Below are 114,178 nucleotides of genomic sequence, written 5' to 3' on the forward strand. Positions count from 1 at the left end.
TACCGGTGAACCTCGTAGCCTCAACCACCCGTGTGGGACCGGGCGCCAGCTCGGGAAGCAGGCGACGCGGTATGGCTGGCAGGCCACAGCGTGCCCTTCCCGAGCTTCGCCCGGTCCTACCGGTGAACCTCGTAGCCTCAACCACCCGTGTGGGACCGGGCGCCAGCTCGGGAAGCAGGCGACGCGGTGCAGCGGGCTTACCTACAACGCGTGCCGGGTGAAGAGGTAGGCCCACACCCCCTGATGCACCAGTACGATCAACCAGAACACCACCTGGTAGCTGACCTTGCGGGTCTTGTGCCGAAACACCTGCTGAGCCACCAGCGCCCCGGGCCAGCCACCCAACAGTTCCACCAGGTGCAACACCTTTTCCGGCGTGCGCCGGCCATCCGTGCGGGCCTGGTGCTTGTCGCGCCAGTACAGCCCTGCCGCGACCAGGCTGAGGCCCAGGTACACCAGCAACACCACCGGGCGACCGCCCCGCATGAACTGCATGACCACGCCCGCCATCGGCAAGGCGCATAACAGCAACCACACCGCCAGTTTCAGCTTGAGGTAGCGTACCCCGGGCCCGCGCGGTGCCGTCGACGCCTTCGCGGCGCCTGCGTTACGGCTGGACATGGTCCCAGTCGATCCAGCCGAACCACCAGGTGGCCAGGATCAGCATGCCGAACCCGATGCGGTACCACGCGAACAGATCGTAGGTGTGGTTGGCGATGAATTTCAGCAGGCCCTTGACGGCGATCATGGCGAACACGAACGCGGTGACGAAGCCCAGGGCGAACACTGGCAGGTCGCTGGCCTGGAACAGGTGCCGGTACTTGAAACCCGAGTACACCGCCGCGCCCACCATGGTTGGCATCGCCAGGAAAAACGAGAACTCGGTGGCGGCCTTGCGCGACAGGCCGAACACCAGGCCACCAATGATGGTGGAACCGGAACGCGAAGTGCCGGGGATCATCGCCAGGCACTGGGCAAAACCGATCTTCAGCGCGTCGGGCCAGCGCATGTCATCCACATGTTCGATACGCACCACATGCTCGCGCTCCTCGGCCCAGAGCATGACGATACCGCCTGCCACCAGGGCCACGGCCACGGTGACAGGGTTGAACAGGTACTGATGAATCAGGTCGGCGAAAATCACCCCCAGTACCACTGCAGGCAGGAAGGCGATCAGCAGGTTGGCCGTGAAGCGCCGCGCCTGAGGCCGCGTCGGCAAGCCGGTGACAATTTCAAGTATCTTGCGGCGAAACTCCCACACCACCGCCAGGATCGCCCCCAACTGGATAATGATGTTGAACGCCATCGCCCGCTCGCCGCCGAAATCGAGCAAATCGGCCACGATAATCTGGTGGCCGGTGCTGGAAATGGGCAGGAACTCCGTGAGCCCCTCGACAATCCCCAGAATCAGTGCCTGAAAGGCGGTCCAAACATCCATCAAATTCCCCCAAGTGGAGCACTGCTCATGGGCAGGCTCCTGGTTTTCTTTATAGTCGTGTTCACCACGATCACAGCAAGGCGCGCCAAAGATCGGTTGCAAACCGTGAAAACTTTGTGAAATCAACGATTCGAAACGAATTGATCAGCAGGGCGGCGAAATGCTATCAGAACAGCCTGACAGTACCCTCTGACAAAACGATGAAAACAGCGGTTTTCGTGTATCACCCTGCATGCGAAAGCGACCGGTAGCTTGGCGGCCAGTTACAATCGCCTCGTTTGTCCCACGGAATCCAATAATGTTCCCCACCGCCCTCCCCCCGACGACTGCGCAACGATGAAAGTCGTGGTACTGACCGGACCCGAATCCAGCGGCAAAAGCGCGCTGACACACGCCCTGCACAACCATTTCGGCGGCCGAGTGGTGGGCGAATACGTGCGCCATTTCATCGATAGCCAGGGCCGCGACACGTCCTGGGCCGACATAACCCCGATTGCCCAGGGCCAACTGGCCTGGGAGGACGCGGCGCGGGCCGAGGGCCGGCCATTGCTGCTGCTGGACACCCACCTGTTGAGCAACATGCTGTGGAGCCGCACCCTGTTCGGCGACTGCCCGGCCTGGATCGAGAAAGCCCTGCTGGAGCGCCATTACGACCTGCACCTGCTGCTGTCGCCCGAAGGCATGCCCTGGCTGGGGGACGGCCAGCGCTGCCAACCGGAAATGGCCGACCGCCAGGCATTCTTCCGGCAGGGCCTGGACTGGTTACAGGCCCACGGCAAAAAAACGGAAATACTGCACGCAGACTGGTCCTGCCGCTGCACCGCTGCGGTCGAACACGTTCAGGCTTTGCTGGACAATACCGAGCCAAGTGTCCATTCCTGAAACACCCTGGCGCGCTCAAACCCTCGACCGTGCAGGCCTGTGCGGGCCGTGAGCGGCACTGTTAACCCAGCGTTACAGCCTGGGCCAGCGTTGTCGGCCGGCCACTGGCCACTGTTCATCGGCAATCCTTGCGCCCCACTGTCTCACCGCCGTTACACCCGCTGCCGGCCACAACGCGTCAGCGGTGTTAAGCCTTTGATTCACATGGCTCTGTAAAAACTGGCACACCCCCTGCTCTCTCTCTCGCAACGCCAACAAGGCCGGCGAAAACAACAAGAGGGATGGCCATGAACGGGACAACTCATACAGGCATTGCTTGCCTGCTGCTGATGGGGTGCTGCTACAGCCTGACTGCCCAGGCCGCTGGCGATGGCACCATTGTGCTTCAGCGTCAGGTGCAGCCACGCGTGGCCTACCACCCCACCATGCGCCCAGACCCCAATCCCCTGACCGTCAATACCAACGTGTCGAAGGTGGTCACAGGGGCCGTCAACACCGAGCTGAGCGACGGCGATATCGCCAGCATCAGCAGCGGCAACAGCATCACCCATCTGCTCATGCCTGACGGCAACCTGCGCGGCCTCAACAGCACCGCCAGCGCCCCATTGCCCGGCATGGCCGCCGGCCACGGTGGCGGCTCGGGCAACGGTATTTCAAACACCGTCAACTCGGCCCTGACCCAAGGGCTGGCCCCCCTGCGCATGCTCAGCGGGGGCCAATGACATGAAGCGCGCCCTGCTCGCCCTTGCCCTGCTGACCAGTTGCAACGCGTTTGCCGACAGCAACGTGCCGGTGGTCAACACCGCTGTCATGGACAGTACCGGCCAAGGCTATGTCGGCAACCTGAACATCAACCAGGCCTCCGGCGACCTGCAACAGCAGGCCAACGCACGCGCCATCGCCAGCGGCGGCCAGGTCAGCGCCACCACCCAGATCAGGCAAGTGTCCAGCGCCGCGGGCAACGCGGCCATGAACGCGCGGGCCTCGATCCAGGGCAACTCATTCACCAACGGTAGCGGCGCACTGGGCATCAACCAGTCCGCCGGGGCCACCAACCAACAAGCCAATGCCATGCGTCTGACCACCAGTGCTCAGCCGCTCAGCATTGACGACAGCGCCCTGTCCCAACAGAACGTGGCGCTGGCAAAAGGCTCCGACTCAGCAGGCTCCCCGCTCGGCAACCGCCAGGTCAACACCGATGACCAGGCCTTCACCGGTAGCCGTGGGCTGATCCAGCTGAACCAGAGCGCCGGGGTGGGGAACCGCATGGGCAACACCCTGAGCGTAAGGGTCGCTGATTGACCCTCCTAAATAGAAACAACACTTAACTAAAATAAGCACGGAGAAACACCATGAAACCTGCAATGGCACTCAAGCCGCTTGTATTCGCCCTCGCTGCCGTCATGGCTGTCGCCGCTCACGCGGCCGACGATCGCAACCAGGGCGGTCACGGTGACCCTCACCATGGTGGACATCAACAGCAACCCGATCCCATGCTTCAAATTCAGCTCACCGCCGGCGCCGCCGCAGTGGTGTCGGACGCTCAGCACAGCTCCGGCAACGCCGTGGTCAACCAAGGCACCAAGAACTCGGCCACTATCGACTCGTCGGCCGCCAACTCCAACGGCAACCTGGGCGTGAACGTGGCTGGCGGTGACGCCAACCAACAAGACAACGCCGCCGCGATCGCCACTGCCGACGAAAGCTTCATCTTCGGCAGCGCCTATGCGCAAACCACGGCCACCCAGTCCAACACCAGCAACACCGTGGCCAACTACTCCACCAGCGCCAAGACCAGCCTGACCGGCACCGCCAACGGCAGCTCGGGCAACATTGGCATCAACGTCACCTCTGGCGACTACAACCAACAGAAAAACAACCTGGCCATTGCCGTGTCCGGCGGCCGCGTAGCCGGCGCCAGCGCCTCGGCCGACCAGACCTCCACCGGCAATACCGTGGGCAACGTGGCCGACCGCACCTACAGCAAAGACACCCTGTACGCCACCTTCCACGCCACCGGTTCCTACAAAGGCACCGGTACCGGCACCGTTGGCGGCGGTGACTCCCACGGTGGCCAGCCTGGCTGGGGCGGCCAGGACAACCGCGGTGGCAACAACGGTGGGCATCAAGACCCTACCCAACCGCTGGCCTTCAAGGAAAGCGGCAGTGTCGAGCTCAACGGTGTAGCGTCGTATCAAGTGCTGACCCCTACTGGCTGGGCCAACCCTGTGAACAACAGCGCCTCGGTCTCCAACTCGCTCAACAACGTGTCGGGTAACGTCGGTGCCAACGTGTCCGCGGGTATCGGCAACCAACAAAGCAACTCCCTGTCCATTGCTGCCGGTTGCAAAGCCTGCATGTAATCCGGACAGTCTTGAGAGCCTCCGCAAGGGGGCTCTTTTTCAGCACGACCCAGCAAGGCGACTCGACCATGCGCATTCCTGCCCTCCTCCCGTTATTGCTGCTGTTGGCTGGCCCCGCGTGGGGCGCCCACATGTCCGTGCCCGCGTTGCCGGGTGGCTCGGTCATCTACAAGCCAGTGCAAAGCATGCGTGAGCGGCACTTTTCCGACCTGGTCGAACAGAAAACCGATTTCAGTTGCGGCGCCGCCGCGCTGGCGACGGTACTGCGCCAGGCCTATTGGCTGGACGTCGATGAAAAGACCGTCATAGAAGGCATGCTCGCCCATTCCGACCAGGACACCGTCAAGGTGCAGGGCTTCTCGATGCTGGACATGAAGAAGTACGTGGAAAGCATCGGCATGCGGGCCCGTGGCTACCGGATACCCGCCGACAGCCTGGACAAGATCACCATTCCGGTGGTGGTACTGATGGACATCCGAGGCTACAAGCATTTCGTCGTGATGCAGCGTGTGCAGCGCGACTGGGTCTATGTGGGTGACCCTGTGCTAGGGCACAAGCGTTACACCCGCCAGGACTTCGAAAAAGGCTGGAACGGCATCATTTTCGCCGTCATTGGCCAGGGTTACGACAAGACCAATGTCCTGCTCGCACCGCCGCTGCCATTGACCGCCAAGGGCCAGCTGGATCAGTTCAAGCCCGTGCAAGACGCAGATCTCATGGACTTCGGCTTCATCCAGAGTGATTTTTTCTAAATAAAAAAAGGGGCACGAAGCCCCAGGAGCACCCCATGAATACTCAGCAATGGCTGTTGGCCCTGTGCCTGGCAGCCAGTGTGCCGGCGCACGCCAGCCCGGCATTCCAACCGATAGAGGTCAAGGACTCCGAACTTTCGACATTGCGCGGCCGCTTCGTGATGCCCGGGCGCATCATCAGCTTCGGCGTCGTCATGTCCACCACCTGGCAGAACGCCAATGGCGACATCATTGGCGCACACGCCAACCTGCAAGTGCAGGCCACCACGATCAAACCGCAATTCTACGTGCAGATGGTCAACGAAAAAGGCACCGGCACCGCCAACCTGGCGCAGAACCCCGGCCAGGGCGTGATCACAGGCGGCGCCGGCCTGAATGCCACCCAGGGCGTCACCCAGTCGGTGCGCGCCGCGGGCGACAACAACAGCGCCTACAACAACGTCGACCTCAGCGTCACCCAGGCCAACCAGGCGCCTGCTGTCAGCGCACCGCAGGGCCAGGTGCTGGCCCCCGGCAGTTCCATCACCGGCAGCAATGGCGCGGGCAGCATGACCGTGGCCAGCAACGGCAATGGTGTGCAGCTGTCGATCCAGGCCAACAACAACCAGGGTTCGACCCTGCAGTCCCTGGGCCAGGGCGGGCTGTCGCAACTGACGGCATTGACCGGCAGCACCAACCAGGTCAGCAACCTGACCCAACTGAATGTGGTGCTGGGCAACAAGTTGCCGGGCTCCGGCTCGATCGACGCTGGCCTCAGCCAGCTCAAGGGCCTGCGTAACATGGGGTACTGAACCACGTTGCCTGAAAAACTGGACTACGCTTCGTCTCAAAATAAATGCAGTCACAAGGGACGGCTCACCATGCAACGATCGCTTTCGTTCAACGCTGTGGTCTGCTTGAGCGCGCTACTTCCAGCGACGCTTCTGCAGGCCGCCCCCGACCCCCAGGTCGAGGAGCTGAAACAGGAACTGGCGCAACTCAAGCAACGTTACGATCAACAGCAACAGGCCCTGATGGTATTGGAACAACGGGTCCGGCAGGTCGAAGAAGCCCCCGCCGCCCCGCCGCCCAAACGCCTGAGCAAATCCCCGGCCGAACCCAGCAAGGCCCAGACCGTGGCCACCGGTGCCCCAGGCACCAGCGCTGCCCAGGCCAGCGGGGGCGCGGCGGGCGGGGCTTCCTACGGGCAATCGCTCAAGGACGACCAGGCCCCGGCGCAGAGCGTCAACAACCTGTATGACGAGAACACCGGGTTCTTTGGTGGCGGCAAGTTCAGCCTGGAGACCGGCATCACCTATTCGCACTACGACACCCGCCAACTGGTACTCAACGGTTTCCTGGCGCTGGACTCGATTTTCCTCGGCGACCTCAACGTCGACCGCATCAAGGCCGACACCTGGACCCTGGATGTCACCGGCCGCTACAACATCAACAACCGCTGGCAGTTCGACCTGAACGTGCCGGTCATCTATCGGGATTCGGAATATCAGTCCGGTGGCGTGGGCGGCGACAGCACGAAAATCTCCCAGGAGTCGGTGAGCCGCGACCCGACCATCGGCGACATCAACGCCGGCGTGGCCTACAAGTTCATGGACGAAGGCCCCTACCGGCCTGACGCGGTGGTCAGCCTGCGCGTCAAAGCCCCTACCGGCAAGGACCCCTACGGCATCAAGCTGATTCGTTCGAGCACCAACGACAACCTGGCCGTGCCTGAAACCCTGCCCACCGGTAACGGCGTGTGGTCCATCACCCCCGGTATTTCGCTGATCAAGAGCTTCGACCCGGCGGTGCTGTTCGGCAGCTTCGCCTACACCCACAACTTCGTGAACAGTTTCGACGACATCGACCCCAACGTGGGTAGTTCGGTTGGCGGCAAGGTCGATCTGGGCGACAGCTTCCAGATCGGCGCCGGCGTGGCCTTCGCCCTCAACGAGAAGATGAGCATGTCCTTCTCGCTGACCGACCTCATCCAGCGCCGCAGCAAGATCAAGCAGGACGGCGGCGACTGGCAGGGCGTGCCGGCCAGCGACGCCAACGCCGGCTACTTCAACATCGGCATGACCATCGCCGCCAGCGACTCGCTGACCATCGTGCCCAACCTGTCCATCGGCATGACCGACGATGCCCCCGACTTCACCTTCAGCCTGAAATTCCCCTACTACTTCTGACCTGTCGAAAAGTTGAGTCGACAGGCCTCGCACCCGGTCCCATGACAGAGACCGGGCGCGGGGCCCGTTCGTTTATGAGGCGAGGTTTTCATGGATCTGGGCATCAAAGGGCGCGTCGCGCTGATCACCGGGGCCGCTGGCGGTATCGGCCAGGCCACCGCCAAACTCTTGAGTGAAGAAGGGGTATTGCTGGTACTCAGCGACCTCAAGCAAGAAGCCCTGCAAGCGGCGTTCGTCGACTTGCCGGGGGAGTACCTGCTGGTGGCAGCTGACACGACCGACCAGCGCCAGGTGAACGAGATCGTGGCCAAGGGTGAAGAACGCTTCGGCAAGGTCGACATCGTGGTACACACCAGCGGCGTGACCGGCGCCAAGGGCGACCCGCTGGAGCTCACCGATGCGGACTATGAAGAGGCCTGGAAAACCGACTTCTTCTCTTCGGTGCGCGTGGCCCGCGCCACCATCCCCCGTATGCGCCCGCGCGGCTGGGGGCGATTCGTGTGCATCACCTCGGAGAATGCCGTGCAACCGTATTACGACGAGGCGGTCTATAACGTCGCCAAGGCGGCGCTGGCGGCATTCGTCAAGAACCTGTCGTACAAGGAAGCCGAACACGGTGTACTGTGCAACACCGTGGCGCCTGCCTTCATTGCCAGCGGCATGACCGACCAGATGATGGAAAAGCGCGCGAAGGAAAACGGCCTGTCGTTCGACGAAGCCGTCGCCAGTTTCCTTGAAGAAGAACGCCCCGGCATCGTCCAGAAACGTCGCGGCAAAGCCGAGGAAGTCGCGGCTGTCATCGCCTTGCTGGTGTCCGAACGCGCGTCATTCGTCAACGGCAGCAATGTTCGCGTCGACGGTGGTTCGGTGCAGGCCGTGCAGCAGTAACCCATCCAGCGCGCCGGCCCTCCGGCGCCGTTTCGCGAAGCAGGCGCCGCGGTGCCAGTGACGGCCAGCTATTGCAATCGCTTCACCTCCCGGTGAGCCCCGCGCGCGGATTCGTGGTAAATATCATCCAGCCAACCGGCGATCTCGCCTTCGGTGACGAAGTCGGGGATGACCACCTCATGCATCCGCGAGTGCTTGCCCTCGCCGGTATCAACGCGGAATACCTGCCAGTGTTCGCCGGACTTGCGCACCCCCAGCAATGTGCCGAATACGTCGTAGATCATCATGGCGTGCCTCCCTGGGCCTGGTTTCGTGGAAAAGAATCTTGCTCGCAGAGTACCCAGACACTACACCCCCGGGCCAATGCTGGTTTGCTCTAACTTAATGCCCTGCCCCTCAGTAGAACGATAACGTCTCCACGCCCTTGCCACACGCAAGGGTCCGCACCACCTGCCCCGAGGCCAGGTCCACCACGCTGATGGACCCGGCATCATGGTTGGCGATCAGTACCGTGCGGCCATCTTCGTGGAAGGCCATGTCCATCGGCCCTTTTTGCAAATGGACCGGCTGCTGGGCATCGAGACTGGCAGGCAACACCGTGGCCAGCGGCTCTTCGTGACTGGTCACCACCAGGTAGCGGCCATCGGGGCTGTAGCGTGCGATCTGCGCGGGTTTGCGGTAGCCCTGCAGGTCGATGGTGCGGGTGACCTGGTCGGTGCGGGTATCGACGACAAACAGCTGCGGCAGGGCATCGGACACCAGCACCAGGGTGTCGCCACTCGGTGACAGGCCGATACCGTCCAGTGGCCCTGCCAGTTCGATGTCCTTGATTCGGCGACGCGCCCGCAAGTCGATCACCGAAACGAACGCATCTTCCTCGTTTTCGGTATAGAGCTTGGAACCGTCGGGCAGCAACTCCATGCGATGGGCGTTGCTGGAGCCGGTTTCGATGGCGTGCAGGATACGCCCGCTCTCGGCGTCCATTTCCAATACCACGCCGCTGTTCTCGCACAGGCAGTAGAGCTGGCCCTGGGGCCCCCACCGCAGGCAATGCGGCGCCTTGAACGGGGCAACGCTGAGGGTCCGGACATGGCGGCGGGCGTGCAGGTCGATCACCGCCAGTTCATGGCCTGGGTGCGGGTTGTCGCCATGCTTGCCGTCGCCGTAGATGGGCACGTAGGCCAAGCGTCGGTCGGGGGAAATGGCCAGTTCATGGACTCGCGGGGTGAAGCCGTCGAGGGCGCGCAGCGGCCGGTAGGTGATGGGGTCGAGGAACAGCACCTTGTTGCCGATCTTGTCGATGGCGATCAGGCCGGCGTGGCCGGTCACGGTGTTGAGCGCAGGGGTCGAAGTCATGCAGTCAGCCTCTGGTTGCGCCGGGCATGGGAAACGCAGCAAAAGCCCGGGCCGATGCAAGGCTTGACCCCCTCAACGCCCGGAAAGTTTCCCAAAACGCGGCCCGCGCACGCGGCACTCCTCAACCGCGGCGGTACTCACGGGGCGTTGTCTCGAAGCGGGCGCGGAACGCCCGGCTGAAATGCGCCATGTCGACAAACCCCCAGCGGTAGGCGATTTCACTGATCTGCCGGGCCGCCAGTGCTGGGTCGCGTAGATCACGGGCGCAGCGTTGCAGGCGGCTGAGCAGCAGGTAACGGCCAAAGGATGTCTGCTCTTGCTGAAACAGGCGGTTGACGTAGCGCGGCGTGACGCCAAAGCAAGCACTCACCCCCGCCACGCTCAAGTCCTGGTCGCCCAGGTGGGCCTTCACGTAATCCTTGATGCGCAACAGCAACGCCGTGCAGCGCGCACTGCCGGCCAGCGTGCCTTGCCCCTGGCCACGCTGAAACAGGGCCATGGCCAGCAGGTCCAGGCCCTGTTCGCCCAGACACACCTGCTGGGCAGCCGGCAATTGGTCTTCCAGGGCACCCAGGCCCAGCAGGAAGTCGGCCACCAGGCGCTCCAATGGGTTATTTCGTGACATCGCCCGTGCCGTCAGGTACTCAAGGTTACCCAGACGCCGCTGCAAGCTGGCGCGAGGGATCTGCACCACGGTCTGGCGAAATGCCCCATCGAAGTGCAGCCGGTAAGGCCGGCGCGTGTCGTAGATAGCGAAGTCGCCCACCTCCAGGCATGCCTCGCGCCCCTCCTGCTCCACCCCTGCCCGGCCTTCACGGGCAAAGCCGAGCAGCACGTACTCGGCATCGCCATGGGCGATGGCCCGGCGGTCTCGCACCACGGTCTGCGCCTGGGCACGCACATCGACCAACGCCAACTCGCCCAGGCGCGCCGCCTGCAAATGGCCTTCGAACCCCTCGGGGGAACCGAGCCGGCACTCCAGTGGCACGAAGGTATCGCACACCACTTCCTGCCAGTAGGCCAAGCGCTCCCGCGGCGCCACGCTGTCAGTCGTGAACTGGATACTCATGGTCAACAACCCTCGATCAACCTCGATACGGGCGTTTTTGATGCAATTCCTGCTCCGCCTGCCCCCCTTGTGCCGGGGCAGTCAATTTTCAGTTCCCGTGGGTCCTACTGCCCCGCTACCGAGCGGCCCTAGGCTGTGCTCAACCGAAAAGCCGAGAGCCTCACCATGCAAAAACCGATAAAAGTCGCCTGTGTGCAAGCTGCCCCTGTGTTCCTGGACCTGCACGCGACGGTCGACAAGACCATTGACCTGATAGCCCAGGCCGCCGCCGCGGGTGCCGAGTTGATCGCCTTTCCGGAAACCTGGATTCCGGGCTACCCGTGGTTCCTGTGGCTCGACGCACCGGCCGCGTACCTGCCGTTGGTACACCGCTACCATGAGCAATCGCTGGTGCTCGACAGCACCGAGGCCCGGCGCATCAGCGACGCGGCCCGCGAACACGGCATCCATGTGGTTCTGGGCTACAGCGAACGGGCCAAGGCCAGCTTGTACATCGGCCAGTGGATCATCGACGACCAGGGGCAGACTGTGGGGGTACGCCGCAAGCTCAAGGCCACCCATGTAGAACGCACCCTGTTCGGCGAGAGCGATGGCAGTTCGCTGCGCACCTTCGACACCACGCTGGGCACCCTGGGGGCCCTGTGCTGCTGGGAGCACCTGCAACCGCTGTCCAAATACGCCCTGTACGCCCAGAACGAGCAGATTCACGTGGGCGCCTGGCCGAGCTTCAGCCTGTACCGCCATGCCACGGCAGCCCTGGGCCCGGAGGTGAACATCGCTGCATCGCGGGTGTACGCCGCCGAAGGCCAGTGCTTCGTGATCGCCCCCTGTGCCCTGGTGTCACCGCAGATGATCGAGTTGCTGTGCGACACCGACGCCAAGCGCCATCTGCTGCAGGCCGGTGGCGGCCATGCGCGGATCTTCGGCCCCGATGGCAGCGAACTGGCCACGCCGCTGGCAGAGAATGAAGAAGGCCTGCTGTATGCCACCCTGGACCCTGCGGCGCTGATCTATGCCAAGGTGGCCGCCGACCCGGCCGGGCACTACTCGCGCCCAGACGTCACCCGGCTGATGCTCAACCGCGCGGCCAACCCGTGCGTGGTCGACTTCTGCGCCCCCAGCTTCGAGAGCCTGGAGCCGGGTACCGACACCCCCAGCGGCGCGCAGGAGGCCTGAGATGGAATCGGCGATCCCCGACCACCTGCGTCAGCAACGCCAGTGCCCGGCAGCGACACCGGCCCACTACCAACCGCCTTTCCCGGCCTGGTCATCGCGCTTCAGCCCCCTGACCGGTCAGGTGGTGATGGCCTGTTTCGGCGTGCAAGGCCGCGACGGCATTGCCCTCAGCGACCTGGCGCCCATCACCGAGCGGTTTTCCATGGCCGACGGCCCGCTGTTCTGGGATGGCGCCGAATGCGTGGATGCCGAGGGTTTTCACACCGGCATCGCCATCGCCTACTGGGCTGACGTGCAGGCCTTCGCCCGGTGGCAGCAGACCTGCGGGTTTACCGCCTGGTGGCAACACGAAGCCCGCGAGCGCGGTCCATTGGGCTGGTTCATGGAAGTGGTGTGCCCTACCGCCGAGCGCTTCGAGACGGTGTTTTCATCCCCGGACCGCGCCGAAGGCATCGGCCACCTGGCCAGCCACGTCAGCGCGCCGATTCTGGAACATGGCTACTGGGGTAGCGCCCGCGATCGCCTGCCCATTGCCCAGGTCGATCCGCTACCGGGGCGTGCGCCGGCCAGCCGGCCCCCGCCCCACGGCAAGCGGGTACGCCTGCCAGGCCGTGACAACCTGTGCCTGATCCGCTCCGGCCAGGACTGGAGCGACACCCGTGGCGAGGAGCGTCGGCTGTATTTGAATGACGTGCGCCCGGTGCTGGAAACCGGCATGACCTTCCTGCGTGACCAGGGCGGCGACATCGGCTGCCTGAGTTGCCGGTTCATGCAGGCGGTGGATCGCAGCGGGCTGCCCATCGATAAAAGCTTCGGCCTGGCCTGGTTCGATGATCTCGCCCACCTGGAACGCTGGGCCAAGACCCACCCCACGCATGTGGCGATCTTCGGCGGGTTCATGAGCTACGTGCAAACCCTCAACTTCCAGATTCAGTTGCGGCTGTATCACGAAGTGGCGGTCATACCGGCCAGCGCGCAGTTTTTCGAATACGTCAATTGCCACCCCGGCAGCGGCCTGCTCTCGCGCTGACCGCACCGCTCATTCATCTACTCGGTTGCGCTGGCCCGGCCAGCGCAGGCCTCGCCACGCCTGGAGTTCGACCATGTACCTGTTCACCCGTGCCCCCCGTCACCTGGGCCTGCTGGCCCTGGCCTGCGGCGCCAGCAGCGCCCAGGCCCTGGAAATCACCGCCGGCGACTACGAGCCATTGCCCGTGGGTGCCAGTGCACTGCTGCTGTACGTTCAGCACGCCGACAACAGCGATTACTATCAGCAGGGCCACAAGGTCTCGGATAACTTCCGACTCAAGACCGATGTCAGCCTGCTGCGCTACATCCACTCCATTGGCCTGGCCGACGACCTGGTGGTCGAACCGCAAGCCATTCTGCCGTACGGCCACCTTCATGGCAGTGGCGACGCCAGCGCGCTAGGCCAGACCACCGGCACCGGCGACCTGATACTGGGCGCGCCGGTGAAGTGGCGGCTGAACACTGCGAACAAGGACATTGTGTCGCTGGCGCCCTACGTCTATGTGCCCACCGGCAGCTACGACCGCGATGATGCCCTGAACCTGGGTGAGAACCGTTGGCGCTTGTTGCTGCAGGGCGCTTACATTCACCACTTCAATGCACAGTGGGCACTGGACACCGCGGCGGACGTGTCCTGGTTCGGGCCCAACCACGACTACACCAGCGGCGGCATGACGTTGAAGCAGCAGGCCCGCTACGAGTACCAGGCCTACCTGCGCTACAACCTCTCGCCCACTACCCAGGTGGCAGCGGGGGGCGGACGGGTACAGGGTGGCAAGACGTCGGTAGCCGGGGTGGACCAGGATGACACCACCGACACCACCTATGCCCGGGTGATGGTTACCCATATGCTCACCGCGTCGCTGCAGATGCAAGTCGAAGCCGGGCGAGACCTTGAGGTAGAGCAAGGCTTCAAGGAAAAGGCCCGCCTGAACCTGCGGTTGGCCAAATTGTTCTAGCTCTCCCCCATGTCGACGGCGCACGCGGCCGCCTGATGCTGCGCGGCGTTCTGGAAGCAGCCCAAGTCCGCATAGCAGCGGACCTGGCCGCGTCGGCAGCGCACGCGGTAGACCTGATGCTGCGCGGCGTTCGGGACGCCGCTACGCGGGGCCACTTACTTATGCCAAAACCGCCGGTGCGCGCTTTTTTGGTTCTTTCCCCCGGCGCCGGGAAACGGGCACAGTAACCGCCCCCCGGCCTCTGGAACCCGCGTCAACATGCACCTGGATCTGCGCCAGCTTCGCCACTTCATTGCCCTGGTCGAGTTTCGCAACTTCGGCCTCGCCGCCCAGTCGGTCAATATCTCCCAGTCGGCCTTCAGCCGCAGTATCCAGGCGCTGGAACAAAGCTTCGGCGCACGGCTGATCGATCGCAATCGTAACCTGGAGCCCACCAAGAAAGGCCTGATCGTGCTGGAGCACGCGCGGCTGCTGGTGGGCAACGCCCACAACCTGATCAATGAAGTGCGCCAATTCAACGAGCGCGAGGCCGGCGAGCTGTCGTTCGGCTGCGGCCCGGCGCCCGCCGCCTGGCTGATGCCCCAGGCCATCGGCCACTTCACCCGCCAACTGCCGAAGGTGCGCCTGCGCTTCCACGTGGACAACTGGCAGGCCCTGGGGCAACGGTTGCTGGCCGAGGAATGCGAGTTCTTCGTCGCCGACGCCCGCCATTTCGAATTCGACCCCGACTACCGGGTGCAATTGCTCAGCCCTCACCGCTGGGGGTTCTGCTGCCGCATCGGCCATCCGCTGGCATCCTTCGATGAGGTCAGCGTAGAGCAACTGTTCAGCTACCCCCTGGCCGGTACCGTGCGCCCGCCCAACCTGCGCAAGGCGCTGGTGGAGCTCAGCGGCCGCCCTGACTTCCAGACCAGCATCGAGTGCGACAATGGCTATAGCCTGGTGGCCGTGATCCAGCATTCCGATGCGATAGGCACCACCAACGTCAGCCGCAGCAACCCCTACCTGCAGCAGGGCCTCAAACTGCTCAAGGTGCGTGGGTTGGACCCGCAGGCAGCGGAGTTCTACACCCACTACGGCATCGTCAGCCGCGCCGGCTACAAGCTGTCCTACCTGGCACAGACGCTGATCGAAGCCTTCCTGGAAGCTGACCGGGCCATGCAGGCCGTGGAAGCCGGCTTGCCGCCGCTGCCAAGCGATGGCAGCGACCGGCTGCGAGATGTGCTTACAGGGCTTGCACACTGAAGTCCGTGATCCGCTGCCGGGACCACACCGAGCGGAAACCGAAGTAACCCGGCGCAGGCAAGCCTGCCAGCGCCTGGTGGAACACCCGTTCACCGTCGACACTGAAGCCGGTGCCGTCAGCGGTGACTTCGATCACTACCTGATAATCGTGCCCCGCCTTGAGCAGGTGCCCTTCATCCAGCCATTCGCCCAGCAAAGGCCGGCGCACACTGCCGTCGTAGCGGCGAAAGCGCGTGGTGGTATTGCCGTTGCCGCCCATGCCCACGTACCAGGTGGCCAGCGAGTCATAGCTTTCCAGCACGCCGTCGCGCACTGACAACCCGCTTCCATTCACCTCGTGGGCCGCCCAGAAGCAGTTGAAGTCCGACAGCCTGTCATTGGCCTTCCCTTCCACCAGCACCTGGCGGCGAAACGCGATGCGGTAGGCGCCGGCAAGCCGCTCTGTCAGCCACAGGGTCATGCCGGCGCTGGTGTCCATCACCAGCCCTGCGCCCTGGACGGTCACCGCGGAGTCATCAGGGCACTCGGCCTCCACCCGCCACCGGCGGGTATCAAGGTGTTGAAAACGGTCCTGGATGATCACAGGTCCCGGGGTATTGCCTTCCATGTAGAACACTCCAGCTTCACTGCTCATGGGAAATCGGGCGGCCGGCCAGCGCCAGCAGGGCCATGGCCGTCAGCCCCCATTGGGCGACCGCGTTGGTGGACAGGTTGGCGCCCGCCGAGGTGCCCGCGCGTTCATCGATGACGGACACCGGCCCCGGCTCGCTCAGGTCCCGCACGTAGGCCGGTACCAGCACCTGGTGCAGTTCGCGGTTGGGCCGCGGGATACCCCCGGAGCCGGCGGCGAACTCTTGCCAGGCCCGGCGTTGCAGGCTGCGGTCGTTCAGCCGCCAGCCGGCGAATGCAGTCAGGCGCGCGTGGCCCTGGGCCAGGTTGAGGTTGCCCAGCGGCTTGCCCAAGGCATGGCGCACCTGCTCGGCGGGGGCGTTGTACAACCTGCAGTAATCCAGCCAGGCGCTTTCGAACCGTGCCGAAGGCAATACCTGCAAGAGCTCGCTGCAGATTTCCGCCAAACCGAACACGGCCGACAGGTGCGACACGGTCAGCTTGCCGCTGGTGTCGATATCGAAGCGGCCGCTGTCCAGTTCCATCTCGCCGACACCGGTGAAAAACCCATGGGGCTGGGCGGCGATGCTGTCCATGCTGTTGCGCAGGCGACGGGCCAGCGCTGGGTCGCCGGTCCGCTCCCACTCGGTGAGCCAGGCCGCGGCGATGGCGCCCCAGTCAGTGCCGAAGGCGATGCTGGCGTAGCCGTCGCGGGCATCGCGCTGCTGGCCCACCTTGCGCCCTGGCACCACCTCGCGCAGGGTGCGCAAGGCCTCGACCTGGGCGTGCATCAACTCACCTACCCGCTCGTCGGCCGTCAGGTAATACAGGAACCGACGGTTGGCCACCGTGGAGATCCGCAACTGCTTGGCGCTGTCGCCCCAGTGCTGCACGTTGTGCCGAGAGCCCAGCGGGGCGAAGCGGCCAATGTGGTGCACGTCCACTTCACCGGTGTGGCGAGTCATGGCTTCAGCCATGCGGAACACGTCATGGCGCCCGGTGCGCAGAAAGTAGTACCACAGCCACAGGTCGGTGCTCAGTTCGGAGTTGTCCCAGGCGTAGCCACCCACGTCGTAACGCCACACATGGCGGTCTTCGTCGTAGGTGTGCATGACATCGCCGTAGTCCCAGAAACCGTACCAGCGACGCTGCTCTACTTCGTCGCGGTAGAAGTCGAAATAGAACGCCAGTTGCGCTTCAAGGCCGCGGGTAGCCGAGGCATAGGGGTCTGCGGGTGCCCAGTCAGGGCCGAACACCCCGGCACGGTGCAAACGGGAAGGGTCGGCCACCAGAAGGGGTGGGTCCTGAATACGCCGGGCGATGTCCACCAGTTGCGCGTTGCTGGGCGTGGCGGCGACACACTGCAGTTCGATCTCGCTGGTGCGCGCCACACCCAAGGGTGTGCCGAACCCAGGCTCGTAGTCCTCGTAGGTGATGTCCAGGGCTTCGCGCTGGCGGGGGAAGTCGGTTTCGCCCATCCCGTCATGGTAAAACCGCAAGTCCATGGGCGCCGCCTGGGCGGCCCATAGCCACAGCGTCACCTGGGCCAGGTCGGTATGGGCGTCGCTGATATCCAGTTGCGCCGGGTAGCTCTGCCAGAAATTGCGCACGCCGAACACCACGCCGCCACCGGGCGACCCCAGGTAACCTACCCCGGCCGCGCGCTCGCCGGTGGCGCTGTTGAGCCAGCCATGGCCCTGGGCGGTGCGCTTGGTGATCTGATAGCCGTCCGGGTGGGCCTGCAGCAGGCGGTAACTGCCGAACGCCGGGATGTATTGCAGGCGTTGGGCAACTTCAGGGGCGAACTGCGCCACCGGCGGCGTCGCCCGGCCTTCGATCTGCGCACGCCGCACCGCTTCCCCGGGGTCGCGACGCAGGCCGGTGAGGCCGCGTACCGCTTCGGCGAAGACACCGCCATTGGCCGCCACGAAGCGGACATGGCGGTCGTGCAGGGCCGCCGTCTGCGGGGTGTCGAAGCGCAGCGCGATGCCCTTGATGAAGTCCTGATGCTCGTCGGCGTCGAACACGAACGAGTGCACCAGGCGCAAACGGTCGCTGTGGGCGTAAGCGTACAGGCGCAGGGTAAAGGGCAGCAGGCGCCGCGTGCCCTGGCTCAGCTGGTGGCTGCCGCGCAAGGTGATGACCGCACGCACCGGGCCCTGCTGTTCGACCACCACGGTGTCGATCTGACTGCGGTATTGCTCGAGCCGGGTACCCGGCTGGTCAGGGTCACCCTGGACGTGCAGCAGCAGGTGGCCGCCTTGCAGGGTCGGCTGGCCCTGGCGGCTGACACGGGCCAGCAGCACATCGCCCTGGCGTGGAATTTCGCAGCGCAGCACGCCAGTGTCCAGCACCAGGTGGTCCGCGTGCTCCGTCACCAGGCTTGCGCTGGCGGCCGGCGGCGCCACCAATGGGCCGAGTTCATAGCGGGCTGCCACCTGTGACTGGGGCCCCAGGGCATGGGCGCTCCACTTCAGGCTGCCATCCGGCCAATAGGCCAGCGGCCAGCTCTGCACGGGCGCCACCTGGCCCTCCCCACGCAGCTCGAAACCGCTGCTGGCCGGTACCAGGCCCTGAGGCCAGGGCGTGCCCCAGGTGACCCCGGCGAAACTGCCCGGGACGTTGCCGCCCAGCCAGCCCAAGGCAGTGCGCAACGGCCCGGACGCAGGCTTAGCCGCCCGGGCACTGCCGATAAAGGGAACGCCGCCAGCCAGTAGCGCACTGCCGCGCATGAAGCTGCGGCGGTTGAACATCATCGAGTCCATTGCTTCGCGCCCCTAGAAGTCATAACCGAGGGTGACGCCCACCGTGCGCGGGTCGCCCAGCACGCCGAAGGCAGTGCCGTAGTCGCCGGTATTGAGCGACTGGTAGTAACGTTTATCAAGGGCGTTGTTCACCCACAGCGAGGTGCTCCAGTGCCCCTCACCGTACTTGCCGCCCAGGCCGGTGGAGAGCGCCAGCACGCCATAGCCGGGAATGCGGGTGAAGGCCGAGTCGTCCACCGTGCCATAGGCCCAGGTGCGATAGGCCCAACGCCCGGCCACGAAGGCATCCAGGCCGTCCAGGGCCTGCCACTCGTAGCGGCTGCCGAGGGTGTAGGTAAGCTTCGGCGAGCGGAATACGCGGTTGCCGCTCTGGTCACAGGTGGCCGGGGCGTTGGCCGCCAGGGTCACTTCCGGTGGGCAGGTGGCGTTCTTGAAATCCAGGTACTTGTTGTCCAGCAGCGTGGCGTTGAAGTCGATGCTCCAACCCGGCAGGGGCTTGAGGTTCAAGGTGGTCTGTACCCCTCGCGAACGCAGGGTGCCGGCGTTGATCAGGTAACTGCTCTGGCTGTCCAGGTCGTAGGCGGTGGTCTGGAATTTGGAGATCTGCGACCAGAACAGCGCCGTGTCCAGGTTCACCCGGCTATCCAGCCAATGGCCCTTGAAGCCCAGTTCGGCGCCCTTGGTGGTTTCCGGGTCGATGAACAGACTGTCGGTACCGGCCTTGGTGGCCGCGCCAGAGGATATGTTAAGGCCACCGGACTTTTGCCCGTAGGCCACCGTCAGGTAGGTCTGCAGGTTCGGCTGCAACTGGTAGCTGAAGTTGACCATGGCCGCCGGCAGGTGGCTGTACTGGTTGAGGTCGCCGGAGTCGAAGTCGTTCTTGTTGACCCGACGGAACGAGCCGGATTTCTTCTCGTAGGTTTCGCGGGCGCCGGCGGTGATGTCGAACGTGTCGGTCACGTGCCAGGTGCCCTGAGCCCAGGTGGAGAGCACTTCCTCATTCAGCTCGCCCCAGCGCTGCACCAGTTTGTTGGTATTGGTGGTGCTGGCGTAATAGATCGTCGGGTAATACGCCGCGTAATGGTCGTGGGCATAGGTGTCCAGGTTCTCGCCGAAATAGGAGGCGCCCAACGCGTAGTCGAAGAACTCGCCACGGGGGGAGTCCAGGCGAAAATCCTGGGACCAGACGCGGTCGCGTACATCGCCGCCGCTGTCCGAATACAGCGGCACGTCCAGGTTGTCAGCGGTCTTGGGCTTGAAGCCGAAGTAACGGTACGAGGTCACCGAACGCAGGTTGTAGCCCTCGCCCAGGCGCCAGTTGGCCTCGGCGGAAACGCCGCCCTGGGCAACTTTGGCACTGCTTTCATCGTCCAGGGCAACCTTGCGCCCACCGCTTACCACGTCCGCGCCCAGCAGCGCCGCGCGGTTGCGGTAGGTGTCGACGCCATTGATGGCATGGGTGGCGTCCAGCACCAGCACCGGGTCACTGCTGGCCTTGTTGTAGTCGGCGATCAAACGCAGGCTGAAATCATCGTCGGGCTTGTACAGCAGTTGGCCGCGAAAGCCGTCCTGGATGCTGCCACCCAGTTCATGACCGTTGGTGATGTTCTCCACCGTGCCACCGCGCTCGGTGTGGGACAGGTTGATGCGCCCGGCCCAGCCGTCGCCCAGGGGCCCGGAGAGCATGGCCTGGGTCTGGGTGTAGCCATGGCTGCCCACCGACTGGCGCACCGAGCCTTCGGGGGTGAAGGTGGGTTGGCGGCTATGGATGTCGATGGCGCCACCGGTGGTGTTATAGCCCTTGAGCGTGCCCTGGGGGCCACTGAGCACGCTGGCGCTGTCAATGTCCACCAGATCGTTGGAGAGCATGCCGGGGCGGCTGAGGTACACGTTGTCGAGGAACAGCCCGACGCTGCTGGGCATGCCGATGTTGATCTCGCTGCCGCCGCCGTCACCCACCCCGCGAATGGTGATGCGTGTGTCGTACGCGTTGACCGTGGCCACATCCAGGCCCGAGGCCAGTTGCTGCAAGTCTTGCAGACGGTCGATGCGCTGCTGCTGCAAGGTGGTGCCGCTCAGGGTCTGGGTGGACGCTGGCGGTTGCTGGGCATCGACAGCGCGCGCGGCCTCGACTTTGACGGTCTGCAGTTGCGGCTCGGTGCTGGAGGCGGCCGGGCTGGTCTCGTCAGCGAAGGCGCCGGTACTGGCGCTGCCGATCATCAACGCCAGTAGCGAGGTACAGGGGTTCAGGGCAAAGTGCTTCATGGGGTGTCCGTGCAATCGTGGGGCGGTTCGGTTCAATGAGCGGCGGCGGTCTGCGCAGGTACGCCCGGTGGGGGGGTGGCCAGCCAGTCGCGGACCTGAACATCACGGCGGATCAATCGCGCCTTCAGCGCGACCTCCACCGCTTGCTGCAAACGGCCGATGAACGCCGGGTCAGGGGTAGGCGACAGGAGCACCGACAAGGGCGCCGCGCCTTCAAGGTCGGCGCGCAGGATGGCCTCGGGGTAAGCCGCCTGGTCCGCCTGCAACCGCAGGTAGGCATCGCGATGCTCTGGGGCGGCGGCCCAGTCGGCAGCCTGGCGCTGCACCTGGGCAATGCGTGCGGGCCAGTCCGGGTGGGCCTGGGCCAGGGCCCCGGTCACCAGCACCAGGCCGGCCAATTCCCCGGCACCGCCCAGGCTGCGGGTGGACAGCGGCACGGCGGCCAGCCCCTTGTCACGCAGGGCCAGGACGTTGGCGCCGCCCCAGGTGGCGTCGATCTGGCGGGCGGCCAGGGCGGCACTGGCGGCGACGAAGTCGAGGTTGACCACCCGCACATCCTTTTCCGTCATGCCCGCGGTGTTCAGCGCTTGAATGAAGGACAACTGCGCTGCAGTGCCACGGAACAATCCCACGGTCTTGCCCTTGAGGTCTGCCAGGTTCTTGACCGGCGAGTCCGGCGGCACCGCCAGGTAGTGGCTGACACCCCGGGCGGCGACGGCGACGATGCGGGTGTCCAGGCCGTTGGCCTTGCCAACGATACTGGCCAGGTCGCCCAGGTAGGCCATGTCCACCTGGCCGCTGGCGATGGATTCATTGATCAGCGGCCCGGCGCCTTTGAAGAACAGCCACTTCACCTCGACCCCGTCCGCCGCGAAGGCCTGCTCCAGCAGCTGCTGGTTATGGATCACGTCCACCAGACCACCACCGGCAGGCGTGGTGCCTGCGCCGATATCCGGGACGGCCACGCGCAACAGGGTGTGCGCCGAAGCATGGGCGCAGCACAGGCTGAGGGTGAGCGCGGTGAACAGGGATCGGTACATGCAAGCTCCGTGGGGGGGTTGGGGGGCACGGCGCCGTTAAACCACGACGGACGGGTCTGGGCTAAATACCGAAAAACGCATGCAACCCATTGATTCGGCATAAGTCAGGCCACTGGCGGGCGCCAGCGGTTATTCGCGACACGCAAAAAAACTTTGATGAATATGCATTGGCCACACAGCCGGCAACGGGGTCTACTGACCGGCCCCAGCGTCCCGGCCACGGGGCGCCCCCTGCCTGCCGGACCTGCCATGACCCGTACCTCGCGCACCACCCTTCCCCTGCTGTTGCTGCTGGCCGGCGCCCATGTGTTCAACGACCTGTTCCAGGCCGTGCTGCCCTCGCTGTACCCGCGCCTCAAACTCGACTTGCACCTCACTTATGCGCAGATCGGCCTGGTGACCCTGGCGTTCCATGCCTGCGGCTCGCTGTGCCAGCCGTTGGTGGGTGCGCTGGTCGACCGCTTCGAGCTGCCGCGGCTGTTGCCGTTGTCAATGCTGTGCATGGCCGCGGGCATGGGCCTGCTGGGAATGGCCGAGGGTTTCCATGGCCTGTTGGCCGCCGCGGCGATGGTCGGGCTGGGCTCGTCGCTGTTTCACCCCCAGGGCTCGAGGCTGGCACGGCAACTGGCGGCCGGGCGGCCGGGGCTGGCGCAGTCGCTGTTCCAGTTGGGCGGCAACATCGGTTCGGCCCTGGGCCCCTTGCTGCTGGCGGCGTTGCTGTTGATGCCCCTGGCTCGGGGCGCGCTCTGGCTGCTGGCCCTGGCGCTGGCTGGCGCCGGCCTGCTGGCCTGGCTGGTGACAGCAGTGCCGAATGCCGTGGGGCCAGCGGCGCCGCGCCAGCGCCCGACCCTGTTGACCGCCGACGTGCGCCGGCCCCTGGCCCTGCTGGCCGTGCTGGTGCTATCGAAGTACGTGTACCTGGCGGCCATGGCCAACTACTACACATTCTTCCTGATCGAGCGTTTCCAGCTATCCACCGCCCAGGCGCAGGTGCAGCTGTTCGTGTTCCTGGCCGCCATCGCCGCCGGCACGTTGATCGGCGGCCCGCTGGGGGACCGCATCGGGCGCAAGCCGGTGGTGGTGATGTCGATCCTCGGCGCCTGCCCGTTTACCTTGCTGCTGCCCTACGTCAGCCTGCCGTGGACCCTGGTGCTGGCGGTCCTCATCGGTCTGGTCCTGGCCTCGGCCTTCGCCGCCATCCTGGTCATGGCCCAGGAACTGTTGCCGGGACGGACCGGCCTGGTGGCGGGGTTGTTTTTCGGCCTGACCTTCGGGGTCAGTGGCGTGGCCGCGGCCGGGTTGGGGCAACTGGCCGACCAGGTGGGCATGGTGACGATGTTCCGCCTGTGCGCGGCGCTGCCACTGCTGGGTGTGCTGGGCCTGGCGCTGCCCGGCACACCCGCCCTGCCCCGGGCTCAGCCGGCCGGTTGAAGCACCCGGTGCCAGAACGCTTCGCTGGCGTGCATGGCCTGCTCGATCGCAGCCTGGCGGCGTGCGAGGTCGGGACTGGCGAAGCTGTGGCCCACGCCTGGGATGACGATCAGCGTGCTATCGCCGCCCGCCCGTCGCAGGGCCTGATGCATTCCCTGTGACTGGGCCACGGGGATGACCGCGTCCTGATCCCCGTGAAGCAGCAAGGTCGGCGGCAACAGCCCGCTCAGGTGGCTGACCGGGCTGGCGGGCAACGCGTGTGCACACGTGCCCGTGGTGCAGCCCAGCCAGCGCCGCGCCGCGTCGGCGGTGGCCGGAGGGAATGCCGCCAGCGTGTCTAAGTCAAAGGCGCCGTACCAGGCCACCAGGGCCTGCACCCGCTGTTCTGGCCGCGCCGTCAAGGCTGCCAGTGCGGCAAGGTGCGCCCCCGCCGACACGCCCCACAACCCCGTACGTTGAGGGTCGATGGCCAACGGTCCGGCGTGGGCGTGCAACCAGGCCAGCGCCGTGTGAATGTCATCCACCGCTGCCGGGTACGGGGCCTGGCCGCTGAGCCGGTAGTTCACCGACGCCACCACGTACCCCTGACCCGCCAAGGCTTGCAACTGCGCAGGGAAGTCGGTGAACGCGACGTTGCTGCGCGCATCGCCGGCTTCCCAGCCGCCGCCATGGACAAACACCAGCAACGGGTGCCGGGGGCGATGGTCGGCTGGCCGGTACAGGTCCAGCGTCAAGGGCGCCGCGCCGTTCGGCCGCCCATATACCTGATCGGCCAGCCGTGTCACTTTCCCGCGGCTGGCCAATGGTAGAACTCCATGCCCACCGCGCTGCGGTTCCTGAACCCGGCCCAGTAGGTGTGGCCCGGCAGGGGCTTGCCCTGGGCATCGACCTTCCATTGGCCGTCGATGGCCCTGGGCACCAGCGTGAGGTAGTTGCTGCGGTCCTGGCCCTTGAGTTGCTGGTCGAGGAACGCAGTGACGAAATGCTGGTTGAGGTTGTTCAGGCGGGTGCTGTCCCAGGCGGGTTCGCTGTAGGCCGAGAAGTCCTCGGGGTTAGCGCTGGCGGCCGGCGGTGGCGGGTTGGGCGCCACGTTGTGGCGGGCATTCTGGTACACCAGCAGGTAGCGATCGGCATTCACCGCCCCCTCGGCCAGGCGCCGCACGCCATCGCTGTAGCCGGCGATATCGTCCTGGTCGCCGACCACGAACAGGGTCGGCAGGGTCAGCCCGGCCAGGCCATTGGCATCGAAAAAGCCCTGGCGCCCGCCCCAGGGAGCAAAGGCGATCAGCGCCTTGATGCGTGGGTCATGCAGCTTGGCGTACTCGGGGTTGCCGGCCTGCAAGCGCTGCAACACGCCACCGGGCACGAAGTTCACGGCCGCCTGGCTCAGCCCCGCGCCGCCCACCAGCAAGGCCCCATACCCCCCCATTGAATAACCGATCAGGGCGCTGTGGTCCACGTCCACTTTACCAGCCAGCCAATGGCCGCTGTTGGGCCGGGCCCAGGCCGCCACCTGGTCGAGCACGAACAGGTCATCCAGCGGGCGGTTGAGCAAGGTGCTGGCGAAACCGGCCTTGTCGGCGCGAGTCGAATCGGTGTGGTCGATGGCGGCCACCACGTAGCCGCGCGAGGCCAGGTGCTCGGTGAGGTAGCTCATCTGCAGGCGCGAGCCCGGGTAGCCGTGGGACAGGATCACCAGCGGGTAGCGGCCCTGGGGAGTGGGGATAGCGTCACGCACCGCGCGGCCAGCGAACTGGAACGGTGTGTTGGGGCGTTTGGGGTCATCGGCACCGGCGCCGAGGACGTCGGTATAGGTGGTACCGGGTTGCTGGCCGGGCCTTAGGCTGGCCGGGTACCAGAGCTCCACACGCAGCGCGCGGTCGTGGTGCTGGCCGGGTGGGGTTGCGAGGATGTCCAACTGGTCGTGGTGCACCAGTTGCTCGGTGCGCACACCGACACTGTAGGTACCGGTGGCCGCCAGGTCCGGGGCATCGGGGCGGGCATCGCCATAGAAGGCAAACGCGCTGCAGGGCAGCAATAGGGAACACAGGCAAAGCAGGTGCTTGACGCTCATTGCGGGGGCTCTTGGTAATTGGTAGCGCTAACATCGCATGGTGATGAGGTTGCGTCCAATCACCAAAAAGCGCCGTTGATGCGGTGTTGGCTATAAGCGCACCACCGCGTCGTGAGCTTCCCGAGCGGGCTCAGTCCTGGAGCGGTTTGCCTGCAGGTTCCGCGAGGCCGGTGGCCTGGCGGTATTGGCGAGGGGTAAAGCCGGTCAGGGTCTTGAACTGGCGGGTGAAGGCACTGTGGTCGGTGTAGCCGCAGTGCAGGGCGATGTCGGTGATCGGCAGGTCGGTATGCAACAAACGGTGGGCATGCTCCAGCCGCACTTTGTGGATCATCTGCCGCGGCGTCAGGTGGAACACGCGCTTGCAGTAGCGTTCCAGCTGCGCCACCGAAATACCGGCGATGCGGGTCAGCTCGCCCATGCTGACGTTGCGGTGGAAATGCGTGCGGATGTAGTCGTCCACCGCCGCCAGGCGCTGGTAAGCCGGGTGGCTGTCGCTGGCCGATTGCAGGTCCACGGAGATGCCTGCCAGGCCAATGATCTCATCTCGGCGGTTGTAGATGGGCTGTTTGTGGGTCAGGCACCAACCTGGTTCCCGGCTGCCGTAGAGGTGCATTTCCAGCTGGTCTTGCAGCACCCGGCCGTCTTCCAGTACCCGCCGGTCCTGCTCGGTGTAGCCCGGCCCCAGTTGCGCCGGAAATACGTCGGCGCTGGTCTTGCCCAGCAACGGTTGCAAGCGCTTGAAACCACAACGCTGCACCAGCGTGCGATTGGCCATGACGTAGCGCGCCTGAAGGTCCTTGATGAAGATCACCGCGTTGGGAATCACGTCCAGCATGGGTAGCAGGGGCGCCACCCCGGCCAGCATGTGCTGCAGGTTTTCCGGGCGCTGGCAGGCGTGGTCAGGGCACAGGAACGCCAGGGCATTGTGGTCCATCAGGGGCTCTCCCGCCGTAGGGTGAGCGCAGCTTGCCCCAGCCAGGGTGGGCCTGTCCAGCCGGGGCCGAACACACCATTGTGCCGATTTCGTCATCGCCGATGACGAAAAGCATCAAGCCCCGACAGGCTGTTCGGTTCACTGTAGCCGCACGTCCAATAACAACTGCCCCTCGGGGCTACCTGCGACATCACTGCCGATCAATAACACACAAAAAGGCGACGCTATGTCAGGTTCAGGCAAGTTCAAGAAACAACTCTCCCTCACCGACCTTACCTTTATAGGCCTGGGCGCCATCTTCGGCTCCGGCTGGCTGTTCGCGGCCAGCCACGTGTCCACCATCGCCGGCCCCGCGGGGATTCTGTCCTGGCTGCTGGGTGGCTTCGCGGTACTGCTGCTGGGCATCGTCTACTGCGAATTGGGCGCCGCCCTGCCCCGCGCCGGTGGCGTGGTGCGCTACCCGGTGTACTCCCACGGCCCGTTGATGGGTTACCTGATGGGCTTCATCACTATCATCGCCTTCTCCAGCCTGGTAGCCATCGAAGTGGTCGCCGCCCGGCAGTATGCCGCGGCCTGGTTCCCGTCCCTGACCCAGGCCGGCAGCAGCAACCCGACACTGGCCGGCTGGCTGCTGCAGTTCGCCCTGCTGGTGCTGTTCTTCCTCCTCAACTACTACAGCGTGAAGACTTTCGCCAAGGCCAACAACTTCATCAGCCTGTTCAAGTTCATCGTGCCGTTGCTGGTGATCGGCGTGCTGTTCACCTTCTTCAAGCCCGAGAACCTGACCGTGCACGGCTTCGCCCCGTTCGGCCTGTCGGGTATCGAGATGGCGGTGTCGGCCGGCGGCATCATCTTCGCTTACCTGGGGCTGACGCCGATCATCTCGGTGGCCAGCGAAGTGAAGAACCCGCAACGCACCATTCCCATTGCGCTGATCCTCTCGGTGTTGCTGTCCACCGCCATCTACGTACTGCTGCAACTGGCCTTTCTGGGCGGTGTGCCCACTGAAATGCTGGCCGACGGCTGGAATGGCATCAGCAAGGCCTTCTCCCTGCCCTACCGCGACATCGCCCTGGCCCTGGGCGTGGGCTGGCTGGCGTACCTGGTGGTGGCCGACGCGATGATCTCGCCCAGCGGCTGCGGCAACATCTACATGAACGCCACGCCACGGGTGATCTACGGTTGGGCCCGCGCCGGCACGTTCTTCAAGGTGTTCACCCGCATTGACGAAAAGTCCGGCATTCCGCGCCCCGCCCTGTGGCTGACCTTCGGCTTGTCGCTGTTCTGGACCCTGCCGTTCCCGTCCTGGGAAGCGTTGATCAACGTGGTCTCCGCCGCCCTGGTGCTCAGCTACGCGATCGCGCCGATCTCGGTGGCCGCCCTGCGCCGCAACGCCCCAGGCATGCCACGGCCCTTCCGGGTCAAGGGCTTCGCGGTGCTGGGCCCCGTGTCATTCATCATCGCCGCGCTGATCGTCTACTGGTCGGGCTGGGCCACCGTATCCTGGCTGCTGGGCCTGCAGATTCTGATGTTCGTGGTGTACCTGCTGTGCCACCGCCTGGTGCCCACCGACCACCTGAACATCGGCCAGCAAGTGCGCTCCTCGGCCTGGCTCATCGGTTTCTACGCCGTGACCATTCTACTGTCGTACCTGGGCAGTTTCGGTGGCACCGGCGTGTTGGCGCACCCTTATGACACCGTGGTGGTGGCCGCCTGCGCATTGGCCATCTACTACTGGGGCGCCGCCACCGGTGTGCCCAAGCACCTGGTACGCCTTGAGGCGGACGACGCCGAAAGCGAAAGCGGCGACACCGCCGACTCCCGGGCCACCGCCAACCCCACCTACTCGAACTGGAAAGCCTCATGAAACAGGTCCATGTCATCGACTCTCATACCGGTGGCGAACCCACTCGCCTGGTGATGAAAGGCTTCCCCACCCTGGCCGGCAGCACCCTGGCCGAACAGCGCGATTATCTGCGCGAGCACCACGACCGCTGGCGCCGCGCCTGCCTGCTGGAGCCGCGGGGCAACGACGTGCTGGTGGGGGCCCTGTACTGCCCGCCGGTATCAGCGGACGCCACCTGCGGGGTGATTTTCTTCAACAACAGCGGCTACCTGAACATGTGCGGCCACGGCACCATCGGCCTGGTGGCCTCACTGCAACACTTGGGACTGATCGGCCCTGGCGAACACCAGATCGACACCCCGGTGGGCCAGGTCAGTGCCACCCTGCACGACGACGGCGCCGTGACCGTGCGCAACGTGCCCGCCTACCGCTACCGCCAGCGCGTGCCGGTGGACGTGCCCGGGTTCGGCCAGGTGCACGGCGACATCGCCTGGGGCGGCAACTGGTTTTTCCTCGTTGCCGAGCATGACGAAGACATCCGCCTGGGCAATGCGGAGCGCCTCACAGCCTTCACCTGGGCCATCCTCAAGGCGCTGGAAGCCCAAGGCATTCACGGTGAAGACGGTGGCCTGATCGACCATGTCGAGCTGTTTGCCGCCGATGAGAACGCCGATAGCCGCAATTTCGTCATGTGCCCCGGCAAGGCCTACGACCGCTCCCCCTGCGGCACCGGCACCAGCGCCAAGCTGGCCTGCCTGGCCGCCGACGGCAAGTTGGCCGCAGGTGAACGCTGGGTGCAGGCAAGCATCACCGGCAGCCAATTCGAAGGCCGCTTCGAATGGGAAGGCGAGCGCATTCGCCCCTCGATCACCGGCCGCGCCTACATGACCGCCAACAGTACGCTGCTGATCGACGAACAGGACCCTTTTGCGTGGGGCATCTGAGCCCCCGCGTTTTTCTTGCCATCCGATACCCGACTGAACACTGGAAGGAGTCACCATGAGCGACAACATTTTCACCGGTTGCATGCCGGCCCTGATGACCCCCTGCACTGCCGCGCGCACCCCTGATTTCGACGCGTTGGCGGCCAAGGGCCTGGAACTGATCGACATCGGCATGAGCGCCGTAGTGTATTGCGGCTCCATGGGCGACTGGCCGCTGCTGACCGAAGCTCAGCGTCAGGAAGGCGTTGCCCGCCTGGTGGCTGCCGGCGTGCCCACCATTGTCGGCACCGGCGCGGTGAACACCCGTGAAGCAGTGGCCCATGCGGCCCACGCCGCCAAAGTCGGTGCCCACGGCCTGATGGTGATTCCGCGCGTCCTGTCCCGGGGCGCTTCGCCAGCGGCCCAGAAGGCCCACTTCGCGGCCATTCTGCAAGCCGCGCCAACGCTGCCGGCAGTGATCTACAACAGCCCCTATTATGGTTTCGCCACCCGCGCCGACCTGTTCTTCGAGCTGCGTCGCGAACACCCCAATCTCATCGGTTTCAAGGAATTCGGCGGCGCCGCCGACCTGCGTTATGCAGCGGAGAACATCACCTCCCAGGACGATGACGTGACCCTGATGGTGGGCGTCGACACCCAGGTGGTGCACGGCTTCGTCAACTGCAACGCCACCGGCGCCATCACCGGCATCGGCAACGCCCTGCCCCGCGAAGTACTGCAACTGGTGGCGCTGAGCAAGCAAGCCGCCAAGGGCGACGCCACGGCACGGCGCCTGGCCCGCGAGCTTGAGTCGGCGCTGGCGGTGCTGTCCTCCTTCGACGAGGGCTGCGACCTGGTGCTGTATTACAAGCACTTGATGGTGCTCAACGGCGACCACGAATACACCCTTCACTTCAACGATACCGACGTGCTCAGCGCTGCCCAGCGCCGCTACGCCGAAACCCAGTACGCGCTGTTCCGCCAGTGGTACGCCACTTGGTCGGCCGAGCACAACCTGGCCTGAGCCCACGGCTGGCCGGCATCACTGGCCAGCCCCTCTTTTCAAGGACACCCCATGACATTGACAGGCAAGAGGCTGATCGGCCAGCAGGCCGTGGCTGGCAGCGGCACGGCGATCCACGCCATCGACCCCAGCACCGGGCAGGCGCTGGCGCCCGCCTGCCGAAGCGGCATGGGCGACCGTGTGGCCCAGGACAACCCACTGGGGTTGCCCCGCCTGCTTGACGGCCGACGGGAAGCCTGACCATGGGAGCCACTGGTTTTTGCGCAAGCAACGCGCCCTTGTGCACTGAAATTGCCGTGGTCGGCGCCGGCATCATCGGTGTCACCAGCGCCCTGGCCTTGGCCCGTCAGGGCCATCAGGTACTGGTACTTGATGCCCAGGGTCCGGGGTTGGGTGCCTCTTACGGCAACGCCGGGCATCTGGCCACCGAGCAAGTGTTTCCCATCGCCGACGTGTCGATTCTCAAGCGCTTGCCCGGGATGCTTCTGGACCCCATGGGCCCATTGCGCCTGGACTGGCGCTACCTGCCCAAGGCGATGCCCTGGTTCACGCGCCTGCTGCTCAACCTGCGCCCGGCGCCGTACCAGCGCACGGTGGCCGGTATTCGCGCGCTCAACGAGGCCAGCCTGGGCGCCTGGCAGCGCCTGCTGCAGTCCATCGAACGGCCGCAACTGCTACGCCATGACGGCTCGCTGCTGGTGTTCGAGCGCCCGGAATCGCTGCCTGCCATCGACGCGCTGCACGCGCGCATGCGCGAGCAGCAAGTACCGGTGGAATCATGGCAGAGCCAAGCGGTGCGCGACGCCGCGCCGCAACTGAGTGAACACCTGCAAGGCGGTTTGTTCTTCCCCGAAACCGGGCATTTTCTGGACCCTTACCGGCTAGTGGATGAGCTGGTGAAAGCGGCCAAGGCCCAGGGTGTGCGCTTTGTTCAACAGCAGGTGAACAGCGCGCACTTCAATGACGGGGGTGTGGTGCTGGCTTCCGACCTGGGCAGCGTTCACGCGCGCCGGGTGTTGATTGCCTGCGGTGCCCACTCGGCGCCACTGACCCGCGCGCTCACCGGCAAGCGCGTACCCCTGGACACCGAACGCGGCTATCACCTGATGCTGCCCCATGAGCATGGCCGCCTGCCGTTCGCGGTCACCTCGCTGGAGCGCAAGTTCATCATGACGCCCATGGCCGAAGGCCTGCGGCTGGCGGGCACCGTCGAGTTCGCCGGCCTGGCGCGGCCACCGACCCCGGGCCGGGCCGAGCAACTTCATCGTTTGAGCCGGGGCCTGTTCAAGCGCGAACTGAATGCCGAAGCCGCCACGCCCTGGATGGGGTTTCGCCCCTCCCTGCCGGACTCGTTGCCGGTCATCGACAGCCTGTGCGACGGGCGCGTGCTGCTGGCCTTCGGGCACCAGCACCTGGGGCTGACCCAGGCTGCGGTGACGGCCCAAATGGTGGCGGCGCTGGCAGCTGGGCAACCAGCGCCGTTGGCGTATCGCGTGAGCCGGTTTTAGCGAGTTTGCGTCCCTCGGTAGGACCGGGCGCCAGCTCGGGAAGCGGACGGCGCGGTGTATCAGGCACAGCGCGGTGCGGCCTTCCCGAGCTTCGCCCGGTCCTACAGCCCCCTACCGGCCCTGCCATACTCGGGGGAGTCAGGCAGGTAGCACGATGTAGTCGTTGTGCTGTACCACGCCCTGATGCGGCGCTTCGACCAGGTGAATGTAGCGCCCACCCACCAAGTCGATGGCCAGGCAGTCGTCCACGTCCATCAATGCGTCGGTGTGGCCCTTTTGCCAGTGGGCGAGCATCTGGCGCTTGCCTTTGGCTTTCGCTTCGTTGGGGTCATGGGCGACCACCAGCAGGTATTCATGCGCCTCGCCAAACGATTGGTCTTCATAACCACCCAGGTTGATGAAATACAGTCGCGGCGCGCCGGGCGCCGGCGCCAGGGGGCTGAGCTCGACTTTCCAGCCTTCCACGCCGTCGACCTTCATCCACGAATCGATGTGCAGGCCGGACTGGCTGCCAAACCAGGCCTGGCGCAGCTGCGGGTAGGTTGCCTGGAGGGTATCGGCGACGGCGAAGGCGACGTCGTGCACCTCGATACGGGCGCGAGGGTGTTTGCCACCCAGCATGACGATGAAAAGCATTGGGGGTATCCGAACTCTGAACGACGATGATGGTAACCGCTGAACCTCCAGCAGGCGACAGGGACCATCGTCTTACTTGAATGCGCGGTGTCTGCGACGCGGCCAGGTCCGTTGCTGCAAGCAAGCAGCAGGCCTGGCCCGTCACAGCACCGCAGGCAGTCCGTCAGTAACGCTCTTCGATAGGCGCCCACTGGCTACGGGTGCGGCCGGCCAGGGCATCCCAGGCGACGACCAGCACCAGGCTGCCACCCAATACCGGCAGGGCCAGGCCGAGCGCAATGGCCACGGCCAGCACGCCGATGCGCTGCGCCGGGGTCAGGGCGCGACACGCGGACACCAGCCCCTGGGGCCGGGTCTTGCCAATGACCAGGATCGGCCGACGGCGCCACCACAGGACATACCCCCACACCACCATCACCACCAGGCCGCTGGCGAATGCCACCAGCACCACCTGGTTGGCCACCCCGAACAGCCCCCCCATGTGCGCGTCGATGCCCCAGCGAGTCAGCTTGGCGGCCATCGGGTAGTCGGCGAAACGCACGGTACTCACCACCTTCAGGGACGCCGGGTCGATGGCCGCGGCGTCGACATGGGTGGGCCAGCGCCGATCGATCTCGGTCACCGTCCAGGCTTTGCCAGCGGCCGCAGGCGGGGCAATTTCCACCTTGGGTGAACCAATGTCGGCGGCGCGGGCACTGGCCAATACCTGGTCGAACAGCCCCGGGTCGGTCAGGGCCGGCATCGCGGCCATCGTCATGCCGTGATGCTGGGCATGTTCATCCATGGGCATGCTCATCGCCATGGGCTGGCCCAGCTCGGTGCTCACGCTGGGCGTCGACCAGCCCCACCAGCCGCGCAGCACGCCAATGTTGCCGCCCGCCCACTGCGACCAGGTGAGCCCCGTGGCCGAGAAGAACAGCAGGCCCACCAGCAGCCACAACCCGGTGGTGGCATGCCAGCGCCGCAGCGCACTGGCCTTGCGCCGCCGCTGGGCCAGCCACAGCGCCACCCCGCCCAGCGCAGCTACCCACAACCAGGACGCGGCCAGCTCGCTGTACAGGCGGCCCACATCCCCCAGCAACAGCCCACGGTGGAACTGGTCGATCCAGGTACGCAAAGGCAACACGCCGCTGGTGCCGTATACCGGCAGGTCACCGCGTACCTGTGCCGTCACCGGGTCGATGAAGATGGCCCGGTTGGCCGAAGCCCCCAGGCCCGGCTGGTTGAACATGACGCGGGTGGTTTCACCCTCGCTGGGCGCCGGACGCAGCGCCGCCACCCGTGCCGTCGGCCCCACCACGGCCTGCGCCGCTACCACCTGGGCCGCCAGGGATAACGCTGGCCCGCGGCTGGCGGTGTGAAGCGCCTGGTCATACAGGTGGTTCTCCAACTGCGGCGTCAGGGCATACAGCACCCCGCTCAAGGCGGCCACCAGCAGGAACGGCCCTACCAGCAGGCCGACGTAGAAGTGCAAGCGTTTCAACAGGGCAAGCAACGGCCCCGGCGCCCCAGGCGCCGTTTTCAGAGCATGTTCAGACATAGGTTCACCACAAGGGGCAACCGCGCGCCAGCGCGCAGGCCCGGTAGTCAAAGAGGTCGGAAAAACAGACGGGGCCGAAGGCTCAAGGGGCTTGTGGCTGAAGGGCGGGAATCAGGTAGCGCGGCGGTGGCCGTACCGGCCCGAGGGGCGGTGGCAGGGCCACGCGCAGGCGGCGAATCAACCAGCCAAGGGCGAGGAAGAAGATCAGCGCCAGGGCTACGGTGGCCGCGAACGAGCAGGCATTGTCCATGCTCTTGATGGCAGTGGGCGCCATGTTCATCTTGCCCATGTCGCCCATGCCCGGCATGTCGGCGTGGGCCATGGCGCGCTCGACCTTGGCCGGCTGGGAAAACGCACCCAGCATCTGCCCGTGGCACAGGCTGCAGGCCAGGCCGTTGCACAGGATGAAGGCGAACAGCATCCAGGCAATCAGCGAGCGGTGGTTACGGGCAAGGGTCATGGGCGGGGAATGTACCATTTTGGCGCGCCACCCGACAGGGCAGCGTGTCGTGATTGGAATCAGCCGCGCCGCTCACGCATAACCGCCCCTTGGCCCGTATCCGTACAGTAACCCTGCGCTTTCGCGTCGCCATACAGGGACCGTAGAACAATGACCAGCCCGCCGAACAGCCAACTGTCGCAAGGCTTCAAACCCCGCCACGTCACCATGCTGTCGATCGCCGGAATCATTGGCGCAGGCCTGTTCGTCGGCTCCGGCCACGCCATTGCCGCCGCAGGGCCAGCCACCCTCATTGCCTATGCCCTCTCCGGCCTGCTCGTGGTGCTGGTGATGCGCATGCTGGGCGAGATGGCCGTGGCCAACCCCGACACTGGCTCATTCTCTACCTACGCCGACCAGGCCATCGGCCCGTGGGCCGGTTTTACCATTGGCTGGTTGTACTGGTGGTTCTGGGTGCTGGTGATTCCCATCGAGGCACTGGCCGCCGGGCATGTGCTCAACGAGTGGTTCCCGGCCGTCGACGCCTGGGTGTTCGCCCTGCTGTCGGTGGTGCTGCTGGCCGTGACCAACCTGTTCAGCGTGGCCAAGTACGGCGAGTTCGAATTCTGGTTCGCGCTGATCAAGGTCGCCGCCATCATCGCCTTCATCGGCCTGGGCGCCGCGGCGGTGATGGGCTGGCTGCCCGACCGCCAGGTCAGCGGGCTGAGCCGCCTGATGACCGAACACGGTGGCTTCGCCCCCAACGGTTTGTCCGCGGTGGTCGGGGCGTTCATCACCGTGATGTTCAGCTTCATCGGTACCGAGGCCGTGACCATCGCCGCCGCCGAGTCCAGCAGCCCGGCGCGCAATATCGCCAAGGCCACCCGCTCGGTGATCTGGCGCATTGGCATTTTCTACTTGCTGTCGATTGCCGTGATCATTTCCATCGTGCCCTGGGACGATCCTCTGCTGGCGTCGGTAGGCTCCTACCAGCGCGCCCTGGAGCTGATGAACATTCCCCATGCCAAGCTGCTGATGGACATGGTGGTGCTGGTGGCGGTCGCCAGTTGCATGAACTCCTCGATCTACATCGCCTCGCGCATGCTCTACTCCCTGGGCCGCCGCGACGAGGCCCCGCGCCAGGTCAAGGTAACCTCAGCGGGTGGGGTACCCCGGGCGGCGGTCGTCGCCAGTACCGTGATCGGCGCGGCCATCACCGTCATCAGCGAATTCGCACCGGCCGGGCTGTTCCAGTTCCTGCTGGCCAGCAGCGGCGTGATCGCCCTGCTGGTGTACCTGGTGATCGCCGTGTCGCAGTTGCGCATGCGGCGGATGCTGGTGCGCAGCCACGTGCAACTGAATTTCAAGATGTGGCTGTTCCCCTGGCTGACCTACGCCATCATCGTGTTCATCACCGCTGCACTCGGCGTCATGCTGGTGACGCCGCAGCACCGGGCCGAAGTGACCACCACCATGGGCCTGGCGCTGATCATTTCGTTGCTGGGCATCCTCACCGCTCGCCGCCATTCGGCCCCGGCCCTGGCGGCCCGGCACACCGTGTAGCAGCAACTGCCTTCAGCCCTGCGCTTTGCCCAGCATCTGCGCGACCTTGCTTTCCAGGTCCACCAGTTTGAAGGGCTTGGTGAGTACCTGGGTCAAACCCGTGCTGAAGCCTTCGCCCAGCACCATGCTTTCCGCGTAGCCGGTGATGAACAGCACCCGCAGCGCGTCCAGGCGCTGGCGCGCGGCATCGGCCACTTGCCGGCCATTGAGGCCGCCAGGCAGGCCAACGTCGGTCACCAGCAGGTCGATCACCGCCCCCCTTTCCAGGACGCGCAAGGCTGAAGGCCCGTCTTCGGCTTCCAGCACCTGGTAGCCCGCGGCCCTCAGCGCGTCGATCACCGGCAAGCGCACCGTCGCCTCGTCGTCCACCACCAGAATCCGCGCGTTCTCGGGGCGGCGGAGCACCACAGGCAGTTCGCTGGGTTCACTGTGAGGTTCGACCCGGCCGATGAAGCGTGGCAACAGCAAGCGGAACCGACTGCCCGCGCCCTCCTCGGAAATGACCTCGACCTGCCCGCCTGACTGGCGCACGAAGCCGTGCACCATCGACAACCCCAGCCCGGTGCCCTGGCCGATGGGCTTGGTGGTGAAGAACGGGTCGAAGATGCGCTTGATGTCCGCGGCGGCAATACCGGTACCGGTATCGGACACGGTCACCGCCACGTACTCGCCGGCCGCCAGTTCGAGGCGGCTGGCGGCGAAGGCATCGAGCTCCACCATCTGGGTGGTGATGCTCAGTTGGCCGCCATCGGGCATGGCGTCACGGGCATTGATGGCCAGGTTCAGCAGCGAGCTTTCCAGTTGGGCGGCGTCGATCTTGGCGATGCCCAAGGCCGGGTCGGTGCTGATGTGCACCGCGATGGCAGGGCCAACCGCTCGGCTGATCAGGTCTTCCATGCCATCGACCAATTCGTTGATGGCAGTGGGCTTTGGGTCCAGTGTCTGGCGGCGGGAAAACGCCAGCAGCCGCTGAGTCAGAGCCGCGGCACGCTTGGCGGACACGTGGATGGCGGCGAGCAGCTTGGCGACGCTGGCGGGCTGCTCCTGCCCCAGCTTGCGTTCCAGCAGCTCGGCACTGCCAAGAATGCCCGCCAGCAGGTTGTTGAAGTCGTGGGCGATGCCCCCGGTGAGCTGCCCCAGCGCTTCCATCTTCTGCGACTGGCGCAGGGCCTCATGGGTATGGACCAGTTCCTGAGTGCGCTGGGCCACACGCTCCTCGAGGTGTTCGTTGGCCTGTTGCACCTGGCGAAACAGCTGGGCGTTGTCGATGGCGATGGCGGCGTTGGCCGCCAGAGACACCATCAACCGTTCGTGCCGGGCGGTGAAGCGCCCAGGCTGGGGGTGGCCGAAGAACAGCCCACCGAGGACCTTGCCGGTACGCGACACCACGGAAATGGCCAGGTAGCTGCGCACCGGCAAATGCCCCCTGGGCATCCCCCGGTGAGGCTCCGACAGCCCGTAGCGGGGGTCGGCGAGAATATCTTCGGAACGCACCACCCCCTCGTTCAGGAAGGTGGGGGAGAAGATCGCGGTGGCACGCGGGTGCCCCAGTTTCTCGAAGTCGGCGCGCTCGGCACCGGACAGGGTATACAGTTTCAGGTATTCGCCCGTCTCGTCCAGCACGTTGTGGAAATAAGCGCCGAACGCGGCATCGACCAGGTCGGTGCCGGCATCGGTGAGCGCCTGGACGATGCGTTCCAGATTGAGGTCGCTGGCAAAGGTGGAATTCAGTGCACGCAGAATGCCCAGGGTGCGGGTTTCCTGTTCCAGCGCGTTTTCGGCTTGTACACGGTCGGTGACATCACGGCCCTGGTTGAGAATACCCACCACCGCGCCCTGTTCATCGCGCAGTGGGGTGAGGCTGTAGTTCCACCAGGTTTCAATGCGTTGCCCATCACGCAGGATAGGCAGCATCTGCTCATAGACCGATACCCCTTGCCCGGTCTCGAACACCCGGTCCAGTTGCGGGCCCAGAATGTGCCAGAAGCCGGGCCACACGTCACGGGCCGGCTGGGTCAGCGCCCAGGGGTGCTGGTCGGCCGCCAATGGCAGCCAGGCGTCGTTGTACAGCACCAGGCAGTCGCGCGACCAGAAGATGGCGCTGGGTACCGTGCAGTCCAGGCACAGCGCCACGGCCCAGCGCAACGGCTGCGGCCAGTCCTGGGGAGCGCCCAGCGGCGAGCCGCGCCAATCGAATGTGCGCAGGCGCTGGCCCTGCTCCCCACCGGACGACAGGAAGTGAAGCGTGGCGGCAACGGGCGAAGCGGTCTGGGACATGATGGGGTTCGGCTGGCCGGGAAAGTGCAACTCTACCCAAGAAGCGCTGCAAGGCACAGCACGAAGGCGCAACATCTGCTACACCCTAGTATTGCCGTGGATCAATGGCAGGCGCCATGGGTTGCGGTACAAGGACATCAGCGGCCCTCGTCGCTGCTCAAGGAGGATTCACGCATGGCCAATGTCAAACTGCTCGCCGGTGATTTTCTGCACGGCGAAGCCCACTACCACGACGGTTTCCTGAACCTGCAGACGCCGCTGGTGCCCTGGCCCGGGCTGAACCTGCCGGTGGCCGCCATCGACAGCCTGGAGGCAGTGGGCGGCGACGCGCAGATCACCTTCATTCTCGCCCTGAAGGATGGCCGCAAGCTGAGCGGGCTGACCGACGCTGCGACCTTCGACCGCCTCAAGCGGCGCCACACCGCCTGAGCCCGCTCAACCGGTGACCCGCAGGATGGCCTCGATCAATTCGGCGCAGGGCACCGGCCTCTGGCGCGGCTTGCTGTGGCAAAAACTGGAGCGTTCATTCAGCGGCGACGGTCTGTCGCCAAAGGCGGGAGGACATGACAAAACAAGCATGACGGGATGCGCCCCTTGCAGGCGCACCCCGTGTTACATCAGGCGGTGCGACGAATCAGGCGTTCTGATCCCAGGGGCGGTCGCCCTGCTCGTCCTTGATGCGGGTCGGCAGGCCCATCAGGTCCAGCGCCTTGAGGAACGGCTCGGCTGGCAGCTCCTCGACGTTGGCCATGCGCTGCACGTCCCATTCGCCACGGGCCACCAGCAAGGCAGCAGCCACAGGTGGTACACCGGCGGTGTAGGAGATGCCCTGGCTGTCGGTCTCGGCGTAGGCTTCCTCGTGGTCGGCCACGTTGTAGATGAACAGCTCGCGTGGCTGGCCATCCTTGCTGCCTTTGACCAGGTCACCGATGCAGGTCTTGCCGGTATAGCCCGGTGCCAGCGACGAAGGGTCGGGCAGCACGGCCTTGACCACTTTCAACGGCACCACTTCCAGGCCTTCGGCGGTCTTGACCGGCTGTTCGGACAGCAGGCCCAGGTTCTTGAGCACCGTGAACACATTGATGTAGTGCTCGCCGAAGCTCATCCAGAAACGCACGTTGGGCACGTTCAGGTTCTTGGAGATCGAGTGCACTTCGTCGTGACCGGTCAGGTACAGGTTCTGCGAACCCACCACCGGCAGATCATCGGTGCGCTTGACTTCGAACATGGTGTTGCTGGTCCACTGGCTGTTCTGCCAGCTCCACACCTGCCCGGTGAACTCGCGGAAATTGATTTCCGGGTCGAAATTGGTGGCGAAATATTTGCCATGGGAACCGGCATTGACGTCGAGAATGTCGATCGAATCAATGCGGTCGAAATACTGTTGCTGCGCCAGGGCGGCGTAGGCATTGACCACGCCCGGGTCGAAACCGACACCCAGAATCGCGGTGATGTTCTTCTGCTGACATTCCTCGAGGTGTTTCCACTCGTAGTTGCCGTACCAGGGCGGGGTCTCGCAGACTTTGCCCGGCTCTTCGTGAATGGCGGTGTCCAGGTAGGCAACGCCCGTATCGATGCAGGCACGCAGCACCGACATGTTGAGGAAAGCGGAACCGACGTTGATGACGATCTGCGATTCGGTCTCGCGGATCAACGCCTTGGTGGCTTCGACATCCAGTGCGTTCAGCGCGAAAGCCTGGATATCGGCGGGTTGCTTGAGGCTACCCTTGGCCTTGACGCTGTCGATGATGGCCTGGCATTTGGAGATGTTGCGCGACGCGATGGCAATACGACCGAGTTCGTCGTTGTGCTGCGCGCACTTGTGGGCCACCACCTTGGCGACACCTCCTGCACCAATGATAAGTACGTTCTTCTTCAATTTCTTTACTTCTCCTTCAACCGCCAGCTCAGGACAGGCTGGACAGGTAATCGTCAAAACCAAACTCGCGAACCACCTCGACTGTACCGTCGAGTTGTTTCACTACGATGGACGGCATTTTCAGGCCGTTGAACCAGTTTTTCTTCACCATGGTGTAGCCGGCGGCGTCAACGAACGACAGGCGGTCACCAATGGCCAGCGGGCGCTCGAATTGATATTCGCCGAAGATGTCGCCCGCCAGGCAGGATTTGCCGCAGACCATGTAGGTGTGTTCGCCGCTGCTGGGGGCCAGCTTGGCGTTGAGGCGGTAGATCAGCAGGTCGAGCATGTGCGCTTCGATGGAACTGTCGACCACGGCCAGGTGCTTGCCGTTGTACAGGGTGTCCAGCACGGTGACTTCCAGCGAGGCGCTCTGGGTGATGGCCGCCTCGCCGGGTTCCAGGTAGACCTGCACGCCGTACTTCTCGGAGAACGCCTTCAGGCGCGCGCAGAACTCGTCCAGGGCATAGCCTTCACCGGTGAAGTGAATACCGCCGCCCAGGCTCACCCATTCCACCTTGTGCAGCAGGTGGCCGAAGCGTTCCTCGATGGTGCCCAGCATTTGGTCGAACAGGCCGAAGTCACCGTTCTCGCAGTTGTTGTGGAACATGAAGCCGGAGATCTGCTCGATCACCGCTTCAACCTTCACCGGGTCCCATTCGCCCAGGCGGCTGAACGGGCGGGCCGGGTCGGCCAGCAGGTAGTCGGAACTGCTGACTTGCGGGTTGACGCGCAGACCGCGCACCTTGCCCTGGCTGGCTTCGGCGAAACGCTGCAACTGACCGATGGAGTTGAAGATGATCTTGTCGCAGTTATCGAGCATTTCCTCGATTTCGTCGTCGGCCCAGGCCACGCTGTAGGCATGGGTCTCGCCTGCGAATTTCTGCCGGCCGAGCTTGAGCTCGTAGAGCGACGACGAGGTAGTGCCATCCATGTACTGCTGCATCAGGTCGAAGACCGACCAGGTGGCGAAGCACTTGAGTGCCAGCAGGGCCTTGGCGCCGGAGTGCTCGCGCACGTAGGCGATCTTCTCCATGTTGCGCACAAGCTTTTGTTTGTCGATGAGGTAGTACGGTGTCTGGATCATGTCGAGCCTCCGGCAAGGCCAGGCAAAAAAGGACGCGAATTGTGCCTTCTCTGACCGCATGACGAAAGGGCAGATTGCGTATTTTGCCGCATCACGTCGCCGGGTGCCCGCCAAACGGGCGTCGATCACACGCCCGGGCGATAAATGGGTGCCTCCTGGGGGGGGCTCAGCCGCCGTTGCAGTCAAAGTGCTCGGTGCGTGCCACGTGCTTGCCATGATCGTTGACCAGATCCACGTGCATGGCCACCCCCAGGCTGGACTCCTGCAACTGGTAGTGCTCATCGGGCTTGAAGCGCGGGTAGGTCAAGCTGGCGTGGCAGGTGCGGTCGTCCACGTAGACACTGTTGGAGGCATAGACCATCACCTGCAGGCTGTGCTTGCCCGGCGGTACCTGAAAGTAGCGGCCGTCGCGCAACGGCTGGCCGTCCAGCTTTTCCGCCAGCATGCTGTTGCGCGCTTCTTCCTGCAGCCCCACCCAGGCATCGTGGGGGTCGGGTTTTGGCAGGTTGCCGGCACAGGCTGACAACAGGGCTGTCAGGCCCAGGATGGGTAAAAGCGTCAGTGCTTTTGTGTTCATGGTGATCCTCACAGGGTAGATGGCAATGGCCCCATAGTGGCGACGGCCGGCCACGCAGCGCCAATGAATCACCATGAAACGAATTTCAGCCCCGTGATAGGAAAGCCCATGCCCGGCGCCCCGCCTGGCACAGTGAGGCATTCCTGTCACTTATTCCTCAAAGACATATAAAACAATTAAATAATATTAGAGAAGCATAAGAACTCTGCGTATTCTCCCGCCCCGCAGACGCCCTGTGCTGATGGAATAGCGCCGCGAACTTTTTATGTTCCATCGACCTGTTTTCTACTACCAAAGTACTGCTCCACCCCTGCTTTGGTATTGAATAAAACCGCTCGCATGTTTTGCCTATTCGCGGGCTGATCCTGAACACCAGCGTCTTGCCTGTTTTATTCACATTACGCTCGCAACGCTTTATTCCAGCACACTCTGGAAGGCACCCGCGCGACTATCGAAACTTGGGTTTGGGGGTTTATACATCATGAAATTCAAACAGGCTCTTCTGGGCCTTGCGGTGGCCACCTGCTGTTTAAGCGCCATGGCCCAGGCCGCCGAGGCACCCATTCGCATCGGCTACCAGTTGCCCCTGACGGGTAACACCGCCCAGTACGGCCAGGACTTCAAGGTGGCGGCACAGATCGCCCTCAAGGATTTCAACGCCTCAGGCCGCCTGCCGGTGCCCGTGGAGATCGATTTCGAGGACTCGCGCTCCGACGCCAAGGAGGCCGTGTCCATCGCCCGCAAGTTCGCCGATGACCCGAGCATCGTCGGTGTGCTGGGGGATTTCACATCCACCGTGTCCATGGCCTCGGCCCAGGTATACGCACGCGCCGGTGTGCCGCAGTTGTCGCAGACGGCGTCGCACCCTGACTACACGAAGATTTCCAAGTGGCAGTTCCGCAACATCATCACCGAGAACCAGGAAGGCCCGTTCAACGCCGACTGGATCGCCAGCCAGGGCTATAAAAAGGTCGCGGTGATCGGCGAGCAGACCGACTGGGGCCAGTCCGCGGTGCAGGCCTTCGAGAAGAAAGCCCAGGCCAACGGCACGCAGGTGGTGTTCTCCGAGTACTTCAACCGCGGCATCCCGGATTTCCGCTCATTGATCACCAAGCTCGACCGTGAGCACCCGGACGCGATCTACGGCGCGATCTTCTACGAAGACGCGGCGCAGTTCCTCAAGCAACTGCACCAACTGGGCGTGACCGCGCCGGTATTCGCGAGCTCCGCGGCCTACAGCGAGCAACTGCTCAAGCTGGCGGGCAAAGACGCCGACGGCTTGCAGGTCAGCTCCACGTTCGTGCCCACGGTGGACAGCGATAACGTGCGGCATTTCGTCAGCGAATGGAAACAGGCGCGCAACGGTGAGGAACCAGGGCAGTTCCCGGCCCAGGCCTACGATGCCACGCGCATCATGCTCGACGCCGTCGCCCATGCGTACCCGGCACCCACCCGGGAAAAGGTGCGCGACGCATTGGCGCAGACCAAAGACTTCCCCGGTGTAACAGGCACGACAACTTTCGGACCTGATCGTGAACCGCAGAAGTCCCTGGTCAAAGTACAAGTGGTGGATGAGCACTTCGCGCCCCTGGCCAATTGAAAGAATAGGGCAGGCGCACTTAAAAGTTGCCTCCCCGGTTAATAAACGGTTCTTCAGGCCACCCGGCACACTCCCCGCGGCGGCCTGAACTTCGTGGGCTGTCAGAGGCGTTTCTGGTGATCGATTTATATTATGTACAGCAACTGGTGATCGGTTTATCCCAAGGGATGATCTATGCCCTGGTGGCTATTGGCTTCACGCTGATTTTCGGGGTGCTCAACGCGGTCAACTTCGCCCACTCCGAGGTGTATACGGTAGGGGCCGTGGCCGGGTTGTTCCTGATAGGTGCCTCTTCACCTCCCCTGGCCGCAGTCATTCTGCTGGTAGCGGTGGTGGGTGCGCTGGCCGGCCTCGGCCTGGAGCGCGTGGCGTTCAAACCGTTCCGCCGGTTCGCCGACGAGGCCTCGCTGAAATCACGAGCCATGCGTGAGTCAACCCTGATGTCGTCGCTGGCGGTATCGATCATCGTGCGCGAAGGCCTGGAACTGGCCATGGGTTCACAGATGCAGCCGGTGCCCGCCAATTACCTGCTCAACACCCCCATCGTCTTCGCAGGCATCACCATTGTCAGCGGTGACATCGTGATTTTCGGGGTGTCGGCCGTGCTGCTGGTGGGCCTGCAACTGCTGCTGAAGAAAACCCGCATGGGCCTGGCCATTCGCGCCGTGTCCAACAACCCGTTGGGGGCCAAGTACAGCGGCATCAATGTCGACCGCACCATCGTTTCCACCTTCGTGCTGGGTTCGCTGATGGGCGCGGTGGCCGGCCTGCTGGTCAGCCTGTACTACGGCTCGGTGTACCCCTCCATGGGCTTCGCCCCCGGCATCAAGGCGTTCGTGGCCATGGTCATGGGCGGGCTGGTGTCGATTCCCGGTGCCGTGGCCTGCGCGTTGATCCTGGGCGTGGCGGAAAGCATGGCGACCACTTTCATGCCCTCGGCCTGGGCCGACATGGTGCCGTACCTGTTCCTGATCGTGACACTGGTGTTCTTCCCCCGCGGCCTGTTTGGCGGAGGGCGCGAGCGTGTCTGACCGTCTCTTTTCCCGTTGGCCGCTACTGGCCTTGCTGCTGGTGGTGTTCGCCATCGTGCCAGCCGGGCTGTACCTGCATGGCGGTGGCTATGGCTACCAGTTGGCCTGCCTGGTACTGATCTTCGCCCTGCTCGCGGCCTCCCTGCACCTGGTGTCTGGCGTCGCCGGCCTGTTGCACCTGGGCCAGGCCGCATTCTACGGCGTGGGGGCCTACGTCGCGGCGCTGGCCGGGGTGACCTGGCACGTGCCGTTCTGGCTGGCCATGCCTCTGGCGGGCCTGGGGTCGGCGCTGATCGCCCTGCTGGTGGCCCTGCCCACCATGCGCCTGGTGAGCATCTACTTCGCGGTGGCCACCCTGGCGATCGGCCAGATGATCTATCTGGTGCTGATGAACTGGGTGCCCGTGACTGGAGGCCCCAACGGCGTCACGCTGTTTTCACCCATGGACCTGTTCGGCCTGGAGGTCACCGGCAATACCGGCATCTACTTCGTGGTCGCCACCACGGTGGCGTTGTCGGTAACGGTGATTCACCGTCTCAGCCACTCTTACTACGGCAATGCGCTGCGCGCGCTGCGCGAGGATGACCAGTGCGCCGCCGCCATGGCCATCGACACCGTGCGGTTCAAGACCCAGGTATTCACCGTAGCCGCCTTTTTCGCCGGCATTGCCGGGGCGTTGTGGGCCTATACCACCGGGTACGTGTCACCCAACGACTTCCGTTTTTCCGAGACCATCCTGGTGCTGGCCATGGTCGTGGTCGGCGGCCTGGGTAGCCTGCCCGGTGCGCTGCTCGGCGCGGTGCTGCTGGTGCTTCTGCCTGAGGCCCTGCGCGGCTTCGGCGACCTGCGCAACATCATCGTCGGCATCGTCATGTTCCTCTCCATCGTCTTCCTGCCCAAGGGGCTGTGCGGTGAGGTGTCGGCACTGTCGCTGGCCCGCGGGGCACTGGGGGGGGCCTGGAAAACCGAAGGTGGCAAAAAGGTGGGGTGGAAATGAAATTGCTCGAATTCAACGGCCTGACTCGCCGTTTCGGTGGCCTGACCGCCGTCGACCACGTGTCCGGCCATGTCGCCGAGGGCGAACTGGTGGGGCTGATCGGGCCCAACGGTGCCGGCAAGACCACCCTGTTCAACCTGTTGACCGGGTTTGTGCCCGCCAGCGCCGGCACGGTGCATTTCAATGGCCACGACATCACCCGCCAGGCGCCGCACAAGGTGGCGCGCCTGGGGCTATCGCGAACGTTTCAGAACCTGCGGGTGTTTCCCAACATGACCGTGTTCGACAACACCTCGGTGGCCGCCACCGGCATTATCGGTCATGGCCTGAGGGCAACGCTGCTGGGCAACCGCCAGCGCGCACAGCAGATTTCCGAACGCAGTTGGCAGGCGCTTGAACGGGTGGGCCTGGCGCACCTGGCCGACCAGTTGGCCGCCAACCTGTCCTACGGCCAGCGCAAGTACCTGGAAATCGCCCGGGCACTGGCCATGCAGCCGCGCCTGCTGGTGCTCGATGAGCCGGCCGCTGGCCTCAATGACACCGAAACCGCGCAACTGGCGGCCTTCATTCGCCAACTCAACGCCGAAGGGCTGAGCGTGATGCTGGTGGAACATGACATGAACCTGGTGATGTCGATCTGCGAACGCATCATGGTGCTGGCCTCGGGGCGCAAGATCGCCGACGGCCTGCCGGCTGCAATCCGCACCGACGCCGCCGTACTGGAATCCTACCTGGGGGCCGATGAGCCATGAACATCCTCGATATTCAGGCGCTGCGCATCAACCTGGGCACCCACGACATTCTGCATGGCATCGACCTGGCTGTGCCCGAGCGCAGCATCATTGCCGTGCTGGGGGCCAACGGCGCGGGCAAGACCACCCTCATGCGCGCCATCTCCGGCATCTACAAGCCCAGCAGCGGGCGCATTCTGGTAGGCGGCGAGAACATCGCCGGGCTACCCAGCCACGCCATCGTCGGCCGGGGGGTACTGCAGACCCCGGAAGGCCGGCAGATATTCTCCACCATGACCGTGCGCGAGAACCTCATCATCGGTGGCGGGCCCCACGGCCTGGCCGAGCTGGACTACGTGCTGGGGCTGTTTCCGGTGCTGGGCCAGCGCCTGGACCAACTGGCCGGCTCGCTGTCGGGTGGCGAACAGCAGATGCTGTGCATTGGTCGCGCGCTGATGCGCAAGCCGCGCCTCTTGTTGATGGATGAGCCCTCGCTGGGGCTGGCCCCCAGGGTGGTCAGTGAAATCTTCCAACTGGTGGAACAGATAAGGGCCAGCGGCCTGACCGTGCTGCTGGTGGAACAGAATGCCCGCGCGGCCCTGCGGGTGGCCGATCATGCCGCGGTGCTGGACAACGGCCGCATTACTCTGGAAGGCCCTGCGCAGCAGGTCGCGGCCGACCCGCGCATCGTCCAGGCTTACCTTGGAGGTCATACTCATTGAACATTCAACACGCCACCAACGCCCTGGCTACCCAACGCCTGCGTGAAGAACTGGCCTACTTGCGCCTGCCTGCCAACCCTTGGCCCAGCCTGGGTACCCCGGCGGGCAGCAGCGACATCGCCGACGTGGCAATCATCGGCGCCGGCATGTTCGGCATTGCCGCGGCCGTAGCGCTACGGCTCAAGGGCATCGACAACCTGCGCCTGTTCGATGACAGCCCCCAGGGCCATAGCGGCCCCTGGACCACCTATGCGCGCATGCGCACCCTGCGCTCGCCCAAGGAACTGCCCGGGTTGGCGCTGGGCATTCGCGCCCTGACCTTTCGCGCCTGGTATGAGGCGGTGCATGGCGTGCAGGCCTGGGAGCAGTTGTACAAGATCCCCAATGGCACCTGGCAGGATTACCTGGGCTGGATCGCTGAAGCGTTCGACTTGCCGATTGAACATGACACGGCCATCAGCACCTTTGCCGTCGACGCCCAGGGCGTCACGCTCAAACGCGCCGATGGCGGCCAGGTGCGGGCACGGCGCCTGGTCATCGCCAACGGCCGCGCCGGGGCCGGCGGGCCGAACATCCCGGCCTTCATCGAAGAGCGGCTGTTCCCCCGCCTGGCGGCCCACACCTGCGACCCGGTGGACTTCGCCGCGCTGGCCGGGCGCCGGGTGGCGGTGATCGGCGCGGGGTCATCGGCCTGGGACAACGCGGCCACGGCCCTGGAGCATGGCGCTGCACAGGTGACCATGTACGCCCGTCGAGCCTGGCTGCCGCAGATCAACAAGGCACGGGCGTCCACCTACCCAGGCTTTGTCGAGGGCTGGCACAGCCTTGCGCCCGAACAGCAATGGGCGCTGGCCAGCTACCTTGACGATACCCCGCCGCCGCCACCCCACGAAACCGTGTTGCGCACCCTGGCGGCGGGGGGCGAGCGCTTCACCCTGCACTTGGCGTCACGCTTGCAGGACGTGCGTGAAGCCGACGGCCGGGTACGCCTGCAACTGTCCGAGCACACCGACCATGCCGACTTCCTGATCGTGGGTACCGGCTTTCGCGTGGACCTTGCCGGTGCCCCGCTGTTCGCCGAGGTGGCTGACCGCGTCGCCTTGTGGCGCGACCGCTTCGAACCGGCACGCGCCGGGCAACGGCCACACCTGGGGTTGTACCCCTGGCTAGGGGATGGTTTCGAGTTGCAGGAGCGGGACGCAGGCCCCGGCCCGCTCAACCGCGTGCACCTGCTCAACCACGCCGCGAGCTTGAGTTTCGGCGCGGTGGCCTCGGATATTCCGGCGATCAGCACGGCAGCCGAGCGGCTGGCTTCGCGTATCGTGGCGCATGTGTTTGCCGAAGGGTTCGCAGGGCACCTGGGGTATTTGCGGGCGTGGGAGGCTGAGTGGGAGTTGGAGCCCACGCCCTATCTGCAGCGTGGCGCGTAGCACCTGAAGCATCCGCGGCAACGCGGTCGATCTGGCAGCCCTCTTCCCGAGCTTCGCCCGGTCCCACAGGGTTGCGATGGCTGCTTCTAAAGATGACACGCGTGCCGTTGTGGGACCGGGCGCAAGCTCGGGAAGCGGGCGACGCGGTCGGTCTGGCAGCCCTCTTCCCGAGCTTCGCCCGCTCTACAGGGTTGCGATGGCCGCTGCTTGGTGGCGTGCAAGCGCCGAAGCAGACACTGCCTGTGTCATTGCAATGCCGCCCACCCATACCGAACTTCCGCCAAGGTGACCCCGCCCCTGGCCAATGTACGTTGGCTGCCGGGCTCTTCGGCCCAGCCCGCTCGGCGATAGAAGCGGATCGCCCGCTCATTGTCGGCCAGCACCCACAGGGTCAGGCGTCGGTGACCGTGGTCGGCCAGGCGTTGCAGCCCGGCCTTCCACAAGGCCAGCCCGACGCCGGTTCCCCAGTGCTCAGCCAGCACGTAGAGGGCCATGACCTCACCGGCATTGTCCGCAGCGGCATCCTCATCGCGGCCGGCCCCCACATCGATCCACCCCACCACCTGCCCGTCCACCTCCGCGACCAGGACGTTGGTGGCACCGGCACTGATCGAGCGCGCCCAGAATGCTTCCCGTTACGCCAGTGTGTTGGTCAGCGAAGCGAGGAACGCGGCAGGCATCAATTGGCGATAGGCCTGCTGCCAACTGCTGACGTGCACGTGGGCGATGGCTGAGGCATCGGCGGGTATGGCATCGCGGATCATCGAAGGCGTCCTTCTTCGGCAGTAGGGGCAAGCCACTTACTGTAGCGAAGATTGGGCACGTTAGCGGGCGAAGGTTGGCTGAAACGCGGCGCAAGCTGGCACAATGTTCAGCCGCCCCGCCTGGACACCGCCCCACCATGCCCCTGTTCAACCGCCTCAGCACTTTCAGCGCCCAGGCAGGGCGTGCCTTGGCCCTGGTATGGGGCACCTCGCGCGCACTGTTCATCGGCCTGGTCCTGGCCACCCTGGCGGCAGGTGTGCTGCCCGCCCTGGCGGCCTGGATAGGGCAGCGCATCGTCGATGCCGTGGTCCAGGCCATGCAGGTGCACGCCAGCGGCAGCCAGGCGCCGGTGTGGCCGGTGCTGCGCTATGTGCTGGCCGAAGCCGGGGTGCTGGCCCTGCTGGCCGCTGCGCAACGTGGCCTTTCCGTGCAGCAGGCGTTGCTGCGGGTACAACTGGCGCAAAAGGTCAACCTGCTGATCCTGGAAAAAGCCCAGACCCTGTCGATGCTGCAATTCGAGGACTCGGCGTTCTACGACAAGCTGGTGCGGGTACGCCGCGATGCCTCTACCCGCCCTCTGGGGCTGGTGACCAAGGGTCTGGGGCTGGTGCAGAACCTCATCTCGCTGATCAGCTTCGCGGTACTGCTGGTGCATTTCTCGCCTTGGGCCTTGGCCATTCTGGTGCTCGGTGCCCTGCCCGTGTTCTTCGCCGAGGCGCACTTTTCCGGCGATGCCTTCCGCCTGTTCAAGCGCCGCGCGCCGGAGACGCGCCAGCAGGGCTACCTGGAAGCGCTGCTGTCTCAGGAAGCGCATGCCAAGGAGGTCAAGCTGTTTGGGCTGGCACCGCTGCTGCTGCAACGCTACCGAGACAACTTCACCCGCCTGTACGCCGAGGACCGCCGCCTGACCCTGCGCCGCGACGGCTGGGGCTTCGCCCTGGGGTTGCTGGGCACCGCCGCGTTCTACCTGGCCTATGCCTGGGTGGTACTGGACACCGTCAAGGGCCAGACCAGCCTGGGCCAGATGACCATGTACCTGGTGCTGTTCAAGCAGGGCCAGAGCGCGATCACCGCCAGCCTGGCCGCCATTGCCGGGCTGTACGAAGATGGCCTGTACCTGTCGGACCTCTACGAATACCTGGCCCATGAAAGTGTGCAGCCCCGGGGCCACCTGACGGCGGGCGTACGGCCTGGCGACGGGCTGCGGTGCGAAAACCTGGGCTTTCGCTACCCGGACGCCGCCCGGGACACGCTCAGCGCCATCGACCTGCACCTGGCACCGGGCAAGAGCCTGGCCCTGGTGGGCGAGAACGGCTCGGGCAAGACTACCCTGATCAAGTTGCTGACCCGCCTGTACACGCCCGGCCAAGGCCGCATCCTGCTCGATGGCAGCGACCTGCAGGACTGGGACGAGCAGGCCCTGCACCAGCGTATCGGGGTCATTTTCCAGGACTACATCCGCTACCAGATGACCGTCGGCGAGAACCTCGGCGTGGGTGACGTCAATGCCTTCGATGACCGCGAGCGCTGGTCCGAAGCGGCGGCACAGGGTATCGCCGCCGAGTTCATCGAGCGCCTGAGCGATGGCTATGGCACCCAACTGGGCCGCTGGTTCGTGGGGGGCCAGGAACTGTCAGGTGGCCAATGGCAGAAAGTGGCCCTTTCACGGGCCTACATGCGCCGTGATGCCGACATCCTGATCCTCGACGAACCCACCGCTGCCCTGGACGCGGGCGCCGAAGCGGCAGTATTCGAGCATTTCCGCGAGTACGCCAAGGGGCGCATGACCCTGCTGATCTCCCACCGTTTTTCCAGCGTGCGCAGCGCCGACCATATCATCGTGCTGGACCAGGGCCGCATTGCCGAACAGGGCAACCACGAGCAACTGATCGCAGGCGGAGGCCGCTACGCCGAACTGTTCGACATTCAGGCGCAAGGTTACCGGTAAGCCGGGGATGTGGGCCGATTGCAATCGCGGTGGCCGATTGCTTCAATGTCGGCCACCTTGAACACGCACTAAGGGCCACCATGATCGAGTTGAACCAGGTTACCGCCTTCCAGCAGGAAAACCGTGTTTTCGACCAACTGTCGCTGCACATCGGCTACAACGAGCGGGTCGCTATCCTCGGCCCCAACGGTGCCGGCAAAAGCACCCTGCTGAAGCTGATCAACCGCGAGCTCTACCCGGTGGAGCGGCCCGGCAGCTATTTGCGCCTGTTCGGCCATGAAACCTTCAACCTGTGGGACCTGCGCGCCAAGATCGGCTTCGTGTCCCAGGACATGCAGGAAGACTACACCCCCTACACGTCGGCCCTGGACGTGGTGATCTCCGGCTTTTTCGGCGCCATGGGCACCCACGCCCACCTGCGCCCCGACGCCGAGCAGACCGCCCGCGCCCGCGAACTGCTGGGCCAGTTGGGCATGCAGATCGATGAGCAACGCATGTTCCAGCGCCTGTCCACCGGCCAGAAGCGCCGCTTGCTACTGGCCCGCGCCCTGGTGCACAACCCGCGGGCGCTGATCCTCGACGAACCCACCGCCGGTCTGGACATGGGCGCCAGCATGAGCCTGCTGAGCCTGATGCGCGACTTCTGCCACGATGACCGCGCCATGATCATCACGACCCACCACATCGACGAAATCATTCCCGAGATCGAGCGCGTGGTGCTGATCCAGCAAGGTCAGGTGATTGCCGATGGGCCCAAGGCGCACGTGCTGACCAGTGAGCGGCTGTCCGAGTTGTATCAAACGTCGTTGCAGGTGAGTGAACAGGGAGGGTGGTATCGGTGCTGGCATGGGTGAAGATTAAGGTGGGCCTACTGGACGCCAGGCTCCAGACGGTCTAAGTATCAAGGCAACCCTAAAAACAAGAAGCCTGGCCATGAATATCCTCCACGACGACCGGCTGGACGGCGCCCTGCCCGCGGTCGACAAGCAGGGCCTGATCGATGCCCTGACCGCGGCACTGCCCGACCTCGATCTGCTGTACCGCACCGAAGACCTCAAACCCTATGAGTGCGATGGCCTGTCCGCCTACCGCACCACGCCGCTGCTGGTGGCGCTACCCCGGCACCTGGAGGAAGTACAGACGCTGTTGCGTATCTGCCACCAGCGCCAGGTGCCGGTGGTGCCCCGTGGCGCCGGTACTGGCTTGTCCGGCGGTGCCCTGCCGCTGGCCCAGGGCGTGTTGCTGGTGATGGCACGGTTCAATCAGATCCTCGACATCGACCCCAACACCCGAACCGCCCGTGTGCAGCCCGGGGTCCGCAACCTCGCCATCTCCCAGGCCGCCGCGCCCCACGGCCTGTATTACGCGCCCGACCCGTCGTCACAGATCGCCTGTTCCATCGGCGGCAACGTAGCGGAGAACGCCGGTGGCGTGCATTGCCTCAAGTACGGGCTGACCGTGCACAACCTGGTCCGGTTGCAGGTGCTGACGGTCGAGGGTGAGCCTCTGACCCTGGGCAGCAATGCCCTCGACAGCCCGGGTTTCGACCTGCTGGCGCTGTTCACCGGCTCCGAGGGCCTGCTGGGGGTGGTCACCGAGGTCACCGTCAGGCTGTTGCCCCGGCCGCAGGTCGCCAAGGTGCTGCTGGCCGCCTTCGACTCGGTGGAAAAAGCGGGCCAGGCAGTCGCCGATATCATCGCCGCGGGGATCATCCCAGGCGGCCTGGAGATGATGGACAACCTGGCCATTCGCGCCGCCGAAGACTTCATCCACGCCGGCTACCCGGTGGGCGCCGAGGCCATTCTGCTGTGCGAACTGGACGGAGTTGAAGCGGACGTGCACGAAGACTGCGAGCGCGTGCGGCAGATCCTCGCTGCCGCCGGGGCCACCGAAGTGCGGCAGGCCCGCGACGAGGCCGAACGCGTGCGCTTCTGGGCCGGGCGCAAGAATGCCTTTCCCGCCGTGGGCCGGCTGTCACCGGACTACTACTGCATGGACGGCACCATCCCGCGCCGCGAGCTGGCCAGGGTGCTCAAGGGCATCGCCGCGCTGTCGGTGGAGTATCAACTGCGGGTGGCCAATGTGTTCCATGCCGGTGACGGCAACATGCACCCGTTGATCCTGTTCGACGCCAACCTGCCGGGCGAGCTGGAGCGGGCGGAGGCCCTGGGCGGCAAGATCCTGGAGATGTGCGTGGCCGTGGGCGGCAGCATCACCGGCGAGCATGGCGTGGGCCGCGAGAAAATCAACCAGATGTGCAGCCAGTTCAACGCCGAGGAACTGACCCTGTTCCACGCCGTGAAGGCCGCCTTCGACCCGAGCGGCCTGCTCAACCCTGGCAAGAACATCCCCACCCTGCACCGCTGCGCCGAGTTCGGCGCCATGCACATTCACCACGGCCAGGTGCCCTTCCCCGAACTGGAGCGTTTCTGATGAGCCTGGACACGTTGCTCGATGGTGTGCACCAGGCCATCGCCAGCAGAACGCCGCTGCGCCTTCATGGCGGCGACACCAAGGCCTTTTTGGGACGGCCCACCGCTGGCACGCCGCTGGATACCCGGGCCTGGCGCGGCATCGTCAGCTATGACCCCACGGAACTGGTGGTGACCGTGCGCGCCGGCACCCCGGTAAGCGAGTTGCTGGCCGCCCTGGACGAGGCCGGGCAGGCATTGCCGTGCGAACCACCCGACTTCGACGGCAGGGCCACGGTGGGCGGCATGGTCGCCGCCGGCCTGGCCGGGCCACGACGGCCCTGGAGCGGCGCGGTACGCGATTTCGTCCTCGGCACGCGGGTCATCACGGGGTTGGGCCAGCACCTGCGCTTTGGTGGCGAGGTGATGAAGAACGTCGCCGGCTATGACCTGTCACGGCTCCTGGCCGGTAGCTTCGGCAGCCTGGGGCTAATTACCGACGTATCGCTGAAGGTCTTGCCCAAGCCGCGCTGCAGCGCCAGCCTGGTGCTGGACATCGGCCCTGGCGATGCCTTGCAGCGCCTGACCGAATGGGGCCAGCAGGCATTGCCCATCAGCGGCGCCTGCCATGACGGCCAGGTGCTGCACCTGCGCCTGGAAGGCGGTGAAGGCAACGTCGCTTCGGCCAGCGACCGCCTGGGTTGCCGCAGCGCCGATGCCGCGTTCTGGCAGGACCTGCGCGAGCATCGCCTGCCCTTCTTCGCCGATGCGCGGCCGCTGTGGCGCCTGTCGCTACCCTTCGATATCGGCCTGCTGGACCTGCCCGGCAAGCAGTTGCTGGACTGGGGCGGCGCCCAGCGCTGGCTGAAGTCCGACGCCGATGCCGATCACATCCGCGCCCTGGTGAGCGCGGCCGGCGGCCACGCCACCTGCTTCACGCCAGGCCGTCTGGACTCGCCCTTCCAGCCCCTGGCCCCGGCGTTGCTGCGCTATCACCAGCAACTCAAGGCGCGCCTGGACCCCCATGGCCTGTTCAACCCTGGCCGTCTGTATTCGGAGCTCTGACCATGCAAACCCACCTCAGCGATCAGGCCCGACTGCTGCCACGCGCCGCCGAAGCGGAAAAAGTGCTGCGCAGCTGCGTGCACTGCGGCTTCTGCAACGCCACCTGCCCTACCTACCAACTGTTGGGCGATGAGCTGGATGGCCCCCGCGGGCGCATCTACCTGATGAAGGAAATGCTCGAAGGCGCGCCCATCACCGCCGCCACCCAAACCCACCTCGACCGCTGCCTGAGCTGCCGCAATTGTGAGAGTACCTGCCCTTCGGGGGTCGAATACCACACGCTGCTCGACATTGGCCGCGACTACCTCGAACAGCAGGTGCCCCGCTCCTTGGGCAGCCGCCTGCTGCGGGGCGGCCTGCGGGCCGTGGTGCCGCACCCCGGGCTGTTCAGCGCCCTGACCCAGGCCGGTCAACGGCTGCGCCCCTGGCTGCCCGGCAGCCTGCAGGCCAAGCTGCCACGCCTGCCCCGCCCGGCCGGGGTACGGCCGGCACCCCGGCATGCACGGCGCATGCTGATCCTGGAAGGCTGCGTGCAACCTGGCTTCTCACCCAATACCAACGCGGCCGCCGCAAGGGTGCTAGACCGCCTGGGCATCAGCCTGGTGCCGACGGCGCAGGCGGGGTGCTGTGGTGCCGTGGACTATCACATGAATGCCCAGGGCACAGGCCTGGACAGGGCACGGCGCAATATCGACGCCTGGTGGCCGGCCATCGAGGCCGGCGCCGAAGCCATCGTGCAGACGGCCAGTGGCTGCGGCGCGTTCATCAAGGAATACGGGACACTGCTCAAGAACGACCCGCACTATGGCGCCAAGGCTCAGCGGGTCAGCGCCCTGGCCAGGGACCTGGTGGAGGTCCTGCGCGAAGCCCCCCTGGAGGGCCTGGCCGTGCATAGCGAACAGCGCCTGGCGTTCCACTGCCCGTGCACACTTCAGCATGCGCTGAAGCTGGGTGGCGCGGTGGAGGGCGTGCTGACGCGGCTGGGCTTCACCCTCAGCGCCGTACCCGACGGGCACCTGTGCTGTGGTTCGGCGGGCACCTACTCAATCACCCAGCCGACCTTGTCGAAGCAACTGCGCGACAACCGCCTCAATGCCCTGGAGAGCGGCAAGCCGGATATCATTGTCACCGCCAACATCGGCTGCCAGACCCACCTGGACGGCGCCGGGCGCACACCGGTGCGGCACTGGATCGAGCTGGTGGATGAAGCCTGCAACGCCACCGCCGTGTAGCAGCGGACCTGGCCGCGTCGGCGGTGCACGCGGTGTACCTGAAGCTGTGTCGGCGGTACGCGGTGGTCAGGCAGGCGCCGGCACCTTGGCCACTTTCGGGGGGCGGGTGCCCAGCCAGGAAGCGAGCACGATCAGCGCCCCGCCGCACCACGAGACCAGCGTCAATTGCTCACCCAGCCACATCACCGCGAAGCACGCGCCAAACAACGGTTCGGCGCCCATCAACAGTGATGTACGGCTCGGGCTGGTGTGGCGCAGGGCAAAGTTCTGGGCAAAGAACGCGAACAGCGTGCAGAACAGCACCAGGTACCCGGTCAGGCTCCAGAACGCCAGGCTGTGAGGCAAGGCCGGCACACCACCGGTGGTCACCAGCAGGATAGCCAGGCTGCCAAAGCCCACCACGCCGACCTGCACCGCCGTCAGCGCCAGCGCCGGTACCTGGGTGCCCAGCTGCAACTTGCGCGTCGTGCACACCATCAGCGCCCGCAGCAACGCCGCCAGCAGGATCAGCCAATCGCCCGGGTTCAACACCACTTCACGGGCCCCGGTCAGCATCAGCGCCCCCAGCAACGACAGGCCCGCATAACCAAAGGCCTCGCCACTGGGCCGTTGGCCAAACATCGCCCATTCCACCAAGGGCGTGAGCACCACGCACAGGCTGATCAGAAAAGCGGCGTTACTGGCCGTGGTGGTCGCCACGCCGTAGGTCTCCGCCAGGAAGATCGACAGCAGGATGCTCCCCATCATCACCCCCGGCTTCAACGCCGCCCACAAGTGCCCGCGCAACCAGGGCAGCAACAGCACAAACGTCAACAGAAAGCGCACGGTGAGAAACCCCAGTACCGGGTAGAACACCAGGGCACTCTTGGCCACGCCATAGCTGGTGCCCCAGATCAACGCCACCATCAGCAGCATCAGCTCGGCCATTCGCAGTTTCGACATTATCAGACGCCTCTGAGTGGGAATGCCGGAATTATCACCAAGGCCTTTGCCGAGCATTAGCCCGCTTGCCCGGACAACAGTTGTGCGCCGGGTGAACGAATCCCGTCGGCGGCGACTGTTGGGCGGCCAACAGTGGTTGGACAAACTGGCCGCACAACCTCCAGCGCCAGGCCGTGAAACCCGCGAAAAACCGCTCTGGCACAGGTGGTACGGCTTTTGCTCCTGACCTGCCAGAGCCAGACTATTCACATAGATGCTCCTCACAGACATTGGACTCTCAGGGGTATTGATATTGAACACGAATGACCGGGCTCGCTACAGCGCCCGCCCGCCTCGCGCACGTACACTTTCCCTGGCCATGGCCGTCAGCGCTGGACTGGCCTTGCTCAACAGCGCCCAGGCTGCCACCGACACCAGCCTCGACACCGTGGTGGTCACCGGCCACGCCCAGACCGACACCCAGGCCGACAAGGAACGCCTCAACCAGGTGGCCGGCGCCACCCATGTGGTGGACAACAAGGAAGTGGAAAAGGGCCGCGCCGCCACTGCCGAGGACGTCCTGGCCTTCCAGCCGGGCGTCTATGCCCAGGCCACCAGCGGCCAGAGCGCGGCCAAGGTGTCGATTCGCGGGTCGGGCATCAACGCTTTCTACGGCGGGTACGCGCTGGGCATCAAGTACCTGTATGACGGCATCCCCGTGACTGGCCCCGGGGGCACCCAGGAAGACCTGCTGGACATGGCCGCCGTCGACCACACCGAAGTGCTGTCGGGCGCCAATGCCTTCGAATACAGCGCCCTTACCCTCGGTGGCGCGATCAACATGGTGACGAACACGGGCTACACCTCGCCGGGGAACTACGTACGCCTGGAAGGCGGCAGCTTCGGCTACAAGAAAGAACAGCTGAGCACCGGCGGCGTGGTCGGCGACAGTGATTATTACCTGTCGATCCTGCACAACGAACGCAAGGGCTACCAGGACGACTCGGCCAACCACGGCAATGACGTGGTGGGCAACTTCGGGCACATCTTCAACGACAAACTGGAAACGCGCTTCACCTTCCGCTACCGCGACGAAGACAACACCAACGCCAGCACCCTGACCAAATACCAGATCAAGCACGACCCCACCGCCAACAATTACCGCTGGGTGCGCAAGAAGCCCGGCACCACCCTGCTGGGCAGCACCACCACCTATACCTTCGACGACAACTCGAAGCTGGAGGTGGGCCTGGGCTACCACCATTACACCTTGACCGACGGCCTGCACTACTACGCCAACCCTGGCCAATGGGACTCCACCGACCTGTCCACCTCGCTGCGTTACCTGCGCAAGGGCGACACGCTGTTCGGCCTGCCGAGCAACACCACCCTGAGCTTCAGCAGCACCGTGCTGATGCCTGGCAACGAGCGGGTGCGCAACCCCGATACCTGGGCGCTGGTGCAGAAGAACAACTTCACTGGCTCGCGAGACACCGTGTTCTCCCTGGGCAACGACCTGCAACTGACCGACCGTACCTGGCTGACCACGGGGTTGTCGCTGGCCAACACCAAGCGCGATGTGCGCGTGACCTATGCCACCAACGCCAACACCAGCGAGTTCCCCAGCGAGGTCAACTACAACGACTGGAACCTGGCCCCGCGGATCGGCTTTCGCTATGCGCTGAACCCGGACGTGCAACTGTTCGGTAACGTCAGCCGCTCCATAGACCCGCCAGTGACCTGGTACTACTCCTCGGGGCCGGTCAGCAACCCCTACGTGCAGCCGCTGCATGCGCAGAAAGCCAACACGGTGGAACTGGGGGTTCGCGGCAGCCAGGGTATCTTCGACGGCAGCTTCACGGTGTACCGTTCGTGGGTGCAGGGCGAGTTGCTGTCAGCGGTGATCGCCGATGCCACCGCCACCTCCAACGAGATCGTCTCCAACACCAACGCCTCGCCCACCATTCACCAGGGCATCGAGGCAGGCCTGAGCACGCTGCTGTGGACGGGCCAGAACGGCAGCACGGTGAAATGGCGCCAGGCCTACACGGTCAACGACTTCTACTTCCGCCACGACGCCACCTTCGGCGGCAATCAACTGCCCGGTCTGCCGCGCCAGGTCTACCAGAGTGCCCTGCAGTACCAGCACCCCAGCGGCTGGTATGGCGAGGTCAACCTCAACCATGCCTCCAGCTACTACGTGGACTTCGCCAACACAGTGAAAGCCCCGGAGTACACCATTTTCGGCGCCAAGGTCGGCTATGAAGCGCCGAGCAAGCGCTGGAGCGTATTCCTGGACGCCCGCAACCTGACCGACAAGCACTACGTGACCGCCTCCAAGACCTCCTACGACCTCAAGGGCGTGGACTCGGACAACTTCTACGTGGGTGACGGCTTTGGCGTCACCACGGGCGTGTCGTACCGCTTCTGACAAACGGACCCTTTCCATGAACCTGAAGAAACTGCACGTCAACCTGTTCGAAATGAACTGCGTGAGCCACATCACCCATGGCCTGTGGGTGCACCCGGACAACAACCGCCACCGTTTCAATGACCTGGACTACTGGACGGAACTGGCGCAACTGCTGGAGGCCGGCGGCTTCGACGCGGTGTTCCTTGCCGATGTGATCGGTACGTACGATGTGTTCCGCAACGGGCCCGAAACAGCCCTGCGCGAAGGCATGCAAATCCCCAGCAACGACCCCATGCTGGTGATCCCGGCCATGGCCGCGGTCACGCGCCACCTGGGGTTCGGGGTGACCTTCTCCACCACCTATGAACCGCCCTTCGCCTTTGCCCGGCGCATGAGCACCCTGGACCACCTGACCAAAGGCCGCGTAGGCTGGAACATCGTCACCTCCTACCTGCCCAACGCCGCGCGCAACTTCGGCCATGACGACGAGGTGCGCCATGACCAGCGTTACGAGATCGCCGACGAGTACCTGGACGTGTTGTACAAACTGTGGGAAGGCAGCTGGGACGACGACGCAGTGGTCCAGGACCGTGGGAACCGGGTCTACACAGACCCAACCAAGGTGCGCTATATCGACCATGTGGGTGACTACTACAAGGTGGCCGGCCCGCACTTGTGCCAGCCGTCACGCCAGCGCACGCCAGTGCTGTTCCAGGCCACCGGTTCGCCAGCGGGTAGCGAGTTCGCCGGCCGCCATGCCGAGGTGGTGTTCACCGGCGGCAAGAGCCACGAGACCATCCGGCGCAACATCCAGACCATGCGCGACAAGGCCGTGGCCCACGGCCGCGCGCCGGACAGCATCAAGTTCGTGGTCATGGCTTCGATCATCACCGGGCGCACCGACGAGGAGGTGGCGCGCAAGCTGCAAGCGTATGGGCAACTCCTGAGCGTCGAGGGGTCCATGGCCCACTTCCAGCTGCCGGTGGACCTCTTGGCCTACCCTCGCGACGAGGTGGTGGCCAATATCATCCGCCGCGAGAAACTGGCCTCGCTGTTTCTCGACTACTTTCCCCAGGACGAAACCGTAGGCCAGGCCCTGGACCGGCTGGGCAGCCTGGACCAGGGGTACTTCTTCGTGGCCGGTACGCCACAGGTGGTGGCCGACCGTATCGAACAGTGGCTTGATGAGGACGGCATCGACGGCATCAACCTGCGCCAGTTCCTGTCCTTCGAGACAGCGCGCGACTTCATCGAACTGGTGGTGCCGGAGTTGCGCAAGCGCGGGCGTTACCGGGAGGCGTACGAGCCGGGGGAAACCTTGCGCGAGCGGCTGTTCGGCGCAGGCCAGGCGAAGCTGCCGGCCAACCACTTCGCCAGCCGCTACCGCGACCCGCAAGCGCTGAAGCAGCCCGCCCGCCCCCTGCGATTCGAGCAGTAGCGGCAACTGTCTTTTGTGGGCCTTCACGATGCGGTCTGCCTGGTACTGCGCGTCGTGAGTGACGCGCGTGCAGTTGCAGCTCAGGGTGCAACCTCGGGAAGCGGACAATGCATTCGATCTGACGGGCCTCTTCCCGAGCTTCGCCCGGTCCCACAGGGGAATGGGGAAGCGAGGCCTATCAGGCTGTGGGAGCTACTGAACAGGCCGCAAGATCAGTACCGCCAGCGGTGGCAGGTTCAGGGACAGCGAGAGCGGCTGACCATGGCTGTGCACCGGCTCGGTGGCCACCCCGCCGCCATTGCCATAGTTGGAACCGGCGTAGATCTCGGCGTCACTGTTGAGCACCTCTTCCCAGCGCTCGGCAAACGGCACGCCGATGCGATAACTCTCGCGCGGTACCGGGGTGAAGTTGGCCACTACCAACAGCGGCTCGCCACCCTTGCTCCAACGCAGCCACGCAAACACACTGTTGGCCGCATCGTCACCAATCAGCCACTGGAAACCCTGGGGCACGCAGTCCTGGTCATGCAGCGCGGGCTCTTCGCGGTACAGGCGGTTGAGGTCGCCCACCAGCTTCTGCACACCCAAGTGGTCGGACTGCTTGAGCAGGTACCAATCCAGCTCGCTGTCGTGGTTCCACTCGCGCCATTGGCCGAACTCACACCCCATGAACAACAGTTTCTTGCCCGGGTGCGCCCACATGAAGGTCAGGTATGCCCGCAGGTTGGCGAATTTCTGCCAGCGGTCGCCGGGCATCTTGTCGATCAGCGAGTGCTTGCCGTGCACCACCTCGTCGTGGGAAATAGGCAGGATGAAGTGTTCGGAGTAGGCATAGATCAAGCCGAAACTCATCTCGTTGTGGTGATGGTTGCGGTGAATCGGGTCGTTCTGGATGTAGTGCAAAGTGTCATGCATCCAGCCCATGTTCCACTTGTACGCAAACCCCAGGCCACCTTGCTGCGTGGGCTGGCTGACGCCCGGCCAGGCGGTGGATTCCTCGGCGATGACCAGCGCACCCGGCGCCTCCAGCGCCACCACGTCGTTGAGGTGGCGCAGGAAGTCGATGGCTTCCAGGTTCTCGCGGCCACCGTAGCGGTTGGGGATCCACTCACCCGCCTTGCGCGAATAGTCGCGGTACAACATCGAGGCCACCGCATCCACCCGCAGGCCGTCAACGTGGAAGTGCTTCAGCCAGTGCAGCGCCGAGGCCAGCATGAAACCATGCACTTCGGTGCGGCCCAGGTTGTAGATCAGCGTGTCCCAATCCTGGTGGAAGCCTTCCAGCGGGTTGTCGTACTCGTACAGTGCGGTGCCGTCGAAGCGCGCCAGGCCGTGGGTATCGGTGGGAAAATGCGCCGGTACCCAGTCGAGAATCACGCCAATGCCGCCCTGGTGACAGCGGTCGATGAAGGCGGCGAAATCGTCCGGGCTGCCATAACGCGCCGACGGTGCGAACTGCGACAGTGGCTGGTAACCCCAGGAGCCACCAAAGGGGTGTTCCATGATCGGCATCAGCTCGATGTGGGTGAAGCCCAGTTGCTGTACATAAGGCACCAGGCGGTCGGCCAGCTCGTGCCAATTATAGTTGCGCACCTCGCCTTCTTCATTGATCTCGCACTGCCAGGAACCGGCGTGCAGTTCGTAGATCGACAACGGCTTGTTCAGCCCATGGTGTTCGCCGCGTGCCTGCATCCAGGCCTCGTCGCCCCAGGAATGGCTGAGCGGCTGCGCCACCTTGGAAGCGGTCGAGGGCGGTAGTTCGGTGCGAAGGGCAACGGGGTCGGCCTTGAGCGGCAGGACACCTTCGTGGCTGAGCACTTCGTACTTGTAGGTCTCGCCCGGCTGCAGGCGTGGCACGAAGATCTCCCATACGCCTGATGGGTGGCGCAGGCGCATGGGGTGGCGGCGGCCGTCCCAGATGTTGAAGTCGCCCACCACCGACACCCGCCGGGCGTTGGGCGCCCACACGGAAAAGCGCACGCCCTGCACCCCATCGACCGTCACGCACTGGGCGCCGAGGGCGCTGCTGAGGTCGCGATGGTTGCCTTCGGCGAACAAGTACAGGTCCATTTCGCCCAACAGCTCGCCAAAGCTGTAGGGGTCTTCACTGATCTGCTCACCGCCCGCCCACTGCACCTTGAGCAGGTAGGGGCGCTGGTCGGGGAACTGGCCGACGAACAGCCCGGGCACTTCACCCTGCTGCAGTGACCCACGCTCCTGCTGGGTGTCCTTGTCCAGCACATGCACGCTGAGCGCAGTGGGCAGGTACGCACGAATATATTGCCCGCCCGCCCCATCGGCGTGCGGGCCCAGTACCGAAAACGGGTCGCGATGGTCGGCGCGTATCAGCGCCTCGACGTCCGCCTTGGGCGGGAAAGCCCCGACCTTGCCCTGTTCCTTGTGCGCGTTCATTTACTACTCTCCCCTGGTACTCAGTAACCCGAATAGCCCATGCAAAGGCACGGCCAGCCAGCTCGGGCGATTCTCGGCTTCGTATGCGATTTCGTAGCAAGCCTTCTCCAGGCTGAACAGCTCCAGTGCTGCGCGTTCGCCATCGGCGTCCTGCCAGGCATGCGCCAAGCTGGCCGTGGCCAGGCCATAGGCCTCGATGAACGCGTGGCGGGCCTCGTGCAAATAGCGTTTGCCCACGCGCTGGCGGGCCTGCTCGGCTTCGGCGCGGTCGTCCACGCCCTGGGCATTGCGCATGGCCATGGCGGCAGCGTAGTCGAAGGAGCGCAGCACACCGCTGACGTCCTTGTAAGGGCTGTACTTGGCCCGGCGCTCTTCCAGCGGCCGTGCCGGCTCCCCTTCGAAGTCGATGATGTAGGCGTCGCCCTGCACCACCAGCACCTGCCCCAGGTGCAGGTCGCCGTGCACGCGCATGATCAGCCCGCCGACCGCTTGCTTGCTGAGCTGGTCGATGTGGCTGAGCAGGGATTTGCGTTGCTTGAGCAAATCATCCACCAGGCCACGGTCTTCCTCGACCAATTCGTGATAGTGCTGCTCCAGCAATTGCAGGGCGCGCTCCAGTTGGACACTGACGCTCTTGCTCCAGCCCTGGGCGTCTTTCTTGCCGCTGGGGCTGGCCTTGAAGTCCGGGTTGTCGGTGGGCGCGGCCAGCACCTGGTGCATTTCACCCAGGCGCTGGCCCAACAGCGCGGCGAAATCAGCCAGCTCACCCAACGCGTTGTAATGCTGTTCCTGGTCGGAATGCCCCAGTTGCAACTCGTCGCGGATGGCCCGCTCCAGGTTGTTCTGGGTCCAGGCCCAGGCGTCGCCCTGATTGTTCAGGTAGCCCTGGGCAATCATCAGCAGGTGCGGCAGCCCCTGGTCATCGACTCGGCTGACCGACCCCAGCAGCGGCGAGATATTGGCAAAACCGGCTGCTGTCAGGTAAGCGCCCATTTCCAGTTCCGGGTGGATACCGCCGCTGACCCGGCGGATCATCTTCAGCACCATGCTGCCACCCACCACCACCGAGCTGTTGGACTGCTCGGCAGACAGGTAGCGCACCTCCGGTTCGGCCGCCAGGTTCAGGCGCGCCAGTTCCGGGGTGGCAGTGAAGTGGATCTTGCCTTCGTCACAGGTCAGCACGGTGCCCGCCCTGAAACCCTGGACCACGGCGCGAATGAAACTTTCCAGCACGAAGGCATCGGTGATCAGCCCCACCTGGCGGTTACGACGCACCCGCGACAACGCCAACTGGTGGGGCAAGGCGCTGCTGGGCTGGTCTTCACCCAGCAAGCCGAAAGGGAATTGGTAGCGGCTGACCTGACCGCCGCTGCGCACCTCGATTTCGCTGAGCAGCACCGGGCTGGTGGGCGTGCCGAAGCGTACGCCATAGGCAATGCGGACCTGTTCGATGGCGGTGTCCTTGCCGGCGAACCAGCGGCGTTTGGGCAGGTATTGCGGCAGCGCCTGGGTTTCCAGACTGCTGCGCGACGGTTCTTCCAGGAGCTCTTCCATACGTTTTTTCAACACCAGGGTGAGGAAGTCGGGCAGCGGCTGAGCCGGCTCAACATGCCAGCTGGGCATCTGCGCTTCGGTCGCCAGCAGGAACCAGTAGAAACCATAGGGCGGCAGCGTCAGCAAAAAGTTCAGTTGGCCGATGGGTGGGAACGCGCTGCCACCGAGCATTTCCACAGGCACCATGCCGGCGTACTGGGACAGGTCCAGCTCGGCGGCCTGGGCGGCGCGCGAAACGTTGGCCACGCACAGCACCAGTTCATTCTTGCCGTCGGGGCTGGTGTACTCGCGAATATAGGCCAGGATGCGCCGGTTGCTGGGCGAGAGCATCTTCAGGCTGCCGCGGCCAAAAGCCTTTTGCTGCTTGCGCACGGCCAGCAGGCGCCGAGTCCAGTTGAGCAGCGAGTGAGGGTCATTGGACTGGGTCTCGACGTTCACCGACTGGTAACCGTAGAGCGGGTCCATGATCGGCGGCAGCACCAGGCTGGCCGGGTCGGCGCGAGAAAAACCGCCGTTGCGGTCGATGGACCACTGCATGGGCGTGCGCACGCCATCACGGTCGCCCAGGTAGATGTTGTCGCCCATGCCGATTTCGTCACCGTAGTACAGCGTGGGCGTGCCGGGCATGGACAGCAGGAGGCTGTTGAGCAGCTCGATGCGGCGACGGTCCCGTTCCAGCAAAGGCGCCAGGCGTCGACGGATGCCCAGGTTGATGCGCGCGCGACGGTCGGCGGCGTAGTAGTTCCACAGGTAGTCGCGCTCGCGGTCAGTGACCATTTCCAGCGTCAGTTCATCGTGGTTGCGCAGGAAAATCGCCCACTGGCAGTTGGCGGGAATCTCCGGGGTCTGGCGCAGGATATCGGTGATCGGAAAGCGATCCTCCTGGGCCAAGGCCATGTACATGCGCGGCATCAGCGGAAAGTGGAAGGCCATGTGGCATTCATCGCCGTTGTCACCGAACACATCGCCAAAATACAGCTGCGTGTCTTCAGGCCATTGGTTGGCTTCGGCCAGCAGCATGCGGTCGGGGTAATGAGCGTCGATCTCGGCACGGATCTGCTTGAGCACCTGATGGGTCTCGGGCAGGTTCTCATTGTTGGTGCCGTCACGTTCGATCAGGTAGGGGATGGCGTCCAGGCGCAGGCCATCGATGCCCATGTCCAACCAGTAGCGCATCACCCCCAGTACCGCCTTCATGACCTGCGGGTTATCGAAATTGAGGTCCGGCTGGTGGGAATAGAACCGATGCCAGAAATACTGGCCGGCGACCGGGTCCCAGGTCCAGTTGGATTTTTCCGTGTCGAGGAAGATGATCCGCGTACCCGCGTATTTCTGGTCGGTGTCGGACCACACGTAGAAGTCCCGCGCCCGCGAGCCAGGCTTGGCCCGCCGCGCACGCTGGAACCAGGGGTGCTGGTCCGAGGTATGGTTGATGACCAGCTCGGTGATCACCCGCAGGCCGCGCTTGTGGGCTTCGGTGATGAACCGCCGCGCGTCGGCCATGGTTCCGTAGTCGGGGCTCACGGCCTTGTATTCGGCGATGTCGTAACCGTCGTCTCGGCGTGGCGAGGGGTAGAACGGCAGCAGCCAGATGGTGTTCACGCCCAGCTCGGCGATGTAGTCGAGCTTGTCGATCAGGCCCGGAAAATCACCGATACCATCATTGTTTGAATCGAAAAACGACTTGACGTGTACCTGGTAGATCACCGCGTCCTTGTACCACAAAGGGTCATTGATAAAGGCCGCGGTGCGGGGTTTCTTCGCCATGGGTCAGTCCTTTTCAGAGCGCCGCGCTGATGCGCCAGATGCCGAATGGCTGGTGGCCGGGGTCTATGCGCATCCACTGGGTTTTGCCGTACCAGGTCCAGCGGTGGCCGGTCATGAGGTCTTCGCCCTGGGTGGCGGCGCTGTCATCCAGCCCCAGTTCCCACAGCGGCAGCTCGAAATGGGCTTCCTGGACGTTATGCGGGTCGAGGCTGACCGCCACCAGGATGTAGTTGCGGCGGTCCGCGGTGCGCTTGCCGAAGTACACGATGTTGTCGTTCCAGCACTGGAAGAACGCCAGGCCCAGGTGGGTTTGCAGTGCCGGGTTCTGGCGGCGGATACGGTTGAGCTGGGCGATCTCGGCGATGATATTGCCTGGCTGGGTGTAGTCCCGGGGACGAATCTCGTACTTCTCCGAGTCCAGGTACTCTTCCTTGCCGGGAATCGGCGCCGACTCGCACAGCTCGAACCCCGAATACATGCCCCACAGGCCCGAGCCCATGGTGGCCAGGGCCGCGCGGATGAGGAAACCGGCGCGGCCGGATTCGTGCAGGAAAAACGGGTTGATGTCCGGCGTGTTGACGAAGAAATTCGGCCGGTAGCAGTCGGACCATGGCGGCTGATTGAGCTGGGTGAAGTACTCGGTCAGCTCGGCCTTGGTGTTGCGCCAAGTGAAATAGGTGTAGCTCTGGGAATAGCCGACCTTGCCCAGGCGCGCCATCATCGCCGGTTTGGTGAAGGCTTCGGCGAGGAACATCACATCGGGGTATTCACGGCGCACGTCTTCGATCAGCCATTGCCAGAACGGCAGCGGCTTGGTGTGGGGGTTGTCGACGCGGAAAATCTTCACGCCCTCCTCCACCCAGCCCACTACCACGTCTCGCAGCGCCAGCCACAGGCTGGGCACGGCGTCGGCGGCGTAAAAGTCGACGTTGACGATGTCCTGGTACTTCTTCGGCGGGTTTTCCGCATAGCGGATGGTGCCGTCCGGGCGCCAGCTGAACCAACCCGGGTGCTCCGCCAGCCAAGGGTGGTCCTGGGAGCACTGGATGGCGAAGTCCAGGGCGATTTCCAGGCCGTGCTCGGCAGCCGCTGCCACCAGGTTGCGAAAATCCTCGCGGCTGCCCAGTTGCGGGTGAATGGCCTCGTGGCCGCCGTCGGCACTGCCAATGGCATAAGGGCTGCCAGGATCGTCCGGGCCGGCCTCAAGGGAATTGTTGGGCCCTTTGCGGTGCTTGCGGCCGATGGGGTGGATGGGCGGAAAATACAGCACGTCGAAGCCCATGTCGCGGATCATCGGCAAGCGGTTGTGCACGTCGTTGAAGGTGCCGTGGCGGCCCGCGTCGTCGGTGATCGAACGCGGGAACAGCTCGTACCAACTGGCGAACTGGGCGCGTTCGCGCTCCACTTCCACGGGGAATTCATGGCTCTTGCTCAGGTAGGCCCGCGGGTCGGCCAGGCTCATCAGCGCGGCGGTGTCCTTTTGCAGCAGCAGTGCCACCTGGCCCTCCTGGTCCAGGCCCTGGAACTCGTCATGCAGGTGCATCAGCTGGCGGCGCAGGGTTTCCTCGCTTTTCTCGGCACTCTGCACCAGGTGGCGGCGGCCCTCCTCCAGCTCCAGGCCGATGGGCACACCGGCGGCGTATTTCTTTTCCAGCTCGTAGCGGTAGGTGGCGAACCGGTCGATCCAGGCCTCGATGGTGTACACGTGGCGGCCGACCTGGCTGACGCTGAACTGCCCTTGCCAACTGTCGTTGCCCAGGTCCTTCATGGCCGTGCTGTGCCACTGGTCACTGCCCAGCGCGCGCCAGCGCAGAACCACGGCCAGTTTGTCGTGGCCGTCGGCGAAGACTTTGCTGTCCACAATCAGGCTTTGCCCGGTCACGGCCTTGACCGCAAACTGGCCGCCGTCGATGGAGGGTTGGGTGTTCTCGATCACGATACGTGGCAGCAGCAGGGCCTGGGACAGGCTCAGCGCCTGCTCGTTGCTCTGCTCGGCCGCCTGGCCGGTTTCGAAGGGTTGATCCGCGGTCATCGAGCATCTCCTACACGCCCAAAGGACGCTCATCCATTACAGAGGAAGGCCGGCCAACGCTGCCGGCACATGCATTAAGTTCCGAGCCATGGGGGTGCTGAAAGTTCATCGACAGTGATGCTCGGGAGTCATTGGCACCGGCGTGGTGTCCAGATCCTTGACAGCCCCCACAACCTGCGAGGAACCCCATGAATATCCCTATCCCCGCCGAAACGCCGGACCCGAACATCGACGACCCCACCCTGCCGCCGCCTGACCCCGAGACCGAGCCGGACGAACTGCCGGTCAAGCCCACCGTGCCGCCGACCGTGGGCGACCCGCCCAACCAGGAACCCCCGGCGCAGCTGTAAGGTTTTTTTCGCGATAGCGAGTACAGAGCATAGATGGGGTGGGAATAAGCGTGACCAGATAGTCATGATTTTTTTCGCCCCGCCGCCATAGGGCCATGGCACCGCCCCCACTCGTAGCAGCGGACCTGGCCGCGTCACCAGCGCCGCGCAGTATCAGGCGTATCGCGTGCACCGCCGACGCGGCCAGGTCCGCTGCGGGCGTCCTGCCGCGCGACCGACCACCCGCCCCCCAATGCCTTGACCAACTGCACGTTGGCGCTGAGCTGCCGTGTCTGCAGGTCGAGCACGCCACTCTGTGCCTGCAAGGCCGCGGTTTGCGCTTCGACCACGTCGAGGTAGCCCACGGCACCATCCTTGTAGCGCGACAGCGCCAGGTTTTCCGAGTCGTGGGCGGCGCTGGCGGCATCGCGCTGGTTTTGCAACGCCGTGCCCAGGCCGGCGATCAGGGTGAGGTTGTCTTCCACTTGCTGGAAGGCGCCCAGGACGATGCTGCGGTAGTGGCTGGCTGCCTCATCGGTGGCGGCCCTGGCGGCGTCGACGCCGGCCTGGCGTCGGCCGCCGTCCAGCAAGGTGGCCACCAGTGCCGGGCCGATGGACCAGAACAGGTTGGGCGCGGCCAGAAGGCCGGCGTACTGGTCGCTCTGGTAGCCAAGTTGCGGGCTCAGGGTGATGGTGGGGAAGTAGGCAGCACGAGCCACGCCGATCTTGGCGTTGGCTTCAGCGACCCGGCGCTCGGCCGCGGCAATGTCGGGGCGCCGTTGCAGCAACGCCGAAGGCACGCCAGCCGGGACCACAGGCAGCTCGATACGGTCGGTGGCCACAGCAATACCGAACTGCGCCGGCTGAGCACCGACCAGAGCAGCGATGGCATGCTCCATCAGTGCCCGCTGGGCCTGGTTCTGCGACAGCTGCGATTTGGCCGAGGACAATTGCGTGCGGGCCCGCGCCACGTCCAGGCCGGAGACAATACCGCCGCTGTGCAGGCCTTCGGTGAGGTTCAGGGCCTTGGCGAAGGCGTCGGTGGTGGCGCCGAGCAGTTGCGTCTGCTGGTCAAGGCCGCGCAGGCGAATATAGTCGTCGGTCAATTGGGTTTGCAGGCTTAGGCGTGCAGAGGCCAGGTCCGCGGCGGCCGCCTCGGCCTCGTCGGCACCGGCATTGACCGAATTGCGCACCCTGCCCCACAGGTCCACTTCGTAGTCCAGTTCAACGCCCAGCGTCACCGAGTTGTAGTCGCTGGGGCCACCATCGGCCCGCAACGGCCGGGTGTCCGACTGGCGAATGCGCTGGGCATTGCCGATACCCTTGAGCACCGGAAACAGGTCGGAGCGTACCTGGGTCAGGTAGGCCTGGGCCTGGGCATAATGGGCCACGGCGGCGCTGAGGTCCGGGTTATTGGCCGCCAGTTGGCGTTGCAGTTCATCCAGACGCGGGTCGTGGTAGAGGGACCACCAGCCATCGCGGTTCAGGCGGTCAGCGGGCTGTGCGGGCGCCCAGGGCCCAACGTTGCGGTACTGTGCCGCTGCCTCGATGGGCGGTACCTGATAAGGCGGCGCCAGCGAGCAGGCCGCCAACAGCCCTGCCAACGCGATAGTGCTCCAGACCCTAACCATTTTTGCCGGCCTGCTGGGGCGGTGGGCTGACCTTCACCGCGTCGTCATCGGCGAGGCCGTCGGGCGGTGTGTCAATGACTCGGTCGGAGGGCGCAAGGCCCGAGCCGATTTCCACCGAGTCACCGAAATCCCGGGCGATGGTCACGGTCTTGAACTTGACGTGGTCATTACCGTCGAGGGTGGCGACGCGCAGGCCCTTGTCGTCGAACAGCAAGGCGCTGGCCGGCAGGCGCAGGGTATCAGGCTGGTTGGGCAGGTTGAACTGCACCGTGGCGAACGCGCCAGGCATCAGGCGCGCAGCCTTGTTGTCGACCATCAGCTGCACCAGGGTGGCGCCCGAGGCCGGGTTGATGGCATCCGCGCGGGCCACCACCTTGGCGGTGAAGCTGTCCTTGGGGTATTCCGGCACGGTGAGGCTGGCGCTGGTGCCTTCGCGCACCTGGGCGGCGAAGGCCTGGGGCACTTGCACGTATACCCGCAGGCGGCTGATGTCCGACACCGCGAACAGCTCCGGCCCGGTTCCGCCGCTGCCGGCGTTGATCAGCGCGCCAACATCGGTAGCGCGGGCCGTCACCACGCCGTCGAAAGGTGCCACCAGCCGCTGGAAGCCTTTGGTGGCGACCAGGCGATCGACGTTGGCCTTGGCCGACGCGACCTCGGCCTGCTTGGCAGCCAGGTCCCCGACGCGCTGGTCCACGTCCTGGCGCGATACCGAGTCGGAGGCCAGCATGACCTGCCAGCGGTGGGCCGTGGTCGCAGCCAGTTGCGCGTTGGCCTGGCTGGTAGCGAGCTGGGCGCGGGCCTGCAGCAACTGCTGGTCCGTTTCCGGTGCCTCTATTTCTGCCAGCAACTGACCTGCCTTGACCTTGCCGCCGATGTCCACCGTCCAGGATTTCAGGTAACCGCTGACGCGGGCGAATATCGATGCACGCGACCAGGCTTCCAGGCGCCCCGGCAGGCTCAGCACAGGCCCCTGCTCGGGCCGGGTCGGGGCCACCAGCACCACCGTGGGCATGGCCTGGGTGTCGGTCCAGGTCTTGAGGTTGTGTGACTCGGTGGCGCGGGTACTGACCCCGGCGACGACAACGAGGATGACCAGCACCACCCCCACGATCAGGGCCAGGCGGCCGCGCCGTGACATACGTGTAGCGTGGGCTGTCATGTCAGGCCTCCTGGCCGCTGCCGGCGGCAACGGTTTCGCGCCCATCACGGGCATGGACAATGCTGAAGATCGCCGGCACGAGGAACAGCGTGGCACAGGTGGCGAACGCCAGGCCGCCGATCACTGCGCGGCCCAGGGGCGCATTCTGCTCGCCGCCTTCGCCCAGGCTCAGGGCCATGGGCGCCATGCCAATGATCATCGACAGCGCGGTCATCAAGACCGGGCGGAAACGCGTGTAGCCGGCCTCCAGCGCGGCCTTTACCGAGTTGCCATGCTCGTTGAGGCGCTCGCGGCAGAAACTCACCACCAGAATCGAGTTGGCAGTGGCCACGCCCATGCACATGATGGCCCCGGTCAGGGCCGGTACCGATAGCGTGGTGTGGGTGGCGAACAGCATCCAGACGATGCCGGCCAGCGCCGCCGGCAAAGCGGTGATGATCACGAAAGGGTCGAGCCAGGACTGGAAGTTGACCACGATCAGCAGGTAGATCAGGACGACGGCCCCGAGCAGGCCGAAGAACATCCCGTTGAAGGCGCTGTTCATGGTCTGCACCTGGCCTTGCAGCACGGCTTTCGAGCCTTTGGGCAGGTCTTTGCCGTGGGCGTCGATGATGGCCTGAATGTCGGCGGCTACCGCCCCCAGGTCGCGGCCCTGCAGCGAGGCATACACCTCTACCACCGGCTGGATATCGGACTGGGTCAGCACCGAGTTGCTCTGGCTGCGTTCGAAGGTTGCCAGCCCCCCCAGCAATTGGCCGTTGGCACCCGGGCCACTGCCACTGAGCGGCAGGTCATGCAGGGCACCGAGACTATCGAGCTTGTACTGCGGGGTCTGCAGCACAATGGGGTAGGAAATGCCGTTGGCGTTGTTCAGCCAGTAAGTGGGCGCCACCTGGCTGGAACCGGCCAGGTTGACCACCAGGCTGTTGGTGATGTCGCGCTCGGTGATGCCCACCAGTTGCGCGCGGGTGCGGTCGACGTTGATTTTGAAACTGAGCAACTGCCGTGACTGCTGCAGGCGCGCGTCGACCACGCCAGGGACCCGCCGAATGTCGCGCAGCAGGGTGTTGGCATAGGCGAAGTTGGCCGCCAGGTTGGCGCCCGACACCTGCAGGTCGATGGGCGCCGCGGAACCGAAGTTGAGAATCTGGCCGACGATGTCCGAGGGTGGAAAGGAAAACACCACGCCGGGGAAATCGCGGGGCAACTGCTCTCGCATCTGCCGGATATAGTCGCCGGTGGCGCGGTGGCCCTCGTTCAACGATATCTGCACGTCGCTGTCCTGGGAACCGACCGTACCGGTGTTGTTGTAAGCCGTGTTGATACCGCTGATGGACAGGCCGATGTTATCCACCACAGCGCCCAGCTCTTCGGGAGGAACGATGTTGCGCACGGCCTGCTCGACCCGGTAGATGATCTGGGCGGTGTCCTCGATGCGCGTGCCCACCGGTACGCGCACGTGCATCAGAATCTGCCCGGAGTCGACACTGGGAAAGAAGTCGCGGCCCAGGAAAGGCGCCAGGCCGAACGACAGCAGCACGAAGCCAAAAAACACCAGCAGGAATAACTTGCGGCGTTGCAGCACGGTTTCCAGCAGCCGGTGGTAACCCTCGCGCACCTGCTCGAAGCGCGCCTCGAACCCTTGCTGGAACCGGACCAGGGGGTTGCGTGAGCGCAGCGTGTGCTCGCCCTCCCCTTGCTCCGCATGGGGTTTGAGCAGAAAGTTGGCCATGGTCGGCACCAGAGTCCGGGACAGGACGAACGAGGCGATCATGGCGAACATCACCGCCTCGGCCATGGGAACGAACAGGAACCGCGCGATGCCGTCGAGGAAGAACATCGGCACGAACACGATGCAGATGCACAACAGCGAAACGAACGCCGGCGTGACGATCTGCGCGGCGCCATCGAGAATGGCCTCGCGCACCTCCTTGCCTTGCTCCAGGTGCCAGTTGATGTTCTCGATGGTCACCGTGGCGTCGTCCACCAGAATGCCCACCGCCAGGGCCAGGCCGCCGAGGGTCATGATGTTGAGGGTTTCCCCCAGGGCTGCCAACGTGGCGATAGAGGCCAGGATGGCCAGGGGAATGGAAATGGCGATGATCACCGTTGAGCGCCAACTGCCCAGGAACAGCAAGATCATGAGGCTGGTCAGCGCCGCGGCGATCACCGCTTCGCGGGCGACACTGTTGATGGCGGCCCGCACGAACAGTGATTGGTCACCAATGAAATCGATCTTGAGGTTATCGGGCAACGCGGCCTTGGACTCGATCAGCTTGGCCTTGATGCCGGCGATCACCCCCAGGGTGGACGCGGAGCCGGTCTTGAGTACGGTGATCAACACCGAGCGGCTGCCGTTGACGTGGACGATGTTGGTCTGCGGCGGGGCACCATCGCGCACGCTGGCCACGTCACGCATGAGCACCGTGGTGCCGTCGGCGGCCTTGATGGGCAGGGTTTCCAGGTCGGCGATGGCCGACGGTGCGTTGTTCAACTGCATCACGTATTCGTAACGCCCGATTTTTTCGGTACCCACCGGCGTGATCAGGTTCTGCCCTGCCAGCGCATTGGCCACGTCCTGGGCCGACAGCCCGCGGGCTTGCAGCGCCGCCGAATCGATGTCTATCTGCACCTGGCGGCTCTTGCCGCCGAAGGGATAAGGCATGGCCGCGCCGGCCACCGAGGTCAGTAGCAGGCGCACGCTGTTGAGGCCCAGGTCACCCAGGCGCTGCTCGCTCAGGCCTTGGCCCGACAGCGCCAACTGCACTATGGGCACGGTGGAAGCGCTGTAGTTGAGGATCAGCGGCGGCGTGGTGCCCGGTGGCAATTGCCGCAGGATGACCTGGGCCACGGAGGTCAACTGGGCGTTGGCGGTGCTGATATTGACGTTGGGCTGAAAGTACACTTTGACGATGCCGAAACCGTTGAGTGACTGCGCGTCAATGTGGCGTACATCGTTGACCGTGGTGGTCAGCACCCGCTCGAACGGCGAGGTGATACGCCCGGCCATCTGGTCCGGGGGCAGCCCGGTGTACTGCCAGATCACGGCGATGACCGGAATGCGTATTTCCGGAAAAATGTCCGTGGGTGTGCGCCAGGCCGCCAGGGGGCCGATGATGAGGATGAAGATCGCCAGCACCACGAAGGTGTAGGGCCGGTTGAGCGCGACACGCACAATTCCAAGCATGGGCTTTATCCGTAGCGAGACAGACAAACGCTTGAGCAGCGCCACCACTGGGCAGATGCCGGTGGTTTCCCCAGCCAGCACGGTTCCCTGCTGACAGCCATCGGCACCTATGGAGTGTAGGCTCGGCACTTGATAGCCGGAGGCAAGCTGAAGAACCTTTAATCGGTTGACCGTCGATCAGGTCGAGCGGCGCCGGACACCCGCGCGCTGTCTAACCCTTGCAAGCCCACAAGAACAAGGGAGAGGAGCCATGCCCGTGGAAATTGATGCCCAGACCCAACGCTGCACCCTGATCGGACAAGACCTGCGCTATGAAGGTCCCGCCGCCGAGATTCGCATCAGCACCGACGACCAGCTGCGCATGTCCATCGCCGAGCTGAACGGCCACCGCGTGCCCATCACCGAGGCCGAAGCCGATGCCCTGACCGTCGCGGGGGCGCTGGATGGCAGGAAGCACCTGAAGGCGGCGACGCCCGGTTCGGTGATCTGAACCGCCGTGGCAATGGAATGACATCGCGGGCCCGGTCCTGCAGGTGACCCGCTACTTTCCAGCGTCAGGCAGAGAAGAAGAAACGGGTCAGGTGGAAGAAGATCGGCGCGGCGAAGCACACCGAGTCCATGCGGTCGAGCATGCCGCCATGGCCCTTGATCATGGTGCCCCAGTCCTTGGCACTGAGGCTGCGCTTGATGGCTGACATCACCAGCCCACCCACGAAGCCCATCACCACGATCACCAGCGACATACCCAGCGACTGCCAGAAACCGAAGGGCGTCATCCAGTACATGCAGCCGCCTACCAGCGTCGCCGCCAAACCGCCGCCCACCAGCCCTTCCACGGTCTTGGAGGGACTGACCAGCGGTGCCACCTTGCGTTTGCCGAACAGTTTGCCGAACACGTACTGCAGCACGTCGCTGATCTGCACCACGAACATCAGGTAGAACAGCAGCAAGGCGTTCTGGCCCTTGAAACCCTCCAGGTCAAGCAACAGCAACGCTGGTGCGTGGCTGATGCAGTAGATGCAGATCATCACCCCCCACTGGATCTTCGCCGTGCGCTCCATGAAGGCTTCGGTGTCCTGGCTGAGCACGGCGATGGCCGGAAGCATCAGAAAGGCATAGACCGGTACCAGCAGGGTAAACATCGAATACCAATGGGTACCGATCAGCAGGTACTGCAAGGGAATCAGGATGAAGAAGGCCGCGAACAGGGCGTTGTGGTCACCCCGCCGGGTCGGTGTGAGGGTAATGAATTCGCGCAGGGCGAACAGCGAGATAAAGGCAAACAGCACGACCGTGGCGTTGCCGCCCAACTGGTAGGAAACGAAGAACACCACCACCATGCCCCACCAGGCGTTGACGCGCTGGTTCAGGTTTTCGATGGTCGCCACCGCGCTGTCCGACGTTGCCCGCCGGGCCAGCAGCCAGCCAATGGCCGAGGCCAGCACCAGCAGGCCCGCGATGGCGCCGAAGAACCACATGAACTTGTCCTGAAGCGTCATGGCGCCAACCTCACGATCGCGTCCCTGGCGCGGGCCAGGAATACCTGTTTGTCTTCGCCGTCGATACGCGGCAGCGGGTTGCCGATGCGGATGGTGCAGAGGATCGGCAGGGGCACGTGCTTGCCCTTGGGCATGGAGCGGTGCAGGTTTTCCAGGTAGATGGGCACCAGTTCAACGTCGGGAAACTGTTCGCTGAGGCGGTACAGGCCCGACTTGAATTCACCCGGCAGTGCCTGGGCCGAGCGGGTGCCTTCGGGGAAGAAGATGATCGAGTGCCCGGCCTGCACCACATCGAAGATGGGTTCCAGGACGTTCTTGCCGGCGGTGGCATTGCGCTCGATCAGTACGGCGTTCAGGCCCCGTTGCGCTATGTAGGACAGGAAGCGGTTCTTGCCCCAGTAATCCGCCGCGGCCACCGGTTTCACGTTGACCCGCGCCGCGGGCGGCAGTGCGGCGATGATCGCGAGGGTGTCCATGTGGCTGGTGTGGTTGGCGAAGTAGATGCGCTGGCGCGACAGGTCAGGCGGGCTTTCCCAGCGGGCACTGGCGCCGATCAGCAGGCGCAGCACGGCGATCAACGCTCTACTGATCCACATGGCGCGGCTCCTTGAGCTGCCGGGCGATGGCCTGGGTGCGGGTGACGCAGGTGATCGCAGAGCCCAGGGTAATGACCCACAGCGCAAACGACAGCACGTAGAAACTGCCCAGCGTCAGGGTCTCGATCAGGTTCAGCACCAGCCCGCCTGTCATCACCGCCATGCGGTGCTGCTTGGCCATGGGCCCGATAAACCGCTGCGCCAACCCCAGCGAGCCGCCGAACACCCGCACATAGGCGGTGAGTGCCGCCAGCAGCGCCGCGAACCAGCCCAGCTCCGGGTGGCCGATGGCATAGCCCAGGCCGCCGATCAGCAAGCTGTCGGCCACGCGGTCGGGAAACTCGTTGTAAAGCGTGCCCAGCGTCGACTTCTTGCCGCCCTCGATGGCGACCATGCCGTCGAACAGGTTGCACAGCAGGCGCAGCTGAATGCCGAGAATGCACAGCAACGAGCCAAGCACACCGGTGCTGACGTTCAGCGCCACTGCGCCGAACAGGGCGAAACCGATGCTGGCGACGGAGATCTGGTTGGGGGAGATATTGCTGGCGACCAATCGGTCGGTAATACGTTTGGCCCACCCCGCGGAGCGGGTCTTGATGGGCCTGCGGTTCTCATCCATTAGACAGTTCCATAAAAGGAGGCGCGTGACCGGGAAATCATACCTGAGCCGACACCGTTTTGTATGAGGGTACACATCTCGACAAAAACGGCGTGCTACACGGGCGTCACCGGCCCCACAGGAATGGGCAGGTCCAACTGCTCCATTGCCATGGGCCGGGCGAAATAATAGCCCTGGGCCTGGGAAGCGCCCATTTCGCGCAGTAATTGCAAGGTGGCTTCGTCCTCTACCCCCTCGGCCACCACTGGCAGGCTCAGCGACTCGGCCATGCGCACGATAGCCCGGACAATGGCGCGGCTGCGCTCACTGGCCGTCAGTTCGAGGATGAAGGATTTGTCGATTTTCAGGCCACTGAAGGTGTACTGGTGCACATAGCTCAGGGACGAGAAGCCGGCGCCGAAGTCGTCCAGCATCACGCTCAAACCGTGCTCGGCCAATTGTTGCATGGTCTGCCGGGCCCGCGCCGGCTCCGCCACCAGGCCGCCTTCGGTCAGTTCCAGGCACACACGATGGGCTGCAATGCCATGGCGCTGCAGCAGGGCCAGCACCTCGCTGGCGAACTCAGGGCGGGTAATGCTGTAACTGGAACAGTTGACGTGCACCGGCGGCCAATGGGCGTGCTCGGGCATGGCGAGGGTCGCGGCGATGCGGTTGAGCATGTACAGGTCCAGCCGGCCAATCAGGCGCAGGCCCTCCAGCGCCGGCAGGAAATCACCCGGCGCCGTGATGCGCCCATCGGCCTGACGCCAGCGGATCAAGGCTTCCAGGGCAACCACCGCACCGGTCTCGACACTGACGATAGGCTGAAAATAGGCCAACAGTTCATCGTCACGCTTGAGCGCATTGCGCAATGCGCCTTCGCGCTCCATCTGGTCGCTGACTTCGCGGCGCACCTGCTGGTTGAACACCGCGAAACTGTCGCGCCCGGCATTCTTGACCCGGTACATGGCCGTGTCGGCATCGCGCAGCAGGTCAGCGGGTTCGTGGTGGAACTGGGCATCGGCACTGACAATGCCGATGCTGCACGATGAAAACACGCCATGGCCGTCGATATTGAACGGCAGGTCGAAGGCCAGCAGGATACGTTCGGCAATGCCCACCGCCGTGTCCAGATCGGCCTCGGGGGCCAGCACCGCGAACTCGTCACCGCCCAGGCGGGCCAGCAGGTCGCCCTCGCGCAGGCAACTGCGCAAACGCGTGGCCGCCTGTGTCAGCAGCAGGTCACCGAAGTGGTGGCCGAGGCTGTCGTTGACCATTTTGAAACGGTCCAGGTCAATGAACATCACCACCAACGGCCGCTCCTCGGCGCAGAACGCCGCCCAGGCCTGCTGCAGACGCTGTTGCAACTGGCTGCGGTTGGGCAGCCCGGTCAGCGCGTCGTGGGCGTTCTCGTGCTGCAACGCAGCGTTGGCGTGGTCCAGTTCACGGGTGCGGCTCTGCACGCGCGCTTCGAGCATCAGGTTGGCGGCCTGCACGGCCTCGGCGGCGCTGCGGCGCGACAACGCGGTGTCGATATGGCGAGACACGAAGGTCAGCAGTTCCTGGTCGCGCTGGCTGTAGCGGATTGTCGGTGAATAGCTCTGCACCACCAGCACGCCACGCACCTGGGTGCCGTCGAACAGCGGAATACCCAACCAGGACTGGGAACGCACAGGCCCGGGGTTGTTGGCGATCTCGCCGGCAGCCATCAGGGCGCTGGCGTCGTCGTAGTCGATCAGGCATGGCCGGCGCTGGCGGATCACGTACTCGGTGAGCCCGCGCTGTCCACGCCGCGGTGCCGGCGCGGCGGCGCTCTGCTCGTCGATGTAGTACGGGAAGGTGACCTCACCCGTCATCACCTCGAACAGGGCAATATAGAAGTTGCGGGCAAACAGCAGGTCGCCGACGATCATGTGCAGGCTCTGGAACAGCTCGGCCATCTCGCCCTGCTGGCTGGACAGCTCGGCGATCTGGAACAGCGCACTGTGCAGGTGCTCGGCGCGCTCGCGCTCGATGACCTCCAGGCGCAGTGCATCGTTGAGCTCGGACAGCTCCTGCGTCCGCCGCGATACCGTCTCTTCCAGGTCCATGCGGTGCAGGATACGATCCAGGGCCATGGCCACGTGACGGGCCACCACCAGGAACAACTCGCGGTCCTCGGCACTGTAGATGCGCGACACCTCGTAGACCTGCATGGCAAGCATCCCGAACACCTCGTCCGAGGCATTCTTCAGGGGCGCGCCCATCCAGAACTCGGGGCGGTGGCCAACCGGGGCAAACCGCCCCTCCTGCTCAGCCCGGCGCATCGCGCTGGCGTCGACCATCAGCGGTTGGCCAGTGGTCAACACGTAGCCGGTCAGCGACAGGCGCTCAGGGTCCAGGTACTCGTGGCTCTGGGCCTCGATGGCGTCGTTGTCGATGATGTCGACGTAATACGGGTAGGACACTTCATGAGCCTGGGCGTCGTACAACGCCAGGTAGAAGTTCTCGGCGTCGATGAGCGTGCCCAGGTGCTGATGCACCCCCTGCAGAAAGACACCGCGGTCACGGGTCGAACTGGCCAGGTAGGTGATTTCATACAGCACCCGCTGGGTCATCTGTGCCCGGGCCAGGGCTTCGCGCTGCACCCGGATCCCCAGCTCCCGAGCCAGTTCGTTCAAACGCGGGTCATGGGCGTCGCTGCGTGCCGCCAGCAACCAGCCCAACGCATGTTCGCCCTCGCCGGTGGGCCAGCGGTGCAGGTTCTCGGCACGGCAGAAGCCCTCCAGGTCCCGCCGTGCCAAGGCCAAAGGCCACTGGCAAGGGACGCCGCCCTGGGCCACCCGGTGCAGCGGTTCACCGTCACGGTACCAGACCCAGGCACGGCTATCAGGCCAGGCGCGAGCCGTGGCCAGAACCTCATCGATCGAAGTCACTACGTCAGCGCCCAGTGGCAAGCGTGACTCATCGGGCAAAAGAGGGGAATTCAAGGGGACGCTCCAGCGGGACGGACGGTCGCATGACTACTCTATCGGCAGGCCTGACCGAAGATGTAGCCCAGGGCCAGCATCGCCAAGCGACGTGATTTCCAGCCAAAGGCTACAACTATTGTTCCAGACGCACCGGCAAGGCTTTTTACTGCACAAATTATTTCCGTGGTGGCATAATAATGACCGGCAATCGCACAGGTTCGCACCTGCCCGCAAGCCGTTGTATTGACACAGGTCATGGCGACTGATATCTGTTAACTATCCAGTTAGTTTTGGCCCAGGCCAGCCAGCTGCTAGCGTTACCCATAACGATATTGCTCGATAATAAAAACAACGGAGACACCCATGGATCAAGCATCCACCGAGTCCCACGGCTCGAAGCAGACCAAGAAAGCGACCGCCAGCGGCTGGATTGGCTCGGCGCTCGAATACTATGACTTTTTCATCTACGCCCAAGCCGCGGCGTTGATCTTCCCGCAGATCTTTTTCCCGTCCGCAGACCCCAAGATCGCTATTGTCGCCTCGCTGGCCACCTATGGCGTGGGTTACATCGCCCGTCCGATCGGTGCCGCCTTCCTGGGCCACTGGGGTGACACCCGCGGTCGTAAAAACGTACTGCTGCTGTGCATGTTCCTGATGGGCTTTGCAACCATGGCCGTGGGCCTGTTGCCGACCTATTCGCAAGTGGGCTTGTGGGCCCCGGCGTTGCTGGTGGTGTTGCGCCTGATCCAGGGCTTTGCGGTGGCCGGCGAGATCTCCGGGGCCAGTTCCATGATCATGGAACACGCGCCCTTCGGCAGAAGGGGCTACTACGCCAGCTACACCCTGCAGGGCGTGCAAGCCGGGCAGATCTTCGCCGCGGCGATCTTCCTGCCCCTGGCCTACTTCATGCCCGATGACGCGTTCAACGCCTGGGGCTGGCGCATTCCGTTCCTGCTCAGCGCCATCGTGCTGATCGCCGGCTACATCATCCGTAAAGAAGTCCACGAGACCCCGGCCTTCGTCAAGGAAGAGGCCACCACCGCACTGCCCAAGGCGCCCATCGTCGAAGCCTTCCAGAACAACTGGCGCAACATGTGCCTGGTGACCTGCATGGCGCTGATGAACGTGATTCCGGTGGTGGCAACTATCTTCGGCGCGGCGTACGCGGTGCAGCCAGCCTACGGCATCGGCTTCTCCAAGAGCGTGTACCTGTGGATCCCGGTGGTGGGCAACATCGTCGCGGTGCTGGTGATTCCGTTCGTGGGCAACTGGTCGGACAAGGTTGGCCGCCGCCCGATGATCATCGGTGGCGCCCTGGGTTCGGGCCTGCTGGCGTTCGGTTACCTGTACGCCATCAGCATCCACAGCGTGCCCCTGGCCTTCGCCATGTCCCTGCTGATGTGGGGCGTGATCTACCAGGGTTACAACGCCATTTTCCCCAGCTTCTACCCGGAGCTGTTCCAGACCCGCTACCGCGTCTCGGCCATGGCCATCTCGCAGAACGTGGGCACCATGATCACCGCCTTGCTGCCGGCCCTGTTCGCCGCCGTGGCCCCGCCCGGCTCGGACAACATCCCCATGACCGTGGGCGCCCTGGCGTTCGGCATCACCGTGATCGCCGCCCTCGCCGCCTATGCGGCCAAGGAAACCTACCGTATTCCGATGGCTGACCTGGGCAAGCGCGACGCGAAGGAAGTGGACAAGAAGGAATACCTGCAGATGCGGATGCAGGGGGTTAAATAAGGGGTAGCTGCAAGTTACGAGGGAAAGCCCTGGTGTCGGGAGATGCCGGGGCTTTTTTTTTGCTTTGCGGTGGGGCCTCCAAGTGCCAGGCGATGGCGCTGTGTCGTTCTTGAGACCGAGCGCCGCCCGCGCGGCGCTTCCCGGGCAAGCCCGGTCCCACATCTGTTTCGGGCCAATTTTGTCTGTGGGATCACCTTGCCCGCCTTGTTGGCACCAGCATAGATCTGCGGTGAACCTACAAAGCGGACCAAGTGATGCCACTGGCATAACTGGCCCGAAACAAATGTGGGAGCGAGGGGGGCGCCGAGCCCTTGCTCGCGAAGCGCCGCGCGGGCGGCGCTCGGTCTCAAGGGCGCCAGAAGCATCAAGCCATGCACCTTTCAGCCCCAACCCGGTTGCAAGACAGGCCGATCGGGGGCCCTTCGATATTCCTCGCTGGGGATTGCGTCAGGGCCTCCAAGTGCCAGGCGATGGTGTTGTAGAGTTCTCAAGATCGAGCGCCGCCCGCGCGGCGCTTCGCGAGCAAGCTCTGCTCCCACATCTGTTTCGGGCCAGTTATGTCTGTGAGATCACCTTGGCCGCCTTGGTGGCACCCATCCAGATCTGCAGTGAACCAACAAAGCGAATCAGGTGATGCCACTGGCATAACTGGCCCGAAAACAAACGTTGGAGCAGAGCTTGCTCGCGAACGCGCCGCGCGGGCGGCGCTCGGTCTCAAGGGCGCCAGAAGCATCAAGCCATGCACCTTTCAGCCCCAACCCGGTTGCAAGACAGGCCGATCGGCGTTCTTCGATATTCCTCGATGGGGATTGCGTCAGGGCCTCCAAGTGCCAGGCGATGGTGTTGTAGAGTTCTCGAGATCGAGCGCCGCCAGCGCGGCGCTCGGTCTAAAAATCGCCGAACAACCAGAGCCTTACACCTAGCGGCCTGACGCATATCAATGGCATGCACCTGCGCCCCCCCCCTACCGCCCACCCCCCAAGTCCAGGAAACTCCCCGTCGTATAACTCGCCTGCTCCGAAACCAGCCACAAGATCGCCTCCGCCACTTCATGGGGCTGGCCACCACGCCCCATCGGGATCGATGGCTCCAGCTTGCTGACCCGGTCCGGGTCACCACTCAAGGCGTGGAATTCAGTGAAGATGTACCCCGGCCGCACGGCGTTGACCCGCACGCTCTCCCCCGCCAGTTCCTTGGCCAGGCCAATGGTGAAGGTGTCGAGCGCGCCCTTGGATGCGGCGTAGTCGACGTATTCGCCAGGGGAACCCAGGCGCGCGGCTACCGAGGAGACGTTGACGATGCTGCCGCCATGGCCGCCATGGCGCGTGGACATGCGCAGGATGGCATGCTTGGCGCACAGGATGGGCCCGGCGACGTTGCTCTTGAGCAGCTTGAGCAAGCGGAATTCGGACATTTCGTCCACCCGCGAGGTATGCCCCACGGTGCCGGCATTGTTGACCAGCGCGGTCACCGTGCCCAGCTCCGCGTCGACCCGGTTGAACAGGTGCACCACCTCATCCTCGACGCTGACATCGGCCCGCACGGCGATGGCCTGGGCGCCCAGTTCACGCACCTCGGCCAGGGTAGCCTGGGCGGCGGCTTCGTCCGACAGGTAGTTGATGCACACACGGTAGCCCTGGCGGGCGGCCAGGCGCGCAGTGGCGGCACCGATGCCGCGGCTGCCGCCAGTGATGACGATGACTTTATCCATGGACTTCGGTGCGCTCCTCATGGGGGATCGTGGACAGAGTACGACGTTGTTTAGCGTTGCCTGATTCAATGCGCCCTGTGGGAGCCGGCTAGACCCCTACCCGCTGCTGGCGAGCTTCGGCGGCATGAATATCGGCCATGAACCGTTCCGCTGGCAAGGGGTGCCCCAGCAGGTACCCCTGCAAGGCATCACAGCCCAGGCGCGTCAGGAACGCCTGCTGGTTGTCGGTTTCCACGCCCTCGGCGACGATGCGCAAGCCCAGTGCCTGGCCCAGCGCGACGATGGCCGAGACAATGGCCGCGTCATCGCTGTCCTGCTCAAGGTCGCGGACGAAGCCACGGTCGATCTTCAGCTCGTTGGCCGGCAGGCGCTTGAGGTACATCAGGCTGGAGTAGCCCGTGCCGAAATCATCGATGGACAGGTCCACACCCATGTCCGAGAGGCGCCGCAGCACGCTCATGCTCGCATCGGCATCGTTCATGGCGGTGGTTTCGGTGATCTCCAGGGTCAGGTTGCCGGCCGATAGCTCATGACGCAGCAGCGCCGCGGCAACGCTGGCCACCAGGCCCACGTGGCAGAACTGCAACGCCGACAGGTTCACCGCGATGCGCCAGTGGCCGTAGCCCTGCAGCGCCCATTCGCGCATCTGCCGGCAGGCTTCGTCCAGCACCCACTCGCCAATGACGATGATCAACCCGGTTTTTTCCGCCAACTCGATGAAACGGTCGGGGCCCAGCAGCCCCAGTTCAGGGTGCTGCCAGCGCAGCAGCGCTTCGGCGCCCACCGGCTGGCCGCTGGCAGCGTCGAACTTGGGCTGGTAATGCAGGCGCAACTCGCCACGCTCCACCGCCACCCGCAGGTCCTGGATCAATTGCAGTTGCTTGCGGGCGTTGGTGTTCATCGAGCCGTCGAAGAAGCTGTAGCCGTTCTTGCCCGCGCTCTTGGCATGGTACATGGCCGCATCGGCGTTCATCAGCAAGGCATGCTGGTCATTGCCGTTGCCTGGGTACATGGCAATGCCGATGCTGGCCGAGACCTGCAGGTTGTGGTCACCCACCCGGAACGGCTGGGCGATCAGGTTCACCTGACGGGCCGCCACCGTGGGCGCGTCGTTGGGCTCATGCAGCGCCACCAGCAGCACGAACTCATCACCACCGATGCGCGCCAGGGTGTCCTGGCCATGCAGGTTGCCACGCAGGCGCAAGCCCACGGCACGCAGCAGCTCATCGCCCATGTGGTGGCCAAAGGCGTCGTTGACCGGTTTGAAACCGTCCAGGTCGATGAACATCAGGGCAAAACAGCCACCGGTCTCGTCGACCATCTGGATGGCCTGGGCGATGCGGTCGGCCAGCAACATGCGGTTGGGCAAGCCGGTGAGGTTGTCGTGCAACGCCAATTGCGTCAGTTCGCGGTTGGCCAGGCGCAGGGAGTTGGCCAGGTCGGCGGTACGGGCCTCCATGCGGGCGTCGAGCACCGACGTCAGCAAGGTGATGCCCAGCACCGACAGGCTGGTGATCAACACCATGTAATCCAGGCCTTTACCGGTCAACCCGCCACCGGCGGCGCCACAGACGCTGCCTTCGGGGAAGATAGCCGCGGCCATGCCGGTGTAGTGCATGCCGACGATGGCGATGCCCATGACCACCGAGGCACAGCCCCGGGCCAGCATCACGTGGGGCGTGGCGTGGCGCAGGCGAAACGCGATGTACAGGGCCGCGGCCGACGCACCAATGGCGATGAGGATGGACTCGACGAACAGCACGGGGTCGTACTGGATGCCTGGAACCATGCGCATGGCCGCCATGCCGGTGTAGTGCATGGTGGCGATGCCGCTGCCCATGACCAACGCGCCCAGCGCCAGTTGCCACCGCGGCAGGCGTGGCTGGCTGACCAGCCACAGGGCGAACCCTGAAGACAGGATGGCGATCAGCAGCGACAGGCTGGTGAGGCGCAGGTCATACCCCAGGGCGATGGGCAGGCTGAAGGCCAGCATGCCGATGAAGTGCATCGACCACACGCCAATGCCCATGGACAGCGAGCCGCCCGCCATCCACAGGTGCACGGCGCGGCCCTTGGCCGTTGCAATACGGCCGACCAGATCCAGCGCCGTGTAGGAGGCCAGCATGGCCACGCACAGCGAAATCACGACCAGGGAAGGTGAATAACTACCAATCAGCATGCGACTCTCTAAACCTGCAAGTCCGACGCGTTCCCTGCCCGTAAATAGTCAGGATTGTACGCAATTAAACGCTTGTTTGCTTGCACGGAGCGCCTGGATGCGGGGCCCTGGAGAGATATCGCTTTGCCACTATCGCGCCCAGCTTCTACAAGGGTCCCGGCCCTGTACAGCGTTGTACAGGACCAGGACAGACCTTAACCTTTCAGACGAACGGCTTCAAGGCGTGTGAACCAATTCCATTTGCCCATCCCACCCTCCCCCCAGGGCCGCGATGAGCTGCACACTGGCCACCAGACGACTCTGCAACACGCTCAAGACCGTGCGCTCGTTGCTCAGCGCGGTGGCCTGCACCGTGACGACGTCCAGGTAGGCAATCAGCCCCGCCTTGTACTGATTGTTCGTCAGGCGCAGGGATTCACGGGCAGACTCCAGGGCCTGCTGGCGCACCTGGGCCTCGTCTTCGTACACCTTGAGCTGGACCATGTAGTTTTCTACCTCCTGGAAACCGTTGAGCACGGTCTGCCGGTATTGCGCCACGGTCTGGTCATACACCGCCTCGGTACGCTCTACCTCGGCCGAGCGCTGGCCGCCATCGAACAGGGTGCCGGCCAACTGCGGGCCCACCGACCAGAACCGGTTGGGCAAGGTCAGCCAGTTGGCAAAGGTACTGCTGTTGTAGCCCCCGGACAGGCTCAGGGTGAAGTCTGGATAATAGGCGCTCTTTGCTACGCCGATGTTGGCGTTGGCGGCCATCACCGAGCGCTCGGCGGCGGCGATGTCGGGGCGCCGTTCCAACCACTGGGACGGCACCTGCACGGGGATCTGCGGCAGCGCCGGGATGTCGCCGGTTTCGGCCAGGCTGAAATCGGCCGGGGTCACGCCCATCAGCACGGCGATGGCGTTCTCGTACTGGGCACGCTGCCAGGCCAGGTCCACCAGGTCGGCCTGGGTAGTGCGCAACTGGGTCTGGGCCTGGGCGACCGCGTCGGCGCCAGAGACCCCTGCCTTGTATTGGTTCTGGGTCATGGTCAGCGAGCGCTGGTAGGCCTCGACGGTCGCCTGCAACAAGCGCTTCTGCTGGTCGATGACGCGCAGTTGCAGGTAGTTCTGCACCAGTTCCGACTGCAGGCTCAGGCGCATGGCGGCCAAGTCCGCGAGGCTGGCCTGGGCGCTGCCCTTGTCGGCCTCCAGGCCCCGGCGCAGCTTGCCCCACACATCCGCCTCCCAACTGACGCTGGCCTGGGTGCTGTAGGTATTGCGGATACCGCTGCTGGCGCTGCTCAGGCTCGAATTGCTGCTGCCGGCACCCTGGGCCGAGCGGGTCTTGCCGGCGCTGAGGTCAACGGTGGGGAAGAACGCGCCGCGGGCGCTCTTGACCAGGGCCTGGGCCTGGCGGTACTGGGCTTCATACTGGGCCACAGTCTGGTTGGAGTGATTGAGGCGTTCCACCAGGCCGTTGAGCTGGGCGTCGCCATACAATTCCCACCAGGCCCCACGGGCCAGGGCGTCGCTGGGCTGCGCCTGGCGCCAGCCCTGGGCTTGCTTGAACTGCGCCGGCGCCGCGACCTCGGGGCGCTTGTAGTCGGGGCCCACGGCGCAGCCACCCAGCAGCAGGCCACTGAGCATCAGCGCGCTCAGGCTCAGGTTGAGCCGCCGCGAGCCACGCACGGTGGCCATCTGGCAAGTCATGGGGCGCAGCACGGTCGGCGTCGGGCAGTCGGTCATAGCGGGGTTTCCAGAGATGCGTCGGTGCGTACCCCACGCCAGCGGTTGACCCGGTGGCGCAGGCGATCAAGGTAGAGGTACACCACCGGGGTGGTGTACAGGGTCAGGACCTGGCTGAACACCAGGCCGCCGATGATGGCCAGGCCCAGGGGCTGGCGCATCTCGGCACCCTCGGTGCCACCCATCAGCAGCGGCACGGCGCCGAGGATGGCCGCCAGGGTGGTCATCAGGATGGGCCGCAGGCGCTGCAGGCAGGCCTGGCGAATGGAATCCAGCGGGCCCATGCCCTGCTCGCGTTCCAGTTGCAGGGCCAGGTCGATCATCAAGATGGCATTCTTCTTCACCACGCCGATCAGCAGGAACAGGCCCAGCAACGAGATCAGGCTGAATTCCCCGCCCGTCAGGTAGATGCTCAGCAGCGCACCGACGCCGGCTGACGGCAGGGTCGAGAGAATGGTCAACGGGTGCACGTAGCTTTCATACAGGATGCCCAGCACCAGGTACACCAGCACCAGCGAACCGAGGATCATCCACGGCTGGCCCTTCTGGGCAGCGGCAAAGGCATCACCGGTGCCGGCCACCTTGACGATGATGTCTTCCGGCAGCCCCAGCCCCGCGATCGCTCGCTCGATGGCGGCGGTGGCGCGGTCCAGGGGCACGCCTTCGGCCAGGTCGAAGGAGATGCTTTCCGAGGCGAACTGGCCCTCGTGGCTGACGCTGTCGTCGGCCAGGCTGTTCACGTAATGGGCGATGCTGGACAGGGGCACCCGCGCCCCCGCGGAGTTGATCACCTGCACCTGGTCCAGGGTGACCGGGTCCTGGGCATACTTGGGGTTGATCTCCATCACCACTTCGTACTGATTGAGGCTGTCGTAGATGGTGGAGATCTGCCGCTGGCTGTAGGCGTTGTTCAATACCGCGGTCACGGTACTCATGTCGATGCCCAGGCGCTTGGCCTGGTCGCGGTCCACCACCAGGGTTACCTGGGGCGCCCCGCGGCCTTCGCGGGCGTCGATGGAGGTGAGTTCAGGCAGTTTCTTGAACGCCTCGGTGATCTTCGGGTACCAGGTGCGCAGCGCAGCCAGGTCGCCACTCTGGATGATGTACTGGTACTGGGAGGTGGTCTGGTCACGGGCGCCCCCGAACTGCAGGTCCTGGTCGGCCATCAGCATGAGCCGCGCGCCAGGCACTTTGGGCAGTTCCTTGCGCAGGCGCTCGATGACCTGCTGGGCGTTGACGTCACGTTCCTTGATGGGCTTGAGGCGCACCAGGATAGTGGCGTTGTTGGTGCCGTTGTTGCCGCCAATGAAGCCGGCGACGCTGAGCACCGCCGGGTCGGCGATGATCGCCCGCCGAAAGGCCTCCATCTTTGGCTGCATGACCGTGAACGACAGGCCGTCGTCGCCGCGCACAAAGCCCATCAGTTGCCCGGTGTCCTGTTGTGGCATGAAGGTTTTGGGCACTACCACGTACAGGGCGATGTTGACGCCAATGGTCAGCAGCAGGCTGATCAGCGTCAGCCGCCGGTGCGCCAGGGCCCAGCCCAGGCTGCGGTCGTAACCCTGCACCAGGCGCTCGTGAACGCGGCTGCTCCAGCGTTGCAGGCGGTTCTCGTTGCCTGGCACATGGGGCTTGAGCCAGCGGGCACAGAGCATGGGCGTGAGGGTCAGGGACACCAGCAGCGAAACGACGATGGCCGCTGACAGGGTGATGGAGAACTCGCGGAACAGTTTTTCGATAATGCCGCCGGTGAACAGAATCGCCATGAACACCGCCACCAGCGACGCGTTCATGGCCAGCAACGTGAAGCCCACCTCTTCGGCCCCCTTGTAGGCGGCCTTCATCGGCGCCATGCCGGCGTCGATGTGCCGGGAGATGTTCTCCAGCACCACGACGGCATCGTCCACCACCAGCCCGGTGGCAAGAATCAGGGCCATCAGCGACAGGTTGTTCAGCGAGAAGCCCCACAGGTACATGATGGCGAACGTGCCGACCAGCGACACCGGCACTGCCAGGGTGGGGATCAACGAGGCGCGGAAGTTGCCCAGGAACAGGTACACCACCAGGATCACCAGGGCCACGGCGATCAGCAGCGTGCTCTCGGCCTCGTGCAGGGTGGCGGTGATCACTGGCGAGCGGTCCATGGCGATGTTCAGCCGCACGCTGGCCGGCAGCACGGCTTCCAGGGCCGGCAGTTGCGCCTTGATCTGCGCCACGGTCTTGATGATGTTGGCGCCTGCCTGGCGGTTGATGACCAGCAGCACGGCCGATTCGTCATTGAAGAAACCGGCGTTGTAGCGGTCCTCGACACCGTCGCTCAGGCGCGCCACGTCACTGAGGCGCAGCGCCGAGCCGTTCTGGTAGCGGATGATCAGCGGGCCGTAGTCCTTGGCCTTTTCCAATTGGTCGTTGGCCTGCACCTGCCAGTTGCGCTCGCCGTCCTCGACAAAGCCCTTGGGCCGCCGCACGTTGGCGTTGGCAATGGTGGTACGTACCTCGTCCAGGGCCACGCCGTACTGGTTGAGCAGGTCGGGTTCCACTTCCACGCGCACCGCCGGCAACGAGCTGCCGCCGATCTGCACCTCCCCTACCCCGTCCACCTGGGACAGGCTCTGGGACAGGATGGTGGAGGCCAGGTCATAGAGCTGGCCTTTCTGCAGCACGTCGGAGGTCAGCGACAGCACCATGATCGGCGCCTGGGCCGGGTTGACCTTCTTGTAGGTGGGCATGCTGCGCATGCCACTGGGCAACAGTGGCCTTGAGGCGTTGATGGCCGCCTGCACTTCGCGCGCGGCGCCGTTGATGTCACGGTCCTGGTCGAACTGCAGGATCACCCGCGTGGAGCCTTGGCTGGAACGACTGTTCATGTTGGTCACCCCGGCGATACTGCCGAAGGCGCGCTCCAGCGGCGTGGCCACGGTGGATGCCATGACTTCGGGGCTGGCGCCAGCCAGGTTGGCGGAGACCACGATCACCGGAAAGTCCATCTGCGGCAACGGCGACACCGGCAGCAGGCCGAAGCTGACGCCGCCCAGCAGCATCACCGCGACGCTGAGCAGCATGGTCGCTACCGAGCGGCGAATGAAGGGGCCGGACAGGTTCATGCCGGTGCCTGCTCTGCCGGGGCCTTGCGCCAGCGCCGCGCCAGGCGGTCGAAGTACAGGTAGATCACCGGCGTGGTGAACAGCGTCAGCACCTGGCTCACCAGCAGCCCGCCCACCATCACCAGGCCCAGCGGCTGGCGCAGCTCGGCGCCCGAACCACCTGCCAGCATCAAGGGCACGGCACCGAACAGCGCCGCCATGGTGGTCATCAGAATGGGCCGGAAACGCAGCAGCGCCGCCTGATAGATGGCCGTCTGCGGGTCCAGGCCCTGGGTGCGCTCGGCGTCCAGGGCAAAGTCGATCATCATGATCGCGTTCTTCTTGACGATACCGATCAACAGGATGATGCCGATGATGGCGATCATGCCCAGGTCATTGCCGCTGAGCAGCAAGGCCAGCAAGGCCCCCACGGCTGCGGACGGCAAGGTCGACAGAATGGTGATGGGGTGAATGTAGCTCTCGTAGAGAATGCCCAACACGATGTACATGGTCACCACCGCCGCCAGAATCAGCAGCAAGGTGCTCGACAGCGAAGCCTGGAACGCCTGTGCCGCGCCCTGGAACTGGGTCTGCACGCCGATGGGCATGCCGATGTCTTTCTGTACCTGTTCGATCAGTTCCACCGCCTGGCCCAGGGCCACGCCGGGTGCCAGGTTGAACGAGACCATCACCGCCGGAAACTGGCCAATGTGGGAAATGGCCAGTTGCGCCTGGCGCTGCTCGATGTGCGCCAGGCTGGACAGGCGCACCTGGGTACTGTTGGTCACCGGCAACGCCGACGTGGCCCCCGTCAGGGTGGTGGACACGGTCTGGGTGATGGCGCTGTCGCTGGGGGTGCTCTTGACGTAGATCTGTTCCAGCGCCTGGGGCCCGACAGTCGAGGCGTTGGCCGCTTGCAGCACCACGCGGTACTGGCTGGCCTGGGTGTAGATGGTGGAGATCTGCCGCTGCCCGAAGGCATCGTACAAGGCGTTGGTAATGTCGGAAACGTTGACGCCCAGGCGCTTGGCCTGGTCGCGGTCGATCACCAGGTACACCTGCAGGCCCTTGTCCTGCAGGTCGCTGGCCACGTCGGTGAGCTGCGGGTGTTGGCGCAGGGCATCCACCAGCCTGCCGCTCCACTGGCTCAACAGGTCGGCATCGGGGGACGACAGGCTGAACTGATACTGGGTCCGGCTGACCCGGTCTTCGATGGTCAGGTCTTGCACCGGCTGCAGGAACAGGCGCATGCCCACCAGCTTGTCGGCTTCTGGCTGGATGCGCTCGATCACCTGGCTGGCCGTCAGGCTGCGCTGGCCCAGGGGTTTGAGGTTGATGAGCATGCGCCCACTGTTGAGGGTGGCGTTGTCACCGTCCACACCGATGTAGGACGACAGGCTCTGCACGTCCGGGTCCTGCAGCACGACCTTGGCCATGTCCTGCTGGCGCTGGCTCATGGCACTGAAGGAGATCGACTGCGGCGCCTCGGTGATGCCCTGGATGACGCCGGTGTCCTGCACCGGGAAGAAACCCTTGGGCACCACCAGATACAGGAATACCGTGAGGCCCAGGGTCGCGATGGCCACCAGCAGGGTCAACGGCTGGTGACGCAGCACCCATTGCAGTTTGCGGCCGTAGGCCTCGACCAGCCAGTCGATCCAGGCGCCGCTGGCGCGGTAGAAGCGCGTCTGCTCCTCGGGCCTGGGCTCGCGCTTGAGCAAGCGCGCGCACATCATCGGCGTCAGCGTCAGGGACACCACCAGGGAAATCAGGATGGCCACCGCGAGGGTGATGGCGAACTCGCGGAACAGGCGCCCTACCACGTCGGCCATGAACAGCAACGGGATCAACACGGCGATCAGCGAGAAGGTCAGCGACAGCAGGGTGAAACCGATCTGCCGGGCGCCCTTGAGCGCCGCCTGCAAGGGCGTCTCGCCTTCCTCGATGTGGCGGGAAATGTTCTCCAGCATGACGATGGCGTCGTCCACCACGAAGCCGGTGGCGATGGTCATGGCCATCAGGGTCAGGTTGTTGATGGAGAACCCGGCCAGGTACATGATGCCGAACGTACCCATCAGCGACAGCGGCACGGCCACCGACGGGATGATGGTAGCGCTGAAGCGACGCAGGAACAGGAAGGTCACCAACACCACCAGGGCAATGGAAAACAGCAGTTCATGCTGCACGTCCTTGACCGAGGCGCGGATGGTCTGGGTGCGGTCGGTGAGGATGGTCACGTCAAGGCCCGCAGGCAGGTTGTCGGTGATCGACGGCAACACCGCCTTGATCCGGTCCACCACTTCGATGACGTTGGCCCCCGGCTGGCGCTGGATGTTCAGCAATACCGCCTGGTTCTGGTTGGCCCAGGCCGCCAGGCGCTCGTTCTCGGCGCCGTCGACGATGGTGGAGACATCCTTGAGCCTCAGTGGCGCGCCGTTGCGGTAGCTGAGAATGAGGTTGGCGTATTCTTCGGGGGAGACCATCTGGTCATTGGCGTCGAGCATCGACACCCGGGTGGGGCCGTCGAAGTTGCCCTTGGGCTGGTTGACGTTGGACGCGGCGATCAGTGTACGCACGTCGGCCAGGTTCAAGCCGTTGGCCGCCAAGGCCTCCGGGTTGACCTTGATGCGCACGGCCTGGCGCTGGCCCCCCGCGATGGACACCATGCCCACGCCGGTGATCTGCGCGATCTTCTGGGCCATGCGCGTGTCGACCAGGTCATTGAGCTTGGGCAGCAGCATGGTCTTTGAGCTGACCGCCAGGGTCAGTACCGGGGTGTCGGCCGGGTTGACCTTGTTGTACACCGGTGGCGCCGGCAGGTCGGTGGGCAGCAGGTTGGTGGCGGCGTTGATCGCTGCCTGCACCTGTTGCTCGGCCACATCCATGTTGACGTCCAAGCTGAAGCGCAATGTCAGCACCGAGGCGCCGCCCGAACTGGTGGAGGCCATCTGGCTGAGCCCGGGCATCTGCCCGAACTGGCGTTCCAGGGGCGCGGTCACGGCGCTGGTCATCACTTGCGGACTGGCGCCGGGGTACAGGGTCATGACCCGAATGGTCGGGTAGTCGACCTGGGGCAACGCCGATACCGGTAGCATGGTGTAAGCGATCAAGCCGGCCAGAACAATGGCCAGCATGCTCAGCGTGGTGGCTACCGGACGCAGGATGAACAGCCGCGACAGATTCATACGCCCGCCTTGCTCCGCTGGCCATTGCCGGCCTGCTTGCCGGCGGCATCCTCGCCCTTGAGGTGCTGGCCGGGCGTGGTGGGTACCTGAGCCGGGTCGTTGACCACTTCCACGCTGCTGCCGTCGCGCAGGCGGTCGGTGCCTTCCAGCACCACGCGGTCGCCCTTGGCCAGGCCGTCCTCGACCACCGTGACGTTGCCGTCCGAAGCGCCGATCTTCAGGGTGCGGATTCGCACCTTGTTGTCGCCGTCCATGGCATACACGAAGGTGCCATTGGTGCCGAACTGCACGGCCGCCGACGGCGCGAGGGTGACCTGGCGCAAGGTGTCGGACAGCAGGTGGACGTTGACGAACTGGTTGGGAAACAGGGCCAGGTCCTTGTTATCGAAATAGGCCTTGAATTTCAGCGTGCCGGTGGTGGTGTCGATCTGGTTGTCGATGCTGTGCAGCACGCCGGTGGCCTGCTGGTTGCGGTCGCCGCGGTCCCAGGCTTCCACGGGCAAGGTAGCCCCACTGCGCACGCGGGCCAGCACGGGGTCCAGGGTGGTTTCGGGCAGGGTGAAGACCACGCTGATCGGCTGCACCTGGGTGATCACCGCCAGGGCAGTGGTGTCATTGGCGGCCACCAGGTTACCAACGTCCAGCTGGCGCAGGCCCACGCGGCCACTGATGGGCGCGCGGATCTGGGTGAACTCCAGGTTCAGCTTGGCGTTGTTGACATTGGCCTGGTCGGTGAGCAGCGTGCCCTGGTACTGCCCCACCTGGGCGGCGGCGGTGTCCAGGGTTTGCTTGGCGATACTGTCCTGGGCGAACAGGTCCTTGTAACGCTGCAAGTCCATCTGTGCGTTCTTCAATTGCGCCTGGTCCTGAGCCAGCGTGCCCTGGGCCTGCTGCAGCGCGATTTCATAGGGGCGCGGGTCGATGACCGCCAGCAGGTCACCGGCCTTGACCATCTGCCCTTCCTGGAATGCCACCTTCACCAGTTCCCCGGCCACGCGGCTGCGCACGCTGATGGTGTTGGTGGCGGTCACCGTGCCCAGCGCCTTGTTATAGACCGGGAAGTCGCCCACCGTCACCGGTGCCACCCGTACGGGGGTGGGCCCACTGCTGGGGCCGAAGCCCGGGCGCATGGGGTTGCCGCCCGGGCGGCCGCCGTGGGGCCGGCCCTTTTCGGGGGGACCGGCTTCATGCTGGGCGCTGGTAGAGTGCGAGCGCCAGTAAACACCGGCGGCGACCAACAGCACGAGGATCAACAGGCCAAACAGCCAACGGGGAAATTTACGGGTACCGGCGGGTTGCATGGGGAAGTTGACCCTTGTTCGAATGGGGTTCAGGTTCAGGAGGCAGAACGATAATCATTGTAACGGCACGTGCAAAGCGGCTTTACCGGGTATTTACGTAGTGGCAGTCTGAAATGCAAACGGCCTGGAAGACTCCAGGCCGTTTCATTTGTTACGACGTGTGAGCATCCTTGCTCTCCAAGCGGGTCCTACCATGGGCGGCAACGCCCCATCACGCCTGTTATTTCAACACAGCCAGGGCTGCTTCGTAGTTGGGCTCTTCGGCGATTTCGCCGACCAGCTCGGTGTGCAGCACGTTGTCGTTTTCGTCCAGCACCACCACGGCGCGGGCAGCCAGGCCAGCCAGAGGGCCGTCAGCCAGGGCAACGCCGTAGTTCTCCAGGAACTCGCGGCCACGCAAGGTGGACAGGCTCTTCACATTTTCCAGGCCTTCGGCGCCGCAGAAGCGGGCCTGGGCAAAAGGCAGGTCAGCGGAAATGCACAGCACCACGGTGTTGGCCAGTTCGTTGGCCTGGGCGTTGAACTTGCGCACGGAGGTGGCGCAGGTAGGGGTGTCAACGCTTGGGAAAATGTTCAGGACCTTGCGCTTGCCAGCGAAGCTGGCCAGGGTCTCGTCGGCCAGGCCGCCGCTGACCAGGGAGAATGCAGGCGCCTTGGCACCGACTTTTGGCAGCTCGCCCTTGACCTGAACCGGGTTGCCTTTGAGCGTCACTTGAGCCATGAACGGAATCCTTCTGCTGTTATGGTAAAGAGACGAAGTTAACCACGAATCCCGTGAACATAAAATGTCGATGTTCGCAGGAAGCGGAGTGCCCGTTCCCAAAGGCCTCCCTGACCTGTGGGAACGGGCCACCGCTACGCTGTTACCAGAGCGGCATCACGTAGCTGACGTAGAAGCGGTTCTCGTCCTGGTGGGTCTGGCCGGTCATCTCCGGGTTGGCCTGGGCATTCTTCCAGGTTACGCCAAGGCCCTTGAGGGTGCCGTCGGGCACCACGTAGCTCAGCGCCAGGTCACGTTCCCATTCGCTGTCGCCACCGCTGGCCACCTTGATCTGATCACCGTGGGCATACAGCGCCGAGAAGCCCAGCCCCTTGAGGCCCAATTGGCCGAAGTCATACTTGTACAGCGCCAGGAAGGTACGCTCGCCAGCGTGCTGGAACTTGTTCAGTTGCAGGTTGGTGAGCGCCGGGGTGTCGGCACCACTGCCAGGGCCCTGACGGGCGTCGCCGCTGTTGAGGCCCGAATCCAGGTACGGGAAGTCGCTGTCGCCGGTGTTCTTCTGCGCACCCAGGCCGATGGTGTGGCCCATCAGGCTGTAGCTTTCCATCAGGCTGAAGGTCGACTGGTTGATGCGGCCCTTGGTGGTGGTGCCACCGTAGTAACCCGCCGCGCCGTATTCGCTGTCGCCATCGCCGTTGCCGCCCGTGCCCAGGCTGCGATAGGCACGCAGGTCGGTGGCCAGGCTACCCACCGGCAGTGCGTCGGTGTGCTTGAGGCCCAGGTAGAACTGCTGGTAGTAGTCGGCAAGGTTGGAGTACCAACCGCTCAGGGTGGTGTTCTTGATGCCGGTGTAGTCGGCGCCACCGTAGCTGAAACGGTTACTGCCCTTGGCACCGCCGCCGGTGATCATGTCCTGGTCGCCGGTTTCGTTGCGAATCTTGGTCTGGGTGATGTTACCCAGGGTGAACACATAGTTGTCCAGGTCCCTGGACACCAGTTGCGCACCGGTATTGGTCTGTTGGTACAGGCGGCCATCAGTGTTGGCCAGCATGGGGTTGCTCTGGGTCAAGGTACCGACGCGCAGTTCATCCTTGAGGAAACGCATTTTGAAGGTCGGGCTCAGTACACCGAACTGATTGGCACTCTTGCCATCGTCCAGTGGGAACATGCTGCCCTGCTGTTCCTGCGAATCCAGCTTGACGCCGTAGAAGGCTTGCAGGTCCAGGCCGAAACCCACGGTGCCTTCGGTGTAGCCAGACTTGAAGTTGAGCTCGAAACCTTGCCCCCAGTCGCGCACGCTGTTGGCTTTCTTGTTGCTGCCAACCACGTCACTGCCCTGCTGGTTCAGGTAGCGGTTGAGCAGCGTCAGGTCGGCATGGCTGTCGTCGATGAAATCGGCGTGGGCCGCCAGGGCAGCGCTACCCACCAGGGCACCTAGCAGGGGACGGACTATCTTCTTGATCATCACGGGTCTCGTTACAGGTCAGTAAAAACTGACGCCATTACGGATCCGACACATGACAGTTCCGAGACAAGTTCCATGAAACAACATGAAACAAAATTTAGAGAGTGGCGATGTGCCCTGATTTCAGCGGCATGACGGGGGCCGGCGCCGCGCGGCGGCGCCGGCGCTATTCTCACCCAGCCAGGGCGTGGGGGAAGGTCGTGCGGTTGTGTTCCAGGTCCTGGCGCAACTCCCCGATCAACTCGGAAATGGCGCGGCTACTATTGAGACGATCGGTCGAAATACCTGTCACCATCAGTTCCACCTGGCCGGTGACAGGGTCGGTCACCTGCACCGTCAGCGACTGGTCCGGCGCCACGGTGCAGGTGCATCGAGCCGGCAGAAACGCGCACTCGATGATGTTACGAAGCTCAAGCGAACAGAGTCCCAGTGTCATCATGTTTGGCGTCCTCGTTCAGGCAGTTTGGGTGCGCCAAATGGCGCGTCAAATCTCTATATATACCCTGTTATTTGGGGTTGCAATGGGGAGGCGACAGGAGCGCGGGGCTGTTTTGGACCGGGTCGTTTCGAGGGAAATCGGGGTAATCGATTCAGCTGATTTCCTGTCGGGACTTTCGGGCGCCTGGGGATGTTTTTCGCGACATGCTCCCCGGCATTGAAATTTTCACATTCCGTTCACCAGCCTTTAACCCTCTACCGCCTACAGTCCGCACCACTCTCCCAGTGTATGGACTGAAAATGCCGGTAACCTCAGCCGCCCTGCCTCAACCACGCTTGGCCTTGCGCCGCCGTGTCATTGCCCTGGGCCTGCTGGCATTCGCCACCCTCGCCTCCGCCACCACCTGGGCGCTGCGCCCCGAAGGGCCGGCCAATATCAGCGAGGCCAAGGTACTGCGCCATGCCGGGCTGATGGAGGGCTGGAACGCCGGCAAGATCGTGGTGTTGGTGCGCCACGGCGAGCGCTGCGACCGCTCCGACAACGCTTGCCTGGGCGATGCGGACGGCATCACCCTGGCGGGCAGCCAGGTGGCCAGCAAGGTCGGCGACGGGCTGCAAGCCCTGGGCATGACCCAGGCGAAAGTACTGACTAGCCCGTTGACCCGCACCCGCCAGACTGCCATGTTCATGTTCGGCGAAGCCGCCACCCCTCAGGACTGGCTGGCCAACTGTCGCAAGACCATGCTTCAGGACGTGGTCGCCCACAAGCAACCGGGCCAGAACCTGGTGCTGGTCACCCACAGTGAATGCATCAACGCCCTGGAAGATCAGGCGGGCCTGAGCGGTGGCGATGGCCCGAGTTACGCCAGCGCGCTGTTCGTGTCGGTGGACCCCGCCAGCGGCAGGCCGCAGGTGCTGGGGTACTTGAACCCCTCACAATGGCCACGCCTGCTTCACCGGGTAAAAGGCTGATCACCCAGGCGCACCGCAAAGCAGCAACCATGAGGTTCACGGCTGGTCAGGGTCACCGTCCAGCCCTCGTTCACGCAAATACGCTGCACCAATGACAAGCCAAGCCCGAGGCCTTCGCCCCGCTGCTCATCACCGCGCACGAACGGCTGGAACATCTCCAGGCGCTTTTCCTCGGGAATGCCGATACCGCTGTCCTCCACGGTGAAACCATCGGGCAGCAGGGTCAGGCGAATGAACCCCTCATCCGTGTAGTGCCAGGCGTTGCGCAACAAATTACCCATCACCGCGCCCAGGAAGGTCTGGTTGTAGACCTGGGAGCCGACGGCATCCGGCAGGTAGACAAGCTCCAGGCCCTTGTGCTCGATGGGCGTGCGCCAGGTGTCGACCAGCTCCTGGGCTACTTGCAGCATTCCCGCGCTCTGCCCCTGCCCGCCTTCGGCATTTTCGGCCCGGGCCAGTAACAGGAAGGTATCCACCAATTGGCGCATGGCGCTGCTGGCGCGGGCAATGCGTGAGACCTGGTCCCGGGCGCGGGCGTCCAGGCCTGGGTTTTCCAGTAGAAGTTCGCTGGAGCTGGCCAGTACCATCAGGGGGGTGCGCAATTCATGGCTGACGTCGCCGGTGAACAGCTTCTCGCGCACCAGTGCCGAGCGCAGGCGGCCCAGGGTGTCGTCGAACGACTTTGCCAGGGTGCCCACTTCATCGGCGGCGTAGTCAGGGGCCAGCGGCGGCGCCAGGTCCAGCAACTGATCGCGGTGGCGGACCTGGCGGGCCAGGCGGATCACTGGCGCCATGACTTTGCGCGACAGCAACCAGCCCAACAGGATCGAGCCCAGCAGGCTGAGGACAAAGCCCGTGATGACCACACCGAAGAGCAACCGCTCGCGCTCTTCGAAGCCCTGCTGGTCGCGCAGCAGCACGTACTTGCGGCCGTTGACCACACGGACCATGGCGTACCAGCTGCGCTCCAGGCGCCGCACTTCGTGAAACCCCGGCTCCAGCGGCGCCAGGTCGGGCGGCATGGCCAGGTCCCCGTTACCTTCGTCGGCGAAAAACAACTCATCCTTTTCCGGCCGATGGCTCCAGTCGTCACGGTTTTCCATCAACAGCAGGCGATGCAGGTTGCCGCCCAGGCCCGTGGTGGTGAGTTTCTTCTCCACCACGTGCACGGTCGCGACGATACCCACAGCGAACACCCCTGCCACCAATGTGGTCATCACGGCAAAGACGACTATGATTCGTTGAGCCAGACTCTGGCGCGAGCGCTTGGTTTTCCAACGGGCGAAAATGGAATTCATGGGGTCGTGCGGCTCAACGTCATGCAACAGTCCAGGAGGGCGAACCAGTGAGGAACATCATTCTAGCCAGGGTCTGTATGAAATGTATTCCAGTGAAGGCCTGGCCAGGCGAAAACAGGCGAGGAACGGCCGGGGTCGCGCTCGACTTCACGGATGGTAAATGGGCCATCCGATCGGACTCGCGCACGAGCCTGTTTTCAACGCAGCAGGGCCTGGCCGGGATGCATTTCGTGCAGAGCCTGACACCCCTTTTACACTCATGGATGTCAAAGACGTGTCGAAGGCACGGCAGGGATGGCCACAAGACAGCATTTTCATCAGTGGCTCACTCTTTTTTGACGCCCGCACAGGCACATTCGCCCCCATTGCGGCATTAACGCCATCAGTTGGATTTTCCTGTGCTCTTGATCAGAAATTTCCTACATACGAATGAGTAAAAGTCGCTTTCAATGCCTACCGCGTCACCCTTTACCCACAAATGGATGAACCGGATCAATAAGTCGTTCAGCAAGCGTTCGTTCAGCTTGCGGCGGTAATAATCTCTCTCTATAACGGATCGTCCTACGACTAACGTAGGGCACATATGACGCACGAAGCGCATAAGCCTGTCAGATTCCGAGGATGTCATGAATCAGAGTTTTCTCCCTTTTTCCCGTCCCAGCATGGGTGACCAGGAGATCGCCGCAGTAGAGCAGGTATTGCGCAGCGGTTGGATTACCACCGGCCCCAAGGCCCAGGAGCTCGAACAGGCATTCGCCCGCCGCACGGGCAGCGCCCATGCCGTGGCCCTGTCCTCGGCCACCGGCGCCATGCACATCGCGCTGCTGGCACTGGGCATCGGCCCGGGCGACGAAGTGATCACACCGTCGCAGACCTGGGTGTCGACCGCGAACATGGTCTGCCTGCTGGGCGCCACGCCGGTGTTCGTCGATGTGAACCGCGACACCCTGATGGCCGACGTCGCCGCCATCGAGGCGGCCATCACCCCACGCACCAAGGCCATCATTCCGGTGCATTACGCCGGCGCCGCCTTCGACCTTGACCCGCTGTATGCGCTGGCCGAGCGCCACGGCATTCGCGTGATCGAAGACGCCGCCCATGCGGTGGGCACCCGCTACCGGGGCCGTGAGGTCGGCGCCCAGGGCACCGCCATTTTCTCGTTCCACGCCATCAAGAACATGACCTGCGCAGAAGGCGGCATGTTCGTCAGCGACGACGAAGCGTTCGCCAACCGCGTGCGCATGCTCAAGTTCCACGGGCTGGGCGTGGACGCCTATGACCGCATGACCCACGGCCGCAAACCTCAGGCCATGGTTCAGGAGCCCGGCTTCAAGTACAACCTGGCCGATATCAACGCCGCCATCGCCCTGGTGCAACTGGAGCGTGTGGACGCCATCAACGCCAAGCGCGAGCAACTGGCCCAGGCTTACCTGGAGCGCCTCAAGCACCTGCCGGTGTTGCCGCTTTCACAGCCTGCCTGGCCGCAGCAGCATGCCTGGCACCTGTTCATCCTGCGCATCGACCCCGAGCGCTGTGGCATGGACCGCGAAACCTTCATGAAAGGCCTGCAAGATCAAGGTATTGGGACGGGCATCCACTTCATCGCCACGCACTTGCACACCTGGTACCGGCAGAAGTTTCCCGACGTGCACCTGCCCAACACGGAATGGAACTCGGCACGCCTGTGCTCCATCCCACTGTTCCCCGACATGACCCTCGACGATGTCGAGCGTGTTGCCTGCGCCATTGAAAAGACTCTGGAACACCGCCCGTGAGACCTTACCCGATCAACACCGTGTCCATCGTGATACCGGTGTACAACGAAGAACAGAGCCTGCCGGAGCTGCTGCGTCGCACTGAAGCGGCCTGTGCCCAGCTGACCCAGAAGTATGAAATCGTGCTGGTGGACGACGGTAGCCGCGATGCCTCGGCCGATATTCTGCAGGACGCCGCCGAGCGCCCGGGCAGCCCGGTGGTGGCGGTGATCCTGAACCGCAACTACGGCCAGCACGCAGCGATCATGGCCGGTTTCGAACAATGCATCGGCGACCTGGTGATTACCCTGGACGCCGACCTGCAAAACCCGCCGGAAGAGATTCCGCGCCTGGTGGAACAGGCCTCGCTGGGCTATGACGTGGTCGGTACCGTGCGCAACAACCGCCAGGACTCGGCGCTGCGCCGCTGGCCCTCGAAGCTGATCAACCTGGCCGTGCAGCGCTCCACCGGCGTGGCCATGAGCGACTACGGCTGCATGCTGCGCGCTTACCGCCGCAGCGTGGTCGACGCCATGCTGGCCTGCCGCGAGCGCAGCACCTTCATCCCGATCCTGGCCAACAGCTTCGCCCGCCATACCACCGAGGTGCTGGTGCAGCACGCCGAGCGCGAGCACGGTGATTCGAAGTACAGCCCCATGCGCCTGATCAGCCTGATGTTCGACCTGGTCACCTGCATGACCACCACGCCACTGCGCCTGCTGAGCGTGGTCGGCATTGGCATGGCCGCGCTGGGCGTGCTGTTCGCCCTGGCGCTGATTGTGCTGCGCATGATCTACGGCGCCGCGTGGTCGGGCCACGGGACTTTCGTGTTGTTCGCCGTGCTGTTCGTGTTCACCGGCGGCCAGTTCATCGGCATGGGCCTTCTGGGTGAGTACCTGGGCCGCATGTACAGCGATGTGCGTGCCCGCCCGCGCTTCTTCATCGAGAAAGTGCTGCGCAGCAACGACCCCGTTGGCACCGACAGCGAACCTCATCCTGAAACATCGATTTCCATTTCTTCCAGCAAGGCTGCCTCATGAACCAGAAAGCTGTTGTCTTCGCCTATCACGATATCGGCTGCGCCGGCATCAACGCCCTGCTCGAGGCAGGCTATGACATCGCCGCCGTGTTTACCCACGCTGACGATCCCAAGGAAAACAACTTCTACGGCTCGGTTGCCCAGCTGTGTGCTCGCAAGGGTATTGCGGTGCACGCGCCCGAAGACGCCAACCACCCCATCTGGATCGAGCGTATCGCCAAGCTCGACGCCGATTTCATCTTCTCGTTCTACTACCGCAACCTGCTGAGCGAGGCGGTGCTGGCCACCGCGAAAAACGGAGCCTACAACCTGCATGGCTCGCTGCTGCCCCGCTACCGTGGCCGCGCCCCGGCCAACTGGGTGCTGGTCAACGGTGAAACCGAGACTGGCGTCACCCTGCACCGGATGGTCAAGCGCCCGGACGCCGGCGCCATCGTCGCCCAGCATAGCGTGGCCATCGAGCGTGCCGACACCGGCCTGAGCCTGCACGCCAAGCTGCGTGATGCCGCCGCTACCCTGCTGCACGAAACCTTGCCCCTGCTAGCCAAAGGCGAAGTCACCGAAACTGCCCAGGATGAAAGCCAGGCCTCGTACTTCGGCCGCCGAACCCCGGCTGACGGCTTGCTGGACTGGAAACGCCCAGCCGAAGAACTGTTCAACCTGGTACGCGCCGTGACCCAGCCGTTCCCGGGCGCCTTCTGCGCCGTGGGCGAACACAAGCTGATCGTGTGGAGCGCCGAAGTGGTCGCGGGTAACCAGGGTTTCGAGCCTGGCCACGTGATCAGCGTCGAACCGCTGCGCATCGCCTGCGGCACTGACGCCCTGCAGATCACCGCCGGCCAGCGCAACAACGACGGCCTGTACCTGAGCGGCCCGCAGCTGGCCCGCGAACTGGGCCTGGTGGAAGGTTCGAAACTGGTCGGCAAGGCCGCTGGCCGCCCCGTGCGACGTACCCGCGTGCTGATCCTGGGCGTCAACGGTTTCATCGGTAACCACCTGTCCGAGCGGCTGCTGCGCGACGACCGTTATGAAATCTACGGCCTGGACATCGGCTCCGACGCCATCGAGCACCTGCGCGGCAACCCCCGTTTCCACTTCGTGGAAGGCGACATCAGCATCCATTCCGAGTGGATCGAATACCACATCAAGAAGTGCGACGTGGTCCTGCCGCTGGTGGCCATCGCCACCCCGATCGAATACACCCGCAACCCGCTGCGCGTGTTCGAGCTGGACTTCGAGGAAAACCTGAAGATCGTTCGTCACTGCGTGAAGTACAACAAGCGCGTGATCTTCCCCTCCACCTCGGAAGTCTATGGCATGTGCCAGGACGCCCATTTCGACGAGAACACCTCGAACCTGATCGTCGGCCCGATCAACAAGCAACGCTGGATCTACTCGGTCTCCAAGCAACTGCTGGACCGCGTTATCTGGGCTTACGGCGACAAGGGCCTGAAGTTCACCCTGTTCCGCCCCTTCAACTGGATGGGCCCGCGCCTGGACCGCCTGGACTCGGCCCGCATCGGCAGCTCCCGTGCCATCACCCAGTTGATCCTGCACCTAGTGGAAGGCACCCCGATTCGCCTGGTGGACGGTGGTGAACAGAAACGTACCTTCACTGACGTCGACGATGGTATCGAGGCCCTGGCACGCATCATCGAAAACCGCGACGGCAAGTGCGATGGCGAAATCATCAACATCGGCAACCCGACCAACGAAGCCAGCATCCGCCAACTGGGCGAAGAGCTGCTGCGTCAGTTCGAAGCTCACCCGCTGCGCGGCAACTTCCCGCCGTTCGCCGGCTTCCGGGAAATCGAAAGCAAGGCGTTCTATGGCAATGGCTACCAGGACGTGACGCACCGCACCCCGAGCATCGAGAACGCCCGCCGCCTGATCGACTGGACCCCCACCATCGAGCTCAGCGAAACCATCGGCAAGACCCTGGACTTCTTCCTGCGCGAAGCCATGGTTGAAATCGAGAGCAAGCGCTGATGCAGGCAGGTCTGCGCATCGACGTCGACACCTACCGAGGCACCCGTGAAGGGGTGCCGCGGTTGCTCGAACTGCTCGACGAAGCCCAGGTCAAGGCGACATTTTTCTTCAGTGTCGGGCCGGACAACATGGGGCGCCACTTGTGGCGCCTTATCCGCCCGCGATTTCTCTGGAAGATGCTGCGTTCCAATGCAGCCGGCCTTTACGGCTGGGACATCCTGCTAGCGGGCACCGCTTGGCCAGGCAAGCCCATCGGCCGTGACCTGGGGCACCTGATGCGCCAAGCCCGCGACGCCGGCCACGAAGTCGGCCTGCACGCCTGGGACCACCATGGCTGGCAGGCCAACGTCGGGCGCTGGAGCGAGGCACAGTTGCATGAGCAGATCCGCCGTGGCGTGGAAACCCTGAACGACATTCTTGGCCAGCGCATCGATTGCTCCGCCGCCGCCGGCTGGCGCGCGGACGAGCGCGTGGTGCAGGCCAAGGAAGACTTCGGTTTCCGTTACAACAGCGACTGCCGGGGCAGCCACCTGTTCCAGCCGCGCCTGGTCGATGGCACCCCGGGTACCGTGCAGGTGCCCGTGGACCTGCCCACCTTCGACGAGGTGGTGGGGCCAACGGTCAGTGCCGCTGGTTTCAATGACTACATCCTGGAACGCTTCAAGCCTGGAGGCTTGAACAACTACACCATACACGCCGAAGTGGAAGGGATTCTGATGGCCGATGATTTCCGCCGCCTGCTGGCCACGGCACGCGAGCGACAGATACAGTTTCAACCCCTGGGGCAACTGCTGCCCGCCGACCCCGGCAGCTTGCCGGTGGAACAATTGACCCGCGGCACCCTGGAAGGGCGCGAAGGCTGGCTCGGGGTACAACGCCCATGAACCTGCGCTGGACCCTGCCCGTCTTGCTGCTGGCATTCGGGCTTTTCTACCTGCTGCCCCTGCCCTTCCATGGGCTGTGGATCCCCGACGAAACCCGCTACGCGCAGATGAGCCAGGAGATGCTGCTGACCGGCAAATGGGCCGCGCCGCATTTCATGGGGCTGCGCTATTTCGAGAAGCCAGCGGCCGGCTACTGGCTGATCGCGATCGGCCAGGCGCTGTTTGGCCAGAACCTGTTCGGCGTACGCGTGGCGTCGGCCCTGAGCCTGGGCCTGAGCGCGCTGCTGACGTACTGGGTGGCCAACCGCCTGTGGGGCGAGCGCCGCAAGGCCGTGATCTGCGCAGTGCTGTACATGAGTTTCGGCCTGGTGGCTGGCCAGGCGGGTTACGCCAACCTGGACCCGCAGTTCACCTTGTGGGTAAACCTGAGCCTGGTGGCCCTGTGGCTGGCCCTCGACAGCCGCACACCCCGTGAGCGCCTGTTGAGCTGGGGCCTGCTGGGGGTTGCCTGTGGCATGGGGTTCATGACCAAGGGTTTTCTTGCCTGGGTGTTTCCGGTGCTGATCGCCGTGCCCTGGATGATCTGGCAAAAGCGCTTCGGTGAACTGCTGCGCTTCGGCCTGTTCGGCGTGCTGGTGGCGGTGCTGGTCGCGGCGCCATGGGCGCTGATGGTCAACCATCAGGAGTCCGATTTCTGGTCGTTCTTCTTCTGGCACGAGCACATCCGCCGCTTTGCCGCCGAAGACGCGCAGCACGCCGAACCCATCTGGTTCTACCTGCCGCTGCTGGTGTTGTCGGCGCTGCCATGGGCACTGCTGATGCCGGCCAGCGCACGTCAGGCCTGGCGCCAGCATGGCGAACCGCGCCGCGTGTTCCTGTTGCTGTGGCTGTTGCTGCCTCTGGCGTTCCTGAGCCTGTCACGCGGCAAGTTGCCCACGTACATCCTGCCTTGCATGCTGCCACTGGCGTTGCTGCTGGGGGACACGCTGAACACGTTGATCAGCCAAGGCAAGACACTGGCGCTGCGCAGCAACGCCCTGCTCAATGCCGTGATCGGGTTGCTGGGGTTGATTGCCGTGGCCTGGCTGCAACTCAAGAAGCCGGTGTACCAGGATGAACCGTTGCACCTGAGCCTGGTGATCGGCGCCCTGGTGGGCTGGACACTGTGCAACCTGGCCGCCTGGTGGCGCCCGCTGCGCTGGTGGGCCGCCCCGGCTGTGGGCATGGGCCTGGTCGCTGCCCTGCTGCCCAATGCCTTGCCCGACAAGGTGGTCAACAACAAGACACCTGACCGTTTCATTGCTGACCATACCGAGCAACTGCGCCAGGCCGGCTCGCTGATGAGCAATGACCTGGGCGCCGCGGCGGCCCTGGCATGGCACACCGCGCGTCCCGACATCACCCTGTTCGCCACGTCTGGCGAAACCAAGTACGGGCTGAGCTACCCGGACGCCAAACAGCGCCTGGTGCTGTTCCTGGAAGGCCCGCAGTGGTTGGCCGAGGCGCGCCGACAGGGCACGGTGGCCGTGGTGCTGCGCATCAAGGATCACGAGGACGACAGCGAGCTGACCCGGCTGGAGGGTTACACCCAGCGCTTCGAGCAAGGGAACATCACCATCCTGTTCTACAGCCAGACGCCGCCATGATCTTTCTCCTGTTGCTGGCCGCCTGCACCCTCACGTGCCTGGGCCAGATCGCGCAGAAGCTGGCCGTGGAGTCCTGGCGCGATGCACCGGCCGGCGCCCTGGCGAAACTGGCCACGCCCTGGCTGTGGCTGGCGCTGCTGTGCCTGGGCCTGGGCCTGTTGCTCTGGCTGCTGGTGCTGCAGCACCTGGAAGTAGGCATCGCCTACCCCATGCTCAGCCTCAATTTCGTGCTGATTACCCTGGTGGCGCGTTTCGTGTTCAAGGAACACGTGGACGCCCGCCATTGGGTGGGGGTGGGCATTGTCATGGCTGGCGTGCTGTTGCTGGGGTGGCAGGCATGAGCCGGGTGCAGGGCTTTGCCTTGGCGGGGGGCAGTGTCGTGCTGGTCAGTGGCGCGCAACTGGGCATGCGCTGGAGCATGACGCGCCTGCCTGTGCCGGCGCAGTGGCTGGACACACTGGCCAACGGGCCGGTGCCATGGCTGGCGCTGGGCGTGGTGATGGCGGCCATCCTTGCCTATGCGTTATCGATGCTGTGCTGGCTGGGGGCGCTGCAGCACCTGCCCCTGGGCCGCGCCTATTCGCTGCTCAGCGTCAGCTATGCGCTGGTCTACCTGCTGGCCGCCAGCCTGCCAGCGTTCAATGAACATTTTTCGCTGTTGAAAAGCCTGGGGGTGACGCTGGTCGTCCTCGGCGTGCTGACCATCAATTCGCGACGTACACACGGCAACAAGTCATAGGATCTGCGCAATGAAAATCAGTGTTATCGGTAGTGGTTACGTAGGTCTGGTGCAAGCCACCGTATTGGCCGAAGTGGGTCATGACGTGATCTGCATGGACATCGACCAGCACAAGGTCGAGCAACTGTCCAAGGGCCACGTGACCATCTTCGAGCCTGGCCTGTCAGCCCTGGTGCGGGAAAACCTGGACAGCGGTCGTCTGCATTTCACCAGCGATGAAAAGCTGGCCATCGAACACGGCGAAGTCCTGTTCATCGCCGTGGGCACCCCTTCGGGTGACGACGGTTCGGCCGACCTGCGTTTCGTGTTCTCGGTGGGTGACGCCATTGCCCGTCACCGGGTAGACCCCCTGATCGTCGTGGAAAAATCCACCGTGCCGGTGGGCACCGGTGACGCCTTGCACAAGCACATCAGTGAAGCCCTGGCCAAGGCTGGCCGCACGCTGCAGTTCGATATCGTCTCCAACCCCGAATTCCTCAAGGAAGGGTCGGCCGTGCGCGATTGCCGCCGCCCGGACCGCATCGTCATCGGCTGCGAACGCCAGGAAGTGCGCGACGTGATGCGCGAGTTGTACGCACCGTTCAACCGCAACCACGACCGTATCCTGTTCATGGACCTGCGCAGCGCCGAGCTGACCAAATACGCGGCGAACTGCATGCTGGCCACCAAGATCAGCTTCATCAACCAGATCGCCGAACTGGCCGAGCATCTGGGTGCCGACATCGAGGCCATCCGCCTGGGCATGGGCGCCGACCCGCGCATTGGCTATGACTTCATCTACGCCGGTTGCGGCTACGGCGGCTCGTGCTTCCCCAAGGACATGCGTGCGCTGATCCACACCGCTGAGGCGGCACACTGCTCCAACGACCTGCTGCAAGCCGTGGAAGCCATCAACGAACGGCAGAAGCACAAGCTGTTCGAGCGCGTGAAGGCCTATTTCAAGGGCGACCTCAAGGGCCGCACCTTCGCCCTGTGGGGGTTGGCATTCAAGCCCAACACCGATGACATGCGTGATGCGCCGAGCCGCGATCTGATGGAGTCACTGTGGGCGGCTGGCGCCCAGGTGCGCGCCTTCGACCCTGAGGCCATGCAGCAAACCCAGCTGCTGTACGGCGAACAGCCCGACCTGATGCTGATGGGCACCCCTGAGTCGACGTTGAACGGCGCTGATGCGCTGATCATCTGCACGGAATGGCAACAGTTCAAGGCTCCGGACTTCGACTTGATCCTGAAGCGCCTGGCCAATCCGGTGATCTTCGATGGGCGCAACCTGTATGACGTGGAGCGGTTGGCGCAGAAGGGTATCACCTACTTCCCGATCGGCCGCGGCGAGTCCTGCAACCTGCCGATTCCGGATCGCAAGTGGAGCGAGTGATGCGCTTCATCTGCTGACGCTTCATGGGTTCAGGCGCGGTGCATCACGCATCGCGCCGCGGGATCGGGCGCAAGCCCGGTCCCGCACGGGCCTCACGCCAGCTTGCGCGCCATCAACCGCTCCAACACCCGCAACGGCGCCCGCTCCCCATCCTGCATGGCCTGCACCGGTAACAGAAAGGTCTGTTCCAGCGCGCATTTGCCCTGTGTCGCCGCGTGGGATACCTGATCGGTAAACACCATCCAGGCCGACCCCGCCGCAAATTCCCAGGTGCTCTGCGGCGCGGTTCGCTGGTAGCCCTGGTCGGCCTTCATGCGGTCGTGCAGGTGCAACATGTAATGGTCGTAGGCGCTGCGTGGCGCCTTGGTGATCCCCAAGGCGTTGAGTACCTGTGCCGAGCCCCAGAGCGGCCTGGGCAATGTAGGTGCATAGCGATCGGCCAGACGCTCGAACGGCTCGCCCAGCCGCCAGTGGCGAGGCTCGCCGGCCGGATTGATGTTGGCGAACACCCGCAGGATACGCTTGCCGCGGGTGGGCGACGACGGAAAATTATCCACGTGCAACCGCGTGTCGTCCTTGCGCCAGGAAGTCTGACGGCCGGCGATTTCCTCCGGGCGGAAACTGGTGCGGGCACGCTGCAGGGCGCCTGCATAAGGGGCCAACAGGCTGCGGGCCAGTGCTTCAGCCTGGTCGGCGAAGCGCCCGACCATCTGCTGCATCCGCCGCGCCCGGGCTTCATCGCCCTCCACACCCTTGAGCGCGTCGCCACTGGGCGACAGGCTGATGTTCTTGCTTTTGGCCCCTACCTGGGGGGCCAGCAGGTCGAGCTCATCGTCGCGAACCTGGAAACACAGGGCTGGGAAGGCCAGCACGGCCCCAGCCTCCAGCGCCTCCACACCTCGAGCACGCAGCCCTCCTTCGATTTCGCCTGACCAGGCAGTGAGGGGCAAGCTGACAACTTCAGTCATATGATTGGCCTACGCAGACGATTACCGCATACGTGATGCATCCGCTTCCTGCGGTGAAGGGGCATCCTAAATGTTGCAAAATATGTCTACTTATAGTCCATACGACACGATCAATTATGAAAATTGCGTTGAAAACGTACGCCTGGCCAGCCGGCGTTCAGCTTCCGGCAGATTCGCCGCTCTTGTACACCAACTGGTAGCCAATACCGTGAATGGTGTGGATCAACGGCACATCGAACGGTTTGTCGACCATGCGCCGCAATAAATGCAGGTTACTGCGCAGGCTGTCACTGTTGGGGGTGTACTCGCCCCAGACGTTTTCTTCCAGCTCGCGCCGGGTGACAACCGCCGGGCTTTTGCGCATCAGCAGCTCCAGCATCTTCAGGTTGGTGGGGTTCAGGCGCAGGGAAATGTCACCACGGGTGATCTGCAGCGTGTCCAGGTCGTAGGACAGGTCGTGAACCTTGAGCACCCGCGAACTCTTGCGCTTGAACCGCCACACCAGCGCTTCGATGCGAGCCATCAGTTCCGACAGCGCGAATGGCTTGATCAGGTAGTCGTCTGCCCCGGCCGTGAAGCCGTCCAGGCGGTCGCTCAAGGCATCGCGGGCGGTGAGCATGATCACCGGGGTATCGGCGCGCGCGCTTTCGCGCAGGCGCTGGCACACCTGGGTTCCGGTCATGCCCGGTAGCATCACGTCCAGGATCACCATGTCGAACGAGCGCGTGGCCGCCAGGTGCAGTCCGCTCAACCCATCCTCCGCGCGTGTCACTTCGCAGCCGCGCAATTGCAGGTACTCCGTCACGTTGTCGAGAATGTCTCGGTTGTCCTCAACCACCAGAATTTGCATAGGTCCCCCACCACTTTCTTGTACTTTCCGTGCGCATGCCGCGACGTTTGGCTTCGCCACGGTGACGCTGCGCTGAATTCAGGAGGCGTAATAGCATTGTGCTCGTCAAAATCATGTTACATGGCTTCTCGGGTACCCCATGACAAATGTAGCGGGCCGGATGAATTTTCGAATTTTTCACAGGGTTTTCACCTGCGCCCCACGTTCTGCTCCATAGTGTCCAAGGTACCCGCCCCCTTGCACGGATACACCCATGACACCATCGCCACGCCCGCCTCACAGCCTGCTGCGCAAGGTATTGTTCGGCAGTGCCGTCCTGGTGGTGCCAGCGTTGATCGCGGGCTTCGTGGCCTGGCCGCGCTCGCCGCTGGACCTGGGCAAAGTGGGCAACATGGCCAATGCCCATGTGCGCGAACATTGGGCTGCGGGGGACGTGATCGTGCTGATCCGCCATGCGGAGCGCTGTGACCGCTCGGATGGCAAATGCCTCGGGGTGGCCGATGGCATCACCCACGATGGCAGCCAGGTCGCCGACCGCGTCGGCGACGGCTTCCGCACCCTGGGGATGACCAATACCGACGTGATCAGCAGCCCCACCACGCGCACGGCCCAGACTGGCCACTACATGTTCGGCGACGCCAACCAGGCGCAGGAATGGCTGCGCGTGTGCAGCAAGGCCACCCTGCTGCAGGATGTCCTGGCGCACAAGCAGGCGCACCGCAACCTGATCCTGATCACCCACAGCGACTGCATCAGCAAGCTCGAAGCCCAGTTGGACTACGAGCATGCCGACGCCAGTGAATATGGCACGGCCTTCTTCGTGCGCGTCAACCACCGGGACAAGGCGCAGGCGCTGGGCGTGTTGAACGTGGATGGCTGGGACACCGCGCTCAAGGATGTCGTCCGTTAAGGCGCCGCCGTCAGCGCGTAGGCATCGGCCCGTTCACCTTCGGCCAGGAATATCCGCGATGGTAGCGTGAAGCCCCGCAGGCTCAACAACGCCAGCGGGCCCTGGCCCAGTTCGGTGCGCAGGTGCCAGGTCAGCAGATCATCGTCGCAGCGCTGACTGTGCACACTACCGCCCCACAGCGACAGCCCAGCCATCACCAGAGCACCACCTGAAACGCCTGAGCGTTGGACCTGCATCCTGTATCCCTACCTCCCGACCACCATCTGATCGAGGTACCGGAGGCTGCGGTGCCACAGGCACGGGGTGGTCGAATCTGACTGCCATCGTCAGCGCGCGCCTGCGTGTGGCAAAGACGAAATCAAGGTGCAGCCGCAGCCACAGGCATGGCCGTGGAAGGCAATGGGCACGCCGTTTTCGCGGAACGCCGGATGGCCTTCAGCGATGAAGGTACGGCCGTGCCCAGCCGTGGGGCAGTCCACCGGATCGCCCTGGCGGGCTACACCGAGGCCGCCAAACATCCGGGTTATTGAACCGGCCCGCACCTCGCCACCGCTGGTGGTTTTATCGCCGACGCGAATGATGCCTTTCATGAACGACCCCATTTGTCCAAGCCGGTGTGCAAGTGGAAACCGATGCCCAATGCACTCATCCCAATAGCCCCCACTCAACCACTTCATCTCGGCGTGATGTTTTGTCGGATAGCGGCCAGGGGCGTATGTGGTATCGCTCCACCGCTTGCAACGGGAATATGTCCCCTTGTTCAAAGTGTTGAATCACAACCTTTTGCACTGCCCGCACCGGAGGCCAGATGACCTTCCAATATCCGCTTTGTGGGCAGGCTTCACCCGTGTAGCAGATTCGCACAGGGAAGTTGGCTTGGCTGAAGGCGGGTGAACCGGGTAAGGGCTTACCGGTGGCTGGATCTAGCTTCTTGGCGTTGGCCAGCTGGGTGATCAGGGCCTCGCCAGGCTTTTCGGGGGGAATGTTGGCAAGGCGGGCTTCCAGCCATTGGAGCTTGCCGTCCCACTCGGGCAGTTCAGCTGGTGGCAGAGGAACAATTTCGTTGATCTCAGGGACGGTAGGGTTGGCGTATGAGTAGTTTCCTAGTACCCGCCCAATCGCTTCATAGCGCTCCGCACGCTTTAAATCTTTTTGCTGGCCGAGATAGTCCAGTCGATCCTCGGGAGCGGGACCACGAAAGCCATGCTCTAGGAACGACGCGGAAAACTCATCCCCCGCAGCAACTCCAAGTTGAAATGCCTGGAGCGCCTCTTGGTACAGACCTTCAGTGGCCAGATTAATACCTAACGCTATCGCCGCGTCACCATTACCTTGCGCGGCTGCGCATCGGCGCATTTGGCGGGCGACTGATGGAGCAATATCTCGGGGGGCCAGTTTATCTCCCAAATATGCCTGCGACTGGGCGTGCCCATGATCGGCAGCCTTACGGAGATAACGTAGTGCCATTTCCGGGTCTGGTTCTAGCCCTGCTCCGCCGTCTTTCAAAAAAGTGCTGACAAAGTAGTAACCTGTCGCCACTCCACCCGCGATAAGATCCTGACTCAGCCGCAAGTGCTCCTCCCCATCAATCTTAAACTGACGACGAATGGCGCCATTCTGGAGATTAATATTAGCTTTGAAATGCCCATTCTCAGCCGCAATTCGATATAATCTCTCAACTTCTAAATTCGCAAAGCCATTCGGCTTGAGCTGGTGAGTTTTCTGTAACCATCTTGCATACTCAAAGAGCATCTGCGTGTCGCGAGACGGCGCAGGGATTATTTCATGAACACAGTTAAAGGTTAGATTAGCCTTGATAGAGGTCAGCGGATTCATGTTTGCATTCCCAGGATTTTTGGCAAGCACACTATTACTAGACAAAACAAACAACAGACTTGACATAAATGTTATTCGGCGCATCAATCAAGGTCCTTGAGACTTTTTTCGGCGTATAAAAACTCTACTAACGAGGTATAGGGCGACATTCTGCTCGTCTGAAA

General features: G+C 64.3%; 91 protein-coding genes and 1 pseudogene. 46 read left to right on the forward strand and 46 right to left on the reverse strand.

Translation table 11 applies throughout. From position 1 onward, the window contains the following. Window positions 1-201 precede the first annotated feature (201 nt). Both QBK88_RS18160 and QBK88_RS18165 read right to left on the reverse strand, forming a co-directional pair. Window positions 202-621: a DUF1294 domain-containing protein gene (locus QBK88_RS18160; RefSeq protein ID WP_277963104.1), complete on the reverse strand. Its 420-nt coding sequence runs from the start codon at window positions 619-621 to the stop codon at window positions 202-204. Next, window positions 608-1,438 carry an undecaprenyl-diphosphate phosphatase gene (locus tag QBK88_RS18165; protein WP_277963105.1) on the reverse strand — a complete coding sequence of 277 codons (831 nt, stop codon included), beginning with the start codon at window positions 1,436-1,438 and terminating at the stop codon, window positions 608-610. The genes QBK88_RS18160 and QBK88_RS18165 overlap by 14 nt, the downstream gene beginning before the upstream one ends. Window positions 1,439-1,774: 336 nt before the next feature. Here QBK88_RS18165 and QBK88_RS18170 point away from each other — a divergent pair, with 336 nt between their 5' ends. From QBK88_RS18170 to QBK88_RS18205, 8 genes are all read left to right on the forward strand, one after another. Continuing rightward, window positions 1,775-2,320: an AAA family ATPase gene (locus QBK88_RS18170; protein ID WP_277963106.1), complete on the forward strand. Its 546-nt coding sequence runs from the start codon at window positions 1,775-1,777 to the stop codon at window positions 2,318-2,320. A gap of 281 nt (window positions 2,321-2,601) precedes the next feature. Continuing rightward, window positions 2,602-3,042 carry a hypothetical protein gene (locus tag QBK88_RS18175; protein WP_277963107.1) on the forward strand — a complete coding sequence of 147 codons (441 nt, stop codon included), beginning with the start codon at window positions 2,602-2,604 and terminating at the stop codon, window positions 3,040-3,042. Window position 3,043: 1 nt separating this feature from the next. Further along, a complete protein-coding gene (locus QBK88_RS18180) occupies window positions 3,044-3,622 on the forward strand; it encodes an adhesin (protein WP_277963108.1) in 579 nt (192 codons plus the stop codon). Between the two features lie 50 nt (window positions 3,623-3,672). Then, window positions 3,673-4,683 (forward strand): heme utilization protein, encoded by a 1,011-nt coding sequence (locus QBK88_RS18185; protein ID WP_277963109.1) that lies wholly within the window; start codon window positions 3,673-3,675, stop codon window positions 4,681-4,683. 68 nt (window positions 4,684-4,751) lie between these two features. Continuing rightward, a complete protein-coding gene (locus QBK88_RS18190; protein ID WP_268140989.1) occupies window positions 4,752-5,435 on the forward strand; it encodes a C39 family peptidase in 684 nt (227 codons plus the stop codon). A gap of 35 nt (window positions 5,436-5,470) precedes the next feature. Beyond that, window positions 5,471-6,226, forward strand: a complete 756-nt coding sequence (locus QBK88_RS18195) for a hypothetical protein (RefSeq protein WP_277963110.1) — start codon at window positions 5,471-5,473, stop codon at window positions 6,224-6,226. A 69-nt stretch (window positions 6,227-6,295) separates the two neighbouring features. Next, window positions 6,296-7,603 carry a hypothetical protein gene (locus QBK88_RS18200; protein WP_277963111.1) on the forward strand — a complete coding sequence of 436 codons (1,308 nt, stop codon included), beginning with the start codon at window positions 6,296-6,298 and terminating at the stop codon, window positions 7,601-7,603. Between the two features lie 90 nt (window positions 7,604-7,693). After that, a complete protein-coding gene (locus QBK88_RS18205) occupies window positions 7,694-8,491 on the forward strand; it encodes an SDR family oxidoreductase (protein ID WP_277963112.1) in 798 nt (265 codons plus the stop codon). A gap of 68 nt (window positions 8,492-8,559) precedes the next feature. On the opposite strand, the gene QBK88_RS18210 is transcribed toward QBK88_RS18205, so the two are convergent. The 3 genes from QBK88_RS18210 to QBK88_RS18220 form a co-directional block, all read right to left on the reverse strand. Further along, entirely contained in the window at window positions 8,560-8,778 is a 219-nt protein-coding gene (locus QBK88_RS18210; protein ID WP_277963113.1) for a DUF7661 family protein, read from the reverse strand. Window positions 8,779-8,887: 109 nt separating this feature from the next. After that, window positions 8,888-9,847: a hypothetical protein gene (locus QBK88_RS18215; RefSeq protein ID WP_277963114.1), complete on the reverse strand. Its 960-nt coding sequence runs from the start codon at window positions 9,845-9,847 to the stop codon at window positions 8,888-8,890. 121 nt (window positions 9,848-9,968) lie between these two features. Further along, entirely contained in the window at window positions 9,969-10,916 is a 948-nt protein-coding gene (locus QBK88_RS18220; protein ID WP_268140974.1) for an AraC-like ligand-binding domain-containing protein, read from the reverse strand. Between the two features lie 165 nt (window positions 10,917-11,081). On the opposite strand from QBK88_RS18220, the gene QBK88_RS18225 reads away from it, so the two are divergent. The 4 genes from QBK88_RS18225 to QBK88_RS18240 all read left to right on the forward strand — a co-directional run bounded on the left by QBK88_RS18225 (window position 11,082) and on the right by QBK88_RS18240 (window position 15,325). Next, entirely contained in the window at window positions 11,082-12,092 is a 1,011-nt protein-coding gene (locus tag QBK88_RS18225; protein WP_277963115.1) for a nitrilase, read from the forward strand. A gap of 1 nt (window position 12,093) precedes the next feature. Then, on the forward strand, window positions 12,094-13,122 hold the full coding sequence (locus tag QBK88_RS18230) for a phenylacetaldoxime dehydratase family protein (protein ID WP_277963116.1): 1,029 nt from the start codon (window positions 12,094-12,096) through the stop codon (window positions 13,120-13,122). Between the two features lie 73 nt (window positions 13,123-13,195). Continuing rightward, window positions 13,196-14,080: a transporter gene (locus QBK88_RS18235; RefSeq protein ID WP_277963117.1), complete on the forward strand. Its 885-nt coding sequence runs from the start codon at window positions 13,196-13,198 to the stop codon at window positions 14,078-14,080. 258 nt (window positions 14,081-14,338) lie between these two features. Continuing rightward, window positions 14,339-15,325: a LysR family transcriptional regulator gene (locus QBK88_RS18240; RefSeq protein WP_277963118.1), complete on the forward strand. Its 987-nt coding sequence runs from the start codon at window positions 14,339-14,341 to the stop codon at window positions 15,323-15,325. Here QBK88_RS18240 and QBK88_RS18245 read toward each other — a convergent pair. Genes QBK88_RS18245 through QBK88_RS18260 form a run of 4 tightly spaced genes read right to left on the reverse strand, consistent with a single transcriptional unit; the run spans window position 15,306 to window position 22,004 of the window. Continuing rightward, window positions 15,306-15,959, reverse strand: coding sequence for a DUF6250 domain-containing protein (locus QBK88_RS18245; protein WP_277963119.1), 654 nt, complete (start codon window positions 15,957-15,959; stop codon window positions 15,306-15,308). The two genes, QBK88_RS18240 and QBK88_RS18245, sit on opposite strands and share 20 nt — an antisense overlap. Next, entirely contained in the window at window positions 15,949-18,699 is a 2,751-nt protein-coding gene (locus QBK88_RS18250; protein WP_277963120.1) for an exo-rhamnogalacturonan lyase family protein, read from the reverse strand. Before QBK88_RS18250 ends, QBK88_RS18245 begins: the two co-directional genes overlap by 11 nt. Window positions 18,700-18,711: 12 nt before the next feature. Further along, a complete protein-coding gene (locus tag QBK88_RS18255) occupies window positions 18,712-20,964 on the reverse strand; it encodes a TonB-dependent receptor domain-containing protein (RefSeq protein ID WP_277963121.1) in 2,253 nt (750 codons plus the stop codon). A gap of 32 nt (window positions 20,965-20,996) precedes the next feature. Continuing rightward, entirely contained in the window at window positions 20,997-22,004 is a 1,008-nt protein-coding gene (locus tag QBK88_RS18260; protein ID WP_277963122.1) for an ABC transporter substrate-binding protein, read from the reverse strand. Between the two features lie 249 nt (window positions 22,005-22,253). On the opposite strand from QBK88_RS18260, the gene QBK88_RS18265 reads away from it, so the two are divergent. Continuing rightward, a complete protein-coding gene (locus QBK88_RS18265; RefSeq protein WP_277963123.1) occupies window positions 22,254-23,435 on the forward strand; it encodes an MFS transporter in 1,182 nt (393 codons plus the stop codon). Here the strand turns inward: QBK88_RS18265 and QBK88_RS18270 are convergent. The 3 genes from QBK88_RS18270 to QBK88_RS18280 all read right to left on the reverse strand — a co-directional run bounded on the left by QBK88_RS18270 (window position 23,420) and on the right by QBK88_RS18280 (window position 26,443). Next, on the reverse strand, window positions 23,420-24,238 hold the full coding sequence (locus QBK88_RS18270) for an alpha/beta hydrolase (RefSeq protein ID WP_277963124.1): 819 nt from the start codon (window positions 24,236-24,238) through the stop codon (window positions 23,420-23,422). The two genes, QBK88_RS18265 and QBK88_RS18270, sit on opposite strands and share 16 nt — an antisense overlap. Beyond that, complete coding sequence (locus QBK88_RS18275) at window positions 24,217-25,509, reverse strand: poly(ethylene terephthalate) hydrolase family protein (protein ID WP_277963125.1); 1,293 nt, start codon at window positions 25,507-25,509, stop codon at window positions 24,217-24,219. Before QBK88_RS18275 ends, QBK88_RS18270 begins: the two co-directional genes overlap by 22 nt. 130 nt (window positions 25,510-25,639) lie before the next feature. After that, window positions 25,640-26,443 (reverse strand): AraC family transcriptional regulator, encoded by an 804-nt coding sequence (locus QBK88_RS18280; protein ID WP_277963126.1) that lies wholly within the window; start codon window positions 26,441-26,443, stop codon window positions 25,640-25,642. A 226-nt stretch (window positions 26,444-26,669) separates the two neighbouring features. On the opposite strand from QBK88_RS18280, the gene QBK88_RS18285 reads away from it, so the two are divergent. From QBK88_RS18285 to QBK88_RS18305, 5 genes are read left to right on the forward strand one after another with little or no spacing between them, the layout of a single operon-like run. Continuing rightward, window positions 26,670-28,310 carry an APC family permease gene (locus QBK88_RS18285; RefSeq protein ID WP_277963127.1) on the forward strand — a complete coding sequence of 547 codons (1,641 nt, stop codon included), beginning with the start codon at window positions 26,670-26,672 and terminating at the stop codon, window positions 28,308-28,310. Then, a complete protein-coding gene (locus tag QBK88_RS18290; protein WP_277963128.1) occupies window positions 28,307-29,233 on the forward strand; it encodes a 4-hydroxyproline epimerase in 927 nt (308 codons plus the stop codon). Before QBK88_RS18285 ends, QBK88_RS18290 begins: the two co-directional genes overlap by 4 nt. A 55-nt stretch (window positions 29,234-29,288) precedes the next feature. After that, window positions 29,289-30,236, forward strand: a complete 948-nt coding sequence (locus QBK88_RS18295; protein WP_277963129.1) for a dihydrodipicolinate synthase family protein — start codon at window positions 29,289-29,291, stop codon at window positions 30,234-30,236. A 51-nt stretch (window positions 30,237-30,287) separates the two neighbouring features. After that, a complete protein-coding gene (locus QBK88_RS18300; protein ID WP_277963183.1) occupies window positions 30,288-30,476 on the forward strand; it encodes a hypothetical protein in 189 nt (62 codons plus the stop codon). A 2-nt stretch (window positions 30,477-30,478) separates the two neighbouring features. Further along, entirely contained in the window at window positions 30,479-31,744 is a 1,266-nt protein-coding gene (locus QBK88_RS18305) for an NAD(P)/FAD-dependent oxidoreductase (RefSeq protein ID WP_445764956.1), read from the forward strand. A gap of 138 nt (window positions 31,745-31,882) precedes the next feature. On the opposite strand, the gene QBK88_RS18310 is transcribed toward QBK88_RS18305, so the two are convergent. The 3 genes from QBK88_RS18310 to QBK88_RS18320 all read right to left on the reverse strand — a co-directional run bounded on the left by QBK88_RS18310 (window position 31,883) and on the right by QBK88_RS18320 (window position 34,380). Further along, window positions 31,883-32,380: a DUF1543 domain-containing protein gene (locus QBK88_RS18310; protein WP_268140933.1), complete on the reverse strand. Its 498-nt coding sequence runs from the start codon at window positions 32,378-32,380 to the stop codon at window positions 31,883-31,885. A 163-nt stretch (window positions 32,381-32,543) separates the two neighbouring features. Further along, complete coding sequence (locus QBK88_RS18315; protein ID WP_277963131.1) at window positions 32,544-33,920, reverse strand: PepSY-associated TM helix domain-containing protein; 1,377 nt, start codon at window positions 33,918-33,920, stop codon at window positions 32,544-32,546. Between the two features lie 82 nt (window positions 33,921-34,002). Next, window positions 34,003-34,380: a DUF2946 domain-containing protein gene (locus tag QBK88_RS18320; RefSeq protein WP_277963132.1), complete on the reverse strand. Its 378-nt coding sequence runs from the start codon at window positions 34,378-34,380 to the stop codon at window positions 34,003-34,005. A gap of 150 nt (window positions 34,381-34,530) precedes the next feature. Between QBK88_RS18320 and QBK88_RS18325 the strand changes: the two genes are divergently transcribed. Further along, entirely contained in the window at window positions 34,531-35,922 is a 1,392-nt protein-coding gene (locus QBK88_RS18325) for an amino acid permease (protein ID WP_277963133.1), read from the forward strand. A 12-nt stretch (window positions 35,923-35,934) separates the two neighbouring features. Here QBK88_RS18325 and QBK88_RS18330 read toward each other — a convergent pair whose 3' ends face one another. Then, window positions 35,935-38,199, reverse strand: coding sequence for an ATP-binding protein (locus QBK88_RS18330; RefSeq protein ID WP_277963134.1), 2,265 nt, complete (start codon window positions 38,197-38,199; stop codon window positions 35,935-35,937). A gap of 174 nt (window positions 38,200-38,373) precedes the next feature. Here QBK88_RS18330 and QBK88_RS18335 point away from each other — a divergent pair, with 174 nt between their 5' ends. Continuing rightward, on the forward strand, window positions 38,374-38,628 hold the full coding sequence (locus tag QBK88_RS18335) for a hypothetical protein (RefSeq protein ID WP_268140920.1): 255 nt from the start codon (window positions 38,374-38,376) through the stop codon (window positions 38,626-38,628). A 205-nt stretch (window positions 38,629-38,833) separates the two neighbouring features. Here the strand turns inward: QBK88_RS18335 and QBK88_RS18340 are convergent, their stop codons facing one another. The 3 genes from QBK88_RS18340 to QBK88_RS18350 form a co-directional block, all read right to left on the reverse strand. Continuing rightward, complete coding sequence (locus tag QBK88_RS18340) at window positions 38,834-40,078, reverse strand: saccharopine dehydrogenase family protein (protein WP_277963135.1); 1,245 nt, start codon at window positions 40,076-40,078, stop codon at window positions 38,834-38,836. 28 nt (window positions 40,079-40,106) lie between these two features. After that, window positions 40,107-41,204, reverse strand: coding sequence for a carboxynorspermidine decarboxylase (locus tag QBK88_RS18345; RefSeq protein WP_277963136.1), 1,098 nt, complete (start codon window positions 41,202-41,204; stop codon window positions 40,107-40,109). A 166-nt stretch (window positions 41,205-41,370) separates the two neighbouring features. Beyond that, entirely contained in the window at window positions 41,371-41,781 is a 411-nt protein-coding gene (locus QBK88_RS18350; protein ID WP_277963137.1) for a PA0061/PA0062 family lipoprotein, read from the reverse strand. Between the two features lie 481 nt (window positions 41,782-42,262). On the opposite strand from QBK88_RS18350, the gene QBK88_RS18355 reads away from it, so the two are divergent. From QBK88_RS18355 to QBK88_RS18380, 6 genes are all read left to right on the forward strand, one after another. Further along, on the forward strand, window positions 42,263-43,381 hold the full coding sequence (locus QBK88_RS18355; protein ID WP_277963138.1) for an ABC transporter substrate-binding protein: 1,119 nt from the start codon (window positions 42,263-42,265) through the stop codon (window positions 43,379-43,381). A 116-nt stretch (window positions 43,382-43,497) separates the two neighbouring features. Further along, a complete protein-coding gene (locus tag QBK88_RS18360) occupies window positions 43,498-44,412 on the forward strand; it encodes a branched-chain amino acid ABC transporter permease (protein WP_277963139.1) in 915 nt (304 codons plus the stop codon). Further along, a complete protein-coding gene (locus QBK88_RS18365; protein ID WP_277963140.1) occupies window positions 44,405-45,409 on the forward strand; it encodes a branched-chain amino acid ABC transporter permease in 1,005 nt (334 codons plus the stop codon). Before QBK88_RS18360 ends, QBK88_RS18365 begins: the two co-directional genes overlap by 8 nt. Next, entirely contained in the window at window positions 45,406-46,161 is a 756-nt protein-coding gene (locus QBK88_RS18370) for an ABC transporter ATP-binding protein (protein WP_277963141.1), read from the forward strand. Before QBK88_RS18365 ends, QBK88_RS18370 begins: the two co-directional genes overlap by 4 nt. Continuing rightward, a complete protein-coding gene (locus QBK88_RS18375) occupies window positions 46,158-46,862 on the forward strand; it encodes an ABC transporter ATP-binding protein (RefSeq protein ID WP_268140902.1) in 705 nt (234 codons plus the stop codon). Before QBK88_RS18370 ends, QBK88_RS18375 begins: the two co-directional genes overlap by 4 nt. After that, complete coding sequence (locus QBK88_RS18380; RefSeq protein ID WP_277963142.1) at window positions 46,859-48,292, forward strand: flavin-containing monooxygenase; 1,434 nt, start codon at window positions 46,859-46,861, stop codon at window positions 48,290-48,292. The genes QBK88_RS18375 and QBK88_RS18380 overlap by 4 nt, the downstream gene beginning before the upstream one ends. Window positions 48,293-48,537: 245 nt before the next feature. Here the strand turns inward: QBK88_RS18380 and QBK88_RS18385 are convergent. Then, window positions 48,538-49,056: pseudogene (locus tag QBK88_RS18385) on the reverse strand (GNAT family N-acetyltransferase). 137 nt (window positions 49,057-49,193) lie between these two features. Here QBK88_RS18385 and QBK88_RS18390 point away from each other — a divergent pair. From QBK88_RS18390 to glcF, 5 genes are all read left to right on the forward strand, one after another. Then, window positions 49,194-51,005, forward strand: coding sequence for an ABC transporter ATP-binding protein (locus QBK88_RS18390; RefSeq protein ID WP_277963143.1), 1,812 nt, complete (start codon window positions 49,194-49,196; stop codon window positions 51,003-51,005). Between the two features lie 80 nt (window positions 51,006-51,085). Then, a complete protein-coding gene (locus QBK88_RS18395; protein WP_277963144.1) occupies window positions 51,086-51,859 on the forward strand; it encodes an ATP-binding cassette domain-containing protein in 774 nt (257 codons plus the stop codon). A 79-nt stretch (window positions 51,860-51,938) separates the two neighbouring features. Beyond that, window positions 51,939-53,438 carry a glycolate oxidase subunit GlcD gene (gene glcD / locus QBK88_RS18400; RefSeq protein WP_277963145.1) on the forward strand — a complete coding sequence of 500 codons (1,500 nt, stop codon included), beginning with the start codon at window positions 51,939-51,941 and terminating at the stop codon, window positions 53,436-53,438. After that, window positions 53,438-54,481 carry a glycolate oxidase subunit GlcE gene (gene glcE / locus QBK88_RS18405; protein WP_277963146.1) on the forward strand — a complete coding sequence of 348 codons (1,044 nt, stop codon included), beginning with the start codon at window positions 53,438-53,440 and terminating at the stop codon, window positions 54,479-54,481. The genes glcD and glcE overlap by 1 nt, the downstream gene beginning before the upstream one ends. Window positions 54,482-54,483: 2 nt before the next feature. Then, window positions 54,484-55,713 carry a glycolate oxidase subunit GlcF gene (gene glcF, locus QBK88_RS18410; protein ID WP_277963147.1) on the forward strand — a complete coding sequence of 410 codons (1,230 nt, stop codon included), beginning with the start codon at window positions 54,484-54,486 and terminating at the stop codon, window positions 55,711-55,713. A gap of 66 nt (window positions 55,714-55,779) precedes the next feature. On the opposite strand, the gene QBK88_RS18415 is transcribed toward glcF, so the two are convergent. Continuing rightward, window positions 55,780-56,655 (reverse strand): DMT family transporter, encoded by an 876-nt coding sequence (locus tag QBK88_RS18415; RefSeq protein ID WP_277963148.1) that lies wholly within the window; start codon window positions 56,653-56,655, stop codon window positions 55,780-55,782. A gap of 292 nt (window positions 56,656-56,947) precedes the next feature. Here QBK88_RS18415 and QBK88_RS18420 point away from each other — a divergent pair, with 292 nt between their 5' ends. Together QBK88_RS18420 and QBK88_RS18425 are read left to right on the forward strand one after the other, a co-directional pair. Beyond that, window positions 56,948-59,065: a TonB-dependent receptor domain-containing protein gene (locus QBK88_RS18420; RefSeq protein WP_277963149.1), complete on the forward strand. Its 2,118-nt coding sequence runs from the start codon at window positions 56,948-56,950 to the stop codon at window positions 59,063-59,065. A gap of 16 nt (window positions 59,066-59,081) precedes the next feature. Then, the gene (locus QBK88_RS18425; protein WP_277963150.1) at window positions 59,082-60,485 is read left to right on the forward strand and encodes an LLM class flavin-dependent oxidoreductase; all 1,404 of its coding nucleotides are present in this window, start codon (window positions 59,082-59,084) and stop codon (window positions 60,483-60,485) included. 192 nt (window positions 60,486-60,677) lie between these two features. On the opposite strand, the gene glgB is transcribed toward QBK88_RS18425, so the two are convergent. From glgB to QBK88_RS18440, 3 genes are read right to left on the reverse strand one after another with little or no spacing between them, the layout of a single operon-like run. After that, window positions 60,678-62,897, reverse strand: coding sequence for a 1,4-alpha-glucan branching protein GlgB (gene glgB, locus QBK88_RS18430; RefSeq protein ID WP_277963151.1), 2,220 nt, complete (start codon window positions 62,895-62,897; stop codon window positions 60,678-60,680). 3 nt (window positions 62,898-62,900) lie between these two features. Then, the gene (gene treS, locus QBK88_RS18435) at window positions 62,901-66,218 is read right to left on the reverse strand and encodes a maltose alpha-D-glucosyltransferase (RefSeq protein WP_277963152.1); all 3,318 of its coding nucleotides are present in this window, start codon (window positions 66,216-66,218) and stop codon (window positions 62,901-62,903) included. 13 nt (window positions 66,219-66,231) lie between these two features. Beyond that, window positions 66,232-68,250, reverse strand: a complete 2,019-nt coding sequence (locus QBK88_RS18440) for an alpha-1,4-glucan--maltose-1-phosphate maltosyltransferase (protein ID WP_277963153.1) — start codon at window positions 68,248-68,250, stop codon at window positions 66,232-66,234. 188 nt (window positions 68,251-68,438) lie between these two features. Here QBK88_RS18440 and QBK88_RS18445 point away from each other — a divergent pair, with 188 nt between their 5' ends. After that, entirely contained in the window at window positions 68,439-68,600 is a 162-nt protein-coding gene (locus QBK88_RS18445; RefSeq protein ID WP_268140870.1) for a hypothetical protein, read from the forward strand. Window positions 68,601-68,734: 134 nt separating this feature from the next. Here QBK88_RS18445 and QBK88_RS18450 read toward each other — a convergent pair whose 3' ends face one another. Genes QBK88_RS18450 through QBK88_RS18460 form a run of 3 tightly spaced genes read right to left on the reverse strand, consistent with a single transcriptional unit; the run spans window position 68,735 to window position 74,559 of the window. Then, entirely contained in the window at window positions 68,735-70,210 is a 1,476-nt protein-coding gene (locus QBK88_RS18450; RefSeq protein WP_277963154.1) for an efflux transporter outer membrane subunit, read from the reverse strand. Then, window positions 70,203-71,372: an efflux RND transporter periplasmic adaptor subunit gene (locus QBK88_RS18455; protein WP_277963155.1), complete on the reverse strand. Its 1,170-nt coding sequence runs from the start codon at window positions 71,370-71,372 to the stop codon at window positions 70,203-70,205. The genes QBK88_RS18450 and QBK88_RS18455 overlap by 8 nt, the downstream gene beginning before the upstream one ends. Before the next feature lies 1 nt (window position 71,373). After that, window positions 71,374-74,559, reverse strand: a complete 3,186-nt coding sequence (locus QBK88_RS18460) for an efflux RND transporter permease subunit (protein ID WP_277963156.1) — start codon at window positions 74,557-74,559, stop codon at window positions 71,374-71,376. A 250-nt stretch (window positions 74,560-74,809) separates the two neighbouring features. On the opposite strand from QBK88_RS18460, the gene QBK88_RS18465 reads away from it, so the two are divergent. Beyond that, the gene (locus QBK88_RS18465) at window positions 74,810-75,049 is read left to right on the forward strand and encodes a DUF3203 family protein (protein ID WP_277963157.1); all 240 of its coding nucleotides are present in this window, start codon (window positions 74,810-74,812) and stop codon (window positions 75,047-75,049) included. A gap of 64 nt (window positions 75,050-75,113) precedes the next feature. Here QBK88_RS18465 and QBK88_RS18470 read toward each other — a convergent pair whose 3' ends face one another. From QBK88_RS18470 to QBK88_RS18485, 4 genes are all read right to left on the reverse strand, one after another. Next, window positions 75,114-76,058 (reverse strand): phosphatidate cytidylyltransferase, encoded by a 945-nt coding sequence (locus QBK88_RS18470; protein WP_277963158.1) that lies wholly within the window; start codon window positions 76,056-76,058, stop codon window positions 75,114-75,116. Continuing rightward, window positions 76,055-76,654 carry a lysophospholipid acyltransferase family protein gene (locus QBK88_RS18475; RefSeq protein ID WP_277963159.1) on the reverse strand — a complete coding sequence of 200 codons (600 nt, stop codon included), beginning with the start codon at window positions 76,652-76,654 and terminating at the stop codon, window positions 76,055-76,057. Before QBK88_RS18475 ends, QBK88_RS18470 begins: the two co-directional genes overlap by 4 nt. Then, window positions 76,641-77,273: a CDP-alcohol phosphatidyltransferase family protein gene (locus QBK88_RS18480; RefSeq protein ID WP_277963160.1), complete on the reverse strand. Its 633-nt coding sequence runs from the start codon at window positions 77,271-77,273 to the stop codon at window positions 76,641-76,643. The genes QBK88_RS18475 and QBK88_RS18480 overlap by 14 nt, the downstream gene beginning before the upstream one ends. A gap of 95 nt (window positions 77,274-77,368) precedes the next feature. Then, complete coding sequence (locus tag QBK88_RS18485) at window positions 77,369-80,167, reverse strand: bifunctional diguanylate cyclase/phosphodiesterase (protein ID WP_445764959.1); 2,799 nt, start codon at window positions 80,165-80,167, stop codon at window positions 77,369-77,371. 399 nt (window positions 80,168-80,566) lie between these two features. On the opposite strand from QBK88_RS18485, the gene QBK88_RS18490 reads away from it, so the two are divergent. Then, window positions 80,567-81,946 (forward strand): MFS transporter, encoded by a 1,380-nt coding sequence (locus tag QBK88_RS18490; protein ID WP_277963162.1) that lies wholly within the window; start codon window positions 80,567-80,569, stop codon window positions 81,944-81,946. 964 nt (window positions 81,947-82,910) lie between these two features. Here the strand turns inward: QBK88_RS18490 and QBK88_RS18495 are convergent. The 9 genes from QBK88_RS18495 to QBK88_RS18535 form a co-directional block, all read right to left on the reverse strand. Next, window positions 82,911-83,657: an SDR family oxidoreductase gene (locus tag QBK88_RS18495; RefSeq protein ID WP_277963163.1), complete on the reverse strand. Its 747-nt coding sequence runs from the start codon at window positions 83,655-83,657 to the stop codon at window positions 82,911-82,913. Between the two features lie 88 nt (window positions 83,658-83,745). Continuing rightward, the gene (locus QBK88_RS18500; RefSeq protein ID WP_277963164.1) at window positions 83,746-85,836 is read right to left on the reverse strand and encodes an EAL domain-containing protein; all 2,091 of its coding nucleotides are present in this window, start codon (window positions 85,834-85,836) and stop codon (window positions 83,746-83,748) included. Between the two features lie 216 nt (window positions 85,837-86,052). Further along, window positions 86,053-87,561, reverse strand: coding sequence for an efflux transporter outer membrane subunit (locus QBK88_RS18505; protein ID WP_277963165.1), 1,509 nt, complete (start codon window positions 87,559-87,561; stop codon window positions 86,053-86,055). After that, the gene (locus QBK88_RS18510; protein WP_277963166.1) at window positions 87,558-90,665 is read right to left on the reverse strand and encodes an efflux RND transporter permease subunit; all 3,108 of its coding nucleotides are present in this window, start codon (window positions 90,663-90,665) and stop codon (window positions 87,558-87,560) included. Before QBK88_RS18510 ends, QBK88_RS18505 begins: the two co-directional genes overlap by 4 nt. Then, complete coding sequence (locus tag QBK88_RS18515; protein ID WP_277963167.1) at window positions 90,662-93,829, reverse strand: MdtB/MuxB family multidrug efflux RND transporter permease subunit; 3,168 nt, start codon at window positions 93,827-93,829, stop codon at window positions 90,662-90,664. Before QBK88_RS18515 ends, QBK88_RS18510 begins: the two co-directional genes overlap by 4 nt. Further along, complete coding sequence (locus tag QBK88_RS18520; RefSeq protein ID WP_277963168.1) at window positions 93,826-95,130, reverse strand: MdtA/MuxA family multidrug efflux RND transporter periplasmic adaptor subunit; 1,305 nt, start codon at window positions 95,128-95,130, stop codon at window positions 93,826-93,828. Before QBK88_RS18520 ends, QBK88_RS18515 begins: the two co-directional genes overlap by 4 nt. 220 nt (window positions 95,131-95,350) lie before the next feature. After that, window positions 95,351-95,851, reverse strand: a complete 501-nt coding sequence (tpx, locus tag QBK88_RS18525; protein ID WP_268140837.1) for a thiol peroxidase — start codon at window positions 95,849-95,851, stop codon at window positions 95,351-95,353. Between the two features lie 142 nt (window positions 95,852-95,993). Continuing rightward, complete coding sequence (locus QBK88_RS18530) at window positions 95,994-97,316, reverse strand: OprD family outer membrane porin (RefSeq protein WP_277963169.1); 1,323 nt, start codon at window positions 97,314-97,316, stop codon at window positions 95,994-95,996. A 172-nt stretch (window positions 97,317-97,488) separates the two neighbouring features. Beyond that, entirely contained in the window at window positions 97,489-97,755 is a 267-nt protein-coding gene (locus QBK88_RS18535) for a DUF1652 domain-containing protein (protein ID WP_268140833.1), read from the reverse strand. A gap of 299 nt (window positions 97,756-98,054) precedes the next feature. Between QBK88_RS18535 and QBK88_RS18540 the strand changes: the two genes are divergently transcribed. Next, window positions 98,055-98,726 (forward strand): lipopolysaccharide core heptose(II)-phosphate phosphatase PmrG, encoded by a 672-nt coding sequence (locus tag QBK88_RS18540; protein ID WP_277963170.1) that lies wholly within the window; start codon window positions 98,055-98,057, stop codon window positions 98,724-98,726. On the opposite strand, the gene QBK88_RS18545 is transcribed toward QBK88_RS18540, so the two are convergent. After that, window positions 98,708-100,024, reverse strand: a complete 1,317-nt coding sequence (locus tag QBK88_RS18545) for a sensor histidine kinase (protein ID WP_268140829.1) — start codon at window positions 100,022-100,024, stop codon at window positions 98,708-98,710. The genes QBK88_RS18540 and QBK88_RS18545 overlap by 19 nt on opposite strands. A 626-nt stretch (window positions 100,025-100,650) precedes the next feature. Here QBK88_RS18545 and arnB point away from each other — a divergent pair. Genes arnB through QBK88_RS18585 form a run of 8 tightly spaced genes read left to right on the forward strand, consistent with a single transcriptional unit; the run spans window position 100,651 to window position 109,450 of the window. Beyond that, entirely contained in the window at window positions 100,651-101,799 is a 1,149-nt protein-coding gene (gene arnB, locus QBK88_RS18550) for a UDP-4-amino-4-deoxy-L-arabinose aminotransferase (protein WP_277963171.1), read from the forward strand. Next, window positions 101,796-102,818, forward strand: a complete 1,023-nt coding sequence (gene arnC, locus QBK88_RS18555; RefSeq protein WP_445764957.1) for an undecaprenyl-phosphate 4-deoxy-4-formamido-L-arabinose transferase — start codon at window positions 101,796-101,798, stop codon at window positions 102,816-102,818. The genes arnB and arnC overlap by 4 nt, the downstream gene beginning before the upstream one ends. After that, the gene (gene arnA / locus QBK88_RS18560) at window positions 102,815-104,806 is read left to right on the forward strand and encodes a bifunctional UDP-4-amino-4-deoxy-L-arabinose formyltransferase/UDP-glucuronic acid oxidase ArnA (RefSeq protein WP_268140825.1); all 1,992 of its coding nucleotides are present in this window, start codon (window positions 102,815-102,817) and stop codon (window positions 104,804-104,806) included. The genes arnC and arnA overlap by 4 nt, the downstream gene beginning before the upstream one ends. Continuing rightward, window positions 104,806-105,690: a 4-deoxy-4-formamido-L-arabinose-phosphoundecaprenol deformylase gene (arnD, locus tag QBK88_RS18565; RefSeq protein WP_277963172.1), complete on the forward strand. Its 885-nt coding sequence runs from the start codon at window positions 104,806-104,808 to the stop codon at window positions 105,688-105,690. The genes arnA and arnD overlap by 1 nt, the downstream gene beginning before the upstream one ends. Further along, window positions 105,687-107,336, forward strand: a complete 1,650-nt coding sequence (gene arnT, locus QBK88_RS18570) for a lipid IV(A) 4-amino-4-deoxy-L-arabinosyltransferase (protein ID WP_277963173.1) — start codon at window positions 105,687-105,689, stop codon at window positions 107,334-107,336. The genes arnD and arnT overlap by 4 nt, the downstream gene beginning before the upstream one ends. Beyond that, complete coding sequence (gene arnE / locus QBK88_RS18575) at window positions 107,333-107,677, forward strand: 4-amino-4-deoxy-L-arabinose-phosphoundecaprenol flippase subunit ArnE (RefSeq protein WP_277963174.1); 345 nt, start codon at window positions 107,333-107,335, stop codon at window positions 107,675-107,677. Before arnT ends, arnE begins: the two co-directional genes overlap by 4 nt. After that, on the forward strand, window positions 107,674-108,075 hold the full coding sequence (gene arnF, locus QBK88_RS18580) for a 4-amino-4-deoxy-L-arabinose-phosphoundecaprenol flippase subunit ArnF (RefSeq protein ID WP_277963175.1): 402 nt from the start codon (window positions 107,674-107,676) through the stop codon (window positions 108,073-108,075). Before arnE ends, arnF begins: the two co-directional genes overlap by 4 nt. Window positions 108,076-108,085: 10 nt before the next feature. Continuing rightward, window positions 108,086-109,450, forward strand: a complete 1,365-nt coding sequence (locus tag QBK88_RS18585) for a UDP-glucose dehydrogenase family protein (RefSeq protein WP_277963176.1) — start codon at window positions 108,086-108,088, stop codon at window positions 109,448-109,450. 92 nt (window positions 109,451-109,542) lie between these two features. Here QBK88_RS18585 and QBK88_RS18590 read toward each other — a convergent pair whose 3' ends face one another. Next, on the reverse strand, window positions 109,543-110,418 hold the full coding sequence (locus QBK88_RS18590; RefSeq protein ID WP_277963177.1) for a Kdo hydroxylase family protein: 876 nt from the start codon (window positions 110,416-110,418) through the stop codon (window positions 109,543-109,545). 157 nt (window positions 110,419-110,575) lie between these two features. Then, a complete protein-coding gene (locus QBK88_RS18595; protein WP_277963178.1) occupies window positions 110,576-111,268 on the reverse strand; it encodes a response regulator transcription factor in 693 nt (230 codons plus the stop codon). Window positions 111,269-111,521: 253 nt separating this feature from the next. Between QBK88_RS18595 and QBK88_RS18600 the strand changes: the two genes are divergently transcribed. Beyond that, window positions 111,522-112,178 carry a lipopolysaccharide core heptose(II)-phosphate phosphatase PmrG gene (locus QBK88_RS18600; RefSeq protein ID WP_277963179.1) on the forward strand — a complete coding sequence of 219 codons (657 nt, stop codon included), beginning with the start codon at window positions 111,522-111,524 and terminating at the stop codon, window positions 112,176-112,178. Here the strand turns inward: QBK88_RS18600 and QBK88_RS18605 are convergent. The 3 genes from QBK88_RS18605 to QBK88_RS18615 all read right to left on the reverse strand — a co-directional run bounded on the left by QBK88_RS18605 (window position 112,175) and on the right by QBK88_RS18615 (window position 114,014). After that, window positions 112,175-112,414 carry a hypothetical protein gene (locus QBK88_RS18605; protein ID WP_277963180.1) on the reverse strand — a complete coding sequence of 80 codons (240 nt, stop codon included), beginning with the start codon at window positions 112,412-112,414 and terminating at the stop codon, window positions 112,175-112,177. The genes QBK88_RS18600 and QBK88_RS18605 overlap by 4 nt on opposite strands. A 90-nt stretch (window positions 112,415-112,504) precedes the next feature. Then, window positions 112,505-112,768 (reverse strand): PAAR domain-containing protein, encoded by a 264-nt coding sequence (locus QBK88_RS18610; RefSeq protein WP_277963181.1) that lies wholly within the window; start codon window positions 112,766-112,768, stop codon window positions 112,505-112,507. A gap of 55 nt (window positions 112,769-112,823) precedes the next feature. Continuing rightward, on the reverse strand, window positions 112,824-114,014 hold the full coding sequence (locus tag QBK88_RS18615) for an SEL1-like repeat protein (RefSeq protein WP_445764958.1): 1,191 nt from the start codon (window positions 114,012-114,014) through the stop codon (window positions 112,824-112,826). Window positions 114,015-114,178: the final 164 nt, after the last annotated feature.

The sequence above is a fragment of the Pseudomonas sp. RIT-To-2 genome, assembly GCF_029623465.1.
Lineage (GTDB): Bacteria > Pseudomonadota > Gammaproteobacteria > Pseudomonadales > Pseudomonadaceae > Aquipseudomonas > Aquipseudomonas silvicola.

Excerpts from the sequence above, each read along its gene's own strand:
- QBK88_RS18160 (WP_277963104.1), bottom strand. The coding sequence starts at position 621 with ATGTCCAGCCGTAACGCAGGCGCCGCGAAGGCGTCGACGGCACCGCGC.
- QBK88_RS18165 (WP_277963105.1), bottom strand. The coding sequence starts at position 1,438 with ATGGATGTTTGGACCGCCTTTCAGGCACTGATTCTGGGGATTGTCGAG.
- QBK88_RS18170 (WP_277963106.1), top strand. The coding sequence starts at position 1,775 with ATGAAAGTCGTGGTACTGACCGGACCCGAATCCAGCGGCAAAAGCGCG.
- QBK88_RS18175 (WP_277963107.1), top strand. The coding sequence starts at position 2,602 with ATGGCCATGAACGGGACAACTCATACAGGCATTGCTTGCCTGCTGCTG.
- QBK88_RS18180 (WP_277963108.1), top strand. The coding sequence starts at position 3,044 with ATGAAGCGCGCCCTGCTCGCCCTTGCCCTGCTGACCAGTTGCAACGCG.
- QBK88_RS18185 (WP_277963109.1), top strand. The coding sequence starts at position 3,673 with ATGAAACCTGCAATGGCACTCAAGCCGCTTGTATTCGCCCTCGCTGCC.
- QBK88_RS18190 (WP_268140989.1), top strand. The coding sequence starts at position 4,752 with ATGCGCATTCCTGCCCTCCTCCCGTTATTGCTGCTGTTGGCTGGCCCC.
- QBK88_RS18195 (WP_277963110.1), top strand. The coding sequence starts at position 5,471 with ATGAATACTCAGCAATGGCTGTTGGCCCTGTGCCTGGCAGCCAGTGTG.
- QBK88_RS18200 (WP_277963111.1), top strand. The coding sequence starts at position 6,296 with ATGCAACGATCGCTTTCGTTCAACGCTGTGGTCTGCTTGAGCGCGCTA.
- QBK88_RS18205 (WP_277963112.1), top strand. The coding sequence starts at position 7,694 with ATGGATCTGGGCATCAAAGGGCGCGTCGCGCTGATCACCGGGGCCGCT.
- QBK88_RS18210 (WP_277963113.1), bottom strand. The coding sequence starts at position 8,778 with ATGATGATCTACGACGTATTCGGCACATTGCTGGGGGTGCGCAAGTCC.
- QBK88_RS18215 (WP_277963114.1), bottom strand. The coding sequence starts at position 9,847 with ATGACTTCGACCCCTGCGCTCAACACCGTGACCGGCCACGCCGGCCTG.
- QBK88_RS18220 (WP_268140974.1), bottom strand. The coding sequence starts at position 10,916 with ATGAGTATCCAGTTCACGACTGACAGCGTGGCGCCGCGGGAGCGCTTG.
- QBK88_RS18225 (WP_277963115.1), top strand. The coding sequence starts at position 11,082 with ATGCAAAAACCGATAAAAGTCGCCTGTGTGCAAGCTGCCCCTGTGTTC.
- QBK88_RS18230 (WP_277963116.1), top strand. The coding sequence starts at position 12,094 with ATGGAATCGGCGATCCCCGACCACCTGCGTCAGCAACGCCAGTGCCCG.
- QBK88_RS18235 (WP_277963117.1), top strand. The coding sequence starts at position 13,196 with ATGTACCTGTTCACCCGTGCCCCCCGTCACCTGGGCCTGCTGGCCCTG.
- QBK88_RS18240 (WP_277963118.1), top strand. The coding sequence starts at position 14,339 with ATGCACCTGGATCTGCGCCAGCTTCGCCACTTCATTGCCCTGGTCGAG.
- QBK88_RS18245 (WP_277963119.1), bottom strand. The coding sequence starts at position 15,959 with ATGAGCAGTGAAGCTGGAGTGTTCTACATGGAAGGCAATACCCCGGGA.
- QBK88_RS18250 (WP_277963120.1), bottom strand. The coding sequence starts at position 18,699 with ATGGACTCGATGATGTTCAACCGCCGCAGCTTCATGCGCGGCAGTGCG.
- QBK88_RS18255 (WP_277963121.1), bottom strand. The coding sequence starts at position 20,964 with ATGAAGCACTTTGCCCTGAACCCCTGTACCTCGCTACTGGCGTTGATG.
- QBK88_RS18260 (WP_277963122.1), bottom strand. The coding sequence starts at position 22,004 with ATGTACCGATCCCTGTTCACCGCGCTCACCCTCAGCCTGTGCTGCGCC.
- QBK88_RS18265 (WP_277963123.1), top strand. The coding sequence starts at position 22,254 with ATGACCCGTACCTCGCGCACCACCCTTCCCCTGCTGTTGCTGCTGGCC.
- QBK88_RS18275 (WP_277963125.1), bottom strand. The coding sequence starts at position 25,509 with ATGAGCGTCAAGCACCTGCTTTGCCTGTGTTCCCTATTGCTGCCCTGC.
- QBK88_RS18280 (WP_277963126.1), bottom strand. The coding sequence starts at position 26,443 with ATGGACCACAATGCCCTGGCGTTCCTGTGCCCTGACCACGCCTGCCAG.
- QBK88_RS18285 (WP_277963127.1), top strand. The coding sequence starts at position 26,670 with ATGTCAGGTTCAGGCAAGTTCAAGAAACAACTCTCCCTCACCGACCTT.
- QBK88_RS18290 (WP_277963128.1), top strand. The coding sequence starts at position 28,307 with ATGAAACAGGTCCATGTCATCGACTCTCATACCGGTGGCGAACCCACT.
- QBK88_RS18295 (WP_277963129.1), top strand. The coding sequence starts at position 29,289 with ATGAGCGACAACATTTTCACCGGTTGCATGCCGGCCCTGATGACCCCC.
- QBK88_RS18300 (WP_277963183.1), top strand. The coding sequence starts at position 30,288 with ATGACATTGACAGGCAAGAGGCTGATCGGCCAGCAGGCCGTGGCTGGC.
- QBK88_RS18305 (WP_445764956.1), top strand. The coding sequence starts at position 30,479 with ATGGGAGCCACTGGTTTTTGCGCAAGCAACGCGCCCTTGTGCACTGAA.
- QBK88_RS18310 (WP_268140933.1), bottom strand. The coding sequence starts at position 32,380 with ATGCTTTTCATCGTCATGCTGGGTGGCAAACACCCTCGCGCCCGTATC.
- QBK88_RS18315 (WP_277963131.1), bottom strand. The coding sequence starts at position 33,920 with ATGTCTGAACATGCTCTGAAAACGGCGCCTGGGGCGCCGGGGCCGTTG.
- QBK88_RS18320 (WP_277963132.1), bottom strand. The coding sequence starts at position 34,380 with ATGACCCTTGCCCGTAACCACCGCTCGCTGATTGCCTGGATGCTGTTC.
- QBK88_RS18325 (WP_277963133.1), top strand. The coding sequence starts at position 34,531 with ATGACCAGCCCGCCGAACAGCCAACTGTCGCAAGGCTTCAAACCCCGC.
- QBK88_RS18330 (WP_277963134.1), bottom strand. The coding sequence starts at position 38,199 with ATGTCCCAGACCGCTTCGCCCGTTGCCGCCACGCTTCACTTCCTGTCG.
- QBK88_RS18335 (WP_268140920.1), top strand. The coding sequence starts at position 38,374 with ATGGCCAATGTCAAACTGCTCGCCGGTGATTTTCTGCACGGCGAAGCC.
- QBK88_RS18345 (WP_277963136.1), bottom strand. The coding sequence starts at position 41,204 with ATGATCCAGACACCGTACTACCTCATCGACAAACAAAAGCTTGTGCGC.
- QBK88_RS18350 (WP_277963137.1), bottom strand. The coding sequence starts at position 41,781 with ATGAACACAAAAGCACTGACGCTTTTACCCATCCTGGGCCTGACAGCC.
- QBK88_RS18355 (WP_277963138.1), top strand. The coding sequence starts at position 42,263 with ATGAAATTCAAACAGGCTCTTCTGGGCCTTGCGGTGGCCACCTGCTGT.
- QBK88_RS18370 (WP_277963141.1), top strand. The coding sequence starts at position 45,406 with ATGAAATTGCTCGAATTCAACGGCCTGACTCGCCGTTTCGGTGGCCTG.
- QBK88_RS18375 (WP_268140902.1), top strand. The coding sequence starts at position 46,158 with ATGAACATCCTCGATATTCAGGCGCTGCGCATCAACCTGGGCACCCAC.
- QBK88_RS18390 (WP_277963143.1), top strand. The coding sequence starts at position 49,194 with ATGCCCCTGTTCAACCGCCTCAGCACTTTCAGCGCCCAGGCAGGGCGT.
- QBK88_RS18395 (WP_277963144.1), top strand. The coding sequence starts at position 51,086 with ATGATCGAGTTGAACCAGGTTACCGCCTTCCAGCAGGAAAACCGTGTT.
- glcD (WP_277963145.1), top strand. The coding sequence starts at position 51,939 with ATGAATATCCTCCACGACGACCGGCTGGACGGCGCCCTGCCCGCGGTC.
- glcE (WP_277963146.1), top strand. The coding sequence starts at position 53,438 with ATGAGCCTGGACACGTTGCTCGATGGTGTGCACCAGGCCATCGCCAGC.
- glcF (WP_277963147.1), top strand. The coding sequence starts at position 54,484 with ATGCAAACCCACCTCAGCGATCAGGCCCGACTGCTGCCACGCGCCGCC.
- QBK88_RS18415 (WP_277963148.1), bottom strand. The coding sequence starts at position 56,655 with ATGTCGAAACTGCGAATGGCCGAGCTGATGCTGCTGATGGTGGCGTTG.
- QBK88_RS18425 (WP_277963150.1), top strand. The coding sequence starts at position 59,082 with ATGAACCTGAAGAAACTGCACGTCAACCTGTTCGAAATGAACTGCGTG.
- glgB (WP_277963151.1), bottom strand. The coding sequence starts at position 62,897 with ATGAACGCGCACAAGGAACAGGGCAAGGTCGGGGCTTTCCCGCCCAAG.
- treS (WP_277963152.1), bottom strand. The coding sequence starts at position 66,218 with ATGGCGAAGAAACCCCGCACCGCGGCCTTTATCAATGACCCTTTGTGG.
- QBK88_RS18440 (WP_277963153.1), bottom strand. The coding sequence starts at position 68,250 with ATGACCGCGGATCAACCCTTCGAAACCGGCCAGGCGGCCGAGCAGAGC.
- QBK88_RS18445 (WP_268140870.1), top strand. The coding sequence starts at position 68,439 with ATGAATATCCCTATCCCCGCCGAAACGCCGGACCCGAACATCGACGAC.
- QBK88_RS18450 (WP_277963154.1), bottom strand. The coding sequence starts at position 70,210 with ATGGTTAGGGTCTGGAGCACTATCGCGTTGGCAGGGCTGTTGGCGGCC.
- QBK88_RS18455 (WP_277963155.1), bottom strand. The coding sequence starts at position 71,372 with ATGACAGCCCACGCTACACGTATGTCACGGCGCGGCCGCCTGGCCCTG.
- QBK88_RS18460 (WP_277963156.1), bottom strand. The coding sequence starts at position 74,559 with ATGCTTGGAATTGTGCGTGTCGCGCTCAACCGGCCCTACACCTTCGTG.
- QBK88_RS18465 (WP_277963157.1), top strand. The coding sequence starts at position 74,810 with ATGCCCGTGGAAATTGATGCCCAGACCCAACGCTGCACCCTGATCGGA.
- QBK88_RS18470 (WP_277963158.1), bottom strand. The coding sequence starts at position 76,058 with ATGACGCTTCAGGACAAGTTCATGTGGTTCTTCGGCGCCATCGCGGGC.
- QBK88_RS18475 (WP_277963159.1), bottom strand. The coding sequence starts at position 76,654 with ATGTGGATCAGTAGAGCGTTGATCGCCGTGCTGCGCCTGCTGATCGGC.
- QBK88_RS18480 (WP_277963160.1), bottom strand. The coding sequence starts at position 77,273 with ATGGATGAGAACCGCAGGCCCATCAAGACCCGCTCCGCGGGGTGGGCC.
- QBK88_RS18490 (WP_277963162.1), top strand. The coding sequence starts at position 80,567 with ATGGATCAAGCATCCACCGAGTCCCACGGCTCGAAGCAGACCAAGAAA.
- QBK88_RS18495 (WP_277963163.1), bottom strand. The coding sequence starts at position 83,657 with ATGGATAAAGTCATCGTCATCACTGGCGGCAGCCGCGGCATCGGTGCC.
- QBK88_RS18500 (WP_277963164.1), bottom strand. The coding sequence starts at position 85,836 with ATGCTGATTGGTAGTTATTCACCTTCCCTGGTCGTGATTTCGCTGTGC.
- QBK88_RS18505 (WP_277963165.1), bottom strand. The coding sequence starts at position 87,561 with ATGACCGACTGCCCGACGCCGACCGTGCTGCGCCCCATGACTTGCCAG.
- QBK88_RS18510 (WP_277963166.1), bottom strand. The coding sequence starts at position 90,665 with ATGAACCTGTCCGGCCCCTTCATTCGCCGCTCGGTAGCGACCATGCTG.
- QBK88_RS18515 (WP_277963167.1), bottom strand. The coding sequence starts at position 93,829 with ATGAATCTGTCGCGGCTGTTCATCCTGCGTCCGGTAGCCACCACGCTG.
- QBK88_RS18520 (WP_277963168.1), bottom strand. The coding sequence starts at position 95,130 with ATGCAACCCGCCGGTACCCGTAAATTTCCCCGTTGGCTGTTTGGCCTG.
- tpx (WP_268140837.1), bottom strand. The coding sequence starts at position 95,851 with ATGGCTCAAGTGACGCTCAAAGGCAACCCGGTTCAGGTCAAGGGCGAG.
- QBK88_RS18530 (WP_277963169.1), bottom strand. The coding sequence starts at position 97,316 with ATGATCAAGAAGATAGTCCGTCCCCTGCTAGGTGCCCTGGTGGGTAGC.
- QBK88_RS18535 (WP_268140833.1), bottom strand. The coding sequence starts at position 97,755 with ATGATGACACTGGGACTCTGTTCGCTTGAGCTTCGTAACATCATCGAG.
- QBK88_RS18540 (WP_277963170.1), top strand. The coding sequence starts at position 98,055 with ATGCCGGTAACCTCAGCCGCCCTGCCTCAACCACGCTTGGCCTTGCGC.
- QBK88_RS18545 (WP_268140829.1), bottom strand. The coding sequence starts at position 100,024 with ATGAATTCCATTTTCGCCCGTTGGAAAACCAAGCGCTCGCGCCAGAGT.
- arnB (WP_277963171.1), top strand. The coding sequence starts at position 100,651 with ATGAATCAGAGTTTTCTCCCTTTTTCCCGTCCCAGCATGGGTGACCAG.
- arnA (WP_268140825.1), top strand. The coding sequence starts at position 102,815 with ATGAACCAGAAAGCTGTTGTCTTCGCCTATCACGATATCGGCTGCGCC.
- arnD (WP_277963172.1), top strand. The coding sequence starts at position 104,806 with ATGCAGGCAGGTCTGCGCATCGACGTCGACACCTACCGAGGCACCCGT.
- arnT (WP_277963173.1), top strand. The coding sequence starts at position 105,687 with ATGAACCTGCGCTGGACCCTGCCCGTCTTGCTGCTGGCATTCGGGCTT.
- arnE (WP_277963174.1), top strand. The coding sequence starts at position 107,333 with ATGATCTTTCTCCTGTTGCTGGCCGCCTGCACCCTCACGTGCCTGGGC.
- arnF (WP_277963175.1), top strand. The coding sequence starts at position 107,674 with ATGAGCCGGGTGCAGGGCTTTGCCTTGGCGGGGGGCAGTGTCGTGCTG.
- QBK88_RS18585 (WP_277963176.1), top strand. The coding sequence starts at position 108,086 with ATGAAAATCAGTGTTATCGGTAGTGGTTACGTAGGTCTGGTGCAAGCC.
- QBK88_RS18590 (WP_277963177.1), bottom strand. The coding sequence starts at position 110,418 with ATGACTGAAGTTGTCAGCTTGCCCCTCACTGCCTGGTCAGGCGAAATC.
- QBK88_RS18595 (WP_277963178.1), bottom strand. The coding sequence starts at position 111,268 with ATGCAAATTCTGGTGGTTGAGGACAACCGAGACATTCTCGACAACGTG.
- QBK88_RS18600 (WP_277963179.1), top strand. The coding sequence starts at position 111,522 with ATGACACCATCGCCACGCCCGCCTCACAGCCTGCTGCGCAAGGTATTG.
- QBK88_RS18605 (WP_277963180.1), bottom strand. The coding sequence starts at position 112,414 with ATGCAGGTCCAACGCTCAGGCGTTTCAGGTGGTGCTCTGGTGATGGCT.
- QBK88_RS18610 (WP_277963181.1), bottom strand. The coding sequence starts at position 112,768 with ATGAAAGGCATCATTCGCGTCGGCGATAAAACCACCAGCGGTGGCGAG.
- QBK88_RS18615 (WP_445764958.1), bottom strand. The coding sequence starts at position 114,014 with ATGAATCCGCTGACCTCTATCAAGGCTAATCTAACCTTTAACTGTGTT.